Annotated in this window: 118 protein-coding genes and 1 pseudogene (2 of these 119 cut by a window edge); 72 read left to right on the top strand and 47 right to left on the bottom strand. The window is 41.5% G+C overall.

Going from position 1 to position 115343, the window contains the following annotated elements:
* The 4 genes from C7391_RS01130 to C7391_RS01115 form a co-directional block, all read right to left on the bottom strand.
* On the bottom strand, positions 1 to 565 hold the start of the coding sequence (locus tag C7391_RS01130; protein ID WP_133516703.1) for a BatA domain-containing protein. 1346 nt of this gene lie to the left of the window's left edge; the window shows 565 of its 1911 coding nt (coding positions 1-565); the start codon lies at positions 563 to 565; its stop codon lies off the left edge, out of view.
* 2 nt (positions 566 to 567) lie between these two features.
* Positions 568 to 1446, bottom strand: a complete 879-nt coding sequence (locus C7391_RS01125) for a DUF58 domain-containing protein (protein ID WP_133516702.1) — start codon at positions 1444 to 1446, stop codon at positions 568 to 570.
* A gap of 51 nt (positions 1447 to 1497) precedes the next feature.
* Positions 1498 to 2718 carry an AAA family ATPase gene (locus C7391_RS01120; RefSeq protein ID WP_133516701.1) on the bottom strand — a complete coding sequence of 407 codons (1221 nt, stop codon included), beginning with the start codon at positions 2716 to 2718 and terminating at the stop codon, positions 1498 to 1500.
* Between the two features lie 171 nt (positions 2719 to 2889).
* Positions 2890 to 3792, bottom strand: a complete 903-nt coding sequence (locus C7391_RS01115) for a DUF7502 family protein (RefSeq protein ID WP_133516700.1) — start codon at positions 3790 to 3792, stop codon at positions 2890 to 2892.
* A 305-nt stretch (positions 3793 to 4097) separates the two neighbouring features.
* On the opposite strand from C7391_RS01115, the gene C7391_RS01110 reads away from it, so the two are divergent.
* The gene (locus tag C7391_RS01110) at positions 4098 to 4658 is read left to right on the top strand and encodes a tRNA (cytidine(56)-2'-O)-methyltransferase (protein WP_133516699.1); all 561 of its coding nucleotides are present in this window, start codon (positions 4098 to 4100) and stop codon (positions 4656 to 4658) included.
* Between the two features lie 45 nt (positions 4659 to 4703).
* Here C7391_RS01110 and C7391_RS01105 read toward each other — a convergent pair whose 3' ends face one another.
* From C7391_RS01105 to C7391_RS08615, 3 genes are all read right to left on the bottom strand, one after another.
* On the bottom strand, positions 4704 to 4916 hold the full coding sequence (locus C7391_RS01105; protein WP_133516698.1) for a hypothetical protein: 213 nt from the start codon (positions 4914 to 4916) through the stop codon (positions 4704 to 4706).
* 241 nt (positions 4917 to 5157) lie between these two features.
* Entirely contained in the window at positions 5158 to 6813 is a 1656-nt protein-coding gene (locus C7391_RS01100) for a sodium:solute symporter family protein (RefSeq protein ID WP_223610937.1), read from the bottom strand.
* Positions 6814 to 6923: 110 nt separating this feature from the next.
* Entirely contained in the window at positions 6924 to 7034 is a 111-nt protein-coding gene (locus tag C7391_RS08615) for a symporter small accessory protein (protein WP_324254604.1), read from the bottom strand.
* 387 nt (positions 7035 to 7421) lie between these two features.
* Here C7391_RS08615 and C7391_RS01095 point away from each other — a divergent pair, with 387 nt between their 5' ends.
* From C7391_RS01095 to C7391_RS01075, 5 genes are all read left to right on the top strand, one after another.
* Positions 7422 to 8141 (top strand): CbiM family transporter, encoded by a 720-nt coding sequence (locus C7391_RS01095; RefSeq protein WP_133516697.1) that lies wholly within the window; start codon positions 7422 to 7424, stop codon positions 8139 to 8141.
* A 278-nt stretch (positions 8142 to 8419) separates the two neighbouring features.
* Positions 8420 to 9136: a CbiM family transporter gene (locus C7391_RS01090; protein ID WP_133516696.1), complete on the top strand. Its 717-nt coding sequence runs from the start codon at positions 8420 to 8422 to the stop codon at positions 9134 to 9136.
* Between the two features lie 29 nt (positions 9137 to 9165).
* Positions 9166 to 9657: a hypothetical protein gene (locus tag C7391_RS01085; protein ID WP_133516695.1), complete on the top strand. Its 492-nt coding sequence runs from the start codon at positions 9166 to 9168 to the stop codon at positions 9655 to 9657.
* A gap of 55 nt (positions 9658 to 9712) precedes the next feature.
* Complete coding sequence (gene cbiQ, locus C7391_RS01080) at positions 9713 to 10504, top strand: cobalt ECF transporter T component CbiQ (RefSeq protein ID WP_133516694.1); 792 nt, start codon at positions 9713 to 9715, stop codon at positions 10502 to 10504.
* On the top strand, positions 10495 to 11487 hold the full coding sequence (locus C7391_RS01075) for an energy-coupling factor ABC transporter ATP-binding protein (protein ID WP_223610936.1): 993 nt from the start codon (positions 10495 to 10497) through the stop codon (positions 11485 to 11487). The genes cbiQ (C7391_RS01080) and C7391_RS01075 overlap by 10 nt, the downstream gene beginning before the upstream one ends.
* 20 nt (positions 11488 to 11507) lie before the next feature.
* Here the strand turns inward: C7391_RS01075 and C7391_RS01070 are convergent, their stop codons facing one another.
* The 3 genes from C7391_RS01070 to argH all read right to left on the bottom strand — a co-directional run bounded on the left by C7391_RS01070 (position 11508) and on the right by argH (position 15938).
* Positions 11508 to 12683 carry a Fic family protein gene (locus C7391_RS01070; protein WP_133516693.1) on the bottom strand — a complete coding sequence of 392 codons (1176 nt, stop codon included), beginning with the start codon at positions 12681 to 12683 and terminating at the stop codon, positions 11508 to 11510.
* 257 nt (positions 12684 to 12940) lie between these two features.
* Complete coding sequence (gene gatD / locus C7391_RS01065) at positions 12941 to 14221, bottom strand: Glu-tRNA(Gln) amidotransferase subunit GatD (RefSeq protein WP_133516692.1); 1281 nt, start codon at positions 14219 to 14221, stop codon at positions 12941 to 12943.
* Positions 14222 to 14468: 247 nt separating this feature from the next.
* Positions 14469 to 15938 carry an argininosuccinate lyase gene (argH, locus tag C7391_RS01060; protein WP_133516691.1) on the bottom strand — a complete coding sequence of 490 codons (1470 nt, stop codon included), beginning with the start codon at positions 15936 to 15938 and terminating at the stop codon, positions 14469 to 14471.
* Between the two features lie 395 nt (positions 15939 to 16333).
* On the opposite strand from argH, the gene C7391_RS01055 reads away from it, so the two are divergent.
* Positions 16334 to 16738, top strand: a complete 405-nt coding sequence (locus C7391_RS01055; RefSeq protein WP_133516690.1) for a hypothetical protein — start codon at positions 16334 to 16336, stop codon at positions 16736 to 16738.
* 433 nt (positions 16739 to 17171) lie between these two features.
* Here C7391_RS01055 and C7391_RS01050 read toward each other — a convergent pair whose 3' ends face one another.
* Positions 17172 to 17384 (bottom strand): hypothetical protein, encoded by a 213-nt coding sequence (locus C7391_RS01050; protein ID WP_133516689.1) that lies wholly within the window; start codon positions 17382 to 17384, stop codon positions 17172 to 17174.
* Positions 17385 to 17830: 446 nt separating this feature from the next.
* Here C7391_RS01050 and C7391_RS01045 point away from each other — a divergent pair, with 446 nt between their 5' ends.
* The gene (locus C7391_RS01045) at positions 17831 to 23503 is read left to right on the top strand and encodes a cobaltochelatase subunit CobN (protein WP_166627345.1); all 5673 of its coding nucleotides are present in this window, start codon (positions 17831 to 17833) and stop codon (positions 23501 to 23503) included.
* A gap of 88 nt (positions 23504 to 23591) precedes the next feature.
* On the opposite strand, the gene afpA is transcribed toward C7391_RS01045, so the two are convergent.
* Entirely contained in the window at positions 23592 to 24149 is a 558-nt protein-coding gene (gene afpA, locus C7391_RS01040; RefSeq protein WP_208107033.1) for an archaeoflavoprotein AfpA, read from the bottom strand.
* Positions 24150 to 24289: 140 nt separating this feature from the next.
* A complete protein-coding gene (gene larA, locus C7391_RS01035; protein WP_133516687.1) occupies positions 24290 to 25549 on the bottom strand; it encodes a nickel-dependent lactate racemase in 1260 nt (419 codons plus the stop codon).
* 260 nt (positions 25550 to 25809) lie between these two features.
* Here larA and C7391_RS01030 point away from each other — a divergent pair, with 260 nt between their 5' ends.
* From C7391_RS01030 to C7391_RS00985, 10 genes are all read left to right on the top strand, one after another.
* Positions 25810 to 26295 (top strand): YqaA family protein, encoded by a 486-nt coding sequence (locus C7391_RS01030; protein WP_133516686.1) that lies wholly within the window; start codon positions 25810 to 25812, stop codon positions 26293 to 26295.
* 174 nt (positions 26296 to 26469) lie between these two features.
* Positions 26470 to 27483, top strand: a complete 1014-nt coding sequence (locus C7391_RS01025; RefSeq protein ID WP_133516685.1) for a hypothetical protein — start codon at positions 26470 to 26472, stop codon at positions 27481 to 27483.
* Positions 27484 to 27534: 51 nt separating this feature from the next.
* A complete protein-coding gene (gene smc, locus C7391_RS01020) occupies positions 27535 to 31068 on the top strand; it encodes a chromosome segregation protein SMC (protein ID WP_133516684.1) in 3534 nt (1177 codons plus the stop codon).
* Positions 31065 to 31967 (top strand): segregation/condensation protein A, encoded by a 903-nt coding sequence (locus C7391_RS01015; protein ID WP_133516683.1) that lies wholly within the window; start codon positions 31065 to 31067, stop codon positions 31965 to 31967. Before smc ends, C7391_RS01015 begins: the two co-directional genes overlap by 4 nt.
* A 29-nt stretch (positions 31968 to 31996) precedes the next feature.
* On the top strand, positions 31997 to 33199 hold the full coding sequence (gene scpB, locus C7391_RS01010; protein ID WP_166627344.1) for an SMC-Scp complex subunit ScpB: 1203 nt from the start codon (positions 31997 to 31999) through the stop codon (positions 33197 to 33199).
* A 592-nt stretch (positions 33200 to 33791) separates the two neighbouring features.
* Entirely contained in the window at positions 33792 to 34130 is a 339-nt protein-coding gene (locus C7391_RS01005) for a hypothetical protein (RefSeq protein WP_133516681.1), read from the top strand.
* Between the two features lie 48 nt (positions 34131 to 34178).
* The gene (locus tag C7391_RS01000; protein ID WP_133516680.1) at positions 34179 to 34433 is read left to right on the top strand and encodes a hypothetical protein; all 255 of its coding nucleotides are present in this window, start codon (positions 34179 to 34181) and stop codon (positions 34431 to 34433) included.
* A gap of 223 nt (positions 34434 to 34656) precedes the next feature.
* A complete protein-coding gene (gene cyaB, locus C7391_RS00995; RefSeq protein ID WP_133516679.1) occupies positions 34657 to 35202 on the top strand; it encodes a class IV adenylate cyclase in 546 nt (181 codons plus the stop codon).
* Positions 35203 to 35245: 43 nt separating this feature from the next.
* The gene (locus C7391_RS00990; RefSeq protein WP_133516678.1) at positions 35246 to 35665 is read left to right on the top strand and encodes a hypothetical protein; all 420 of its coding nucleotides are present in this window, start codon (positions 35246 to 35248) and stop codon (positions 35663 to 35665) included.
* Between the two features lie 275 nt (positions 35666 to 35940).
* Entirely contained in the window at positions 35941 to 36318 is a 378-nt protein-coding gene (locus C7391_RS00985) for a hypothetical protein (protein ID WP_166627343.1), read from the top strand.
* Positions 36319 to 36337: 19 nt separating this feature from the next.
* On the opposite strand, the gene C7391_RS00980 is transcribed toward C7391_RS00985, so the two are convergent.
* Positions 36338 to 36664 carry a hypothetical protein gene (locus C7391_RS00980; RefSeq protein WP_133516676.1) on the bottom strand — a complete coding sequence of 109 codons (327 nt, stop codon included), beginning with the start codon at positions 36662 to 36664 and terminating at the stop codon, positions 36338 to 36340.
* Between the two features lie 402 nt (positions 36665 to 37066).
* Here C7391_RS00980 and C7391_RS00975 point away from each other — a divergent pair, with 402 nt between their 5' ends.
* Together C7391_RS00975 and C7391_RS00970 are read left to right on the top strand one after the other, a co-directional pair.
* The gene (locus C7391_RS00975; RefSeq protein ID WP_133516675.1) at positions 37067 to 37930 is read left to right on the top strand and encodes a CBS domain-containing protein; all 864 of its coding nucleotides are present in this window, start codon (positions 37067 to 37069) and stop codon (positions 37928 to 37930) included.
* Between the two features lie 123 nt (positions 37931 to 38053).
* Entirely contained in the window at positions 38054 to 38752 is a 699-nt protein-coding gene (locus C7391_RS00970; RefSeq protein WP_133516674.1) for a 2,5-diamino-6-(ribosylamino)-4(3H)-pyrimidinone 5'-phosphate reductase, read from the top strand.
* Positions 38753 to 39333: 581 nt separating this feature from the next.
* Here C7391_RS00970 and C7391_RS00965 read toward each other — a convergent pair.
* Positions 39334 to 40764, bottom strand: coding sequence for an AIR synthase-related protein (locus C7391_RS00965; protein ID WP_317852536.1), 1431 nt, complete (start codon positions 40762 to 40764; stop codon positions 39334 to 39336).
* A 713-nt stretch (positions 40765 to 41477) separates the two neighbouring features.
* Between C7391_RS00965 and C7391_RS00960 the strand changes: the two genes are divergently transcribed.
* The 4 genes from C7391_RS00960 (at position 41478) to C7391_RS00950 (ending at position 44258) form a co-directional block, all read left to right on the top strand.
* Positions 41478 to 41744 (top strand): FeoA family protein, encoded by a 267-nt coding sequence (locus C7391_RS00960; RefSeq protein ID WP_133516673.1) that lies wholly within the window; start codon positions 41478 to 41480, stop codon positions 41742 to 41744.
* A 2-nt stretch (positions 41745 to 41746) separates the two neighbouring features.
* Complete coding sequence (feoB, locus tag C7391_RS00955) at positions 41747 to 43738, top strand: ferrous iron transport protein B (RefSeq protein ID WP_133516672.1); 1992 nt, start codon at positions 41747 to 41749, stop codon at positions 43736 to 43738.
* 170 nt (positions 43739 to 43908) lie between these two features.
* Positions 43909 to 44043: a hypothetical protein gene (locus tag C7391_RS08545; RefSeq protein ID WP_263295290.1), complete on the top strand. Its 135-nt coding sequence runs from the start codon at positions 43909 to 43911 to the stop codon at positions 44041 to 44043.
* A gap of 2 nt (positions 44044 to 44045) precedes the next feature.
* The gene (locus tag C7391_RS00950) at positions 44046 to 44258 is read left to right on the top strand and encodes a FeoB-associated Cys-rich membrane protein (protein WP_133516671.1); all 213 of its coding nucleotides are present in this window, start codon (positions 44046 to 44048) and stop codon (positions 44256 to 44258) included.
* Positions 44259 to 44645: 387 nt separating this feature from the next.
* Here C7391_RS00950 and C7391_RS00945 read toward each other — a convergent pair whose 3' ends face one another.
* Positions 44646 to 44948 carry a hypothetical protein gene (locus tag C7391_RS00945; RefSeq protein WP_133516670.1) on the bottom strand — a complete coding sequence of 101 codons (303 nt, stop codon included), beginning with the start codon at positions 44946 to 44948 and terminating at the stop codon, positions 44646 to 44648.
* Between the two features lie 368 nt (positions 44949 to 45316).
* A complete protein-coding gene (locus tag C7391_RS00940; protein ID WP_133516669.1) occupies positions 45317 to 45673 on the bottom strand; it encodes a winged helix-turn-helix transcriptional regulator in 357 nt (118 codons plus the stop codon).
* A 173-nt stretch (positions 45674 to 45846) separates the two neighbouring features.
* Here C7391_RS00940 and hcp point away from each other — a divergent pair, with 173 nt between their 5' ends.
* Both hcp and C7391_RS00930 read left to right on the top strand, forming a co-directional pair.
* Complete coding sequence (hcp, locus tag C7391_RS00935; protein WP_133516668.1) at positions 45847 to 47502, top strand: hydroxylamine reductase; 1656 nt, start codon at positions 45847 to 45849, stop codon at positions 47500 to 47502.
* 416 nt (positions 47503 to 47918) lie between these two features.
* Entirely contained in the window at positions 47919 to 48254 is a 336-nt protein-coding gene (locus C7391_RS00930) for a CGGC domain-containing protein (RefSeq protein ID WP_133516667.1), read from the top strand.
* Between the two features lie 45 nt (positions 48255 to 48299).
* On the opposite strand, the gene C7391_RS00925 is transcribed toward C7391_RS00930, so the two are convergent.
* From C7391_RS00925 to C7391_RS00910, 4 genes are all read right to left on the bottom strand, one after another.
* Positions 48300 to 49052, bottom strand: a complete 753-nt coding sequence (locus tag C7391_RS00925; protein WP_133516666.1) for an epoxyqueuosine reductase — start codon at positions 49050 to 49052, stop codon at positions 48300 to 48302.
* The gene (locus C7391_RS00920; protein ID WP_133516665.1) at positions 49049 to 49624 is read right to left on the bottom strand and encodes a DNA-3-methyladenine glycosylase; all 576 of its coding nucleotides are present in this window, start codon (positions 49622 to 49624) and stop codon (positions 49049 to 49051) included. The genes C7391_RS00925 and C7391_RS00920 overlap by 4 nt, the downstream gene beginning before the upstream one ends.
* Before the next feature lie 110 nt (positions 49625 to 49734).
* Positions 49735 to 50322 carry a hypothetical protein gene (locus tag C7391_RS00915; RefSeq protein ID WP_133516664.1) on the bottom strand — a complete coding sequence of 196 codons (588 nt, stop codon included), beginning with the start codon at positions 50320 to 50322 and terminating at the stop codon, positions 49735 to 49737.
* Positions 50323 to 50421: 99 nt separating this feature from the next.
* Positions 50422 to 50652 carry a hypothetical protein gene (locus tag C7391_RS00910; protein WP_133516663.1) on the bottom strand — a complete coding sequence of 77 codons (231 nt, stop codon included), beginning with the start codon at positions 50650 to 50652 and terminating at the stop codon, positions 50422 to 50424.
* A 207-nt stretch (positions 50653 to 50859) separates the two neighbouring features.
* On the opposite strand from C7391_RS00910, the gene C7391_RS00905 reads away from it, so the two are divergent.
* Entirely contained in the window at positions 50860 to 51423 is a 564-nt protein-coding gene (locus C7391_RS00905; RefSeq protein WP_133516662.1) for a hypothetical protein, read from the top strand.
* A 267-nt stretch (positions 51424 to 51690) separates the two neighbouring features.
* On the opposite strand, the gene C7391_RS00900 is transcribed toward C7391_RS00905, so the two are convergent.
* Positions 51691 to 52107: a hypothetical protein gene (locus tag C7391_RS00900; RefSeq protein WP_166627342.1), complete on the bottom strand. Its 417-nt coding sequence runs from the start codon at positions 52105 to 52107 to the stop codon at positions 51691 to 51693.
* Between the two features lie 405 nt (positions 52108 to 52512).
* Between C7391_RS00900 and C7391_RS00895 the strand changes: the two genes are divergently transcribed.
* The 15 genes from C7391_RS00895 to C7391_RS00825 all read left to right on the top strand — a co-directional run bounded on the left by C7391_RS00895 (position 52513) and on the right by C7391_RS00825 (position 63130).
* Positions 52513 to 53103, top strand: coding sequence for a 50S ribosomal protein L15e (locus C7391_RS00895; RefSeq protein WP_133516660.1), 591 nt, complete (start codon positions 52513 to 52515; stop codon positions 53101 to 53103).
* Positions 53104 to 53559: an RNA-binding domain-containing protein gene (locus C7391_RS00890; RefSeq protein WP_133516659.1), complete on the top strand. Its 456-nt coding sequence runs from the start codon at positions 53104 to 53106 to the stop codon at positions 53557 to 53559.
* Entirely contained in the window at positions 53546 to 54490 is a 945-nt protein-coding gene (locus C7391_RS00885) for an RNase P subunit p30 family protein (protein WP_166627341.1), read from the top strand. The genes C7391_RS00890 and C7391_RS00885 overlap by 14 nt, the downstream gene beginning before the upstream one ends.
* A gap of 322 nt (positions 54491 to 54812) precedes the next feature.
* Complete coding sequence (locus C7391_RS00880) at positions 54813 to 55151, top strand: Rpp14/Pop5 family protein (protein WP_166627340.1); 339 nt, start codon at positions 54813 to 54815, stop codon at positions 55149 to 55151.
* Between the two features lie 204 nt (positions 55152 to 55355).
* A complete protein-coding gene (gene psmA / locus C7391_RS00875) occupies positions 55356 to 56144 on the top strand; it encodes an archaeal proteasome endopeptidase complex subunit alpha (RefSeq protein WP_394343198.1) in 789 nt (262 codons plus the stop codon).
* Between the two features lie 125 nt (positions 56145 to 56269).
* On the top strand, positions 56270 to 56983 hold the full coding sequence (locus tag C7391_RS00870) for a ribosome assembly factor SBDS (RefSeq protein ID WP_133516656.1): 714 nt from the start codon (positions 56270 to 56272) through the stop codon (positions 56981 to 56983).
* 212 nt (positions 56984 to 57195) lie between these two features.
* A complete protein-coding gene (locus C7391_RS00865; RefSeq protein ID WP_133516655.1) occupies positions 57196 to 57606 on the top strand; it encodes a hypothetical protein in 411 nt (136 codons plus the stop codon).
* A gap of 96 nt (positions 57607 to 57702) precedes the next feature.
* A complete protein-coding gene (gene rrp4 / locus C7391_RS00860; RefSeq protein WP_133516654.1) occupies positions 57703 to 58824 on the top strand; it encodes an exosome complex RNA-binding protein Rrp4 in 1122 nt (373 codons plus the stop codon).
* 55 nt (positions 58825 to 58879) lie between these two features.
* Positions 58880 to 60067: an exosome complex exonuclease Rrp41 gene (gene rrp41, locus C7391_RS00855; protein WP_133516653.1), complete on the top strand. Its 1188-nt coding sequence runs from the start codon at positions 58880 to 58882 to the stop codon at positions 60065 to 60067.
* Positions 60068 to 60069: 2 nt separating this feature from the next.
* Complete coding sequence (gene rrp42 / locus C7391_RS00850; RefSeq protein ID WP_133516652.1) at positions 60070 to 60864, top strand: exosome complex protein Rrp42; 795 nt, start codon at positions 60070 to 60072, stop codon at positions 60862 to 60864.
* Positions 60865 to 60984: 120 nt separating this feature from the next.
* Positions 60985 to 61320 (top strand): 50S ribosomal protein L37ae, encoded by a 336-nt coding sequence (locus C7391_RS00845; RefSeq protein WP_133516651.1) that lies wholly within the window; start codon positions 60985 to 60987, stop codon positions 61318 to 61320.
* A 140-nt stretch (positions 61321 to 61460) separates the two neighbouring features.
* Positions 61461 to 61598: a DNA-directed RNA polymerase subunit P gene (locus C7391_RS00840; protein WP_133516650.1), complete on the top strand. Its 138-nt coding sequence runs from the start codon at positions 61461 to 61463 to the stop codon at positions 61596 to 61598.
* 5 nt (positions 61599 to 61603) lie between these two features.
* Positions 61604 to 62194 (top strand): hypothetical protein, encoded by a 591-nt coding sequence (locus C7391_RS00835; RefSeq protein ID WP_133516649.1) that lies wholly within the window; start codon positions 61604 to 61606, stop codon positions 62192 to 62194.
* 9 nt (positions 62195 to 62203) lie between these two features.
* Complete coding sequence (locus C7391_RS00830) at positions 62204 to 62449, top strand: KEOPS complex subunit Pcc1 (RefSeq protein WP_133516648.1); 246 nt, start codon at positions 62204 to 62206, stop codon at positions 62447 to 62449.
* A 468-nt stretch (positions 62450 to 62917) separates the two neighbouring features.
* On the top strand, positions 62918 to 63130 hold the full coding sequence (locus C7391_RS00825) for a hypothetical protein (RefSeq protein ID WP_133516647.1): 213 nt from the start codon (positions 62918 to 62920) through the stop codon (positions 63128 to 63130).
* Between the two features lie 162 nt (positions 63131 to 63292).
* Here the strand turns inward: C7391_RS00825 and C7391_RS00820 are convergent, their stop codons facing one another.
* The gene (locus tag C7391_RS00820) at positions 63293 to 63727 is read right to left on the bottom strand and encodes an adenylyltransferase/cytidyltransferase family protein (RefSeq protein ID WP_133516646.1); all 435 of its coding nucleotides are present in this window, start codon (positions 63725 to 63727) and stop codon (positions 63293 to 63295) included.
* A 54-nt stretch (positions 63728 to 63781) separates the two neighbouring features.
* Entirely contained in the window at positions 63782 to 64549 is a 768-nt protein-coding gene (locus tag C7391_RS00815) for a hypothetical protein (protein WP_133516645.1), read from the bottom strand.
* A 575-nt stretch (positions 64550 to 65124) separates the two neighbouring features.
* Here C7391_RS00815 and C7391_RS00810 point away from each other — a divergent pair.
* The gene (locus C7391_RS00810) at positions 65125 to 66627 is read left to right on the top strand and encodes a homocysteine biosynthesis protein (protein WP_133516644.1); all 1503 of its coding nucleotides are present in this window, start codon (positions 65125 to 65127) and stop codon (positions 66625 to 66627) included.
* On the top strand, positions 66624 to 67022 hold the full coding sequence (locus tag C7391_RS00805) for a 4Fe-4S dicluster domain-containing protein (RefSeq protein ID WP_133516643.1): 399 nt from the start codon (positions 66624 to 66626) through the stop codon (positions 67020 to 67022). The genes C7391_RS00810 and C7391_RS00805 overlap by 4 nt, the downstream gene beginning before the upstream one ends.
* A gap of 367 nt (positions 67023 to 67389) precedes the next feature.
* Here the strand turns inward: C7391_RS00805 and C7391_RS00795 are convergent, their stop codons facing one another.
* Together C7391_RS00795 and C7391_RS00790 are read right to left on the bottom strand one after the other, a co-directional pair.
* Positions 67390 to 67719 (bottom strand): P-II family nitrogen regulator, encoded by a 330-nt coding sequence (locus C7391_RS00795; protein WP_133516642.1) that lies wholly within the window; start codon positions 67717 to 67719, stop codon positions 67390 to 67392.
* Between the two features lie 22 nt (positions 67720 to 67741).
* Positions 67742 to 68947 carry an ammonium transporter gene (locus C7391_RS00790; protein ID WP_133516641.1) on the bottom strand — a complete coding sequence of 402 codons (1206 nt, stop codon included), beginning with the start codon at positions 68945 to 68947 and terminating at the stop codon, positions 67742 to 67744.
* A gap of 682 nt (positions 68948 to 69629) precedes the next feature.
* On the opposite strand from C7391_RS00790, the gene C7391_RS00785 reads away from it, so the two are divergent.
* From C7391_RS00785 to C7391_RS00775, 3 genes are all read left to right on the top strand, one after another.
* Positions 69630 to 70028, top strand: a complete 399-nt coding sequence (locus C7391_RS00785) for a hypothetical protein (RefSeq protein ID WP_133516640.1) — start codon at positions 69630 to 69632, stop codon at positions 70026 to 70028.
* Positions 70029 to 70238: 210 nt separating this feature from the next.
* The gene (locus tag C7391_RS00780; protein ID WP_133516639.1) at positions 70239 to 70427 is read left to right on the top strand and encodes a hypothetical protein; all 189 of its coding nucleotides are present in this window, start codon (positions 70239 to 70241) and stop codon (positions 70425 to 70427) included.
* A 545-nt stretch (positions 70428 to 70972) separates the two neighbouring features.
* Positions 70973 to 72583 (top strand): CTP synthase, encoded by a 1611-nt coding sequence (locus tag C7391_RS00775; RefSeq protein WP_133516638.1) that lies wholly within the window; start codon positions 70973 to 70975, stop codon positions 72581 to 72583.
* 39 nt (positions 72584 to 72622) lie between these two features.
* Here C7391_RS00775 and C7391_RS00770 read toward each other — a convergent pair whose 3' ends face one another.
* Together C7391_RS00770 and nth are read right to left on the bottom strand one after the other, a co-directional pair.
* On the bottom strand, positions 72623 to 73291 hold the full coding sequence (locus C7391_RS00770; protein ID WP_133516637.1) for a hypothetical protein: 669 nt from the start codon (positions 73289 to 73291) through the stop codon (positions 72623 to 72625).
* 11 nt (positions 73292 to 73302) lie between these two features.
* Positions 73303 to 74211 (bottom strand): endonuclease III, encoded by a 909-nt coding sequence (gene nth / locus C7391_RS00765; protein ID WP_317852533.1) that lies wholly within the window; start codon positions 74209 to 74211, stop codon positions 73303 to 73305.
* Between the two features lie 102 nt (positions 74212 to 74313).
* On the opposite strand from nth, the gene rnz reads away from it, so the two are divergent.
* The 3 genes from rnz (at position 74314) to C7391_RS00750 (ending at position 77944) form a co-directional block, all read left to right on the top strand.
* Complete coding sequence (gene rnz, locus C7391_RS00760) at positions 74314 to 75234, top strand: ribonuclease Z (RefSeq protein WP_133516636.1); 921 nt, start codon at positions 74314 to 74316, stop codon at positions 75232 to 75234.
* Between the two features lie 204 nt (positions 75235 to 75438).
* Entirely contained in the window at positions 75439 to 76365 is a 927-nt protein-coding gene (locus C7391_RS00755) for a mechanosensitive ion channel family protein (RefSeq protein WP_133516635.1), read from the top strand.
* Between the two features lie 277 nt (positions 76366 to 76642).
* Positions 76643 to 77944, top strand: coding sequence for a phenylacetate--CoA ligase family protein (locus C7391_RS00750; protein WP_133516634.1), 1302 nt, complete (start codon positions 76643 to 76645; stop codon positions 77942 to 77944).
* A 193-nt stretch (positions 77945 to 78137) separates the two neighbouring features.
* Here C7391_RS00750 and C7391_RS00745 read toward each other — a convergent pair whose 3' ends face one another.
* The 4 genes from C7391_RS00745 to C7391_RS00730 all read right to left on the bottom strand — a co-directional run bounded on the left by C7391_RS00745 (position 78138) and on the right by C7391_RS00730 (position 81835).
* Entirely contained in the window at positions 78138 to 79847 is a 1710-nt protein-coding gene (locus C7391_RS00745) for a carbon starvation CstA family protein (RefSeq protein WP_133516633.1), read from the bottom strand.
* Positions 79844 to 80458: a hypothetical protein gene (locus C7391_RS00740; RefSeq protein WP_133516632.1), complete on the bottom strand. Its 615-nt coding sequence runs from the start codon at positions 80456 to 80458 to the stop codon at positions 79844 to 79846. Before C7391_RS00740 ends, C7391_RS00745 begins: the two co-directional genes overlap by 4 nt.
* A gap of 266 nt (positions 80459 to 80724) precedes the next feature.
* Complete coding sequence (rbr, locus tag C7391_RS00735) at positions 80725 to 81243, bottom strand: rubrerythrin (protein WP_133516631.1); 519 nt, start codon at positions 81241 to 81243, stop codon at positions 80725 to 80727.
* Positions 81244 to 81397: 154 nt separating this feature from the next.
* Positions 81398 to 81835 (bottom strand): Fur family transcriptional regulator, encoded by a 438-nt coding sequence (locus tag C7391_RS00730; RefSeq protein ID WP_166627339.1) that lies wholly within the window; start codon positions 81833 to 81835, stop codon positions 81398 to 81400.
* A 310-nt stretch (positions 81836 to 82145) separates the two neighbouring features.
* On the opposite strand from C7391_RS00730, the gene dph5 reads away from it, so the two are divergent.
* The 10 genes from dph5 (at position 82146) to C7391_RS00680 (ending at position 91892) form a co-directional block, all read left to right on the top strand.
* Entirely contained in the window at positions 82146 to 82955 is an 810-nt protein-coding gene (gene dph5 / locus C7391_RS00725; RefSeq protein WP_133516882.1) for a diphthine synthase, read from the top strand.
* Between the two features lie 16 nt (positions 82956 to 82971).
* Positions 82972 to 83253, top strand: a complete 282-nt coding sequence (locus C7391_RS00720; RefSeq protein ID WP_133516629.1) for a DUF357 domain-containing protein — start codon at positions 82972 to 82974, stop codon at positions 83251 to 83253.
* 134 nt (positions 83254 to 83387) lie between these two features.
* Positions 83388 to 83903, top strand: coding sequence for a DUF555 domain-containing protein (locus C7391_RS00715; RefSeq protein ID WP_133516628.1), 516 nt, complete (start codon positions 83388 to 83390; stop codon positions 83901 to 83903).
* Between the two features lie 65 nt (positions 83904 to 83968).
* Positions 83969 to 84901: a carbohydrate kinase family protein gene (locus C7391_RS00710; RefSeq protein ID WP_133516627.1), complete on the top strand. Its 933-nt coding sequence runs from the start codon at positions 83969 to 83971 to the stop codon at positions 84899 to 84901.
* A 30-nt stretch (positions 84902 to 84931) separates the two neighbouring features.
* Positions 84932 to 85648, top strand: coding sequence for a diphthine--ammonia ligase (locus C7391_RS00705; RefSeq protein ID WP_133516626.1), 717 nt, complete (start codon positions 84932 to 84934; stop codon positions 85646 to 85648).
* Positions 85649 to 85696: 48 nt separating this feature from the next.
* Positions 85697 to 86776, top strand: a complete 1080-nt coding sequence (gene amrS, locus C7391_RS00700; RefSeq protein ID WP_208107032.1) for an AmmeMemoRadiSam system radical SAM enzyme — start codon at positions 85697 to 85699, stop codon at positions 86774 to 86776.
* A gap of 68 nt (positions 86777 to 86844) precedes the next feature.
* Positions 86845 to 88125: a phosphopyruvate hydratase gene (gene eno / locus C7391_RS00695; RefSeq protein WP_133516625.1), complete on the top strand. Its 1281-nt coding sequence runs from the start codon at positions 86845 to 86847 to the stop codon at positions 88123 to 88125.
* Positions 88126 to 88363: 238 nt separating this feature from the next.
* Positions 88364 to 88651 carry a DUF1294 domain-containing protein gene (locus C7391_RS08540; RefSeq protein ID WP_133516624.1) on the top strand — a complete coding sequence of 96 codons (288 nt, stop codon included), beginning with the start codon at positions 88364 to 88366 and terminating at the stop codon, positions 88649 to 88651.
* A 322-nt stretch (positions 88652 to 88973) separates the two neighbouring features.
* A complete protein-coding gene (locus C7391_RS00685; protein WP_133516623.1) occupies positions 88974 to 90779 on the top strand; it encodes a hypothetical protein in 1806 nt (601 codons plus the stop codon).
* 246 nt (positions 90780 to 91025) lie between these two features.
* Positions 91026 to 91892 carry an MTAP family purine nucleoside phosphorylase gene (locus C7391_RS00680; protein WP_133516622.1) on the top strand — a complete coding sequence of 289 codons (867 nt, stop codon included), beginning with the start codon at positions 91026 to 91028 and terminating at the stop codon, positions 91890 to 91892.
* Positions 91893 to 91928: 36 nt separating this feature from the next.
* Here the strand turns inward: C7391_RS00680 and mmp11 are convergent, their stop codons facing one another.
* The 3 genes from mmp11 to C7391_RS00665 all read right to left on the bottom strand — a co-directional run bounded on the left by mmp11 (position 91929) and on the right by C7391_RS00665 (position 94336).
* On the bottom strand, positions 91929 to 92840 hold the full coding sequence (gene mmp11 / locus C7391_RS00675; RefSeq protein ID WP_133516621.1) for a methanogenesis marker protein 11: 912 nt from the start codon (positions 92838 to 92840) through the stop codon (positions 91929 to 91931).
* Positions 92841 to 93079: 239 nt separating this feature from the next.
* Positions 93080 to 93766 carry a RadC family protein gene (gene radC, locus C7391_RS00670; RefSeq protein ID WP_133516620.1) on the bottom strand — a complete coding sequence of 229 codons (687 nt, stop codon included), beginning with the start codon at positions 93764 to 93766 and terminating at the stop codon, positions 93080 to 93082.
* Between the two features lie 108 nt (positions 93767 to 93874).
* Positions 93875 to 94336: a hypothetical protein gene (locus C7391_RS00665; protein ID WP_133516619.1), complete on the bottom strand. Its 462-nt coding sequence runs from the start codon at positions 94334 to 94336 to the stop codon at positions 93875 to 93877.
* A gap of 136 nt (positions 94337 to 94472) precedes the next feature.
* Between C7391_RS00665 and C7391_RS00660 the strand changes: the two genes are divergently transcribed.
* The 4 genes from C7391_RS00660 (at position 94473) to C7391_RS00645 (ending at position 98101) form a co-directional block, all read left to right on the top strand.
* Complete coding sequence (locus C7391_RS00660) at positions 94473 to 95474, top strand: DUF7847 domain-containing protein (protein ID WP_133516618.1); 1002 nt, start codon at positions 94473 to 94475, stop codon at positions 95472 to 95474.
* A 58-nt stretch (positions 95475 to 95532) separates the two neighbouring features.
* The gene (locus C7391_RS00655) at positions 95533 to 96393 is read left to right on the top strand and encodes a DUF7847 domain-containing protein (RefSeq protein WP_133516617.1); all 861 of its coding nucleotides are present in this window, start codon (positions 95533 to 95535) and stop codon (positions 96391 to 96393) included.
* Positions 96394 to 96510: 117 nt separating this feature from the next.
* The gene (locus C7391_RS00650; RefSeq protein WP_133516616.1) at positions 96511 to 97014 is read left to right on the top strand and encodes a 3-isopropylmalate dehydratase small subunit; all 504 of its coding nucleotides are present in this window, start codon (positions 96511 to 96513) and stop codon (positions 97012 to 97014) included.
* 22 nt (positions 97015 to 97036) lie between these two features.
* Positions 97037 to 98101 (top strand): isocitrate/isopropylmalate dehydrogenase family protein, encoded by a 1065-nt coding sequence (locus tag C7391_RS00645; protein ID WP_133516615.1) that lies wholly within the window; start codon positions 97037 to 97039, stop codon positions 98099 to 98101.
* 83 nt (positions 98102 to 98184) lie between these two features.
* On the opposite strand, the gene C7391_RS00640 is transcribed toward C7391_RS00645, so the two are convergent.
* The 3 genes from C7391_RS00640 to C7391_RS00630 all read right to left on the bottom strand — a co-directional run bounded on the left by C7391_RS00640 (position 98185) and on the right by C7391_RS00630 (position 99448).
* Positions 98185 to 98643, bottom strand: coding sequence for a hypothetical protein (locus C7391_RS00640; RefSeq protein WP_133516614.1), 459 nt, complete (start codon positions 98641 to 98643; stop codon positions 98185 to 98187).
* Positions 98636 to 98842 carry a helix-turn-helix transcriptional regulator gene (locus tag C7391_RS00635; protein WP_133516613.1) on the bottom strand — a complete coding sequence of 69 codons (207 nt, stop codon included), beginning with the start codon at positions 98840 to 98842 and terminating at the stop codon, positions 98636 to 98638. Before C7391_RS00635 ends, C7391_RS00640 begins: the two co-directional genes overlap by 8 nt.
* A 258-nt stretch (positions 98843 to 99100) precedes the next feature.
* A complete protein-coding gene (locus C7391_RS00630) occupies positions 99101 to 99448 on the bottom strand; it encodes an SdpI family protein (RefSeq protein ID WP_166627338.1) in 348 nt (115 codons plus the stop codon).
* 308 nt (positions 99449 to 99756) lie between these two features.
* Between C7391_RS00630 and C7391_RS00620 the strand changes: the two genes are divergently transcribed.
* Positions 99757 to 101001 carry a 3-isopropylmalate dehydratase large subunit gene (locus tag C7391_RS00620; RefSeq protein ID WP_133516611.1) on the top strand — a complete coding sequence of 415 codons (1245 nt, stop codon included), beginning with the start codon at positions 99757 to 99759 and terminating at the stop codon, positions 100999 to 101001.
* A gap of 194 nt (positions 101002 to 101195) precedes the next feature.
* A complete protein-coding gene (locus C7391_RS00615; RefSeq protein WP_133516610.1) occupies positions 101196 to 101534 on the top strand; it encodes a hypothetical protein in 339 nt (112 codons plus the stop codon).
* Between the two features lie 80 nt (positions 101535 to 101614).
* Here C7391_RS00615 and C7391_RS00610 read toward each other — a convergent pair whose 3' ends face one another.
* The 3 genes from C7391_RS00610 to C7391_RS00600 all read right to left on the bottom strand — a co-directional run bounded on the left by C7391_RS00610 (position 101615) and on the right by C7391_RS00600 (position 103560).
* Positions 101615 to 101890 (bottom strand): hypothetical protein, encoded by a 276-nt coding sequence (locus C7391_RS00610; RefSeq protein ID WP_133516609.1) that lies wholly within the window; start codon positions 101888 to 101890, stop codon positions 101615 to 101617.
* Positions 101891 to 102042: 152 nt separating this feature from the next.
* Positions 102043 to 103173: an AAA family ATPase gene (locus C7391_RS00605; RefSeq protein ID WP_133516608.1), complete on the bottom strand. Its 1131-nt coding sequence runs from the start codon at positions 103171 to 103173 to the stop codon at positions 102043 to 102045.
* A gap of 207 nt (positions 103174 to 103380) precedes the next feature.
* Entirely contained in the window at positions 103381 to 103560 is a 180-nt protein-coding gene (locus tag C7391_RS00600; protein WP_133516607.1) for a hypothetical protein, read from the bottom strand.
* 94 nt (positions 103561 to 103654) lie between these two features.
* Between C7391_RS00600 and C7391_RS00595 the strand changes: the two genes are divergently transcribed.
* Entirely contained in the window at positions 103655 to 105358 is a 1704-nt protein-coding gene (locus tag C7391_RS00595; RefSeq protein ID WP_133516606.1) for a CvpA family protein, read from the top strand.
* Between the two features lie 692 nt (positions 105359 to 106050).
* On the opposite strand, the pseudogene C7391_RS00590 reads toward C7391_RS00595, so the two are convergent.
* The 6 genes and pseudogenes from C7391_RS00590 to C7391_RS00565 form a co-directional block, all read right to left on the bottom strand.
* Positions 106051 to 106878: pseudogene (locus C7391_RS00590) on the bottom strand (cobalamin-dependent protein).
* Complete coding sequence (locus C7391_RS00585; RefSeq protein WP_133516605.1) at positions 106878 to 107996, bottom strand: MtaA/CmuA family methyltransferase; 1119 nt, start codon at positions 107994 to 107996, stop codon at positions 106878 to 106880. The pseudogene C7391_RS00590 and the gene C7391_RS00585 overlap by 1 nt, the downstream one beginning before the upstream one ends.
* Positions 107997 to 108368: 372 nt before the next feature.
* The gene (locus tag C7391_RS00580; RefSeq protein WP_133516604.1) at positions 108369 to 109733 is read right to left on the bottom strand and encodes an energy-coupling factor ABC transporter ATP-binding protein; all 1365 of its coding nucleotides are present in this window, start codon (positions 109731 to 109733) and stop codon (positions 108369 to 108371) included.
* Between the two features lie 76 nt (positions 109734 to 109809).
* Positions 109810 to 110595, bottom strand: a complete 786-nt coding sequence (gene cbiQ / locus C7391_RS00575) for a cobalt ECF transporter T component CbiQ (protein ID WP_133516603.1) — start codon at positions 110593 to 110595, stop codon at positions 109810 to 109812.
* Positions 110596 to 110995: 400 nt separating this feature from the next.
* Positions 110996 to 111301: an energy-coupling factor ABC transporter substrate-binding protein gene (locus C7391_RS00570; RefSeq protein WP_133516602.1), complete on the bottom strand. Its 306-nt coding sequence runs from the start codon at positions 111299 to 111301 to the stop codon at positions 110996 to 110998.
* Between the two features lie 9 nt (positions 111302 to 111310).
* The gene (locus tag C7391_RS00565; RefSeq protein ID WP_133516601.1) at positions 111311 to 112030 is read right to left on the bottom strand and encodes an energy-coupling factor ABC transporter permease; all 720 of its coding nucleotides are present in this window, start codon (positions 112028 to 112030) and stop codon (positions 111311 to 111313) included.
* Positions 112031 to 112450: 420 nt separating this feature from the next.
* Between C7391_RS00565 and cbiT the strand changes: the two genes are divergently transcribed.
* The 5 genes from cbiT to C7391_RS00540 form a co-directional block, all read left to right on the top strand.
* Positions 112451 to 113029 carry a precorrin-6Y C5,15-methyltransferase (decarboxylating) subunit CbiT gene (gene cbiT / locus C7391_RS00560; protein ID WP_223610976.1) on the top strand — a complete coding sequence of 193 codons (579 nt, stop codon included), beginning with the start codon at positions 112451 to 112453 and terminating at the stop codon, positions 113027 to 113029.
* Positions 113030 to 113136: 107 nt separating this feature from the next.
* Entirely contained in the window at positions 113137 to 113754 is a 618-nt protein-coding gene (locus tag C7391_RS00555) for a cobalt-factor II C(20)-methyltransferase (RefSeq protein ID WP_133516599.1), read from the top strand.
* Between the two features lie 10 nt (positions 113755 to 113764).
* A complete protein-coding gene (locus C7391_RS00550; RefSeq protein WP_133516598.1) occupies positions 113765 to 114499 on the top strand; it encodes a cobalt-precorrin-4/precorrin-4 C(11)-methyltransferase in 735 nt (244 codons plus the stop codon).
* Positions 114500 to 114525: 26 nt separating this feature from the next.
* Positions 114526 to 115095 carry a cobalamin biosynthesis protein CbiG gene (locus tag C7391_RS00545; protein WP_133516597.1) on the top strand — a complete coding sequence of 190 codons (570 nt, stop codon included), beginning with the start codon at positions 114526 to 114528 and terminating at the stop codon, positions 115093 to 115095.
* Positions 115096 to 115123: 28 nt separating this feature from the next.
* Positions 115124 to 115343, top strand: the 5' portion of a protein-coding gene (locus tag C7391_RS00540) for a cobalamin biosynthesis protein (protein ID WP_243726293.1). 146 nt of this gene lie beyond the right edge of the window; the window shows 220 of its 366 coding nt (coding positions 1-220); its start codon is at positions 115124 to 115126; its stop codon lies off the right edge, out of view.

The following is a 115343-nucleotide window of genomic DNA, read 5'->3' as shown; positions in this document are numbered from 1 at the left end:
CGTAAACTGAGCCGCCTTTCGCGGAAAGGATGCTGGATGCTGTGGCCATGGAAGATCCGATATCTGCCGTCACGGCTTTTGAAGACAGCCCTTTGATTGCCCGCTCGGCATCCGCCGCGCTGACATTTTCGGCAATAATCACCGGCGTGGACTCGGCCAAAATAACCGTATTGACTTGGCTGAGGTAACGCGGCGCGTCACGCTGCGCTTCAGCGAAACGGTCGCCGATTTGCATACTGGCCGACCCGTCAATAATAATGACTGTGTTTTTGTCGCTCAGCGTGTCGTAAGATAAAATGTACGGACCGGCTGCGGCCACCGCCAGCATGATGAGAACAAACAGCTGCACGATGAAAAGCGGATCGCGGACGATTTTTGTAATTGAAGAATAAATTTTTTCGCGTGATTCTTCCACTCTCATTAAAAACATGACCGAAGGCATGCTTACTTTAAACGGTTTGGGAAGAAGCATATACAGAATAATCAGCGGAATAATCGACAGAAGACCGAGTAATGCCAGCGGAAAAATAAAAGGAAGAGAGGACAATGAGTCTGCAATTGCCATATTTATGCACCTCTGTCAATAATCTGTAAAAAGGAATCAAACACAGGCACGTCTGTTGTAAATGAATAAAACTTGGCGCCGGTTTTTTTGCAAATGCCGTCAATTGCCGCGTTGTGATTTTCTAATTCTTTCAAATAATTGTTTCTGAAAGAATCACTCAAATAAGTTTTCATTTCGTCACCGGTTTCCATATCAAAGAATCTGGAATCGCCTTTAATCGGCAAATTCTTTTCAAACGGATCCAACACTTGAATCAAAATCAAATCGTTTCCGGAAAGACGGTGAATGGAAGATTCGATGTGTTTGATATCTTCCATAAAATCAGAAATAATAACGACAAGAGATCTGGATTTGATGAGTTTTTCATATTTGTGCGTACAGACGTCTAAATCGGTTGTTCCTTCCAATTCGTAGGAAGCCAATCTGTCCGTCAGTTCAAGCAAATATCTCATGCCGCGTTTTGGGGCGTTGATTTCAATATTTTCATTGAATGTTGAAATCGCAAATTTGTCGTTTTTGCGCGAAACGGTATAAGCGACGCCCAAAGCCATCATCGCGGCGTATTCGTATTTTTTGACGTTGCCGTCGGGGAAATCCATACTTTTGCTGGCGTCCAATAAGATGTGCGCCGTTAATGTTTTCTCTTCTTCGAATTGGCGGACGTAAAGTTTTTCGGTTCTGGAATAAGCCTTCCAGTCAATGTCTTTCATTTCGTCGCCTTGATAGTATTCTCGATAGCCGACCGTGTCAATGCCTTTTCCGATACGCGTTGACGGGCGGTTTCCGGCATAAACAGTGGACACGCGTTTTCGAATCGCCATGTTATAGCGGTCCAGCTGCCTGAGAAACTCAATGTCGAAATTATGTTTTGTTTCAGCCATGATTTTTCAGCATAATTGGTGTTTACAAATCGATACTTGATTCGGCTGAAATTATTTTTTGGCACCGAACGGCAATTTGGCGCGAAGACCTGAAGATTCATTCTCCTGCGGCTTGGGTTTTAAGAAGCCTGCGTCAATGAGAAGGTCTTCAATCGCGTCGTCGGGTGTGACACCGGAGCGTTCCGCTTCGAAGCTGAGAATAATTCTGTGTCTCAAAACCGGGTAAGATATGGCGATAACGTCTTCTTCGGCGACATAATTGCGGCCGTGAATCAAAGCGCGGGCTTTGGCGGCCAAGATAATGGCAATGGATGCACGCGGGGATGCGCCGTATTCAATTGCGCCACCGTCACGTGTTTTAATAACCAACTGAATTGTTCTGGTTTTCAAATCTTCCGCAATCGGAACGTCTTTTGTTAATTTCTGAAGGCTGACCAAAGTGTCTTTGGAGATACCGCGTGACGTTGCAGGTGAAGATTGAGCAGTGTAGCGGTTAACGATTTCAAGCTCTTCTTTATAATCGGGATACGGAACAAGAATTTTTAAGAGGAAACGGTCGAGTTGTGCTTCCGGAAGCGGGTAGGTTCCTTCCTGTTCAATCGGGTTCTGTGTTGCCAAAACGAAGAACGGTTTGTCCAACGGATAGGTGTGACCGGCAACAGTAACCTGTTTTTCCTGCATGGCTTCCAAAAGCGCGGATTGCGTCTTCGGGGAAGCACGGTTAATTTCATCAGCCAAAACGATGTTGGCGAAAACCGGGCCGTGTTCAAAACGGAATTTTTTGTCGCCGCCGTGTTCTTCCACGATTGTGGTACCGGTAATGTCGGCCGGCATCAAGTCAGGCGTACACTGGATACGATTAAAGGAAAGGTCGACCACTTTTGAAATGGTTGAAATTGTCAATGTTTTACCGAGACCGGGGTTACTTTCTAAAAGAGCGTGACCGTTACAGAGAAGCGCGATCATGACTTGTTCAACGACTTCTTGCTGTCCGACAATGACTTTTCCGATTTCATCAAACAAAGTCGTGAAAATTTTGTGAGCGTTTTCATATGTCTTTAAAAGTGCGGGGTCTGCGACAGACTCGGGCGCGCTGTAGACAGCAGGCTCTGCGGCAGGCGAGTCAGAAACATTCGCATCAGGCGCATATGATTCTGAGTCGGCTGCTGTTTCTGCTGTTTCTGCCGATTCTGCAAATTCTTTTTTTGAGTCGGTGTCGTTTAAATTGTTTTTTGAGTAGCGGTAAGATGTTTCATTTGTTTCCGGTTCCATTTTATTTTCCTCTTTGTATTGAATGTGCTTTGTATTGAATGTGTTTAAGTGAATGTGTTTAAGTTGAAGTATTAAAAGTGAATTAATGATTGAAATGAATGGTGTTTCAGTGAATGTTTTTTGAAATGAATATTATGAAATTATTTTGAATTGATGAGAATTAAAATGAAATCAGCTGTTTTCAGCCAATTTCTTGAAATAATCTTTTATGATATCTTCGTAGCCGGCCGGCAGCGTATCATAAAAGTGATGGGAGCTTAAGCTTTCGGGCGGGTAGGGCGTTGACGGGGTGAAATTGTTTTCTGCGCCTTCAAGCATATCCCCGGGACCTGTTCCCGCGCCGGGCGGTAGTGTGACGTCTATATCAACACCGGGTTCCGCCGCAATCGGCGGGGCTTCCGTCGGGATGCTGGAAGAGTTGTTAGACGATGTGTTTTCATCCAACGGCGGTTGTGTGATTGTGCCGTTTGGGAATCGGTCATAAATGTCGCCCGGTGAAAAGGGTCCCGTGAATCCTGTAAAGAAGATAAAGCCCAAGAAAAGACCGGCAACAACAATTGCCGCCAGGCTGTAACCGACGCGTTTTCTGTCAATCAGGTCTGAAGTTGAAACACCTTCCACGTCACTCGAAACGGATGTTTTGAGTTCGGTGATGATGAAATTGTTCGGATCAGCGTTTCTGTGGTCGTACGCGGTTTTCAAACGGTCTTTCAACTCAGGATAGGTGTCTTCGACGATGTCCTGAGATTTTTTGCGCTGGGGCGGTGCTTTCTTGAAAAGCTTGTAGATTCTTTTGACATTCTTTTCTGTCAGCTCCAAGATTAAAAGCGAGAACAGACAAACGATGAAGAACATGAAAATTGTTTCATAAGTGATTGAAAAGAACGGAATGTCAGGAGATAAACCGACGTACGGTTCCGTTAACGGGATGAGTTTGAAAATATCGTCTAAATTGAAAAAAACGGCAATCAAAAGAGTAATTAAAGCGATTGCCAAGAATTCCAACAGGTCATAAATCGTACGATAGCGACGTATAACCGAATCCATTTTGCGTGTAAATATTTCAAGATCCAAGATGATCCCTCTGTTTTGTTCGTTTTTCATTAAATTTTAATTCGTTATTTATAAGAGATATATTGATCAAATAATACTTTAGAGATTGTCAACAATATCTGTTACATTATTTAAAATTTTATATGAAATGCAAACGATTTTGAAATTTCAATTTTAATATATAATGTAAAATGAAGCAATAATCATTTAAATGTTATGTGGTGTTTGTGGTGATATCTGTTGATTTCAACATAAAAAAGATATAAATTTTAATAAAGGTTATAAAATTTATCAGAGAGTTGAAAAGCAAATCGGTGAAGTTAAAAATGAAAAAAGAAATTGTTGTTTTAAGACTCGGTCATCGCCCCGAAAGAGACAAGCGCATCACAACGCATGTCGGCCTCACTGCTCGCGCGCTCGGCGCAAGCGGTATGTTTTTGGCGTCTGACGATCAAAAAATAACGGACAACATTGAAGAGATGACAGGCCGCTGGGGCGGCGACTTTTTTGTCAGAAACAATGTCAGTATGACAAAGGAAATTAAAGATTGGCAGGCGCAAGGCGGAAAAGTGTGCCACTTGTCCATGTACGGCATCAACCTCCCCGACGCGGTTCCCGAATTAAAAAAACAGAATAAATTAATGATTATTGTCGGTGCCGAAAAGGTTCCCGGTGAAATTTACGAATTGGCGGACTGGAACGTCGCCGTCGGCAACCAGCCGCACTCGGAAGTGGCCGCGCTTGCGATCACAATGGACAGAATCGCAGAGACAGACCCGCTGACCGTTCCCTTTGAAAACGCGGAATTGACGGTGGTTCCGATGGCGAAAGGAAAAAAAGTCATTCATGATGATGAATTAAAAGAGAAAAACAGACAAGAGCATTAAATTTTGTTTCATTTATTATAACTTTCAACTCTCTTTTTATTATTTTTAAAAAACATTTCTCGGATTTGCGATATATAAAAACGGTGCACTCGCGCGCGGCGTTGCCGACAGTAGACAGCGGCAGGAACTCAAATGGCAGGCAGCGGAGGCAATGCAGACGGCAGGCAGCAGTGGCCACGTTCGCGCAAGCGAACGGATGTGATAAGAAAGAGCAGATGAGCGCAGCAGCACAAACAGATCAGACCGGTGCAACAGCACAGACAGACGCAGTAGAACTAACAGGCACAGCAAAGCAGAAGAGCATTACAAAGCAGATACAAATTATATAATTAATTCGAGATTCTCTCTTCACTTCGCTCCATTCAAAATCGGAAATTAGCAGGCGGTTGCTTTTGGTTTTTACTTATATTAAAAAAGAAATTGAAAAAAATAAAAACAAATCTTAAATCATTTAAATTGAGAAAATTAAATGAAAAAAGCAAAAATTGGAAATAAAAAATTAAGCTGCATTTGCAGCTTCACTTTCTTCATTTTCCGAAAATATTTCTTCTATGAATTTTTCTTCCGGCGGTTGTGTTTTTAAACTGACGACGATTGCCGCGATAATCGCAAGCGGTGTTGCAATCAGAATCGGGTCGATAAATGTCCACATGCCGGTCAAAAGGGTTGGCTGGCCGAACAAAATCTGACAGATACGGAACGGAACGGCTTCTGATGCGTGAACAAAGACGTACCAGAAAATCGAAACGACGAGTCCCGTGAAGAAACTGGCGTAAGCACCTTTTTTTGTCATCTTTTTCCAGAAAAGGCCGCCGGCGTACATCGGCAGAAGCGCGGATGTACAAATGCCCATGAAGACAGCGGTCGCTCTTGCGATGATGCTTCCCGGGAGCTGGAATGCCAAAATAACGGCAACAATAATTGTGATGACCATACCGATTCTTGAAAAGAGAATCGTGTTGGTTGAGCGTCCTTTTAAGATTCCGTTTTTAATCACATCGTATCCGACGGCGGTTCCCATGGTGTGGAACTGAGATCCGGCGGTTGACATGGCTGCGGACAGTAAACTGAGCGTGAAAATCATGATGAAGATCTCGGGCATGATGCCGTTAATGAACGCAGGGATGATTGAGTCAACGTTGCCGCCGACGGCTTCAAGCGCAATCATTCCGGTTTCATTGAAGAACCAAACATTTGACAATGAACCGACAATGTAAGCAACGCCGGCCATCATAAAGATGAACGGGCCGCCTGCGAAAACGGCTCTCTTGAGCGTCTTGTTGTCTTTGACGGTCATGAAACGAACGGCAAGTTGCGGCTGCGCGATGATACCGATACCGACACCTAAGACCAGCGAAGAGATAATTGTCCACCAGAGCTGTGACCCGAATTCAGGCATCATTGTCCATCCGCGATGGCCGATTGCGGTCAGAGATTCAGGAACAAGGTAAGACATATTCGTCAGTGCCGTATGCGCTTCAACAACACCGCCGAGTTTGATGTAAGTGAAAATCAACAGGAAGGCCATGCCGATAAACATAATGCCGCCTTGGAAGGCATCGGTGTAAACGATTGACATTAAACCGCCGACGATGACGTAAATTGCGACAATAATTGTGAAAATCAGCAAAGCGGTTGTGTAATCAATGCCGAGTGTTGTTTCAATGAAACGGGCCGCGCCGATGAGAACGCTGGCAGCGTAAAGCGGCATTAAAACGGCAATGAATAAGCCGACCCATGACTGAATGCCACGGGATTTGAATCGTTTGCCCAAAAACTCCGGGAAAGTAGATGCATGAAGCTGTTTTCCCATTTTGCGCATTCTCGGGCCGAAAACCAGAAAAGCAATGATAATACCGACAAGGATATTTAAAAAAGCCAGCCAAAGCAAGCTCATGCCGTGAGACGCGGCGACACCGCCGAATCCGATAATGGCGGATGTACTGATGAACGTTGCGCCGTAGGAAATGTCCATAATCAGTGGGTGCGTTTTGCGGCCGGCAACCATATAGTCCGCCGCATCCTTCGTCTTCCTATAACCGTACCAGGCAAGACCGAAAGTGATTCCGAGATAAAGAATCACCAATACAACGAATATCGGCATATTCAAGCCCGAAGACGATTCAAATAATGAAGAGAGGGAAAATCCTGTCATAAGTTAACCTGTAAACCTTTTCTGTAATTTCAATTCGTTCTGTATCGGCCATTCAGCCGATTGTTCTGTTCTTTGATTGTTCTGTCTAATTATTGACAAATTATTGATAATTAATCTGTGTCATTCCAGTGACGAATGCCGTAAAACATGCACCAGATCGCTGATATGAAACACAGAAGGTAAGCCGCCAAAATCAGCGGGTCGGGGATTCCGAGAATCATTTTACCAGTCCTGTTTAATTTTATCCGGCAAAGCCGAATTTAAATTTCAGTATAAATGAAGTCATGATATAAAAGCAGAAAGTCTCATTCGAAAGCGACTGCATTGACAAAATGTATGTCAATTACTACCATGTCATTTGATAGCATGATACATATTCACAATATATAAAGATTATGTCAAAATGATGTTTTCAGAACCGAAGCACCAATTCAAAAAATTAAATCAAAATTTTGTCCAATCATAATTTTGTCATCCAATCAAAATCTTGTTAATTGAAAGAAAGTCAAATGCGGCGTTTGAGTATTACAAACGACCGAATTTGTAGCAAAAGATAAATAAACATATCAATTATTTATGAATTATATTTTCACGGGAGATTATATATTATGCATATTTCAGAAGGCGTTTTACCGGCAGGCGTCTTAGCGGCCGGCTGGGTTATACTCATTATTCTTCTCATTATTACGATTGGATGGAGCCGGAAAAAATTCGGAAATATTTCCGAAAAAATTCCGCTCATCGCGGTTGTAACGGCGGCATTTTTCGTTGCCTGTTTATTCAGGGTGCCGGTGCCGCCAACGTCGCTTCACTTGGTTCTCAGTGGATTGGTCGGCATTTTGCTCGGCCCGCTTGCATTGATCTGTATTTTCATCGGCCTGCTTCTTCAGGCACTGTTGTTCCAAAACGGCGGCATTACGGTTCTCGGCGTCAACAGCGTTGTTATGGGATTGCCTGCAATCATCGCCTGGTTTGTTTACAAAGCACTTTTAAAGAAAAAAAATACGGCTGTTTCCGCCGGACTTGCAAGTGCTTTTTCAATCTTCTTGTCAACGCTTTTGCTGGCCGTTGTCTTTTTAGCGGCCGGCATTGATTTCGGCAGCTTGAATGCATTAGCGGATTACGCGTCAGGCATTCCTGTTTTGTCGTCAATTGTTTCCGCTTTGGCAGGGTCATCTTTCGGTCTGACCGTTTTCCTGTTGTTCTTAATGAATTTACCGCTGATGATTATTGAGGGAATTATTTGTGCATTTATTGTACCGTTTATCGAAAAAGTAAAACCGGAGATGTTAGAAGAAAAAATTGACGGGAAAAACAGGACAGATTGAAATCGAAACATTCTTAGCAGATTGAATTCGGAATCCGAAAATTCGGTTTAAAATGAACTCGGTAAACTGAATGCCTTTGACAACTCTCAAAACATATTATCTTTAAAGATTAGAACTGTTATCGAATTAGAAATCCTTATAACTAAAAATCAGCATTAATTGAAGAAACTCAAATGAAAATGTTTTTTAAAAATTTTTGGGTGTCTTCTTCATTATACCTGATTAAAAATAAAGGTAAATTAAATTTAAATTTGTGATAATCTTAAGGAATCAGAAATATGCATATTTCAGACGGCATTCTTCCGACATGGGTTCTTGCGGCCGGTTGGATCTTAACAATTATTTTGCTGGTTGTCAGCATCGCGTGGAGTAAAAAACAAGTCGGCAACTTGACCGAGAAAGTGCCTCAGGCGGCGGTAATGACTGCCGCGCTGTTCGTTGCCTGTATGTTCAGAATTCCTGTGCCGCCGACATCTTTGCATTTAATGCTGGCAGGCTTGGCAGGAATTATGCTCGGTCCGCTCGCCTTTGTTTGCATTTTCATCAGCCTGCTTCTTCAGGCCATTTTGCTTCAATTCGGCGGCATTACCGTTCTCGGCGTCAACAGTCTTTTGATGGGCGTTCCCGCGCTTTGCGGATATTTAGTTTTCATGGCCTTGTCCAAAACAAAATCCCCGTCCTGGCTTTCAGGCGCTGTCACCAGTTTCATTGCCGTGACAATTACGACAATCCTTCTCGGAATTATCTTTTACGTCTCGGGCGTTGACTTCGGCAGTTTAGGCGCAATGCTTGACAGAGTCTCAGGCATTCCGATTCTTTCAAATATCGCCGACGTCTTACAAAATACACCGGGACTCTTAACATTCTTTATGATATTCCTGATGAATATCCCGCTGATGCTTGCAGAAGCCGTCATCAGTGCTTTCATCCTGCCGTTTATCGAAAAAGTCAAGCCGGAGATGCTTGAACAATATCATCTCAAACAAAAAAATTAAAAATGATTGAATAAAAAAGGAGAAAATAAATGATTCAAAATAAACTGAAATATTTGGCAGCCGCGCTTTTAATTTTAACTTTGCTGGTTGCGCCTGCCGCTGCCCACGGCGTTTACATGAGTTGGGAGGCAAACGGCAACAACATCTCAACCCATTCTTATTACCAAGGCGGCGACCCGATGGCAAATTGCGACGTCACTGTTGAAACGCTTGATGCCTCCGGAAAAGCAACAGAATATTTAAAAGATAAAACAGATGCAAACGGCAATTACACATTTGAACTCAAATCCGGCGTTTCCTCCTACCGCGTCAAAGTGGTTGAAGGCGAACACGCAGTTTCAAAGAAAATTGATGTTGACGCGCCCTCAGGCAGCGGATCCGGAAGCTCGGGCAGCGGCAGTCTGATCTTTGGAACAGAAGGTCCGTCCCTCTTTACAATCGGCGCAGGCCTCGGCTGGATCGTCGGTATTGCCGGCATTATCATGTATTTGCAGGCCCGCAAGATGAATAAATCCAAATAAACAAAAGAAATACAGTCAGCAAAAGATTAATGTAATCAAAAAGGACAGTGGAAGAATGGCCCAATTCGGAATCGATTCATACTTGTATGCCAAGAATTCACCGGTTCACCGTATGAACCCGACGACGAAAGTGGTTGCTGTTTTGGCAATGGTTATTTCCGTTGCGATTGTCAAAGATATTTATATGGCAACGTTTGCCCTTCTTCTTTCCTTTTTAATGATTTTGATTGCGAAACTGCCGATCAAATTCGTTGCTCGAAGAATTTGGTCTCCTTTTTTATTTATTTTGATTTTTGCCGCGGCACTGCTTCTCAGCGGCGGTGAGGGTGAAATCCTTTGGTCGATCGGATTTTTAGATATTACAAAAGAAAGCGCGATGGATGCCGCGCTGATTTTAATTCGCGCAACGTCTGCCATTATTATGCTAACCGTTCTTTTGGCGACAACGCGTTTTGACATGATTGTCAAAGTTTTATATGATTTGAAAATGCCGGTTTTCTTGCTTCAGATTTTGATGTTTTCCTATCGTTATATTTTCGTTTTCTCAGATGAGTTGGAAAACATGAAAAATTCCATGACGTCGAAAGGATTTCGGCCGACTCTTTCGATGCGTATGTTTTCATCCATTGCCAATATGCTCGGCATGCTGCTGATCAAAAGTTTCGAGCGCGGTGACGATGTTTACCGCTCTATGGTTGCGAAAGGATACACCGGAAAGCCGACGATTATCACGAAAAACAAAATGCATGCCAAAGATTACGCGTTCGTTTCGGTTGCAATCGTCGTTGCGCTTGCCATTCACATTCCCGCACTTGTTCAAAGCGGAATATTAAATTCATGGATTTAACGGAAGAGAAAAAGATGAACACTGACACATTAAATGATAAACCTGAAAATGTTGATGAAAAAAGCATGCCTGTTCTTTCCGTCAAGAATTTAACATACCACTATCCAAAAAACAAGCTCGCGCTGGATGATGTTTCTTTTGACATTTATTCCGGGGAAAAAGTCGCGGTTGTCGGCCCGAACGGCGCCGGAAAAACGACCCTTTTCCTTCATATGAATTCAACAATTAAAAGCAAGGGTCATATTTTCATCAACGGCAAAGATGTCGCCGACATGAACCCGACAGAGCGTGTTAAAGAAGTCGGCATTATGTTTGCCGACCCTGACAATCAGCTTTTCATGCCGACCGTTTTTGATGATGTCGCCTTCGGCCCGCTCAACCTCGGCCTTTCCAAAGAAGAAGTCGAACAGCGCGTGGAAGAAGCAATCGAAATGACCGGCATCGCTGATTTAAAAACCCGCGTTCCGCATCACCTCAGTTTGGGACAAAAGAAAAAAGTCGTTTTGGCATCCATTATTTCCATGAAGCCGAAAGTGCTTATTTTAGATGAACCGACCGCGAACCTGGACCCGAAAAGTAAGCGCGACGTTTTGGAAATCGTAAACAAACTGAATGCTGACGGCATGACAATCATCATTTCAACCCACGACGTGAATCTCCTGTCTGAATTGGCCGACAAGGTTTTCGTCCTCAACAAAAGAATCATTGAAACAGGAACCCCCAGAGATATTTTCTCAAACCCCGGCCTTCTTGAAGAAAACAATTTAGAAGCCTCAGACATTTTCAAATTCTTCCAACTCCTCTCTTCCATCGGATTTGATTGCGAAGAACTGCCGCTCAGTTTTGACGAAGCGGTTGAAGAAATTCTGACACAAATGGAAGAAAGCGGCGGTCATATTCATTTGCACACGCACGATCATTCTCATGAAGAAATGATTAAATTGCGAACGGCATTCCAACAACGGATTGAGAGAATTGATTAAAAAATCAATCCTGATCCGATTTATTCCTTAATCGAATATTTCACTCGCGCCCCGTATTTATGTGATTTCAGCAATCCCATTTCTTCAAATTTCAAAACAAATGTTCGAACCGTTGCGTAAGCGACGTTCCGGTAATCTTTTTCTAAATCTTTTGTTGAGAATTCATTGGTTCCGTAATGTGACAAAACGAATTGGAAAAGTTCTTGTTCTTTTTTTGTCATTTGACCGGCTTCTAAAACCGTTTTGAACCGCATCAGCAAATCTTCGTTGACGTTGTAATTCTCAAATTGGGAAAATACGTTTTGCGTGAAAAAATGCAGAAACGGTGTCATATCCGGAATTCCGGTTTCAGTTTGATTTTCGGAAATCAATTTGAAAGATTTGTAATAACCGGTTTTATTCTGATTGATGAAAAGCGAAAACGGAATGAATAACGCGGAAGTGTATCCTTTTTGAACCAAATACCAAAGCTGTAAAAGTCGAGCCATTCGGCCGTTGCCATCAAAATAAGGATGTATGTAAGCGAAGTCATAATGAATCATCGCGGATTTTAAGACCTGGTCAATTTCATCATGATCATCATCAATAAACCGAATGAGTTGATTGATGTAAGCCGGAAGTTTTTCAACTGCCAATCCCGAATGAACAGAGTGTCCGGAAGAGCCGACGACGTAAACGGCATCATTGCGATATAATAAGTCGGGCGGCAGTTTCACATCCGGTTCCAGAAAATCATTGATTGTGATTTGGTAGAGTTTGCGCAGATTCTCAACCGTAATTTGATTGGCCGGATCTGAAATAAAATCCAGCCCCCGTTTGATTCCATAAGCCTTTTCTTCATTTTGGGATTGCGGGGCTTTCCCGTTTAATATTTCCCGAACGCTTTCTCGTTTCGTATCAATTTTTTCAATTGAAAGCGTTGAAATAATTTCATCTTCCATTGCTTTCATGCCGTATTTTTCACCGGAATAATTTCGCATCAGCTGTTTCAAACTTTGGGAAACAATTTGAACTTGGGCGGGCGAATAAACAAATTTCTGTCCCGAGAAATTTTCAAGCGGAACTTTCCGATAAAAAAAATCAGAGAGAATCGTTAAATATTCGCTGAAATTTTCCTCCCCGTATTTGTATTTCAATTTGGAAAAACTGAACGTATTTTTGTCCGTCAGCATTTGAGTTAAATTTTTAGGTTCCATAACAAAAAGAAAGAATAACTGATATAAATAAGTATCAAAAAGTATCAGTTTAGTAACCATTCATAATTCATTAAAACAAAAACAAACAAAAAACAAGTATGTGAGATTCACTTCGCTTCTCAAAAAAAAGATGAAAAATACAATTCGTTTTTAAAAAATATGTTGAAAGTGTTTTAAAAAATGTTTTAAAAAATGTTGAAAATGTTGTAAAAAACTGTTGAAAAAGTTTTAAAAGAATGTTGAAAAAAATTATGAAATTAATCAATAATCATCGACGACATATCGCCTTTCATTTCGGTTGAAATCAATTCTTTGACTTTTTCATAATCTAAGCCCTGGCCGAGCAGCCACATCAATTTAACGAAAACAGATTCCGTCAACTGATCAACCGCTTCAACGACGCCTGCTTTTCTCATCGCGAGACCTGTTTCGTATGTGCCGAGCGCGGTTGAACCGTTAATGCACTGAGAGGTGACGACGACAGGAATTTTTTTGTCGGCGGCTTTTTGAAGCGCCGGCACCCAGTCATCGGAAACGTGGCCGAGACCGACACCTTCGAGAACAATTCCTTTGTATCCGCTGTCAATGTAATAATTCAAAATTGAAGGATCGGCACCGGGGACGAATTTAACGATTGCGCATTTTTCTTCAAGGGCCGGCGTGATTTTAAGAATATTTTCGCCGCGTTTTGAATAATCAACAAACTCGGAAAGGAAAGTCAGCTCGCCCGTGAAATAATCCATGTTCGCAATCGGAAACATATTAACCGATTTGAATGTGTCGCGGCGGGATGTGTGCATTTTTCGGGCTTTAACGGCGCGGTGAAGGGAACAGAAGTCATCAGACGTGGAGCCGTGCATAACAATCAGAACTTCTGCGATGTCACCGGCAGCGGCACGGGCGGCGCACATTAAATTCATGTGATTGTCGCTGCTCGGACGGTCGGGACTGCGCTGTGAACCGGTAAAGATGATCGGAACGGGTGTTTCAATCATATAAGCGGCGGCAGCGGCCGAATATGTCATCGTGTCGGTGCCGTGCGTGACAATAATTCCGTCGGCACCGGCTTTGATTTCATCATGAATGACCTGCGCCAGTTCTTTCCAGTTTTCGGGTTTCATGTTTTCGGAAAGGAGGCTGAAAACATCGCGGATTTTGAAATCCGCAAAACCCTCAAGCTCGGGCACTTCAAGAAGCAAATCTTCGCCTGTAAAGGTCGGCTGAACCGTTCCGGTTTCGGTGTTAACGTAAGATGCAATTGTTCCGCCGGTTGTGATGATTGTGATTTTTTTGCCTGACGGCGTGATTTTAATGCCTGCGCCTTTGGCGGTGTTTCTGACGACCTGTTTCGGCACTTCGGGCGGCGCGGCAACAGGAGGCAAAAGCGTCACTTGGACTTCGCTTTCCAAAAATCCGGCAACATATCCGCCGCCGACCATTTTGAGCGTGATGTAGCCGGCTTCGCCCGGAATCACGTGACCTTCAAAAAACGCGCCGTCCTTTTCGACTTTGACAAAATCTCCTGTTTTAAATGCCATGAAGTTACCTCATATCGATTTTAAAAATTGGTTGAAATTCAAAAAATGAAATAAATTTAATTTAAAATTATTACTGTAATACATAAATGCTTTTGATGAAACGTGTTATTAAATCTTTTCGATAATCATTTTTTATGATAATTCAAAGACCGATCACAATTGTAGTAACACTTGTAATAAAACAATTGTAGTAAAAACAATTGTAGTAAAAACGGATGTAATAAAAATGAAAAAAGAAACAGAAGAATCAAATTTTTGTTTTAACTTCTTCCGTTAGGTTTTCAAGTGCTCTTTCAACGGCTAAATCCATTGCCCAGATTTCTTTTTGAAGCGCCGCCAATCTTCTTTTTTTGTCTGTCAAATCGTCGCGCATTTGAATCGGTGCCGGGCCGCCGACAACTAATCTGCGTTCGACATTGCCCAGCGGATCAAGCGCACCGGCAACCGCTTCTTTTGTCAATCCTTTCTCGGATAATTTGTAACCGAGGACATCGGATGAAACTTGATCGATTTCTTTTAAAGACGGGGTTGTTGTCATTCGGCTGAGCGTTCCGACAATTTGATGTGCCGTCCTGAACGGAATTCCGGCATCCCGGACCATTGTGTCGGCAAGTTCCGTCGCGGTTGTAAATCCTGCAACGGATTGTGTTTTCATGACCTCTTCGTGAATTGTTAATGTTTCCATAATGCCTGTCATCATGCGAACGGATGCATCTGTCACATTGACACTCTTAATGATATGCGGCGTTGCTTCCTGCAAGTCACGGTTGTAACTGAGCGGAAGGCCTTTGCAGATTGTCATCAGTGCCGCAAGCGATCCGACGACGGTGCCGGATTTGCCGCGCATTAATTCAGCAGTGTCCGGATTCTTTTTCTGCGGCATGATGGATGAAGTCGATGCATATGTGTCATCAAGTTCTACAAAATTAAATTCTTGGCTTGACCAAAGAATCAATTCCTCTGCCATGCGGCTGAGATTAATCATAATATTAGAAAAGGCGGCCGCGCATTCAATTAAAAAATCGCGGCTGCTGACCGCATCCATTGAATTTGTCATCGGATTTGAAAAGCCGAGGCGTTCGGCGGTGACATAGCGGTTAATCGGAAATCCGGTAGATGCGAATGCTGCCGATCCGAGCGGGCAGATGTTGACGCGCTCGTACGCGGAAATAATGCGGGCAATATCGCGCTCAAAGGCGTCTGCGTGTGCTGCCAGGTGATGCGCGAACGTCGTCGGCTGTGCATGTTGGAGGTGCGTAAATCCGGGCATCAGCGTGTTGATGTGGTCAGACGCAAGCGTTGTGAGCGTTGTTTCCAATTTCATTAAATCTTCGAGCAAAGAAAGAAGCTCACCGCGAAGCGCAAAGCGGATGCATGTCGCGACTTCATCATTGCGTGAGCGACCGGAATGCATTCTGCCGCCGGCTTCTTCGCCGATTAAATCAATCAAACGGGATTCAAGCGAGATGTGAATATCTTCATAACTGAAATCCAAGGTGTCCATGCCTTCTTCTTTTATTTGAAGCAAGCCGGAAAGGATTTTGGAACAATCCTCTTCTGAGATTATTTCTTGTTCCTGAAGCATTAACGTATGCGCCATATCGACAAAAACATCGGCTTCAAAAATCCATTTGTCCGCTTCCATTGAAGATGTATAAGCCCGCATTTCTTCGCCGGGGCTTTTACTTAATCTTCCGCGTCTTAAAATATCACTCATGTCAGTCTCATCCTGTTCGTTTGTGCATAAATGTGTATAAAATATGATAAAATGTGTGTAAAATGTAGTTAGTGTTAGGTGTTCAAATATTAAAATAATCCCCGAGTTCCTTACGTATTAGGAATAAGTTCTAATTATATCTTTAATAATATTTATATATCTTAATAAAAATAAGATTTATTGCAACTTGTAAAATACAAACTATACAAAAATATCGTTATATTATCAAACTCCGAGTTGTTTGAAAAAATACAAGTCTGTTTTCAAACAAAATTTTGCAAAAATATATATAATATGAAATTGTTGTAAAATATACAGGGTGGTCAAACAATAAAACAAAAAGCCACCTTTTAAAAAAAACGGTCAAAAAAGCCGACAGAAATGTAGGTTATTATATGACACAAAAAACATTAAAAACATTCTTTGAGGATGCAGCCGAGGAAATTGAAGGAATAATCGATTGCACCAAAAAAGAAATGAACCGGTTAACAGAAGATGCAAAAACAGACATGGACAAGATAAAAAAGGACATGTCGAAAGACGAAGTTAAAAAGCATTATGATGACTGGAACAAAAAAGCTGAAGCGAGATACACGCAAACAAAAGATGACATCGCGAAATCCCATACCGATGCTAAAAAACGAACGGATGAATTTGTTAAAGAAAACAAAATCACCAAAGAAGAAGCAAAAAAATATCTCGATGACTTCGATAAGAAAGTCAAAAATCAGTATGATAAAGCTGACAAAGAATTTGATAAAGTCAAAACTGATGTTAAAAAATTCTTTGACGGCCGGTAACCCAATCCCTTGTAAAACACACAAAAACTCCCTAAAAACGTAAAAACGATTCTAAAACGTTTGCCTCACGGTGAAACGTTCCTCATAGACACATGTAAACCCGAGTCTGCAAGTCTTAGCACGCCCACAACCGTGCTAAAACTTGCGGATTCAACCTCCGTCTTTTGACATTTTTGACATATCAATTTTTGACATTTTAAGCTCTCTTTTAATTTTTTTCTCTTTTTAAATAATTTTATTTCTTTTATAATTTCAAGGCGTGGACGCTTTTAAGAAAAAAATCGGATCTCATGTTTTATTTCCCGGCGGATTAATCCGCCGATTGAAAATGAAAAAAACAAATAAAATAGAAAAAGTGCAAATGAATTAAACCGTTTTTATTAAAAATTAATATTTTTATTAAAAATTAATCGGAGTAATATAAAAATCAAATTCAGGCTGTAAAAGCACCGATATCTGTTTGAACAACGGAATATGTAATTTTGATTTTTCGATCTTCGAATTGTTCGTAAAAGCGAGCGCGCTGAACCAATCCTTTGAAGAATTCATCTTCGCCGGAAGCGGATACGGTCAAATTTTCGGATTTGTGTGTTTTGTTTAAAGCGATACATTCATTGAAATCGGTTGAGTCGATTGTGGCGTTCATGATTTTATCCTCCGTCTTTTTTGGTAAGACAGTAAATCGTAGAAGTCTTTTGAGGGTATTAAAGGAAAAGGAAGCGGGGTGAAAGTATTGAATCAAAGGGCGAAATTATTGGATTAAACAGTAAATTCCTTTACAGAAGCCCACTCGATATTTGTGTTGATTTCATTTTTTTAAAAACAACATTCAAATTATCGGGAAATATATTTTAAAACATTATCTTTAAAGATAATATCTATTATCTAAAAAATCATGTATTTATTAATTCCCCGCTGTATACAACAAATAATCTGAGTTATTTGTTGAAGATCTTCGATAAATTCATCGAAAAATAACAAGCAGATTTGCTTTAGTTTAAAATCAAAATTAATAAAGAAGGGGATGGAATTATTTCGTTTAAGAGACTGAATACATTATTTGTATTGTTAATTTTACTTTTATCATCAGTTGTGCCGATTGCGGCAGCTGATGTTGTCGGCACAGATACAGATAAAATAAAAGTCATTGCAACAGCAGTCAGCAATGAAAGTAGCAATGGCAACAATAATCTCAAATTTGAAAATGTTCCCGACGGCAAATATACAATTTTAGCGACTTGGCTGATGGGAAGCACTCCGGGAACACCTTATGCGGGCCTGTCCGAAATTACAGTTAATGACGGAAACATCGAAAATGTTGACTTAACCATCGGAAAATGCGCAGGTAATGAAATATCCGAAAAAATATACGAAACGGCAACTTCCTTAAATTCGGCAGAGCCCGAAGGTGGTGGCATATATACCGTTGAAGGAACCGTCAGACTTGAATCAAACGGAAACAACCGAAAAGAGGCAAAACTGATTTTATTGGACGGTTCATTTTTTACAGATATTGATGTGGAAGAAACTAAAACGGATTACATTTTGGATGTTGCTGTATACGGCGCAGAATCTGTGAATATTGAATACACGAATGTCAGCGGCATAAAAAAATTGACAAATAATACACCGGTCGGCGTATCTTACAAATTTACAATTGATAAAGCCGAATTGAATGCCGGCGCAAACAAAATAGAAATAACAGCTGTATCAAACAGTAAAGAGTTTACACGCGAAATAATACTTATAAAAGCAGACGGCAGTAAACTTGTAACTTCGGCGGCAACAAGCATTGAAATTGCAAACGGTAATAATAATTTTAAATTTGAGAATGTTCCCGAAGGGGAATATATTATTTTAGCAACCTGGCTGATGGGAAACACTCCGGGAACGCCTTATGCCGGAATAACAAAGATCACTGTCGTTGATTCTGATGTAACAGATGCAGATTTAACCGTCAACAAATGCGCAGACAATGGAACATTGGCAGATATTTATGAAATTTCTTCAAAAATGGCAGAGCAAATACCTGCCGGAGACGGAATGTATTCGATCGAAGGAACTGTCAGACTTGCTTCAAACGGAAACAACCGAAAAGATGCGAAATTGTACCTGATCGAAGCTCCATTGATTACAAATACTTCATATAATGAAGAAGAAACGAATTATATTGTAGAAATTACCGCATTTGGTGCCGATAATGTCAAAGCGGAATACAAAGACGCATCTGAAAATCAAAAAACAAAAACAAATGCATCTCCGAATGGTAATGTTTTCCAAATCTCAATTCCAAAAAATGATCTGACGAAAGGATATAACACAATTTCCATAACAGCTTTGTCAGATTCAGGAAACCATTATCAAGAAATTACGATTATTAAAGCGGATCCTGCCGATTTAGGCGTTCCGAGAAAAGTCGTTATCATCAGCGGTTATGAAACACATAATAAAATCATTTCAAATCTTTCCGAAGTATATGCTGCAAACGGAAGTAATGTTGAATTACTCTCTCTTGAAACAAAAACCCTTGTCAACAAACCCAAAGAAGAAATTAAAGAAATTATCAGCGGGGCCGATGTTATCACCATTCACATGGTTTCAACGACACCGACTTGGGAATACCTTAAAGAAATTTTGATGGATGAAATCAAAGACGGAAAAGTTGTTCTTTTGGATGACAACGCAACAAGAGCCGCAACCTCTTACAACGGACGAACTATTGTCCCCTCAATTCCGGGAATTTCAGATTCAGATGATAATTTAACAAAATACAAAGCAAAAATTTCCAATTATTGGTCAAACACGCCGTACGAACACAAAAATCTCGAATACATGATCAACATGATCTTGATTGATTTCTATGGCCGTTATGATTTAGACAGGCCGGAAAATGCTGTTGAACTTCCGATTAAAGGAATTTATCATCCGCATTTAGAAAATGTTTTCGAAACGGAATATAATGATTACATTGAGTGGTATTCCAATAATGATCAAATTTGGGAGGGGGAGGAATCGCCGTACCAATATGACCCCCAAAACCCGACTGTCGGAATTACATTTTACAAATCATATTATCCTGATAAAATGGAACCGACTGCGAAAATGATTGAAGAGCTGGAGAAAAAAGGCGTCAATGTCATTGCAACTTATTGTGAAGCGCCGTCTTATTTTGATACAGAAGAATACGGCGGCAAATATTTCGTCGCCGGCGAAATTGATGCCATCTTAAATTATCGCTACATCGGCGAACATCGGTTTAACCAAACCGAATTGGATATTCCCGTTTTCAACGTTTTGATTGTAGAAACGGCAGCAGAATGGGAAGAAGCCTCTAATCCGTTTGGCAACAGTTCCATGAAGTTGGTAAATCAGGAATTAATCGGCGCAATTGATCCGATTGCTGTCGTGTCCACCGAAGAATATGACGGCGTTGTTCAAACCAAGCCGATGAATGATCAGATGGACTGGCTTGTCGGCAGGGTCGTCGGGCAGCTGAATCTTCAAATCAAAGATGATGCCGACAAAAACGTGGCTGTCGTTTATTATAATCACGGCGGCGGCAAAGGAAATATCGGCGCATCTTACCTGGATGTTCCCACCAGTACAATTACTCTTTTAGAAGCCATGAAGAACGGCGGATATAATGTCAACACATCCTTAATTCCGGACGCGGAAACAATGGTTGATGCTATGACAACGCAGGGCATTAATGTCGGCGGCTGGGCACCCGGTGAACTCAAAAAATTAATCGGAGAGGTAGATGTTTCGGATGAAAAAGAAATTTACGATACAGGCAAATCAATCTTAATTTCAGCCGATCTTTATGAAGAATGGTTTAAAGACATTTATCTGGGCGATTGGTTTGAAGAATCTTTGAAAACATTAAGTGATGAAGAAAAGGAAGAACGAATCGCCGAGCAAACCGAATTATATGAAGAGAAAAAAGCAGAAGTTGCGGAAATGTGGGGCAAAGTGCCGGGAAATATCATGGTGTATCAAAATGAATACATCATTATCCCGTATATCGACGTCAGCAGTGATAATGGGGACGGACGCGTCATTTTAACGCCGCAGCCGTCCCGCGGCCACGCCGAAAGCATTGAAACGCTTTACCATGATACCAACATGCCGCCGACTCATCAGTACATTGCTTTCTACCTTTGGCTCCAAAACGGCGGTGAAACCGAAGTTGTTAAAACAACATCGGAAGAAGATTACGAATCTTTCCCTGCTGAAGATGAAACAACCGGATTTGCAGCAGATGCAATTATTCATCTGGGACGTCACGGCACACAAGAGTGGCTTCCCGGAAAAGAAAGCGCACTTTCCAGATATGACTGGCCGGCTATTATGACAGGCTATGTTCCTGTTATTTATCCGTATATTGTTGACGGTGTCGGTGAGGGTATTATTGCTAAACGCCGCGGGAATGCAGTTCTTGTAGATCACATGACACCCGCAATTATTTACGCCGGACTCTACGGAGATTACGCAACACTCGGCAATTCTATTCAGAGTTATGAAACTGTCGAAAATGAAGAAGTTAAAGCGGGTCACGTCGAAACAATTATTCAGAATATCCTTTCAACCGGCTTGAATTCAAGATTGGGCGTAACGGAAGAAGATCTTCAAAACATGAATGAAGCTGAATTCGATGACATGCTTCACGAATTGGAAGACATATTGGAGGACTTAAAAACAAGCTATATGCCTTACGGCCTTCATATATTGGGCAGATCTTTGGAAGGGGAATCATTGACAGAAATGGTTTTTTCAATGCTCAGCGTTGAGTATACGCAAAATGTAACTGCTATAAAAGGCGCAACCACCGAAGATGCTTATGCAATATTGGAACTTGTTTTAGAAGAAGGCAAGGGTTCGGAAGCAGCGGTAAATACAGTCTTTGAATCAAAATCAAATAAACCGACAGAAAGTCAAAAAGCAAATATTATTGCCCAAATTGAAATTGGAAAAGGATACGCTTCAGATTTAAGAGCCTCTTCCGGAGAAATGGACAGTATTTTAAAAGCTTTGAGCGGCGGTTTTATTGAACCAAAGGCAGGCGGCGACCCGGTCACCAGACCTCAAGTTCTTCCAACAGGCGGCAATTTCTACACCGTTGATCAGCGCAGAATCCCGACTCAAGAGGCTTGGGATGTCGGGGTTGTTTTAGTCGATCAGCTTTTAGCGGATTATTATGAAGAACATGGAACTTTCCCGAACAGCGTCGGTTATGTATTGTGGGCCGGTGAAACAACCCGAACAGAAGGCGTTTTGGAAGCGCAGATTATGTATCTGATTGGTATTAAACCAACATGGGTTTCCGGCGGAAATGTGAATGCGGCTCAGTTTGACGTGATAAAAGCAGACGATTTAACGGTGACTTTAAACAACGGACAAACTGTAAAAAGACCGCGTATTGATGTTATTGTTGAAATATCGGGTGCTTACCGCGATCAATTCCCTGAAAAGGTTTTAATGCTTGACCGTGCGATTCGGCTGGCTTACGAACAGGAAGACGGGGTCAACAACATCCGGACAAATACGAACAAAATCATAGAAAGCGGCTATTCCAAAGATGATGCTTTATCTCGAATTTTCGGACCTGCTGCCGATTCTTACGGTGCGGGAATGGATAATTTGGTCGGTGCAACGGATTCGTGGGAAAACAGAGATCAGCTTGCCGAGCATTTCATTAACAGAATGGGATATGTGTATAGCAGTTTGGGCGAGTGGGGAACCACAAACGACAAAGAGCTTTACAAGTCGCAGTTGGCGAATGTTGACGCAACCGTTCACAGCAGATCTTCAACGCTTTACGGTGCCATCGACATTGATGACTTCTATCAATATCTGGGCGGATTGAATCTGGCGGTCAGTTATTCCCGTGAAGATGGGGAATATCCCGACTCATATGTGATGAATTTGCAAAAAGCAGGAGATCCGCGTGTTGATTCACTGAATACGTTCCTCGAAAATGAAATGTATTCCCGTTACTTAAATCAAAAATGGGTTGATGGGATGAAAGAGCACGGTTATGCAGGTGCTCGTGAAATGGCAAAAGCTTTCGAACATGTTTGGGGCTGGCAGGCACTTCAACCGGATTTGATTTCGGCGGACAAAATTAATGAAATGTATGAATTCCTCATGACCGGAGAAAATGGAGAATGGTTGAAATCTGATCCGCAGTTCGCATATAGTGTTCAGTCTATAACGGCAACTTATATCCAGTCGATTATGATGGACGGAAATCCGACAGACAAAGAAAAGGAATTGCTGGATCAATTTATTAAAGACTATGTTGAATCAATAAACCAAAACAGTGTTGCCTGTTGCCATCATTCCTGCGGTAATCCTACATTTAACAGCTTTGTTGCAGGACAAATGTCTGTATTAGGAATTACGCCTGAAGAGCAGGAGAAATTCCTGGATACGATGGAAGAAGCAACAGGAATCCGACCTGAAATTACGCAGATTTCCAAAAATTTGAATTCGGGAAGCTCAAATAACAAAGGCGGTGCACAGATTGTTGAAGCAACAACGGTTAAAGAAACCGACGAGGGCAGCGGTTACGGGACAGATGTGACACGTGCGCCCGGCGAAGTTTCGGGCTTTGAAATGACCCCGTCATTTATTGACAACTCCATTTCAAGCGTCCGCGATTTCTTAAACAATCCGACTTTCTCCGCATCCAGCATGATTGCCATTGCGATGGTTGTTCTTGTTGTCGGTGCTGTTTTCTACGGATTCAGAAGAAAAGGCTGATGCATTAAAAACAAAATTTAAAAATAAGTCAAAAACAAAGGAATTTATTTTTCCTTTGTTTTGATTATCTTTTTTTAATAAATTCTGATTATTTGAAATATTTTTTCAATTTTTCAGGCGATGCAATCACTTTAATATTTTCCATTTTCTTCAGTTTTTTAGAATTTTCAATATCAATGTCGCGCATTTTTAAAGTAAACTTACGGCCGTTTGGGGCTTGTGTTTTGATTTTCCCTTTCTTTTGATCAACCGGATAAATGTAGATCGGAGTTTCTGTTTTTGCGGTTTGTGCGACGGCGTTTGTCAAAAGCGTATCGGCAATGCCGTAAACGATTTTCGCAACCGTATTTGCGGTTGCGGGAGAAATGATTAAAGCGTCATATTTGCCGGTTTGAAGGTCGCCGAGAATAAACGGCGCGTTCGGGCCGGACTCAACCGTACAGGAATCAAAAACGTTATTGACTTCTTCAAATTGCTTGTACCATTTTAAGACGGTTTCTCCTTCTTCGGAGACAAAAACGTCAATATGATAGTCTTTTTCTTTGATCTGACGCATCACTTCAACGGTTTCCGTGAGTTTATCGCCGGCGCCGGTGATGCCCCAAGCAATCATTCTTGTTTTTTGACGAGTTTCTTTTTTTGACATAGAAATCACGATTTATTTTATAAAAAACGAAAGATAGAATAAAGACACATTTCTTTTATTTAAATGGATATGGAGCGGTAAAATAAAAAAAGAGTCCGGAAAACCGGAACACCTTAAAAGGAATACATTAAAATTAACACTTATGATTTGATGACGGGAAGCGTTTGTCCGCCGTACGGAATAATGTGGAACTTCGCATCCGGATTTACCAAAAGTACTTTTGAAATCGCTTCTTCAACCGTTTTGCAGGGTGTGAAGAACGCTTCTTCTGCCGCGCTGTCGGAAAGCGAAGACACGAGATAAAGTGTGAAACGCTGTGATGCAGCAGCCGTTGTTGCTGCTTTATGTCCGCCGAATTCAAATTCCTCATTGAAACGGGCAATCGCTTCAGCGGCTGTTTTACATTCTTTGTTCCATTTGTCGTAAACAGCGTTTCCGATACTGTCGCGACACTCAGAGACTAAAATGATAGAACCGCCTTCTTTGACGGACTGCGTTGCGTTATCAAGTGCTTTGTTGGCCTGATAAAGATTAATGTCTTTGGGATAACCGCCGCAGGAAACGATGACTGCGTCAGCGGGTTCAACTTCTATTTTATAAAGCGCGTCAACAACTTTCACGCCTTCGCGGTGCGCGTCAATAAAATCGCCGGCAAACGCCGCGACAACTTTTTTGTGACTGTCCAAAACAACATTCAAAATGAAATCCAAACCGACAATTTTGGCTGCCTCTTCCAAATCTTGGCGAACCGGACTGTCAACGCGTCCGGAAACGGCATTTTTCTCAATCATCATTTTATGGTTTGTGATGACCGATTCTTTGGAGCTGACGCCCGGAAGAAGCGATTTGGCACCGCCGCTGTAACCGGCATAATAATGGAAACCGACTTCGCCAATGCCGATAATCAAATCATTTTCAGGAATGTCGCTGTAGATTTCAATCGGCGTTCCGCGGGATGTTTTGCCGAAAGACGTTGTCGGGAACGTGCCGACTTCATGCTGAACAAATTTAAAACGTTTGTAAATGTCATCGCCGAGGAGTTTTTGAATTTCTTCTTCTGTGTGCGCGCGATGAAGTCCGAGCGCGAAATAAAATGTAATGTTCTCATCGGGAACGCCGGCCTTTGCAAGCTCTTCCAAAAGGAACGGAATCAGGTAAGCGGATGGTGTCGGGCGGGTGACATCGTTGACAATGACTGCGATTTTTTGGGTCGGCGCGGCAAGCTCGGAGAGGCGGGGAGAATTGACCGGATGCTGCAGCGCGTTTCTGACCAGCGCATCAGAGTCGGCGGTTGATTCGCCTTCATCGGTCGGAAGAATCATGCCTAAAAAAGCAGATTCGGAAAGTTCAAAAGAAAGAGAACCGCTGCCATACGGAACAGAGAATATGTTATTTGTCATTGAAAAACCACTTTAATTTTTAGATTCAAAAAGTTGAGTCTACGTTTAAATAAGTTATGACAAGTGACCAACAATTGAAACAAACGGTGATAAACGATTGAATAAACAGTTGAAACAAACGATTGAAACATGAAACAAACGGTTGAAACAAAGGGATTTATACTTAAAGAAACGCATTTAAATACGTTTGAGATTTTATAGAATCGGTTGATTGCGGTTATCCGAACGTTTTTGAAGTTGTTCTCGTCAAAGGAGAAAATATGTTTGAAACCATTATGCTGGTAATTAACGATTTTTTGTTCAATTACGGCTATCTCAGTTTATTTATCAGCGCGCTTTTAGCGGCTTCTTTGATTCCGCTCAGTCCCGAAGTCCTGATTGTCTTTATGTGTCAAACGCACAGTTTCTGGGGCATCGTTCTTGTCGCGACCGCCGGCAGTTTTTTCGGTTCGCTGACAACTTATGCGCTCGGATATTGGGGCGTTCATAAAATATCAAACCGTTTCGAAGTCATCAGTCCCGAAAAATATGAAAAAGGATTGAAACTTTTTGAAAAATACGGGGCGTGGCTGCTGCTGTTTACGTCAATTCCTGTCATCGGGGACGTATTTCCGTTTGTTGCGGGCGCTGTCAGATACGACTTTAAAAAATTTTCAATACTGATTGTTATCGGCAAACTTGTGCGCTTTGCGCTGGTTGTCACGCTCTGTGACTTGGGTTACGACATCACAACAAGTTTGATTTAAAAACAAACACGGTCAACTTCATGAAATAACAACCGACGGAGAAAAAAAGAAAATACGGGATACGGAATCGTATGTAAGCTATATATATAATATAAACATAACAGTTTACATACAAACACCTTTTTTACCACACATTTACGCCACATTAAAACAATTCAAAGAGCTCGAGGAACAATGTTGAACGGAAAGATCAAATACAGCGGAACGGAAAAGATCGAGAAGAAAGTCTACGACGAACTTGAAGAAAAATTTGAAGCGCGTTTAAACGCGATGGCCGACGAAATTCGCCGGTCAGTTCTCGCGGAAATCCGCGATGAGCTTCAGCCTGAAACTGTTCCTTATGACCGTTTACGCTTAATCGAACAGCGTATCCATGAAATGTCAATCACGCAGGACGGAATCGTTCGTGAAATCGTGGACATTAAAACAACATCCAATTCGCTGTCCGCGGCTGATAAAAAACCGACTTACGAGACCGCCGCTTTAACAAACCAAAGCGCTCAAATCATTTACGATATTTTAGCTTCCGAGCAGCCTGTTCCGGCAGAACGCTCCCGCCAAATGCAGGCTGAGCCGGATTATTCTGATTATATGCAATCGACACAATCAATGCCGCAAGAACCGCGCCGTGTCGTGCCGCCGCCGGGATTTAATCAACCGCCCGGACCGGCAACGCCGATTACACCCGTTTCATTTAATTCAAGAAGAGCCGACGGCTGGGAATATCAGGAATTTGTTCCGGTTAAAAAGAACAACGCGGAACCCGAAAAATTCGTTCCCGCCAAAACAATTCCGGCAAGAGACGATCCGTTTTACTTCGCAGATTCACAGGAAGAAGTTTTAGATGTTTCTTCCTTAAGAGAACCGGAGCCGCCGAGACAATCTTCGTTTGAACAGTCTTCATTCAAACAATCCGCGTTTGAAGATATTCCGTTAACGATTCAGAAAATTAAAACGGAAGAGCCGGAAGTTCCGGACAGAGCCGAATACATTATCGGTAACAACAGTAAACAGGTGCGTTCCGAAAGAGAAGAAGACACCAACGCCAATTGCGAATACATTATCGCTGAAAAAGATGTCGGCAGCCGAAAGTTCGGCGGACGCCGCGGCAGCAAACCGGCATCGGAACTCAAAGAAAAAGTCATTTCAAGCGACGAAGATGACACAGAAATCATTACATACGAATAATCAAAATTAAGGATGAGCGCGTTTGAAAAATCACCTGCGGGAGATAAATAAGTGTTTATAAAAGAAATTGAATTTGTCAACTTTAAATCCTTCGGGAAACGGGTAAAGATACCGTTTTATGAGGGATTTACGGCAATCTCGGGACCCAACGGCAGCGGAAAATCCAATATTATTGACGGGATCCTTTTCGCGCTCGGCTTGTCCGGTTCCAAAACCATGCGCGCCGAAAAATTGACGGATTTAATTTTCAACGATGCAAAATCCAAACAGCCCGAATTCGCTCAAGTCACGATTACTTTTGACAATTCCGACAGAAAAGCGCCCGTTGAAGCGGATGAGTTCGAAATTTCCCGAAAAATTAAACAAACCAAATCCGGTTATTACAGCTATTTTTATTTCAACGGCAAGGCCGTGAGTTTGACGGAAGTTCATGAATTGCTCGGCAAAGCCGGCGTGACGCCTGAAGGGTATAACGTGGTTATGCAGGGCGACATTTCTCAAATTACCGCGAAGATGAGCCCGACCGAACGCCGCAAAATCATTGATGAAATCGCCGGCGTTTCAGAGTTTGATGAAAAGAAACAAAAATCGTTGGCTGAACTTGATATTGTCAAAGAGCAAATCGAAAAAATTGATATTATCGTTGAAGAAGTTAAAGCCCAATTGGAACGCTTGTCATCGGAAAGAGAACACGCGATGAAATACAGAACGCTTCGCGAACAGAAGCAGAAGTATGAAGGGTATTTGATTTTATCCAAATTAAAAGACGCCAAAACAGAATTGGTCAATGTCGAAAATGAAATCTTAAAATACGAAACGCTCGCCGCGGAAACGGAAGAGAAGATTAAAGAGCGCGAAGCCGAGCAGGCAGAAGCGGAAACCGAATTAAACGCGCTGAATGTGGAAATCCGCCAAAAAGGCGAAGATGAGCAAATCCGCATCAAGACGGAAATCGAAGAAATCAAAGGTCAGATCTCACGCGCCAGGGAAAGCATCGGCGTGTTAGAGCGTGAAGAAAATAGTTTTGAATCCAAACGCCGCGACCTTTTTATTAAAATCGACGGGCGCAAGAAGGAAATCGAAGAACATGACAGCGCGCTTGCCGAAGAAAAAAGAAAAGAAGACGTCGTTTTAAAAGAACAGTCCGACAGAAATACGGAAAAAGTCGTTTTGGCATCCAAAATCGCGGCCATTGATAAAAAATTCGCGGAACAGACATCGGTCTCCAACAAAAAGAGAGAAGAATTGGAAGAGCTCAAAAATGAGAAAAACCAGCTCATTCGCGATGAAGACCGCTTAACAGACGGATTGCGCCGCAAAGCCTCGGAAATCAAAGACATTGAAGATGAAATTACCGAAGCCAAGGACAATGCGAAAAACGCGGAAAGCGATACGAAAGTCGCGGAATATGAAATTTCAAAATTACAGGATGAAGCCGATAAACTCAAAAAAGACATTGACGACTTGGAATCCGCTCATAAACGCATGTCAGATGAGAAGAAACAATTAGAAACAGGCGTTTCCGATAAAGAGCGGGAATTCGGCGTTATTGAAGCGCGTGTCCGTGCAACCGAAGTGGGCAGCACTTATTCTCACGCGGTTGAAGAAATTCTCAAAGCCTCCAAACGCGAAGAATTATACGGCATTATCGGCGCGGTCGCCAATTTGGGACGCGCGGATCAGGAATACGCAAAAGCGCTTGAGATTGCGGCCGGCGGCAAAATGCAGGCCATTCTTGTTGAAACGGATGCTGACGCGGAACACGCAATCAATTATCTGAAGCGCAAGAATCTCGGGCGCGCAACGTTTTTGCCGCTGAATAAAATGGAGCAGCGCAGACATTTGCAGGACTTGAGCCATATTCCCGGTTTTGTCGGTTACGCGGTCGATTTGATTGATTATGAACCGGAATACGAACCGGCTTTCTGGTATGTTTTCAGAGATACCGTTATTATTGATACGCTTGAAAACGCGCGCCGTTCTCTTGGAAGACACAGAATGGTGACGCTTGACGGCGATACGCTTGAAAAGAGCGGCGCGATGATTGGCGGATCAACCGCGCAGAAATCACGCATTTCATTTGCAGCGTCTGAGCGTGATCGGTTGGATACGCTCGGCAATGAAATCCGTGCCGTTTACGTGAAGCGCGGTGAATTGATTAACAAATTGGATGATTTGGATACCAAAATCAGCACCGCAACCAAAAGAATTACCGCGATTACGAATGAAATTTCAAAAATGGAAATGCGCATTGAAGAAATTAAAGACCGTGAAAGCCGCCTTTCTGAAATTCTGGATGCCAAACAGAGCAGTTTGGACGCGCTCGGCGTTGAACGCGAGCAGCTGAAAAAGGAAATGAATGAAGTTATTGAAAAGCGCCTTGCCAAAGAAGAGATTCAAAAGGAGCTTGAAGCGGAAATTCAAAAGATTGAAGCTGAACTCAACAATCCCGAATTGGAAGAATTCCGCAGAAAAGCGCAGCGCATTGACGATGAAATCCAGCGTTTGAAAGAGCGTCTCGGCGACATCAAATCCGATATGAACGCGATTGAGCTTGCCAAGCAGCACGCTGAAGAAGTGATTAACGAAACAAAAGCGGAAATCGAAGAGCTGGAAGAAAAGAAACGCACCGGTAAAGATAACATCGCCGCGCTTCAAACCGAAATTGACGGGTTTGAAGAACAGAAAAAAGCGAATGAAGCGCGCGAACTTGAGATTACAAACGAATTAAAAGAACTTCGTGAGAGAAGAGAAGCTTTGGAACAAAAAGCGGACGACGCGCGCAAGAAATCCGAAAAGATCCGCTTCTCTTATGAAGAAGTCAAACGCCACAAAGACGCTTGTTTCCTCACGAAACAAACGCTTGAAAAGCAATACATTGATTTGTCCGCTGAAGTCAGAGACCGCGGTTTGGATGAAGCCGGCGCTGACGAAGATATTCCCTCTTATCAAACCGTTTACATTACAATTGAATCCTTGGAAAAGGAAATGCAGGCCTTAGAGCCGGTCAACATGCGCGCCATTGAAGAATATGACGCGGTAAATGAGCGGCAGGAAGAATTGGTCGGCCGCCGCGATACGCTGTTTAATGAGCGTGAAGAATTGCTGACGCGTATCGACCAATACGAAAAATTAAAGCGTGACACGTTTATGGAAGCGTACAACGGTATTAATGAAAATTTCACGCAGGTGTTCTTCGAATTGGCCGACGGTCACGGTGAGTTGATTTTAGAAAATCCGAATGATCCGTTTGCCGGCGGCATGACGCTTCACGCGCAGCCCAAGGGCAAAAATATTTTGCGTTTGGAAGCCATGTCAGGCGGCGAAAAAAGTTTAACCGCCCTTGCGTTTATCATCGCAATTCAGGGATACAGGCCGGCGCCGTTCTATGTTTTCGATGAAGTCGATCAGAACCTGGACGGCTGGAATGTGGAAAGAGTCGCCGAGCGTGTTGAAAAGTCGGCGAAAGTCGCGCAGTTTATTGTGATTTCTCTTCGTAAACCGATGCTGGAACAGTCTGACAGAATCATCGGTGTCACGCAGCTTGAAGGAAATACCAGCATCACAGGAGTTAAATCCCCATGAGCTCTGAAATCGACTCAATTATAAATGATGACGGATTAGATGCATCCGACAGTAAATCCGGCGATTTTATGAAAAACGAAAATGCAAAATCTTATTTTATTGATTCCCTCGGTGACAGCTTAACCGAAAGCGGTATTGACGTGGAGGCACTGGACTTTGCCTCTTTCATCGGCAACGAACCGATTGAAATTCTTGTCGAGCTTGCCAAAAACGGCAAAATCGATCCGTGGAACATTGATATTGTTCATGTCACAGATACATTCCTCAACAAAATTGAAGAACTTCAGCAAATGGATCTTCGAATTTCGGGCCGCACGCTTCTTTATTCTTGTGTTTTGCTCCGTATGAAATCCACCGGTTTGTTTGTGGAAGAAGAAGAAATTTTAGAAGACCTTTATGAGGAAGAAGAGAATTATGAAGAAGAGTTCGATATCAACGAATTCAATATGCCGCTTCTCCCGGTCAGAAGATCTGCGCGCCGTCCCGTGACGCTTAAAGAATTGATTGACGAGCTGAAAAAGGCGGAAAAAGATGTTGTCAAAAGAAGAGAACATATGCGGGCAGAAAGTTCCCGCCGCTACATTGACGTTGAATTGACAACGGAAGATGTGATGAACATCGCGCACGATGAAGCGATTTTGAAAAGAACGGGAACGCTGGCAGATTTATTAAGGGAATTCTTCAAGAAACAAGAATATGTCACGCTGGAAGATATTTTCAAACTCGACGGCGCGGACAGAATTATGGATTATATTACGCTTTTGTTCCTGGCGGCAATGAAGGAAATCATGCTTTATCAGGAAAAAATTTACGAAACGCTTTACATTTATCCGTTTGACGCTGCCTTTTTAGACAAAGTATCAGACATGCCTGAAACACCGGAGAAATACGGTGAATAAAAACATTTGATTTGAATCTGATGAGTATTATGACAGAGGAAAACACTGCAAAACAAATTATTGAAGCCGCCTTATTTGCTGCCGGCAGCACGGTGACGGCAGAAACTCTGATGAAAATTTCAGGTCTTTCCAAGAAGGAAATTACGCGTCTTGTCGCTGAATTAAAGGATGATTATGCGGCGCGCGGATCGGGCATTGAAATCGCTGATTTGGCCGGTCGTTTTGTGATGCAGATTAAACCGGAATTTGCGGAAAAAGTCAAAGATGTCGCCCCGAAAGAACTGACATCACCGCAGTTGAAAACACTTTCAATTATTGCTTATCATCAACCGATTACAAAAGCGGAAGTCGTTGAAATGCGCGGCGGAAACGCGTATGATCATATCAACGAACTTTATGAGCGCGGCTTAATCGATCTTAAACCGCACGGCCGTACGAAGATGATGACAACCACTAAATTATTTGCCGAATATTTCGGAATCGCGTCGAATGATTCAGCGGATGTCAGAAATAAAATGGTTGAAATTTACCGCGCGCAAGGCGGACAAAGCGACATTTCAAGCTTCGCGTCCCGAAAAAGATTGGCGGTTACTGAAATGTATGAATCGCTGATGCGTATGTGCGGCATTACGAATTATAAAGTTGTGAATCCTTATCAGCCGTCTGAAAATGACTTGCAGATCTTGGAAGAAACCGATGTTTTGGTGATGGCAAAAGGCTACGCAGATAAACTCAGGGAAAACAATCCGCCATACGGCGGCACCGTTTTAGAAATGTCGTCAACCACGTTCAGTGATTTGATTGAAGATATTCATCTGATTGAAAAAGAACTCGGCGAAGACTTTACGCGCTTCGGAAAATTATCCAAAAAAGAAGAAAATCTCAACGATTTAAAAGAGCTTCAGGAAATTTACCGCAACAAAGCGTTAATGGTGAAATCCAAAGCCAGTCCCGCAACCGAAATGTCGGCCAAAATTCTCGGTGAACTCGGGATCGGACTTTCTGTTGACGGTGTTGTCGTCTCTCCGGATTACGGCACATCCGGCAGCGGCAAAAAGGTCAAGAAAGGCGAGGTGTCTTTCCCGACGCATAAAAGCCAGTCCGGTAATTTGATTAAACGCGTTTGTGAAAAATATGATGCCGTGATTGGCGGGCTTCGTGAAATCGATAAATCCGAAAAAGCCGACGGTAAAAAAGAACAAAAAAAGGATGATGAAATTCAATCAGAATAAGGCGTTAAAGCCTTATTTTGATTCTTTTTACTTATTTTACTTTAATTTCATTTTAGTTTCTTTTTTTCTTTTAATTTCTTTTTTAGTTTTCTTTTTTCTCTTTTCATTTTTTATTTTTAATATCTTTTAATTTTGATTTCAGTTTTTAATTTTATTTAATTTTTATTTTTTTTAATTTTTATTTTTTAATTTCAATTTTTATTTTTTAAATTAAACTGTTTTTTAAATTATAGCTGGTATTTAAAAAATTGATTCTGAAATCAAATATTTTCATGGAAAATATTTTCGAATGTGGGACGAAGCGTGCACTTTTTATGTGAGTTCTCTTGAAAAACAGCAACTATGTCATTTATATCATTAATAATAAAGTAGAATCTCTTTCAATTCTGTTTTTGAAATGATATACGACTATTGAATTGTAATTATTTTTATAATAACAAATATAACCAAATAGAAGAAGTTGTATATTTAGATTCATTAGCTATCTATAGACATACTGAAAATTTTAACAAACTATAGCTTTGAGCGATTAATCTATATAGATGAACGAACGAGATTTAATTGATGGGACTAAATTACAGGGAGTTACATCATGACATTCGTTGGTAAAAACAGCAAATCAATTATTCGCGTGGTTGTTGTATTGATGTTGGCAACAGGTTTGTGTTTTTCAAGCACTGCTACTGCCAGAGAAATAAACGACGGAACAAATGAATCAGAATATGAATCAGAATATATTCAAACAAACAGGGAGAACGAAGAAAATCAAGACGATGAATATGAAATAACAAATTATTATACACAAAATGTTTACTTCACGGAAGACGAGCAGCGGTATGTTGTCGTTTATCCGGATAACTCATATGTTTCCTTAACACGGAATGAAAACGCAGAAAATAAATCAAAAAAAGAAGTTTGTCAATTTTTGTAGGATGATTTAACAGATCAAAACATTTACATTCCAAATGAATACGTCTGTGTGAATTATGCGTCAGATTTGACAGCCGCTGCCGAACAAAAAGGCATTAAATGCGGTTTCCTGCTGCTGACTTTTGGTGAGAATACAACAAGTCACACCTTGAATGTTTTCGCGTTGGAAGACGGGCAAACCATGTACGTTGACATGACAGGGTCGACGAACAAATCCGGGGTTGACCGTTATTTCTTTGAGTTGAATCTCGGGGAAGACTATGAAAAAATGGGAATGATATACAATATGTATGAATTCTGGTAATATCGAACAATTAAAGTGAGGGAAATTCATTTCGACGACAAACCCGACGAAATGAATTTCAGCACTATGCTTCGATTCTCCTCTTTGACTTTTCTCTTTTTACTTCTCTCTTTGATTTTCTCTTTGATTTTCTCTTTGATTTTCTCTTTGATTTTCTCTTTGCTCCTTTTCCTCGATTCTTTTTCAATAATTTATTTAATCTGTGAATACCTTTTTTGGATATATGTACGAAGTTGAAGTCAAAATTAAAGTCCCGCATGCTGAAATTAAGAAAGATTTGATTGAATGCGGCGCGGTTTTTTCAGGAACAGAAGAACAGAAAGATACTTATTTCAATTCACATGAACGCGATTTTTCAAAAACGGATGAAGCTCTTCGAATACGGTCTGTCAACGGCGAAGGGGAAATCACATACAAAGGAAAGAAAATTGATACGATTTCAAAAACACGTCCGGAATATAACAGCCCGGTTGATGCCGGCGAAATGAAGGAAATCCTTCTCGCGCTCGGTTATTTTGTGTCGGGCGCGGTGAACAAACGCCGCGAGATTTACACATGGAATGATTTTATTATCGGTTTTGACAGCGTCGAAGGGCTCGGAGAATTTGTTGAAGTTGAAAGTAATTTAAGAGACGCTGCCGATAAAACGGAAATCAAAAATGAAATTGACCGCATTTTTGAATTTTTAGGAAAATACGGTTTATCTGAAAAGGATTCCATCACAGATTCCTATTTGGAAATGGTTCTAAAAGCAGAAGGATTAATTTGAATAAAAGATATTTTAGGATTGAATGAATCGGAGAACGTTTTAAATGAAAGGGAAAAGAAAACTTTTGTTCGGCATTTTTTTATGTTTGGTTTTGACTGCGACCGCGTTTGGTTGTTTGGGCGCGAAAGAATATATTATCGAAGGAAAGATTATGGCGGAAGACGGATCTCAGCCTTTTGATAATTCTAAAATTTATATTGAATTGGTTGACATGACTGATTCTGAAAATCGTGTCACTATGGAACAAATGATACTCGAAAACGGTTCCAAAGCGAATTACACATACAAGATGACTCATACTCACACGCTGAACCCGAAAGGAATCTACACAATTACCGCACTGGTCGACATGGACGGAGACGGAAATGCCACCGAAGGCGATTATGTTTCCAAAACAATATTCCGTCTGGAGCCGAATATGATCGAACAGCCGTTTGATATTTACGTTTACCCGTATGAGTAAACTCTTCGAAAAACGAAAACGAACAGCAAATTAAAATAAAAAACGACTCACTTTTCTTTTTTCATTTTTTCAAAAACAAATAGCAGCAGAACTGATAACTAAATCCGAATCAACCGACCGCTAATTTTCGTTTTCGAATGAAATGAGAAAACGGAAATTTGCGGATTCGTACCCGGCCGATACAGCAAAAAACGAAAACAGTTTCTCAACTTAACTCCATCTATTTACATCTGTTTTGTATTAATGCCTCCACTCTGCTGCGCCTGCCTATATTGTTGCTCCTGTCTGCTCTGCTGCGTCTGTTTTTGCTGCTGCGCCGGTTTGCTTTGCTGTGTCTGTTTTTGCTGCTGCGCCGGTTTGCTTTGCTGTGTCTGTTTTTGCTGCTGCGTGCATCCGCTCTTTCTTATCACATCCGTTCGCTTCGCGAACGTGGGTACTGTTACCTTGCCGGTTTGCTTGCCGCCGCTACCTTGCTGTTTCTGTTTGCCGCCGCTACCTTACCGTTTCTGTTCGCTGTTATCTTGCCGACACCGCTGCCACTCACAACATCACGCCGCCGGCCGCAACAATCACCGGATTTTAGTAAATTCAAAAAAACGAATTTCTGCTTTATGTTTTTTAAAAAAGAATGTAAATTTTTGGAAATATGTTGAAAATGGAGTAATATTTGAATTACTCATCCTCTTCATTATTCTTTTCTTCTTTTACGCTGACGTCTGATCCTTCCGTCGTTTTTGCTCTTTCGTTTAAGATTGTGTTTTGAAGAATCTGAACGCTCGGGATGAGCGCGATGATGAAACCGACCATTGATGCGATTTTTGCAACGGCGTAGATGCGTTCCTGTTTTTGAAAGTCGTCTGCCGGGAGGTCTTTATCCTTTAAATTAGATTTTGCGGAATATGCAAAAACGGTGCCGGCAGCAAAGATAATCAAACCGATTGCAACCAGGACATAAAACTTTTTGTTTGAAAAAACTGAAACGGGGGAATTTTCTGACATTAATCTCTAATTATTTATGAATGATTATAAACATTTGCAAGACTTCAAGTGAATTCGTTTTTAATCTTTTTGATTTGTTAAGCGGTTAAATCAATCAAAACCAACAAAACCAATCAAAATCAATCTAAACCAACTAAAATCTATTTCAACCAACTAAAATCAATCTAAATCAGCCAAAACCAACTAAAATCAATTAACTTTAATTAAAATCAATCGAAGTCAATCAAACCAATCGGATTTATATTACAGGAACGCCTCTGTCAGAGACAACACTTATTTATCTCTGTATCCTATTCTAATGGTAAAATTGGATTTATATTCATTTTTTAATATTAAATTAGGATTACAATACGATTTTGGTAATATTCTACAAATAAAAACCCTTTACGGCGCGTGTAAAAAATGGCTTCAAATATTCCGAATGTTGAAGAGATCATGGTCAAAAATGTGGCCAGTGCAACGCTTCCCGGCTCAAGAGATGAAGTTTTGAGTATCCTCAAAGACAAAAAAGTCTCGGGTGTCCCGGTATTGAAAGATAACAAAGTTGTCGGTATCGTTTCAAGAACAAATATTCTCAAAAACCCGGAAGAAGAACAGCTGGCTTTATTGATGTCCAGAAATCCGATTACAATTCAGGTCGGCGCATCATTAAAAGAAGCGGCCCGCATTCTTTATGAAAAAAACATCCGCCGTTTGCCGGTTGTTGATGAAAATGGCCGCTTGGAAGGTTTAATCACAACGGCTGATGTTATCGGCGCAATTGCAGATTTCGATATTGAAACTCCGGTCGGGGACTTTTTGTCTCCCAACGTGTCTGTTCTTTGGAGTGAAACACCGCTTCCGGTCGTCTCTATTTTAATGGATTTGGCCGATGTGAAAGCGTGCCCGGTCATTGACTCGTCATTGAATTTGGTCGGCATCATTTCCGACAGGGACGTTGTCGGCTCAAGCATTATTGAAGACCGCGTTGAAAAATCAGACATGTCCGCCGGCGACGACGATGACAGCTGGACCTGGGAATCTATGCGCGACACGATGAGCATTTATTACAGCGTTTCCAGCGTGAAACTTCCAAATGATAAATTCGCGAAGGACATCATGGTCTCAGACTTGATTACCGCGACCAAAATTTCAAGCGTCAGCTCCTGCGCCCGCAAGATGAAACGCGCCAGAATCGATCAGATTCCGGTTGTCGGCTCTGACGGAAAGCTGGAAGGCATGTTGCTTGACCGCGATCTTTTGCTTCCGCTCATTCGAATGGAATAAAATAAAAGCAAAAATAAATGAGGTCTCCCCTCATTTTTTTCTTAATTTTTTCATTATTTCTTGCAATTATTTCGGTTTATTCAATTGAATTTCAATATCCGTTTTACTTTTCAGGCGATTTTTATGATTCCTTTTTCTGAGCGTCCTTACATTTTTATCAATTCGGCGATGTCGGCTGACGGCAAATTATCGACTTTTGAACGCAAACAGGTTAAAATTTCAGGCAAGGCTGATTTTGACCGCGTGGATACGCTGCGCGCGGGAACGGATGCGATTATGGTCGGTATCGGAACGGTTTTAGCGGATAATCCGAGTTTGACCGTCAAATCGGAACAAAGACGATTGGAACGCACCGCTGCCGGAAAAGAAGAAAATCCGATTCGTGTTATCGTTGACAGCAACGCAAGAACGCCGATTGATGCTGACATTTTCAAGAAAGGAAAAGGCAGAAAAATTATTGTCGTTTCTGAGTCGGCGCAAAAAGAGAAAACGGCTGCTCTTTCAAAAATGCCCGATACCAAAATTATTGTTGCAGGGTCTGATCGCGTCAATCTTGAAGAAATGGCTGTCTTGCTCAAAAAAGAAGGAATTAACCGATTGATGGTCGAAGGCGGCGCAACGCTCAATTACGGCTTGATTTCCGTCGGTTTAGTTGATGAATTAATGATTTTTGTCGGCAACCTGATTATCGGCGGCAAAACCGCGCCGACATTCGCAGACGGCGACGGCTTTTCCGAAGGTCAAATCCGGCGGTTGACACTGGAATCGGCAGAAAAAATCGAAGACGGAATTTTGTTGACTTGGAAAATGAAGAGCGAATAAAAACCGAATGACAAAAAATGTCAAACAAATGAAAATACAAAGCTACCGCCTCCAACGACGCGTTTCCGAGCAAAGCGAGGAAAGAAGGCGTTGGAGATTCGGACTCATTCGTTGAATAAACAACATAAACAGACTATCGCGAGTTAAAGTCAACAGTACCTATTTTTTAAAAATGCAGTGGAATAAGCCGCATTTTTCAATTTTTGCTCGCGTCGCTCACAAAAACCGAAAATTGCGGTCGTACTTGAACTTTTCTTTAATTATAACAAAAACAAACATCGTTTTTCATATTTTCAATAACTCGAACGCTCTTTAAAACTCAAATTAAAACAACCCAATTTTTATTTGGGTTTTAGACAGCGTTCGTTTTTCATTTTTGAGAAAAACGATGTTTGGATTTCAAACCTAAATTATTGAAAACCCAAAGTAACCGCCTCCAACGACGCGTTTCACGAGCAAAGCGAGTGAAAGAAGGCGTTGGAGATTCTTCCCTTTCGTTTATATTAACCAACAAAATCTGCTATTTTATGTAATTTTACCGGCTGGATTGGTTATTGAAAACAGCGAAAAAAATTCGTATTTTATCCTTTTCTGTTTCGAATTCTCTTCACAATTCTTTCTTTCTTTTCAATCGCCGCATCCGCTGCCGCATCAATTCCTTTTTTCATTCCATCAAAATCCGGCGGTGTTTTTTCGCCGATTGCTTTTTTCAGCGGCGTGTAAGCGGCTTCTCTAAACATCGGTTTGAATTCTTTTTCAACGCCGCCGACAATCAGCGCCGTATCAAATTTGCCGGCTTGTTTTTCTTCAACACGCCCGACGACATACATTTTAACGCCGGCGGTTTTTATTGTTTGGATAACCGGATCGGCAATTTCGGGCGGACAAATGACAAGAAGCGAATCAATCGAAACGCCTCTGAAATCAATTTCCAGCGTTTGAAACATTTCTAAAACGGTCGGCTCAACGCATTGGAGCAATGCGTCGTCATCAAAAACAAGGCGGACATCAGCTTCTTTTGATATTTCATAAGCGTCGCCGCGAACGCCGCCGTTTGTTACATCCGTCATTACATGAATTTGTGTCTGCCATTTCTCTTCAGAATCCAAAAGGGCCTGCACGGCAATCAAAAAATCAATGTTTAATGTTTTGTCAACAACTGCCGCCGCTTTTTCATATCCCGAATAAATGGCGGCTGTTGTCACCGTTCCGCCGCCGGTTCCTTCAGTCATTAGGATTAAATCTCCGGGCGCGGCTTTGTTTCGCGCCGTCAAACTGTTTTGATTGACAGCACCGACTGCGCCGACACACCCTGTCATCCGCTCGCCGATGACCATGTCGCCGCCGATTCGAAGTGTGCTTCCGGTGACAAGCGGAATTCCGGACAACTCTGAAACCGCGGCAATGCCTGCCAAATGGTCAAAAATCATGGCGGTATCCCCGTCGTCAGCGACATGAATGTCTGAAAGCATCGCCGACGGTTTTGCGCCCATCACGTAAATGTCGCGAAGCGCCGCTTTTGCAACGTGAAATCCGGCAAGAAACGGAAACGCGCTGAGTCGGGAGTGCATCCCATCAACGGTGACGACCAAATAGTCCTGATCCTTTTCAAGAGTGACAACGCCCGAATCATCCAAATTGGATGAATCCAAAACGGCCGTCGTTTTTCCGATGACATGGCCGATTTTTTCATGAACATAAAAATCGCCGGCGCCGCGGGAACCGACTCCGAATTCTCCCATGGATGCGCCGCTTTTTTGATATTCAAAAACGTCGCCTTTAACAGCAAGCGCCGCTTCCGCTTCTTTAAGAACGGCGGCGGCAAAAATCTCCGCTTCCTCGTCTCCGATCTTTTTATTTTTAAATTCAATAATCTTTTCTTTCAATTTTGCCTGCGCATCCTTTTCATTATTTATAATCAAATGCGCGGCGTATCCTTCTAAATCCATTTTAAACCTGCTGACGTTGAATGAATTGATATTGATGTCTTTTTCATTTATTAATTGACTCATTCATCAACTCATTCGTCAACTCATTCATCAACTCATTCATCAACTCATTCGTCAATTCATTCGTCAATTCCATTCATTAACTCACTCATTAATTCATCCTTTAATGCCGCGCCTTTGAAATGATTCGGAATTTTTCAAAAAATGACTTCTTTTTTATTGACAATTTTGATTGTTTTCGAATACATTTTTGTTTGGCGAATTATTCCAAAAACGGTGTCAATTTGCTTCGTTTAGGATGTCTAATCTCTTTCAACTGTCCGAAAACTATTCGTTTTTTCATTCAACAGATTTATATACTTTTATGTTTGATTAAGGATTGTTTTCGTCTAAACGAAATAATTTGAATGAATGAAAAATGATATGTTCAAATCAAAAATTATTGCCTCTCAGAAAACCCTCTCTTCATGACATTAATTTTTGTTCAGTTTTCATTTTTTGTTTGTTCGACTTATTTCAAACCGGTTAAAATCTCTGATTTTTTCCGACCTAAAATATGTGAGAAAACGAATGACACAATCATTTGTGTCTCATTCAATCATTTCAAAAACAAAAACGTATAATCCACCCAAAAAACTTGAAAGCAGATAACTCCGAAAAAAAGTAAACCGGTTTGTTCACAAGCCGGTTTCTTTTCTTCAACAATTCTAAATATAAGTCTGGTTTCGTTGTAATTATTATTCTTATAAATTCTTATCAAAAATAAGTGATTGGCAATGGCAAGTACATTAAATCAAATCAAGCCGGGATGTTCCTGTAAAGTCGTGAACATCGGCGGCAATAATATTTTGAAAAATCGCCTGCTTTGTATGGGCGTCACCCCCGGTACCGTGGTTGAAGTTGTAAAAGTGGCTCCGCTCGGAGATCCGATGGAACTTAAAATCCGCAACTATAATCTGTCCATTCGCAAGAAAGAAGCATCAAGCATCTTTGTTGAAGACAACGCGGCAAACACAAAAAATTCCGGCTCGGAGGTCATTTAAACATGGCAGATCTCGCGAAATACACAATTGCGCTTGCAGGCAACCCGAACAGCGGTAAAACAACTCTTTTTAACCGATTAACCAAATCCAACCAAAAAGTCGGAAATTGGCCTGGTGTGACCATCGAAAAGAAAGTCGGTAATTATACCAAAACAAAACCCGGCACCGAAGACAAAGAAATCGTCAACGTTGTCGATCTTCCCGGTATCTATTCTTTAACACCCTATTCCGAAGAAGAAATCATCGCCCGCAATTATATTGTGGACGAAAATCCCGACTTGGTTATCAACATTATTGATGCTTCAAACCTGGAGCGCAATCTCTATTTAACTTTCCAGCTCAAAAAATTGGGCTGCCCGATGATAATCGCGCTCAACATGATGGACGAAGTGGAGCAAAACGGCACAAAAATCGATTTCGACAAAATGTCTGAAATGCTCGGTGTTCCCATCATTCCGATTTCTGCCATTGAAGGCAAAAGTTTCTCGGCAAAAGTGGCTAAACTGATGGGTTACAAATCCTCAAAAATCGCTGAAGGCGGCATTGAGCGTTTGATTGGAAAAGCCAATGATATTTTAGATCACAGTTTCAAATATTTCGGGGACAATCCTGAAGCTATTCCCGCTTCCGGTCAGAAAGAACCGATTTCATCCGAGTCTTTTGAAAAGAAAAAATTTGATCCGTCACTTTTGAAACACGCTGACAATATTGATTATGATGAACACTCCGCCGAAATTTACTCTGAAATCGAAAAAATCGTTTCAGCAACCGTTCGCGAAGGGGAAAAACAAGTTCAGCACGACCGTACTAAAAAAATCGACGGCATTTTAACAAACAAATGGCTCGGCATTCCGATTTTCTTAGTTGTCATGTTTGTCGTTTTCCAACTTTCATTTACAGTCGGCGGTATTTTTACTGATCTCATTGATGTTTTCTTCAATGAAACACTGGCCGGATTTGTTGAAGAATGGTTTACCGCTGCCGGAACTTCCGATTGGATGACCGATCTTGTCATTAACGGTATTATTGCCGGTGTCGGCGGTGTTTTGACATTCGTTCCTCAGATTTTCATTCTTTTCGTGTTCCTCACGCTCATGGAAGATACAGGCTACATGTCCCGTGTCGCTTTCTTGCTTGACCGCATTTTTACAAAAATCGGACTTTCCGGCAAGAGTTTCATTCCGTTGATTCTCGGTTTCGGCTGTTCCGTTCCCGCCGTCATGGCCGCAAGAACACTTGACAATGAAATGGACCGCAAAACTACCATTTTCATTACACCGTTCATGTCATGCGGTGCACGTCTTCCGATTTACGCAATGTTCGTCGGCGTGTTCTTCTCCGCATACTACGGTTTGACCATGTTGTTCCTTTACGTGCTCGGTATTCTCGTTGCCATCGGCTCCGCCTGGCTCTTAAAGAAAACAATCTTTAAAGGTCCGTCTTCCCCGTTCATTATGGAACTCCCGCCATACCGTTTCCCTGACTTGTATACTTATGCAAAACACATCTGGGAAAAGACACGCGGATTCGTTATCCGGGCCGGTACAATCATCTTCTTGGCATCCGTTCTGATTTGGTTCTTGCAGGGCTATGATTTCTCATTCAGCGCTGTTGAAGACTCGGCTGAAAGTATTTTGGGAATTGTCGGAACGGCGATTGCGCCGATCTTTGAGCCGCTCGGATTCGGTGACTGGCGCGCAGCAATGTCGCTCTTTACAGGTTTCATCGCCAAAGAAGCAGTCGTTTCAACGATTGAAATCTTATACACGCCCGAAGACTTTGAAATGCTCTTCACACCGGTTGTTGCTCTCGCCTTCATGGTGTTCACATTGCTTTACCTGCCTTGTTTGGCAGCATTTGCAACAATTAAGCGTGAACTCAACAGCTGGAAATTGTCAATTCTCGCAGCAGCCTATCAAACGGCAATCGCTTACATTGCAGCATTTATTGTCTACCGTATCGGACTTCTTGTCGTTGAATCCGGTATTCTTTGAATGCTTTTGAATCTTTAAAATAAATGTTCGCTTCCCGATTCAATTCGGGAAGTTCTCATTTATCCGGTTATGGTCAAAGAACTCAAAAATAAAAAACAAAAAACAAACTCACAAACAAACTTAAAAACAACTCATAAATAACTCAAAAACAAAAATTCAGGAGATTTTAAATGACAGGAATTCATGTCAATCAGGCCGGTTTTTCCGGTATTCATCTCAGTGATATCCGTTTTGAAGGCATTCACCTCGGCGGCATTCATCTCAATGAAATCATTTCTCTCGTCGCGTTCAACCCGGAGGTCTGAAGATGGTCGACATTGTTTCTCTTCTTCCGCAGCTTTTGGTTTACGCGCTTCTCATATTCGCGGCGTTCATTCTTTTCCGCCAGATTCGCAAGTTCATGAAAGGCGAGACCGGATGCGCAGGCTGCTCCACAGGCGGCTGTTCAAAGTCAACCGGCGGCAGTTGCTGCGGCGGCTCATCACATAAAAAAGATGAATTGAAAACCATCAAACGATAATTAAATGATAGTCGAACGATAATCAAAATATAATCGATTGGCCTTTTGATTATTTTTCAATATTTCATATTTCAATTTATTTTTATTCACTTTATTCCAAATCTGATTGTTTCAAAAATCAAATCTCAAGATGATCTAAACGATTGTTTTATTCGGCTGCCGCCGTTTAAAGCAACACGATTGCCGGTTTTTGCAGTTTTATCACGTCGCCAATCCGGAACTGCGATTTCCGAGCAACATCAACTCGGAAGGAAACAAAAATCTTTACAGCCACCTCTCAAAAGTGTTTTTGTTTTCTTCCGATTTCTTTTTTGTTTTAATCTCTTTTCAAAACAAAATGTTCTGTCTCCTCTAATCAAAACAGGGCTGCGTTTATTTCAAATTACATTAAAGTCGGGGTTTTGCGGGCGGCGGCGCGGCAGCAAAGCGGAAACGGCAAGGTGGCGGCAGCAAAGCAGAAACAGCGAGGTAGCAACGGCAAGCAGAAACGGTAAGGTAGCAACGGCAAGCAGAAACGGTAAGGTAGCAGCGGCAAGCAGAAACGGTAAGGTAGCAGCGGCAAGCAGAATCGTAAGGTAGCAGCGGCAAGCAGAAACGGTAAGGTAGCAGCGGCAAGCAGAACCGTAAGGTAGCAGCGGCAAGCAGAACCGTAAGGTAACAGCGGCAAGCAGAACCGAAAGGTAGCAGCATCACGTTCGCGAAGCGAACGGCTGTGATAAAATAGGGCAGATGAACGCAACAGCGCCGACACACGCAATAAATTAAATGTACGTAGCAAAACAAAAGCAAATCAATCAAATTGAAAGCAGTTTTTCATCTTTGCTGTATCGGCTGGGTACGAATCCGCAAATTTCCGATTCCTCACTCCGCTTCGCTCCGTTCAGAATCGAAAATTAGCGGGTGGTTGATTCGGGTTTCATTTGCGTTCTGCCGTGATTCGTTTTTGAAAAAATAAAAATTAATTCGTTTTTTGTTTGTCGAGTTAATCGGCTTATTATGGTTTTATGATTTGTGATTTATGATTTTGTGATTTATGATTTTGTGATATGGTTTTGTGGTTATGCTTTACATTCGATGCAAAGCGTTCTGCGGCAGGCTTCATTGTTGACAATCCATTTGTGTCCCCACTCTTTTAATGATTGGACAATTTCTACCAATTCTTTTCCGCTGTCTGTCAGCGCGTATTCGCATTTGACGGGGAATGATGTGGAATCAACGGTTTTTGTGATTAATCCTTCTTGTTCCATTTCTTTGAGGCGGGCAGATAATGTTTTGGGCGTGATGTCGTTTAATTGGCTTTTCAGTTCGTTAAAGCGTTTGTCGCACATGTTTCCTTTGTACAGTTCATGGAGAATGCAAAGCGTCCATTTCTTGCCGACCAAGTCCATTATTTTGTAAATTGTACAATCTTTCATAGTATCCGATATGAAACTTTCTACTATTTAAATGAATATCATCTTTGTATTTAGTATCTCAAAGATATTGTTCATCTTCGATTGTTTTTGAATCGTTTTGAGCATAATAACTGAGAGCAATACGGAAAACGTATGAAAGCTAATAAAAAAAGTGAAAAATGAGAGGGAAAAAAATGTTTTGTTATCAATGTGAAGAAACGATGAACGGCACAGGTTGTACGATGAACGGCATGTGCGGAAAAAAAGGCGACGTCGCCGTTCTTCAAGACCGTTTGATTTACGCGCTGAAGGGCTATGCTTTCTGCAACAGTCGCGGCCGCACAAAAGACTGCAACGACTCCGACTTCGGACCGTTTGTCATGGAAGCTTTGTTTTCAACACTGACAAATGTCAATTTCGACGCTGCGTATTTTGAACAAATGATTCAAGAAACAATCAAGAGACGAGATGTTGTTCGAAATGCCGTTCACAACGGCGCGCCGCCCGGCCCCCATGCGCCCAATGCCGCTGTCATTACTTATGAAGAGTTAATGACAAAAACAGCGGAAGAAATCGGTATCCTGTCTATCGAAAATGTCGATGTCCGTTCTCTTCGGGAAACACTCATCTATGGGTTGAAGGGGATTTCTGCTTACGGAATTCACGCTTTAATTTTAAATTCTGAAAGCGATGAAATTTATCAATTTATTGAAAAGGCACTTGTGTCAACAATCGAAGATTCACCGCTTGAAAAGCCAAATGTGGATCAAATGGTTGCGCTTTTGATGGAATGCGGCAGCATCGGCGTCAAAATCATGTCCATGCTGGACACAGCCAACACAGGCACTTACGGCAGTCCCGTCCCGACTGCGGTCTCAACAGGCGTCGGTCAAAAGCCCGGAATCTTAATCAGCGGTCACGATTTGAAAGATTTGGAAATGCTTTTGGAACAAACCAAAGGAACGGGCGTCGACATTTACACGCACGGCGAAATGCTTCCGGCAAACGCTTATCCGTTCTTCCAAAAATACGATCATCTGGTCGGCAATTACGGCAATGCTTGGTGGCAGCAGAAATCGGAATTCGAAAGTTTCAACGGTCCGATTTTAATGACAACAAACTGTCTCGTTCCCCCCAAAGACACTTACATCGACCGTTTGTTTACAACAAACATGGTCGGCTGGTCTGACGGAACTGTTTCAGCCAAACACATTCCGGCAAATTCAGACGGCAGCAAGGATTTCTCAGAAATCATCGCGCTTGCAAAGACATGCGCTGCGCCGAAAGAAATTGAAAACGGAACAGTCATGACCGGATTTGCGCATGACGCGGTTTTATCGGTTGCCGATAAAGTTGTCAGCGCTGTTCAGTCCGGCGACATTCAAAAATTTGTCGTGATGGCCGGCTGTGACGGACGCCGCAAAGAACGCGAATATTATTCTGATTTCGCGGAGGCACTTCCTGATAACACAATCATTTTAACGGCAGGCTGCGCCAAATACCGTTATAACAAACTGGATCTTGGCGACATCGGCGGCATTCCGCGTGTTTTGGATGCGGGGCAGTGCAACGATTGTTATTCGCTTGTCGTGATTGCGTTAAAACTTGCTGAAGTTTTCGGAGCGGAATCTGTCAACGATTTGCCGCTTGTCTTCAACATCGCATGGTACGAGCAAAAAGCAACGCTTGTCTTTTTGGCGCTTCTCTCTCTGGGCGTTAAAAACATCGTTATCGGCCCCACCCTTCCGGCCTGCTTGTCCCCGACTGTTTTGGACGTGTTGGTTCAAACATTCAACGTCAGCAAGAACACTGATGTCGAATCTGATATGAAGAGATTGATTACGCTCTGAATTTCCGGTTCGATTCATCACAAAACAAACTAAAAACAAAAATAAATCATGCCTAAGAAAAACTGTATCAAAAACGGATAAAACGATCCAACCTTATGTGTAAAACGGACAGTTACACAACAGTACAAACAATACAACAGTACAACACAACAGTACAACAAAACACAACAACCAAAAACAACAACCATCGATCAAAAAACAACAACCAACGATCAAAAACAAATAAGGCGGATGCTTTTAAAGCATCCGTTTTTTATTTCAAAAATTCGATTTGTTTTATTTCAAAGATTCGATTTGTTTTATTTCGAAATTCGATTTGCTTTATTTCAAATTTAATCTGAAACTTTAATCTGCTTTAGCTTTATTATCTATTCATTATTTATTCACATTATTTGTTTTCTTTAACGGGTGACCTTATGCCTCAACAAAAAATCGCAATTATCCGATGCAATATTGTTTCAGAAACGTGTCCCGGTTTTGCTTGCGTTAATTCCTTCTACAACAAAACCGCTTTTTTTCAGGAATATGATGAAACCGACAGTTTAATCGCGGTTTTTACTTGCGGCGGCTGCAGCGGAAGGCGCGTTTCCCGTTTATGTGAATCCATTAAAAAACACGGCGCGACAACCGTTCATTTATCTTCCTGCATGTGTAAGGGAAAAGACGGCGAATATTTATGCCCGCATATTGATTCAATTAAAAAAAGAATTTCAGCCACGGGACTTGAAGTGGTCGAGCGGACGCATCATTGAATATTATTAATCGAGATCGATCTACAGTCTTTAGTTTTTATTATGTTATGGTTTTTTAAAAGAGCATGGCAGGCCGACAACACATTTGCCGCAAATTTCTGATCCGTCATAAATCGCAGCGTTTCGAAGTGTTGTTTCGTAGCATTTATGCCGGTCAAATCTTTCGGTCGTGAGCGCGCCTGAAAAACAGTGTTTGACGCAGACACCGCATTTTTCCTTGCTTTTGTACAAACAATTTTCTTCTTGCAGCGGCGCATTCGCTTCAAATGGGAGGTCCGTTACAATCGTATAATATCTGCCGCAGCAACCGTTTTCTGTTATCAGCATTTGATTGATCCCGAATGTTCCAAGACCGGCGACTTTGGCAATATGACGGTGCGACCATCTGCTTTTTAATACATTTTCATCAAATGAACTCGCATCAGCCGGAAACGCTGCTCTGTGACCTGCGTCTGTTATCAATTGAATCAGCCGATTATTCAATTCCTTTGACAATTTGTAAGTTTCCTGATAAGCTTTTGCCCAACATTCTGAAGCAAGTCCGCCTCCAATGTTGCTTTTTGCAACGCCGGGAATAAACGGCAAGTAGTAAGCGAGAATCACGGTCGGGTCGCTTAAAATTTCTTCAGGCATTCGATGATTTTCGATGACGATTGTTTGAAGAGCGCGGATTTCTGGGTGAAACGCGTCGGCATATCGAATCAACGGCGTTTGCCAAATTCTTGAAATATTATTTCGGCGGCAGTAGTCTTCAATAAATTCTTCTGTTTCCGATTGAATGATTTCTTTGGTAATCATGGCGTCACTTCTTTATTTCTTTTTACACGAACCGTTTTCTTCTGTTTGGCGGCGCTCGGGGCTGTAAATCGCCATTCGATATTTCTGTAATATTCATCGGCATAATCTATTCCGATTCTTTTTCCGGTCACGTAATCGGGAAGCGTTCCGTCATCTTCAATCCAAATTTCATCCGATGCCGTCAAATCAATCGCATTCAATTCTTTTGTAATTTGCATAGCTTTTGTCAGCCGCCCTGGACCGTAATACTCTTCCACGCCGCGAATCAGCGCGGCTTGCGGCTGCTCTTCTTGTCCTGTGACAGCGTTAATGAGGTGGTGAACGCCGTAGCAGAGATAAATGTAAGCGTGACCGCCTTTCATGTACAGCGTTTCCGTTCGTTTGGTTTTACCGGCTTTGGCGTGACAGCCCGTGTCTTCAACGCCGCGGTAGGCCTCTGTTTCGGTGATTCTGTAACGCAGCTCTTCTCCGGTCGGCAGGCGGCGGACAAGAATCTTGCCGATTAAGTCGGGCGCGACATCCAAAACATCGCGGGTGTAAAAATCAGAATCTAATCTTTTCGGGGCGGTCATAAAAATCAAAAGAATAAAAATAAAAAGTAAAACAGAAGCATTTCTTTTTTGCATGTTTATTTTGCATGTTTATGTTGCATATTTATGTTGCATTTTTCTGTTTTGTTTCGTCATTCGGCTTGTTTCTTTTTCATTTCGTTTTCCATGTCAACGATTTTCTGATGCGCGGTTTCGATTTTCTGCTTTTTCTCTTCCTTTTCGTCGAGTTCGTCAGAATCATTTTCGGGTTTGTAGCCCGGGCTGTTTATTTTTTTAAATTCCGCGGGACCGAGTTCTTTGAACTGAGAATATTTGCGTTTTAAGACGCGACTGAAACAAGAAAGGGATTCGCATTTGCTGAAATAGCGCGCGGCAATCAATTCGTAAACCTGCCGCTCTTCTCTTTCGCTGCCAATCACAATGTAAACGGACGGGTAAGTGGCATCAGCAATCTTAAATGTGCCGAAAATTTCAAACCCCTCGTATTTTTTAATAAATTCATCACGATAGAGTGTTTCGTATTCAAGACCGAAATTTGTCATATATTCGGCAACTTCCGGCTTTAACCCTTTCGCGCTGTGCGTCAAGCGGTAAAGCGGGCATTCGATTTTCGAAGGCGTTATACTTCTTTTAAAAAACAGGGAAATTTTACTTTCGAGTTGGCTTTCCACATCAAATATGAAAACCAGCTTCTCATTTTTTTCCGGAGATTCCGTCATTTCTTGATCAAACCTTGTAATAACTGTATAATGATTATCCCTGTAATAAAACTCAACTCTCTTAAAGCTTTTTTCGATACAAAATAAGCAAATAATCCATTATTCGTCAAATATTACTTTTAAAATACGAAAATCGTTATCTTGAATATTTTCAATTCCGATTCCCTCAATTTTTTCGTCAAACGGAATCGGATTTCCTTTGAAAAATAAAAGTGCCGTCTCTTCATTGATTTTCAATTCTTTAAGAATGTCGGCGGCGGTTTTCAAAGTTGCAAAGTCAATTTCTTTGTTTGTTTTGATGCCGTTTTGGTCGAGTTCAATTCTTATCATTGCTGTTTCATTTTTAGGTTCTGATATTTAAACAATTGTTTTTTGATTTTTCATTTTTTCTTTTTGATACTCTCCGTACTTTCTTATTATGTTTTCATCTTTAGATTGCTTCAGCATCTGTTATTTTCTCTAGTCGGTAAATTATTGAGGATTTATTTAACTGGAGTCTAAATAAGTATTTTATAAATTGAGACATAGTTTAAACTGATGGAAGCATATGATAATAAAATAAATAATATAAAAAAAGACATTGAATCTATTAGATCCGAATTAGATAGTGATACGTCTTATAAAACACATCAAATAGGTCTTGCATACAGGACAGAATGCCCTTCTATTGGCTCAAAATACGGTGTTACTGGAGTTGTCATCAAAGCTCTTGAAATTCGTATTGATGATCTCCTTCTTGAAAAAGAAAAAGAAGCCCAAGATAAAAAATTAAGAGAAATGGAATTAGAAAAGGCAAGAATTGACTTGCAAATTACTATGTATGCTAATTTATCATCTAAATCTGAAGCTAATATTTTTGATATGTCTAGTGTTACATTGGAAAATGCAGTTGAAACAATAAATAATCTTTCTGATGCCGAATTGAATTCTGTTGATAAAACTGAACTTTTAAAAATACTTGAAGAAATGAAAGTTTCAAATGAAATAGATCGGGAATTAACAACTATAAAAGCATTGAAATTCTTGGGTGGGAAATCAAAAAATGTCATAAAGGCCTCTATTCCATATATTTTGAAAATCCTTTATCCTACTATTTTTTGAATTGATTTAAGATGCTGGCTTTGTTTTTTGGATGGAATATAATAACTTCATCATGAATACAGATACGTATATAATGACAAGTAACTTACATCAATGAAAAATTGTTAAATTCTTTCTTCAAAGCTGTTTATTTATTATCGTTTTGTTGTATGCTGTTGAAATCTATTATTTAATTTTATTATAAATTCAATTTGATTTTAATCGTCTCTAATTAATGGAATAATGAAAAGGATTTTCAAAAATTGAGTATGTATTCCTCATTTTTTGTCATTTTAATTTTTCTTTTTGTTTTAAAAGGTTAGTAAGTCTTGTATAATTTTCATCTCTTTTCTTATCATCCTGCTTTTTTTCATCGGAAAGGGTTAATAACACATCATTAATCAATTTTGATAAATCTTCAAGGATGTATGGTGTTTTATTTTCCATAGAACTATAAAGATAAACCGATAAATCTAACACTTTTTCATTTAGTTTGACACTAACGAAATAATTGTTTTTTTCATCTTGGGTCATGTTAAATATCATAATGATGGTTTCCCCAATAGTTGGTTCATCTATTGCTTTTATTTCGATAGATGGGCTTAAATCTGCAATTCTATTATTCAGATTTATCAGGTGTCTATTTAATGGATCAGTAAACTTTTTAGTTTTTAAATCACTTTCATTTATTTTATCTTCCAACAACACAATTTCTCTATTGATCTGATCTATTTTGTTTACTTTAAGTGCTGTATTTGAAGTCTATGCCATTTTTAAAGAAATTATTATGGTTATTAATGTTGCAAAAAAGAATAGAAATGTTGCAACAGCTAATAAAAAATTGTAATATGAAGGTGCTGATGGATCGTCAAAAGGCATCAAGTTGAAGTAGCTAATAAGATTTTCTAAAGTCATAACTATTTAATGTAGAAATAAGTTTTTGAAGGTTATGCTGGTGTATTGCAAATGGGGGTGATTTCTCTCTTTAAAAACCTTTAAATGCAATGAACGGATATGGCACATGTTTCATTTCGGGATCCGTCCCGTTGGAATGTGGCCGGCAAAAGATGACGGCTGAACCGTGAAACTACAAAAAATTGGTGAAACAAAATGGTAAAATCTTACTATGGATACGTTAGGGACGCCTGGAAAAAACCGGAAGAAACCTACGTGGATGAACTCAGATGGGAACGCCTCCAGACCTGGAGAAAAGAAGGTTCCGTTACAAGAATTGAACGCCCGACAAGAATTGACCGTGCCAGATCTCTCGGCTACAAAGCCAAGCAGGGCATCATTGTCACACGTGTCAAAGTCAGACGCGGCGGTCTCAGAAAGTCCAGATACATCCGCGGAAGACGTACACACAACATGGGTATGAACAAAATTACCGCCGGCAAAAGCATCCAGAGAATCTGTGAAGAACGTGCCGGACGTAAATATCCGAACATGGAAGTCCTCAACTCCTACTGGGTTGCTCAGGACGGTAAATTCAAGTGGTACGAAGTTATTCTCGTCGACCCGAACCACCCTGTGATTCAGAGCGACAAACGCCTGAACTGGCTTTGCAACCCCGCAAACCGCGGCAGAGCACAGCGCGGCCTCACCAGCGCCGGCAAAAAGGGCAGAGGTTTAATGGTCCGCGGAACCGGTTCTGAAAAGAACAGACCGAGCCTTCGCGCACACATGAACAGAGGAAAGTGATTGATTCATCATATCAATTTTCGCGTCATTGCGCACGCGACAGAAGATTTGTCCGGAGTCGACTCGGCTCTGGACTTTTTTTTGGCACCTTGCCTGTCTCCGAAAGATAATCTCACAGATTTGAAAGAGACAATCGAAACCGAAGGGCACTTCAACAACCCGATTCACATTCAAACCGCCGTTTTAAAGAAAAAAGGCGCCTGTTCTAAATTTGTTCAATTCTTCAAAGAAAACATCAGCGAAGACGATTTGGAAATCCTTCGCGAACAAATGCCCGAACGTTTGGATGATGATTTAAATTTCTACATGCGTTTTTCAAAGCAAGCCGCAGCCGCCGGCAAGCTCAAATTCACCGAATCTTCTGACGCGATTTTTGTTCGCGTCAAAATTGAAACCTATCCGAAATCATGGGAAAAAGCTGGTCCCATCGTGGAGGAATTGTTTGGCTGCAAATAATCCGAATTCGATTGAAACCGGTCAATCCAATCAATTTGATTGTTCCGTCCAATCCAATCAACCCGTTCAATCCAAACGGTATTTTGATTACGTTTCCGTTAATCTGATTGAAGATCTTTGTTCCAAAGCGGCGGAAAATCTTAATTCTGATAATTTAGATTCTGATGATTTAGATTCTGATGATTTAGATTCTGATGATTTATTTTCATTTACGGAACACGTTGATTCATTTTTCAAAAAATTCGGATTCACGGATGTCATTCTTTTCAAAAAACCCGGCAAATTCGATTCCGATTTCAGCGGTGTTTATCACTCTTTATTAAACGGCGACGGTGCTGTTCGCTATTATAACGGCATTGAAATTGAAGCCGAAAACGAAAACGCGCTTCATTCTCTGATTCGAAAAGAAAGACCGAACGCCGATTTCATTGCTGTCCGCTCATCCGATGAAAAAGTCATCCGCGCGGCAGCCGAGTCGCCGGAAGCAGACCTTGTCATTCCCGTCACTTATGCAGCAGGTCGGGCGCAGAACGGCAGCAGCAATCTTCATGTCAGTGCAGGTCAGATCAATCACATTGTTGCAAAAATCGCGCGGGATCGGAAAACCGCTTTCGGATTTGATTTGTATCCGTTTTTGCAAACCAAAGGATACCGCCGAAGCAAACTGTTTTCGGACTGTATGGAAATGATTCCGGTTCTGAATAAATACAATGTTCCTGTTTTGACAATCAGCGGCGCAATTTCATTTTATGATGCGCGCGGACCTTATGAATGTGAAGCTTTCGGCACGCTTCTCGGATTGTCGCGGGAAGAATCAGCCAAAGGCGTTTCTCAATTTCCTGCAGAAATTATTGAACGCCGGAAAAAGCAGCGGTCCGGTCAAATCATCGCTTCGGGCGTTGAAATCTTGACAGAAGATCTTCAGGATTAATTTGTCGGGTTGTGTTGTTTATTTGTATTGTTGATTTACGTTATTGATTTGCATTATTGATTTACGTTATTGATTTGCATTATTGATTTACGTTATTGATTTACGTTATTGATTTGCATTATTGATTTGCATTATTGACTGTGCTGTTTGTATATTTTTTATATGTCGGTAATATTTATAAACAACAAAAGCCATTTCTCGGGTGTAATGACATCACATTTATTGTGAAAAACGAAGTTCGGCTGATTTTTCAGTTTTGAACAAAATGATTAAATCTACTTATGTTCCTTTTATCTGTATTTCTCAAAACAGGTGTATTCATTTGGAACCGCTCTTACCGTCACTTCGAAAACGAAAAAGATACATTGCCGTTGAAGTCATCAGCGATGCTCCCGTTCAAAGAAACGCTTTTATCGCGGCTGTTTCTCAAGCGGGGTGCGCTGTTTTAGGCGATGTCGGGTTTGCCGTTTGCGGCATTTCTGTTCTCGGGTTCGAAGATAATGTCGGCATCGTTAAGTGTTGGCACACTTCTGTTTCACAAACAATCGGCGTTTTGACGTTTATGACATGGATTGACGGACAAAAGGTGATTGTGCGGGCTGCGGGTGTTTCAGGAACCGTCAAAGGCGCGCAGATCAAATTTCTTCAAAAAGGAAACTGATAACCGTTTGATTTTCGGTTGATTTATCTGACCGGGCTGACCGTTTGATTTGACAAACGGTTGACTTTCCGAATCTTTATATTGTTTGATTCGTATAAAACAAAAATTCATATTTATTTTTAATACAATTTCTTAAAAATAAAAATTAAATTTAATAAAAACAAAATAATCTAATAAAAACAAAAATAACAGGAGACTTAAATCATGAAAGATATGGCCCCCCAAATGTACGACCGCGCAAGCACAGTCTTTTCTCCGGACGGCCGCCTTTATCAGGTGGAATACGCCCGAGAAGCTGTTAAGAGAGGAACAACCGCTGTCGGTATTAAGGTGCAGGAAGGTGTCGTTTTATTGGTTGACAAACGCGTCTCAAGCCGTTTGATCGAATCCAATTCCATCGAAAAGATTTTTCAGGTCGATGACCACATCGGTGCCGCGACATCCGGTCTCGTTGCCGACGCTCGCGCATTGATTGACCGTGCCCGCGTTGAAGCGCAGGTCAACCGCGTTTCTTACGACGAACCGATCGGTGTTGAAGTCATTTCCAAGAAAATCTGCGACCACAAACAGACTTTTACGCAATACGGCGGCACACGCCCGTACGGCACTTCTCTTTTGATTGCAGGCGTTGAAGACAGTACGCCCCGCCTGTTCGAAACAGATCCGAGCGGTGCGCTTTTGGAATACAAAGCAACGGCCATCGGCGCCGGACGCGCTCCTGTCATTGAAGTCTTTGAAGCGGATTATAACGAAGAAATGTCGTTGGAAGACGCCATTCTTCTCGGCGTTGAAGCACTTTACAAAGCGGCTGACGGTAAATTCAAGCCCGAGACGCTCGAAGTCGGCATTATTCCGGTTTCAACCAAAGATTTCCGTAAACTGACAACCGAAGAAGTCAAAGTTTACGCTGACAAAATCTATGAGAAATATCCGAGAACTGAAGGCGAATCGGCTGCTTCAGGCGCCGCTTCTGACGAAGATCTCGACATCTGATTTCTTTAATTCAAAAATCCGCTCCGGCGGATTCTTTCTTTTTCTTTTTGTTTTTTACCAAAACGCTTTAAATGAAATTAAACATAAAAACAGTAATCTCTTAAAATATATCAGGATTTGATTTTATGGTCTCACTTGACGATGCCGTGACGGCTCACATTAAAAAAGGAAGCAAAGAGTTTGAAATTCTTGTCGATCCTGAGCTTGCGCTCGCTTACAAGCGCGGCGAAGAAATTAATATCGCCGATATTTTGGCGGTTGAAACTGTTTTTGAAAACGCGAGCCGCGGTGATAAAATTGCCGACTCCGATTTGGTTTCAACTTTCCAAACAGATGACGTGCTTCAAATCGCTTCCATTATTTTGAAAGACGGTGAAATTCAGCTGACAAAAGAACAGCGCAAACGTTTTTTGGAAGAAAAAAGAAGATTGGTTGTGACGTTCATCGCTCAAAACGCCGTCAATCCGCAGACAATGGCACCGCATCCGCCGCAGCGCATTGAAATTGCGATGGAGGAAGCCAAAGTCAACATTGACCCGATGAAAAGCGTTGACGACAACGTCCAAATCACAATGAAAGCGATTCGCCCGCTGATCCCGATCCGCTTTGAAGAAGTCAGCGTTGCCGTCAGAATCCCGCCGCTTTACGCACCGAAAGCGTACGGCGACATCTCCGGCTTCGGAAAAATGTTGAAAAACGAATGGCAAGGGGACGGTTCATGGATTGCCGTCGTCAGAATTCCCGCCGGCATGCAAACCGATTTTTACGCCTTGTTAAACCATTTAACAAAAGGAGAAGCAGAAACGAAATTGATTAAGGATGACGCGCCGAAAGAGTAATTTTCGGCGACTAAACATTTTAATTATTTCAAATTTAATTATTTCAAATCTTTTTAAAATCTTTTTATTATTTCTTTTTTTTAATTATTTCTTTTTTATTTCCTGACTTCATTTTTCTTTAATAATTAAAATCTCACATACGACCGCTAATTCCGAATTCTGACCTGAGCAAAGCGAAGGGCAGAATCGGAATTTGCGGCTGCTCAAAGAAGATGCAGAAGCGTATGGAGATTGCCGCTTTTTTCTTTTTGCTGTTTCTTTGCAGTGACTTCTCTTTGCTATTATTCTCATTGCTGCTGATTGTGTTTCCGTTGCTCGTGTTGCTGCTGCTCTTGTTGCTGCTACTCTTGTTGCTGCTGCTCTTGTTGCTGCTACTCGTGTTGCTGCTGCTCGTGTTGCTGCGTACATCTGCTTCTTTTTATCACATCCGTTCGCTTGCGCGAACGGGGGCACAGCTACCTTCCGTTCGCGCTTGTCGCCGCTCGGGTGCTGCTTTGCTGCCGCTCGGGTGCCGCTGTCCCGTTGCCGCTCTGTTGCTGCTTTCTCTGCTTGCTGTCGATAACCGCCGGTGCCGCGCGCGAGCCGCACCATTTTTAAAAAACATTCATCAAACGGGGTGGTGATTCCCGTTTGATTTAATTTTCGGGAATTTGATTTTCGTGAAAGACTATAAAAATGATTAAAGCGTACGGTATAAAACTTAATGAACAGAGGATAGAATGGATAAAAAAAGAATTGTTATACCCGGAGAATTGCTTTCCGATGACCCAGCAATGTCCGGCTCCGGAACATATATTTCCGGCGGAAAAGTCTACGCCTCGGTGTGCGGACTTTTGACCCAGAAAGGAAAACTTTCTGTCCATCCGCTGACAGGTCCCTATATGCCGAAGAGAAACGATCTTCTTATCGGCTATGTGACAGTTGTCACGTCATCGAATTGGATTTTTGACATTAATTGCCCGTATGAAGGGCTTTTGCATGTCACCGAATATCCGCTGCGTGTTCCTTCTGAAGAAATGACGCAGCATTTTGGAATCGGTGATACTGTTTTGCTGAAAGTGACCGATGTCAACGCGGAAATGAAAGTCGAATTGACTTACAAAGATCCCGTTTGTAAAAAACTGACAAGAGGGCGCCTTTTCGAAGTGCCGTTTTCAAAAGTTTCACGCATCATCGGCCGCTCAGGCGCCATGATTTCAATGCTCAAAGCCAAAACCGGCTGCGATATTTTCGTCGGCGGCAACGGGCGTATTTGGATGAACGGCGACTCAACCGATATGGACATTTTAATGAGCGCGTTGAAGAAAATCGAATCCGACGCCCGTCTTCCGGGACTCACAGATTTGACCGCTGCATTTATTGATGAACAATATGAAGCTGCCGGCCGCAAAGCACATGACGTCGTCCAACCGAAAAAGAGCAAGAGCGTTTCAGAATCCGTTGACTCTGTTCCTGAAAAGAAAGCAAAGACGGTTACCCGCAAAAAGAAAAGCGATGCTGTTGAAGATTCAAAACAAGTCATTGAATCGGCTGAAGCAGCCTTGGAAGAATTGCCGAAGAAAGAGCGAAAATCTAAAAAAGCGGCGGAAAAGGATTCAAAATTAATTCCGGCGGTCGGCAAATCTGTTGCTGTCGGCGATTCTGTTGAAGATGCCGCGGTCGAGTTTGATTTTGTTCAAAACGAAACCGTTGCGCCGGCAGGATCCGACGTTAAAAAATCAACCGCGAAAAGACCGCGTTTAACGCAGCCCGAGGCTTTCAAGCAAGAAAATTGTTCCTGTTTTAAGAGCGTCTTCTTTACACACCCGCCCGTTCACCAAGGCAATAAGTCTGACAGGTAAGTCAAAATCGTGAACGGAAACTTTAATCATTATATTTATTCTTGGAGAAATTGAAATGAGTTCAAACCAAACCGATGTGGTTTTTTTTGATGAAAATGGTCTTCGAACAGACCAGAGAAAACCCGACGAAATCCGCCCAATGAAAATTAAAATCGGCGTTTTGTCACGCGCAAACGGCTCCTGCTATTTAGAATGGGGCGCAAACAAAGTGATTGCCGCAGTTTACGGCCCCCGCGAAGCGCACCCGCGCCGCATGCAATTGGCCAACAAAGCAGTCATCCGCTACAGATACAATATGCAGTCTTTCTCCGTGGAAGACCGCGCCCGTCCCGGGCCGAGCCGCCGCAGCAGTGAAATTTCAAAAGTCAGCCGCGAAGCGTTCGAGCCTGTTCTTTTCGCTGAAGATTATCCGAAAGCGGCCATTGACATTTTCGTTGAAGTGCTTCAGGCCGATGCCGGCACAAGAACCGCTGCAATCAACGCTGCGTCATTGGCGCTCGTTGACGCAGGCATTCCCATGCGCGGGCTTGTTTCCGCTTGCGCTGCCGGTAAAGTCGGCGGCAAAATCGTTTTGGACTTGAACAAGCCTGAAGACAATTACGGTGAAGCCGATTTGCCGATTGCCATGACCGAAGACGGCAAAATCACATTGATTCAAATGGACGGTCACTTAACGCCGTCCGAATTCGAAGAAGCCATGGAGCTTGTTCAAAAAGGCTGCCGCCAGGTTCTTGAAATTCAGAAGGCGGCGCTTTTGGAAAAGTTCGCGTCCGTTATGGATGACGATGAAGAAGAAATTATCGTTGAAGAAGAAATCGAAGACGATGCCGAAGCTGATGTGGAAATTTCAGTTGAATCCGAAGATGCTGACGAAGCTGATTTTGACGAAGATGACATTGACGCTTTCGTTGCCGAAGTTTCCGAACGCCTCGCAAAAGACGTTTCTGCAATCATTCGCAACTATGAAGCTGAAAAATGTGAAACCGACATTGATTTGGCAGACGGTCTCTTTGAAGACGAAGATTTAGACATTGTCATTATAGAAGACGATGAAATGGATGCGGATGATTTGAAAGAAATCGAAGCCTTCGTTTCCGATATGGCTGACGATGACGAAGAGTCAGATGACGATGATGATGATTCTGACGATGACGAAGAAACCGATATTTTTGTCATTGACGCGGAAGATTCTGATGAAGAAGAATCCGACGAAGAGTTTGATGATGACGAGGAGGAGGAATAATTATGGCACACGAAGTACTTTCCGCTTTAAAGAGAGATTTTATTCACAATTTAATCGTTGAAGGCAAGCGTGCCGACGGCCGCGATTTCAGAGAAATGCGCGACATCTCCGTTAAAACAAATGTCATTGCCAAAGCCGAAGGATCCGCTTATGTCAAATACGGCGAAACCAAGATTTTGGTCGGCATTAAACTTCAGAAGGGAACGCCTTTTCCGGATTCTCCGGGCGAAGGCATTATTATGACCGGCATGGAACTCAATCCGTTGGCATCACCCGACTTTGAAGCCGGCCCGCCCCGCGAAGAAGCCATTGAAATGTCAAGAATCGTTGACCGCGGTATTCGCGAATCTCATTCTATTGATTTGAAAAAGCTTTGTATCAGAGAAGGCGAGCTCGTCTGGATGGTTTTTGTTGACATCAGCGTGATTAACGATGCCGGAAACATTGTTGATGCTTCCTGTTTGGCATCTATTGCCGCTTTATTGACAACCACCGTTCCGGCAGACGAAGCAAACGGCTTTGATTCCATTCCGCTGCCGATGCAGAACATTCCGGTTGGCGTGACAGTCGTCAGCATTGACAACACGCTCATTTTGGACCCCATTTCCGATGAAGAAAATGTCTGCGGCACAAAGCTGACAATCATTACGGAAAATGACGGCGCGATTTCCGGTATGCAGAAAAGCGGTGCAGAACCTTTACTTCCCGAGACTGTTTTGGAAATGGTCAAACTTGCGGGGGAGAAGGGAGCCGAATTAAGGGAAAGATATTTATCTAATCTTTCTATAAGAGGTTGAATCTTGTTTTAATACATTCAACCTTTTTGATTCAAACAGCGCGATACAATCGTTTTTTGAGTCATTCAAGTTAAATTTTCAAAATGATATGCGCTTGGCGCTTTATTCAGGTGAAACATTATGGTTAGAAAAAACAACTCACGCAAAGGTAAAGTTTCCAGATCTGCCGGCAGATTTGGTGTCAGATACGGCAGAAAGGACAGAAAGCTCGTCGCCGACCTTGAAGGACGCACAAGAGGTCCGCACACCTGTGCAAAATGTGACCTCCCGACCGTCAGAAGAATCGGTACAGGCATCTGGGAATGCAAGAAATGCGGCTTCAAATTCGCAGGCGGCACATACATTCCGCAGACCGCTGTCGGCAAGACATTCCAGAACACAATGAAGAACGCTCTTCAAGACAGCTCCATGAAATACCACTATGATTTCTTGGACGAAGAAGAAGACGAAGAGTAAGGAAACAGAGGCTGTGAGGGCCATTTCTGTTTCTTCTTTCTTTTTATTTTTTGGTATTGATTGTATCTACATTAATTTTATATGTTGAATTATCTAAATTGTAATTCGACTTTTCAGAATGAATTAAAAAGGTGACTTATTTGTCTTATTACTGTTCCCATTGCAAAAGAGAAATTGACATCGACTATGAAAACGCAGGTGTCCGCTGTCTCTATTGCGGCCACAGAATTCTCGTTAAAAAACGCCCGGCAACCATTAAAAGAATTAAGGCCGAGTAACAATGATGCTTCTGACGTCTTCCCGAAAACCTTCTTTCAAAACTAAAATTTTATGCAAAAAGCTGGCACTTTTTTGTGACGCAGCTTACATGACGCGCGGTAAAATGCCGTTGTCTGAAGTTTTGGAAAGGGGAAGCGGAGCCGTCTTGTGTATCGTCGGGGAATTTCATGGAAATCCCGGCAGCCTTTCTTTTTACGATCCTTCCGGACGCTTATTTTTATCACTCCGTTTTTCGGAAACTTCTTTTGATCCTGTGCCGCAGGCTGAGCTTCGTTACGGCGAACGCCTTTTTTACGGCTCCGACTCTTCTCCGCTTTTTGCTTTTTTGAATATGTTTGTGATTGAAGACAAGGGTTTGGTTATGCCGCCCGAGTCTTTAAACGATTTGTTTAAGCACAATAAAAAAGATCCGCCCAAAGAGCTTGGTGAAGTTCGCGCTGTTCCGTGGGTTTTCAAAGGCGAATCCAAACCGAAATCCAACGGGGCTTATGTTCGCCGTTTGTATATTCAGGATGACCGTTTGGATTTTTATTCCAACGACCGCTTATTCTTGAGATTGTATATCAAAGGAATAAAATCCGATATCACTCACTGAGGCGATTTTTTGAAAGCTCAAGCCCGTTTTTCAATCACAACGAAAACCCCGGAGTTGCTTTCCGATATTTATCAAAGCCTCCTCCCCGAAACGAATGAATCCATTTCAGACCGCTCCGTGATTTCGCTTTCTTTAGAAAAAGAGGGGCTTGTCTTGGAAATCCAAAGCAGTGACATCATTTCACTCCGCTCCGCGCTGAACACATGGCTTCGGTTAATTCAAACAGCATACGATGTCGCTTCCGCTTCTTATTAAGTCCCGCCGATTCCCGCCGATTTTTTATTAATGCCGCTGAATAGTTTTAATTTTCAATTATAATCTCAAACCTTTTTATAATACAATACAACCCGATTCAACCGCCCGCTAATTTTCGATTCTGAACGAAGCGAAGCTGAGCGAGGAATCGGAAGTTTGCAAAAATTGTTCGCTTCGCTCACAATTTTTCATGAGCAGTGGGGGGCGGTGTTTATAGAAAATCGCTTCGCGATTTTTATCCGTTTCGCTGAAACCCGAAACAACTGCCCGCTAATTTTCGATTCTGAACGAAGCGAAGCTGAGTGAGGAATCGGAAATTTGCGGATTCGTACTCAGCCGATACAGCAAAAACGAAACATGGATTTTCGATCAGATTGATTTTCTTTTTTGCTTAGTTTCGTTTAATTTGCTGCGTTTATCGATTGTTGCTGTGTTTATTGGCGTTGTTGCGTTTACCAGCGTTGCTACATGTACCTGCTTCTTTTTGTCACAGCCGTTCGCTTCGCGAACGTGATGCTGCTACCTTACCGTTTCTGTTTTGCTGCTGCTACCTTACTGTTTCTGTTTTGCTGCCGCTACCTTATCGTTTCTGTTTTGCTGCTTCTATCTTGCCGTTTCCGTTCTGTCAGTCGCTGCCTTGCCGGCACAAGCTGCTGCCGGCAACAGCCGCACTGCGAATAAGACGCATCGTATTTATCATGTCTGCAAAAAACGGGGTGTGTTCTTTAGATGAAATGCAAAGAGCATGGTTTTCTTTGATTAAAATGTAAAAAAAGGGGTGGCATATTTTCTTATGATAAACTGCAAAAAAGATAATTTAAAATTTGTTTGAATCGAATTTTATTATTCAATCGGCCGGTGTTTCTTTTTCCGCTCAATGATTTCTGCGGCAATTGCCCGGCTGCTGTAAAAATCGCCGCCGATTTGCGGCAGACGCATCACTTTCGGGAAAAATCCGCGCTTGTTTAAGGCTTCTTCCAATTCTTTTTCTTGGAATTTTTGGTCAAAGCCGAGAACAATGATGTCGGGTTGAATTTCTGCAATCGGCTCAAAATAATCCGTTAAGCTGCCGAGAAGCGCGAAATCGACCGGCTTCAATGCAGAAACCATTTCCAAACGCTGTTTTTCGGGAATAATCGGCGTCGGTTTGTGATTGACATTGACATCGCGGCTGATGATGACATAAAGTTCATCGCCGAGCATTTTTGCCTGCTCCAAAAAATAAAGATGTCCCGGATGTAAAATGTCAAAAGTTCCTGTTGCCAAAACGCGCGTCAAAGGTGTCACCTTGAAAAGCAATGTTCGGCATGAAATAAAAGATTATCCGAGCGTTTACCGGTTTGAATTGAAGACGGGATTGTCGGCACTCAAAAATGTGACCGACAAAACAGTTTTATCTTTTGTTGATTCCGTCAGTTTCAAATTGCCGGAGTAACGGTAAAGAATCATTTTCGCAACATAAAAAGACAGACTCATCCTATCGCCGGTCACGCTGTTCGTATCTTCATTTAAAATAGTTTCAAGCGCATTTCCGGGAATTGAGAAGTTGTGAATTTCTACTTTAACGTTGCATTTTTTCAATCCGTCTTCTTGAAATTCGGAAGTTGTAAATGATATCTTGTGTTTGGTTTCATTATCCAATGTAATTTGAAACATCAAATCAAATAATTTCGGAAAAGCGGAATCTGCAAAAACACAGATATCATTGCCGTTTATTTCAATTTCTCTGTCCGGGTATTTTGAAATAATTCGGTTCATACAAGCGTAAAAGGAATAAAAGCCGAGATTTCCGCCGCTGTAAACAAAAGGCTCAATCTCTTTAATGGCTTCAATATGCTCTAAACTCTTTTGAGAGGCTTCTTCAACCATTGAAAGATATTTGTCTTCCTTCTTTAATTGGTAAAGATCAAGCGCCATAAAAATAGCATTTTGATAGTTCTTCAAATCATGTTTGAATAAATCATAGAAGCGGTGACCGAGTTCAAGATATCGTTTGGTATATGTATCAATAACCGCTCCTTCCGGGTTCAGCAATGTTACATCGGGATATTTTTGACTCTTTTCCATCATAATCGCCTGTTTTAATGATATAATTCCCATTTCTTTGAATTCTAAAAAAGTATAACTGCAACATTTTATTTAATATGAGTGGTCTATTCGATATTATTTTTAAAAGATTTTTATATTTCCGAGCTACCTGTATATTGCATTGTTTTATTCGAAAATATTACTGTCAGTTATATTTCAGTGAAAAATTTATATACTTTTGTATGTTCTAATTGTTACTGCACAAATCATTCAAATTTATGAACATTTGTAAAATATTTGCATTTGTCAATATTTCAATAAGAGTCTCTTAAAAAAACTTATGAGATTCTTAAAATCTTTGAATGTGGCAGTTTCGGTAGCAGAATTTATAATCAAAAGCGTAATAAATGAATAGCTTTTACATTCTGATTCCGTCTTGTATGAATCATCTTTCATGGAATCATTTTCATGGAATTATTTTCATAGAATCATTTTCATGAAATCATTATCATGAAATCATTTTCATGGAATTATTTTCATAAAAGGTCGGGCGAATCAGGTTTTAATACTAAATAAAAATCAAATCAAACATACATATCTTATAACGGAAATCGCTGATGCGGTTTTCTTGAAAAGGAGACGAATAAATGGCGAAAACGATTGCTGAAATCAATGAAAAAATCGCATCCGGTAATGTCTGTGTCGTGACAGCTGAAGAAATGTCTGACATTGTAGATAATATCGGTGCCGAAAAGGCGGCTAAAGAAGTTGACGTGGTGACCACGGGGACTTTCGGCGCTATGTGTTCTTCAGGCGTTTTCCTCAACTTCGGTCACTCCGAAATCCCGATTAAAATTACGAAAATGTTCATGAATGACGTTGAAGCGTACAGCGGCATCGCTGCCGTTGATTCCTACTTGGGCGCAACGCAAGTGTCTGAAAAGCTCGGCATTAAATATGGCGGCGCACACGTCATTGAAGATTTGATCTGCGGCAAAGAAGTTGAAGTCGTTGCCCAGTCCTACGGAACGGACTGTTATCCGAGAAAGGAGTTAACGACGACGATTACGCTGGATGATTTGAATCAGGCAATCATGGTGAATCCGAGAAATGTTTACCAGAGATACGATGCCGCAACGAACGGATCGAAGAAAATTATTCATACTTACATGGGCGAACTGCTCCCGGATTTCAAAAATGTGACGTATTCCGGTGCCGGCATTTTGTCGCCGCTTTCCAATGATCCGACTTACAGAACCATCGGCGCGGGCACCAAAATTTTTATGGGCGGTGCCGAGGGTACGGTTGTCGGCGAAGGAACGCAATGTTCAACAGCGTCCGGCTACGGAACTCTCATGACAACGGCAAATCTCAAAGAAATGACAAAAGAATATGTCAATGCCGCCAGTTTCGAAGGTTACGGAACCTCTCTGTTCCTGGGCATCGGTATTCCGATTCCGATCTTGGATGCCGAAATGGCACAGGCAACAGCTGTCCGCGATAAAGATATTGAAGTCAGTATTAAAGATTACAGTATCGGCAAGCGTGATCGTCCGGTTGTCAGAAATGCCAACTATGAAGAACTTCGCTCGGGCAGCATTTCGCTCAACGGAAAAGATGTTACGACATCCTGTATGTCCAGCTTCAAGAAATCCCGTGACGTGGCAGAAGAGTTAAAGCGCCGCATTGTTGCGGGCACTTTCCTGCTCGGCGCAAATACGACAACGCTGCCGCCGAAACAATCGACCAAACCCATGAAAGAAACGAACAAGACACCTGTCGTTCGCGATGTCATGGGCGAAAAAGTCATTACGGTGGATGAGTCTGCCGGCATCATTGAAGCGGCCGGACTCATGAAACAGAATGAGCGCAATCATGTTTCCGTTCTTTCAAACGGTAAACTTGTCGGCATCATTACATCGTGGGACATCTCAAAGGCGGTCGCGGACGGGAACACCGATACGGTCAACGCTTGTATGACAAAAAACGTGATTACCTGTTCACCTGATGAAACCATTGATGTGGTTGCCAAAAGACTGACGGAATTCAAGATTTCCGCAATTCCTGTCATTGACAGCAATCAAAATGTAATCGGCATGTTAACAAGCGAGCACATCAGCAAACTTTTCACAAGGGGGAAGCATGAATGAAACTTAAAATCAGTTTTCCAGAAGAGCGTGTAAAATCACCGATTTTATCCGAAGTGATTATCAAAACAGGCATTCTTGTCAGTATTGTTTCCTCTCACGTGGATTCAAAAGGCGGCGAAATCATTATTGAAGTCATTGACAAAAGTTATGAAGCCATCAAAGATGAATTTGAATCCCGCGGGGTCGCGGTTCAGCTGTTGGATACGCTGATCTGCCGGGATGAAAAAGAATGCGTTGATTGCGGCGCCTGCATTTCCGTTTGTCCGTCTAAAGTTTTCGGATACGCCGAAGACTGGAGCTTGACGATGGATACTCAAAAATGCATTCGGTGCGGTCTTTGTGTCGGCATGTGCCCGCATCAGGCTTTATCGATTGACGGAACGGATTGTGAATAATTCCGTTCTCTTTTTTATTTTTTAAAAAACATGGTCTGTTTTGTTGATTCTGATTCTAAAAGACCGTTTTCATTTTTATTGATTTTAAAAAACAGTGTTCATTTTATTGATTTTAAAAAACAGTGTTCATTTTATTGATTTTTAAAAAAAGTGTTCATTTTATTGATTTCTTGAAAAGCGGAGCGGCTCGCGCGCGGCGGCAGCACCATAAAAATATGAAGTAAGAATCGAGTAAAAAATGAAAGAAAAATGAAAAAAATGAAAGAAAAATGAAAAAATGAAAAAATGAAAGAAAAATGAAAAGAAAAATGGAGGAAAAATGAAAGAAATATGTTTTTCTTTCATTTTAATCATATTCAGTCGGGGTTCAGTAAAATACTTCACCGGTTCTGATGGTGATTGCTTTTTCAACGGGGACGACAAAAATGCGGCCGTCTCCGATTCTTCCGGAGCAGGCGGTTGTTCGAATAATGTCAATTACTTCATCCGCTTTTTCATCGCATGTCGTGAGTTGAATTTCCGTTTTTTGAATCACATCAACATGAATCGGTTTTCCTCTGTATTGCAGGCAAACGCCTCTTTGTTCACCGCGCCCGGAAACTTCCGTGACGGTCATGCCGAAATAGCCTTTGTCAGCCAGTGCCTGTTTGACCGCGTCGAATTTTTCGGGGCGGATTACTGCCATAATCATTTTCATATTTTTCACCGTTTAAATTTTATTAAGCGCGTTCTCCGTGGTTGGAAATGTCCAGTCCGAGATCTTCTTCGATTTCAGAGACGCGAAGTCCCATTACTTTTTTGACGGCAAGCGCGATGATGTATGTCATGATGAATGAGAAAACAACAGCGATAATCGCATCTCCCGCATTGACGGCAAACTGCATAAAGTTGCCTTCAATCAGACCGCCGACACCGGCCAGCGCGGAAGAGGCGAAAATGCCGGTTGCAATCGCGCCCCAAAGACCGCCGACACCGTGAATGGCCCAGGCATCCAAACTTTCATCCCATCCTTTTTTGACGCGGAATATTAAAGCGTAATAACAAACGAGGGAGGCAATGCCGCCGATGATGATTGCCGGAAATATTTCGACATATCCGGCAGCGGGTGTGATGCCGACAAGACCTGCCAACGCTCCTGAAACCAGACCGACGGCACTGGGTTTACTTTTGATGGAACTGACAATCATCCAGATCAGTGCGCCCGAAGCGGCGGCAAGTGCCGTGTTCATGACGGCAAGTGCTGCAATTCCGTCCGCGGCAAGTGCTGATCCGCCGTTAAAGCCGAACCAGCCGACCCACAGAAGACCTGCTCCGAGAAGGGTCAGTGGAATATTTTGGGGTGCAGAAACCATTTTTGTTTCGCCGAAGCCGGAACGTTTGCCGATGACAAAGGCTGCTGCAAGCGCGCCGAAACCGGCGCTGATGTGAACTACCGTTCCGCCGGCAAAGTCCAATGCACCAAGCGCGTGTGCCCAGCCGCCGCCCCACGCCCAGTGCGCCAGCGGGTCATAAACGAGTGTGGTCCAAAGAAGACCGAAAACAATGAATGACGCCAGTTTCACGCGTTCGGCGAAACCGGATGTGATAATTGCAAGGGAAAGGCCTGCAAAAATCATTTGAAAAGCAATGAAAAGAATGTCGGGAATGCCTTCAACGATTGTATCTTCCATGCCGATTCCGATTAGTCCGGCATAATCCAAGCCGCCGATGAGGCCGCCGATGTCCGGTCCGAATGAGAGGGAATATCCGAAGAGAACCCACTGAATGCTGACAATCGAAAGCGCCAGAAAGCTGAGGAAGACCATTGAAATGATATTTTTTTTACGAACCAATCCGCCGTAAAAAAGACCTAAAGCAGGTACCATAAGTGTTACAAGAGCTGTACAAATAAGCAGAAAAGCTGTTGAACCGCTGTCTATTGCCAAAAGTTTTCACCTTTTATTTTTTGAAATAATTTGAATTTTGGTTTTGGTGTTTGATCGGCGATGCACAATCGGATTGCTGCCGCATTCCGAATTGTAATGCGACAATCAATCAGATTTTTTGGGGATTTTGGGGATTTGCTAAATTTTGTCTAAAGGTTTTGTTTCAATTTTTTCTATACTCAGTTTTAATTTAGGTTTAATTTAGGCTTAATTTAGGTTTACAATCAAATTCTATATTCTATAATTTGGTTACTGAATTTGATTTTTGACAATTTTCCAAAGAACTTCATCTTTTTATTTTTGTCAACAATAAATTGAAAAATTCAGTGATATATAATATTTTTGTATCGATTTTATGCCGAATAAGTTATATTTATAAAAATACGAATATGTATTATCTGGTAAAACAATCTCTTTTGATATTGAAAATGTTTGTAACTATAATGATTAAAAATAGAGTTTTTACTAATAATCATTATAATATTTTTCAATTTATTTTCCGTTTTTTTCAATTTATTTTCCGTTTTTTCAATTTATTTTCCATTTTTTCCATATTCTCATTCATTTTCAATTTGTTTTGAGAAAGCGGCGTTGCTTTTAATCCGGTCATTTAATCTTTTCGTTTTTGAAAATTTCATAAATTATATCCGCTCGGTGTTTATTTTGATGCTGAGGAATTATAATGAAAACTGAAAACAAAATTGTGATTATTTTATTTTTAATGGCTTTTTCAACCGTTTTTCTACTGTATGCCGTCATTTCGGCTGACCATGCGTCTTGGACATCTGCCGGCGAAAACGCTGTTATTCCGACGGTGGCGGATGTCGGAAAAACGGTTTATGCGGAAGGGTTGGTAATGAGTAAAAAAATGACTTTTAAGGGCGAGCATTTGATTGTTCAAATGGAATGTGATGATCATACCGTTCTGCCTGTTTTTATTCCGAAATCATCCGGCGCGTCTGCCATTTATTCAAAAGTCGATGTTGACCGCCGAATCGGTGTCAAAGGGTCGGTTGAGGAGTACAACGGTTCACTTGAAATTGTTTTGAAAAATGAAAACGATTTTCATATTTTGAATTGATCGGGGTTATCATCAAATATATATCGTATTAAAGAAAATAACTATTCAGGTGAACGAAAGCGTTGACCGGAGATTTATTTTCATTTTATTATGAATTGAATCTGATATTCACATTGCCGTTTGCGGCGTACGTCGCCGGCTTCAGCGGTTTTCAATGTACGGGGAAATTACATCGAAAATCGAATTAATTTAATCTATAGATGATGAACCATGTTCACGGCAGAAAATACGGAAGGGTTCAGTCAAAAAATTCTTGACCAAATGAACGCTGAAGTTAAGGAAAAAATGAAAAAATACGACCCGAAATCAAAAGATTATAAGAAAAAATTGGCGGAAGTGGAAGATGAAGTCTTTGATGACTATTGTTGTAATTCCTTTTCCCCGTCTATGAAATTCTGATTTCTGTTTCTAAAAGTCAATCGGCAAAGGAGAAATCCTTTGCTTTTTATTTTGTTTTATTCTTTTAATTTTCTTTTTCATTTTTGTTTTCTTTTCGCTTTTCTTTTTCATTTTTGATTTTTCTTTTCCTTTTCGCTTTTTATTTTTCATTTTTGATTTTTCTTTTCCTTTTCGATTTTTCTTTTTCATTTTTGATTTATCTTTTTATCGAAATATTCAGATTTTATTTCAATTCCTGATTATAAATTCGAAAACGGATTAAGGATACTTATTTTATTTTTTTGTTAAACATTAATTATTTATACGACCACCCTACTATCTTTAAATTTAAGTTAATCGCGATGATTTTCGATTGGAATTGACATTTTGACAGATTCCGTTTAATCGAAAACAATCACAAGCGCACTCAAAAAAATATCGGCTCGGGTTGTAATCAATTTCTTGATTATTCAATCATTGATTACTCAATTGTTGATTTTCAATCCTTGATTTCAATTCATTCGGGCTGAAAAATTCAGGATCAAACTAAAGCAGGAATTCAAAATATGAAATACATTGTTGTTACGGGCGGAGTAATTAGCGGTCTCGGTAAAGGGATTACCACAGCATCAATCGGAAGAAACCTGAAAAACAGAGGTTACAAAGTGACGGCTGTCAAAATTGATCCTTATTTGAATGTCAACGCAGGAATCATGACGCCGCTTCAGCACGGTGAAATTTGTGTTTTGAATGACGGCGGCGAAGTTGATTTGGACCTCGGCAACTATGAACGTTTCTTGGACATTGATTTAACGGCCGACCACGACATCACGACCGGCAATGTTTATTCCACTGTTCTTGACCGTGAGCGCCGCGGTGAATTCCTCGGAAAAACCGTTCAGATTATTCCGCATATCACGAATGAAATTAAAAACAAACTCAGAACCGCAGCGAAAAGAAGCGGCGCAGATGTTTGTATCATTGAAATCGGCGGCACTGTCGGTGACTATGAAAGTATGTTTTACATGGAAGCCATCCGCCAGATGAAAAATGAAGAGCCTGCCGGAAATATGAAATTCGTTCACGTCACGCTTTTCTTTGATGACACGCAGGGCGAGCAGAAAACAAAACCGACACAGCACTCTGTTAAAGAAATGAGAACGCTGGGTCTTTCTCCTGATTATATTGTCGGCCGTTCCACGCTTCCGCTGAAAAAGGAAACGAAAGAGAAAACGGCTCTTTTCTGCGACGTTCCTGAAGAATGTGTTATCAGTGCTTACAATGTGAGAAATTTGTATGAACTTCCGAGAATTCTCGATAAAGACGGGTTGACCGACCATTTAATCAAAGCGCTTAATTTACAGCCGCCCGAAAATCCGCCGGCAACCGACTGGGATGAAATGGTTGATCAAATGGCGAAGGTCGCCGATTTGCCGGATTCTGAAGCCGTCAAATTAGCCATCGTCGGAAAATACACAGATTTGCCGGACTCTTACATCAGTGTTTTTGAAGCGGTCAAACACGGATCAACCGCCGCAGGAATTAAAGCGTCTGTTGAACTCGTCAGTTCGGAAAAAGTCGAATCTGACCCGTCCGTTCTTAAAAGTTTGAAAAATTATGACGGTCTCATCGTTCCCGGGGCTTTTGGTGAACGCGGTTCCGACGGCATTGTTAAAACCGTGAAATTCGCGCGTGAAAACGACATCCCGTTCCTCGGAATCGGATTCGGCATGCAGGCCGCAGTCATTGATTTCGCTGAAAACGTTGCTGGTCTGAAAGGTGCCAACACAACGGAATTGGATATCGGAACAGAATACCCTGTCATTGACGTGACGACCAAGGAATGCGATATATCCGGTTTCCGCGGCATTATGAAAGTCGGCGAATACGAAGTTGCCGTCAAAGAAGGAACCCTCGCCCGTAAAATTTACGGCAAAGACGCGATTTCCGAAAGATTCAGAAACAGATACGAAGTCAATAACGAATTCGTTAAAGTTCTCGAAGAAAAAGGTCTCGTCTTCTCCGGCGAAATCAACGGCATGAAACAAATCATCGAATTGCCGGATAAAAAATTCTTCATCGGCACGCTTTATCACCCGCAGTTTAAATCCAGACCCCAAAGAGCGGAACCGGTTTTTACTGAGTTGGTGAAAGCGGCGAAAGAGAATAAGAAATAATTTGAGATTAATGCAACTTCTATGAAAATTAGAAGTTTTTTATATTTCATCATGCTCCACATTCTCAATTATTTTTGGGATTTGTAAATATTTTTCGGCAAGGTCTTCTAATTTACATAATATTATTTCAAGGTCTTCTGTTCCATCTTCATAAAAGGATCTCATTTCATTTATATATTCATCGGAAAGGGTGGGGTATGTTACATGACAGAGTTTAATATATTCATCTTTTTCATCTAATTTCTTTTGGAAGATACTTAATAAATCTTCAATTTCTTTAAGGATTTTATTTATTTTTTCAAATTTGAATGATTCAATATTTTTAAATAATTCATTTAACTCATACCCCATTTTTTTTAATTCATATATATTATTTCTAACATTATTCGGTTCAAAAATTTTTGGATTTATTTTCAAAATTTTTACAGGTTTTAATTTTCCACCACCAGCTGTTGACGAATAAATTAAAAAATCTCGTTGTATCCAATAAAATTCATTGAATTTTATATAAATCTGAGATAGCGTTTTACGTCTTATTACTAAAAAGTTAATTATTCCATCAATTAATAGAACAAATCCACTAGCAAATATTCCTAACAGAACTGTTAACCAGAATGAATTCTGTTGTTTATACAAACAATATGAAATAAAAAAAGAAGATAAACAAACAAAAAACATTATCTCAATCAATAATCTATATGCTTTCATAATCTTTCTCCTCAAACAAAAGCCGACGGACACATATCCTGAATCGCACAAACATCACATCTCGGTTTTTTTGCGTCGCAAACGCGCCGTCCGTGGAAAATCAATGTCAGCGACAAGTCGTCATACTCTTCCCTTTTTGCCAATTTCATTAAATCTTGTTCAATTTTTTCAGGATCTTCATGTTCGGTGAATCCGATTTTATTGGTCAGTCTTTTGACATGCGTGTCAACGGCGATTCCGTCATTGATACCGAAACCGCGGGAGAGGACGATGTTTGCTGTCTTTCGGCCGACGCCGGGCAGTTTGGTCAGTTCTTCCATCGTTTCAGGAACAATGCCGCCGAAATCTTTTAAAATCATATTGGCGCTGCCGATGACGTGTTTTGTTTTTGAATTGAAAAAGCCGGTTGAATAAATGAGTTTTCCGAATTCGTCGGGGTCGGCGGTGGCGTAGTCTTCAATCGTTTTGTATTTTTTAAACAGCACTTTCGTGACCGTATTGACTTGACGGTCGGTGCATTGGGCTGACAGAATTGTTGCGGCCAAGACTTCAAACGGCGTTTCAAAGTCCAGCTCAACATCCGGTTTCGGGTAGAGCTGCTGCAAAATTTCCCAAATCGCGTTAAAATTCGGACGGTTGTCCGGCTTTTTTGAAATCGGAAACTTCGGAAGCTCGAAAAGCGGGATTGGTTGAATTGTGCGTTTCACGACAGGCATTTCCGTGACTGTTTGACGCGGCGTCTTTGTGTCGGGCTTTCCCGCTGATTTTTTGAAAGCGGCGGGTCTCGGTGTTTCTTCTATTTTCTTTTTTGCCGACTTCGACTGTGTCGCCGGCGTTTTTGAGACTGTTTTTGTTTTCGTCTCCACTTTTGTTTTCATTTTCGATTCAGCTTCTGTTTTTGTTTCTTTCTTTGTTGCCATCATAATCCCCGTTGAAAATCCTGATATTAAATTTGATTTTGAGTATTTGAATTTTTAAATTGAAACTCATATTTTAAATAATTAAAGACCTTTTGATTTTCCATGCTTAAAATTACGTTTCTCGGAACGGGCGGCGCGCTGCCTTCCAAAGAGAGAAATCCGGCCGGCATCATGGTCAACAGAGAAGGTGAGCTTTTGCTTTTTGACTGCGGCGAAGGCTCTCAGCGGCAGATGATGACAGCAAAAACAGGCCTCGTCAAAATCAGCGCGATTTTTTTGTCTCATTATCATGGCGATCACATTTTGGGACTTCCCGGTCTTCTTCAGACGATGGGATTTTTTGACCGCGAAGAGAAACTTGAAATCTACGGACCCGACGGGCTTTTTGAAGTCATGGAAGCCTTTGAAAAACTCGGCACCCACAAACTTCAATATCAAATTATTTTAAAAACACTCGCACCGGGAGATATTGTTCAGCGCAACGGTTACATCATTAAAGCCGTTCGCGCCGACCACGATCGACCTGCGCTCGGTTTTATTCTTGAAGAAGAAATGAGGCCGGGTCGGTTCAACCGTGAAAAAGCAATCGAACTCGGCGTTGAGCCCGGCCCGAATTTTGCCAAACTCCATCGCGGCGAAAATGTCACGCTCAAAAACGGCACCGTCGTTTATTCAAAAGATGTTGTCGGTCCGATGCGTCCCGGCCGAAAGATTGCTTACAGCGGCGACACCCGTGAAACCGATGTTTTCTTCTACGAATCTGAAGGTGCCGATCTTGTCATCCATGAAGCGACATTCACATCGGAAATGGAACAACAAGCCTACGAATACGGTCACTCAACCGCCAAAGGTGCCGCCAAAATGGCCAAAAAATACAACATCCGAAAACTGATTCTCACGCATCTCAGCCCGCGCCTGACCGATGAAGAAGAAAGCGTTTTGGCCGATGCAAAAAGCGAATTCGAAAACGTGAGCGTGGCAGAAGATCTGATGGAAATCGATGTTGAACTCAGAGACGAATAAAATCTCTTTTTTAATTTTTTATTTTTTTTCTTTTATTTCATTTTTTACTATTCGGAGACGACTCAACCTTAATTTGGTTGTCTAACTCTTTTGCCAAACGTTAATTCTTTTGTTAAACGTCCTATTAAATATTTATAAAAATAACTTAATACTGGATTATCCTATAACAGGTTTACATTCAAATATATTTTAAAGGTGGAAAATATGGCATTACTTGTTGATATTAATTTATTGGAGCGTTTTGAACAGACAGTCGATAATATGGTTGCATATTTTGTTGACAATCTGCCCGAACTTATTTTTTCATTAATCATTCTGATGGTGACCATTTTTGTCGCAAAAATCGTTGACAACCGCATTACCAAATATTCCGGCAAATTCCAAAAAGGAATGCGAATGGACCCGACAAAATTCACGATGTTGAAGCATATCTCTGTCGGATTTGTATACATCATCGGTTTTATCCTTATTTTTTACACGATTCCGGGGCTCCATGCCTTGTCTTCAACTCTTTTGGCCAGTGTCGGCATTCTCGGTTTAGTCCTCGGTATTGCCGCTCAGGATACATTCGGCAACATCATTTCCGGAATCGCGCTTGTCTTTTTCCAACCATTCCGTGTCGGTGACCTAATTACGGTCGGCACAAATTACGGGCGCGTCACGGATGTCAATTTAAGACAGACAACAATCTTGACCGCCGACAACCGTTATATTTTAATTCCGAACAGTTCGCTGAACAAAGAAACCGTTATCAACTGGACATATGATGATACACTTGTCCGCTGGTCTTGCACCATCCCGATTTCTCACAACTCAAACATTGACCGCGCCCGTGAAATTATGTTAGAAGAAGCCCGCAAAAACCAATATGTTTTATCCCGCGAAATTTTAGAGCGCAAACACGTGAATTTCTCAGCTGACGTTCGCGCCCGCGTCTCCGATGTCACGCCGCTTGGCGTCATTATGCTGCTTGACTTTTGGGTCGATGACAGAGACAACGCCGTTCCGGCAGAATATGCGATTCGCGAAGCCATTCAAAAAAGATTCTATGATGACCCCGACGTTTCAACGCCGCTTCCGCATTACGTCTTTTCAAGAGATGATAAAACAGATATTTCTTCCCATCTTTAAATGAGATTTTAATGAAATCGGTTATTCCGATCTCATTTTATTTTTATTTTCCATTTTCTTTTTTATTTCCCTATATTTCCATCTTTCTTTTTTCCCTTTTTTCTTTTCTTCTTTTCCCTTTTTTCCTTTCCTTCTTTTTCCTTTATTCTATTTTGTTTATGAATCTTGAAACGGTTTTACCCTTTGTTTTATATACCATGACAGTTCTTATCATGCTTTACATTAACACATTCAATCTGAATTTATAATTTTAATAAAAACAAAAGCAAGTGTCATTATGAAATACTGGGATCCGAAAATTGAAACCATGAATCGAAAGGAGATGGATGCTCTCCAATTCAAGCGCCTTAAAAAATCCGTGAAAACGGTCTATCAGAATGTTCCGTTTTACAGACGCAAATTCGATGAGCTTGGCGTTAAACCGGACGATATTCGGTCCCTTGCGGATGTTCCGAAATTGCCGCACACGCTTCGAACCGATTTTACCGACAACTATCCGTTCGGCATGTTCGCGGTGCCGATGGACGATATTATTCGCATTCACTCCTCCTCCGGAACAACCGGAAAACCCAAAGTTGTCGGCTACACAAGAGGCGATATCGAAAATTGGGGAAATCTTTTGGCCCGCAATTTTACAATGGTCGGCCTGTCTCACAAAGATATTTTCCAAAATTCAGTTAACTACGGCTTATTTACCGGCGGCCTTGGCATTCACAACGGCATTGAAACGCTCGGCGCAACCGCCATCCCGGCCGGCACAGGCAACACGCTTCGCCAGCTTGAAATGATGGTTGACTTCGGTGTCACCGCGCTTCACTGCACACCGTCTTACGCTCTCTATTTGGCGGAAACGGCAGTGGACAACAATCTTGTTGACAAACTGAAACTGAAAACAGGCTGTCTCGGCGCCGAACCGTGGTCTGAAAATATGAGAAAAACGATTGAAGACATGCTTGAAATCAAAGCGTATGACTCATACGGTCTTTCTGAAATGTTTGGTCCCGGCATTGCTTTTGAATGTCCCTGCCAGGACGGCATGCATATTTGGGATGATCACTTTTTGGTCGAAGTTTTGGATGAAAACGGCGAACAGGTTTCCGAGGGCGAAAAAGGAGAACTTGTTTTGACATCGCTGACCAAAGAAGGTTTAATCAATATTCGCTACCGCACCGGCGATATTACAAAATTGCTTGAACCCGAATGTGAATGTGGCCGCTGCTCCACGCGTGTATCACGCATGATCGGACGCGCCGATGACATGATTATCGTTCGCGGCATCAACGTTTTCCCGACACAGGTTCAGGATGTTATTTCCAAGATTCCGGAAGTAACGAATCAATTCCAAATCGTCCTCACCCGGAATTCCAAGAATTTGGATGAAATGACGGTTCAGGTTGAACTCGAAAAAGATGCGTTCACAGATGATATCATCAAACTCGAACGCATTCAGCAGCGCGTTGTCAGCGATTTGATGAATGTTCTTTCCATACGCACCGGTGTCGATTTGCTGGAATTCGGAAGCATTGAAAGAACCGGCGGCAAAGCCAAACGCGTGATCGATAACAGAGCGCCGCTTTAATACGGCGTTTCTTTTCTTTTTCTCTTTTCTTTCATTGCCCGTTTTTTCTTTCATCTTTGTTTAAAATAGATTAATGGGTTAAACTTATCAATTTCTTAAAACCGTTCCTCGTTTTATCCTAATTTTGAAAAATCGGAACGGCTCAAACGCGCGCACGAGCACACCAAACGAAAACACACCCCAAATTCAAAAATCAAACAACTGCATTTTTCCGCTGCCGCCATATCTTTTGAATTCCCTGAACCGCTAAAATAACGGCCAGAATGAAAAGGAAAACAGCGACAACCAACTGCAAACCGTTTACCTGCAATTGCCCGTTCCCTGCGTACAATATAATGAAATTCTGATACATGGAAATCGCAAGTGCTGTCAGTGTCGCTGCAAACATAAACAGCATCGGGATGTAAAACATCTTGTTATTTTTGCCGATATTGCCGAGCCAAATGGCAACCGCCATTAAAGCAAGTGCTGCCAAAAGCTGATTGGCAGAGCCGAAAAGCGGCCAAATATTTTGATAACCGCTGATTGCAAGCAAACCGCCGGCGATAATCGTTACGGCGGTTGCGACATATTTGTCAGATAAAAAAGCGTATATCGTTTTCTTTTTTGACACGCGCTCGGAAACACAATCGCTTCTGATTTCGCCTTCCACTTCAATATCTGAGAAAAACTCCTGGAACATATACCGGCCGAGACGCGTTGCCGTATCCAGTGATGTCAGTGAAAAAGAAGCGATCGCCAGTGTAATTAACACATAAGCAATATCTGTCGGGATTCCGATGTTGCCGACAAAAGACGCGATCGCGTTTGCAAAAACAACAGGCGGTGTTCCTGCCGGCATTTCACCGTTGACATAAAGCGCGCCGACCGCAATCAGCGCGATAATCGCCAGACCGCATTCAATCAGCATGCCGCCGTAGCCGATCAGTTTCGCGTCTTTTTCATTGTTCAGCTGCTTAGATGTCGTTCCCGAACCGACCAAACTATGAAAACCCGAAATCGCGCCGCAGGCAATCGTAATGAAAAGGGCCGGAAACAACCATTGACCATTCACATTCCATCCTGTAAAAACCGGAAGACCAATTACAGGATTCGTTACCAAAATGCCGATAAAAGCGGCAATAATCATTGCGTAAAGCAAAAACGAATTCAAATAATCACGTGGCTGAAGCAAAATCCAAACCGGTGTAATTGCCGCAATAAAAATGTAAATAATAATCACAATCATCCAAGTCGTTTTAGACAAATAAACCGGCAGGAAAAATCCGAGAGCAATGCTGAAAATAATAAAAAGAATCGCAACAGCAATTGAAATAAAAGGACTCGGATTCCGTCTGTGAATTAAAAAACCGTAAAGAATTGCGAAAAACACGAAATAAACAGAAGTTGCCGCAGCAGTTGCGTTTGATGCAATTTGAGTCCCGTCCGCCGCGAAGCCGACAAATGTACTGCCGACAATATCGGCAAATGCCGCCACCACCAAAACAAGCGTCAGCCAGGCAAAAGCCAAAAACATCTTTTTACCGGTTTTGCCCAAATAAAGTTCGATAATATGACCGATTGATTTCCCGTCATGCCGAATCGAAGCGAAAATAGATGAAAAATCCTGAACCGCGCCGATAAAAATGCCGCCGATTAAAACCCAAAGCGCAACCGGGAGCCAGCCGAAAATCGCCGCCTGAATCGGACCGTTAATCGGACCGGCGCCTGCAATCGAAGCAAAATGATGTCCCAAAAGAACGGACGGTTTGGTCGGAATGTAATCCACGCCGTCCGTCATTGTATGTGCCGGTGTCGGACGTGTCGGATCAACGCCCCATTTCTTCGCAAGCCAAGAACCGTAAAAAACGTAGGCGGCCAGTAATATTAAAAAAGACCCGATCATCAGGAGTATCGAATTCATTTTTTCTGCTCCGTTAATTCGCTCATAAGCAGTTTTGCTGTTTCTCTGCCATTTTTATTTGATGCAATGTGAAATGATTCAGTGTCTTCTGAGTCTTTTTTCGTTTCAGCGGTTTCAATCAAAACCATTCGAATATCTGACCAACCGTGTAGTGAAAATAGATAATTTTTCCTCGATTTGAATGCGCACAGCATCTTTTCAGCTTCAGAATCCGTTTTTTCTGCTGAAATAATTGCTGTCAAATGCGTATACATATGCTCATCATGCGGTTTTACAAATTCGGTTTCCGCCTTTTTAAGCAATTCCGCCATTTCATCAAAAGCATCCGCTGTCAGTTTTTCGGTTTGAAAAAAGAAAACATATTCATGACATTCAACGCCCCACAATTTCGCTTTTTTTGTCAGAACATATTTTTCGCCGCGAGAATGAAAAGCAGCCATCGCCGGAATTTTTGTTCCAAATAAATCATAATTTTCAAAAATATCAAAATAACGGCGGTATGGCTTTAAAAGGCGTTTCAATAACGGGTTTGTTTCCTTGGTGTCCAAACTTGCCGTATGCCGGTATTGCAGCGGATTTAATGGGAGCTCCGTTCCATCCGTTTTTATCAAACTTTCAGATATTCAAACCACCCTCTTTTCAAAAATCAATCGTTTTTCTTTTTTATTTCATCTTTTTGTTTTTATTTATTTTTTCCGTCATTAATTATTGTATTTATTTTTTGAACGAGCCGCTCCGCTTTTCAAAAAAATGCTATAAAATAAAGTGTCAGTTTTTAAAAAATAAAAAATACGAAACGAAATGTAATAAATTAAAAAAGTAAAAAAAGTCAGAATTTTATTCTGACATTATTTTTATTTCAAATCGGTTAGAACGGTTAGAAAATGTCTTCCGGTTCAAAGTATTCTGTCGGGTGCTGGCAGGACGGACATTTTGCCGGCGGTTCTTTGCCGTAGTGGACGTAGCCGCATTTCATGCATTTCCAGTGAATCGGTTCATCTCTTTTGTAAAGCGTGCCGTTTTGGAGCTGTTCTAAGAGTTTTTCATATCTTTGTCTGTGATGTTCTTCGACTTTTGCAATCTGGCGGAACATTCTGGCAATTTCGGGGAAACCTTCTTCATCTGCGACATCCGCAAATTCGGGATACATGGTGGTGGTTTCGTATTCTTCGCCGTCCATGGCTGCTTTTAAGTTTGCCGCAGTGTCGCCGATGCCGTTAAGTTTTTTGAATTCATCTTTTGCGTGCTGCATTTCGTTGAGCGCTGTTTCTTCAAAGACTTTTGCAATAAAAGGATATCCTTCTTCTTTGGCAGCTTTTGCAAAATAATCATATTTATTTCTGGCCTGGCTTTCACCGATAAAGGCCGCTTTTAAATTTTCTTCTGTTTTCGTCATTGTAATCCACTTCTCTGTATTGTTTTATTCGTTTTTGTTTTATAACTTGTTTTTTATGTTTTTTAATTTGTTTTTATTGATTTAATGAAAATGACAGCATCTACGATATTCGGGGAAACTGCCAATTAAAAAATAAAAAATAAGCGGAATGAATTTAATAATTCAATCCGCCGTACATTTCTGCCGGAGACTGTACGCTTTGTACGGTTTCTTCCGGCGCAACGCAGTCGCAACATCTGCCGACGAAAATTAAGTTTGTGCTTTCCACCTTAAAGTTCGGAATATTTGCATTTTCTGCAATATAGTTTGCAATTTCTCTGTCATGCAGATCAAAAACGTTTTTGCAGACCTTACAATATACGTGGTGGTGGAAGCTGATATCCGCATCAAAATGGGCTTCATTGCCGACTTCAAATTTTAAAATTTCGCCGTCTTCAGCCATTGTGTTTAAGTTGCGGTAAACTGTTGACAAACTGATTGTTGGAATCTCTTTTGAGACCTCCGCATAAACGGCTTCCGCCGTCGGGTGCGACTTTGTACTCATCAGATATTCCATAATCTTCATCTTTTGGACAGTATTTCTTTTTATCATGCTTTTACCCTGTAATTTATAAAAAATGTTTTTCGTTTTTGTTTTTATTTGAACTGTTTTTTTAATATACATTGATTTTTTTATAAGGTCAAAAATCAATTATATTAAAAAAACAATAATAGAATGTTAACTACCTAATATATATACTTTTTTTTACAACATTTCTTATTAGTAATTTCTTTTTGAATTTTTTTTAGATAAAATTATGCTAATAGTAGTAAATTCTAATAAGTTGTATTTAAATCTATTTCATAGCCTGTTCAAGTTCTTTCTCCAAATGGTTAAATATCATCCGTTCAATGAAGCAGATATGCTTACTTTCATCGGGTTGGGCCTTTTTGATGAACAAGATATTTCATTAAAGGGTCTTGAGGCCGTTCAATCGGCGGATTTGGTTTATTTGGAATTTTATACCTCTTATTTAATGGGGACGACGATTGAAAAGATGGAAGAGCTTTACGGGAAACCGATTATCCGCTTAATGCGCGAAGATGTCGAGCAGAATCCTGATTGGCTTGAAAATGCCAAAACCCAAAACATCGTTTTTTTGACCGGCGGCGATACAATGGCATCAACCACGCACGTTGATCTTCGAATCCGCGCCAAAGATATGGGCATTGACACCCGCATGATTCACGGTGCTTCAATCACATCCGCCGTTTTCGGTTTATCCGGGCTTCAAAATTATCGCTTCGGAAAATCCGTCAGCATTCCTTTTCCTTATGTCAGCAGCCGCGGAAATCGTGTTGTGACGGAAACGCCGTATGATACAATTAAATTTAATCAGGAAAACGGATTGCATACGCTTGTTTTTTTAGACATTAACAGTGAACACGGATACATGACCGTTCAGCAAGGGCTCGCGCTGCTTTTGGAAGTCGAAGAAAAAAGGCAGGAAGGCGTGATGAAAAACAGGATTGCGGTCGGTATTGCGCGCGCCGGCTCAGCCGATGTCTGCGTCAAAGCGAATTATGCAAACAATGCGGACGCTTTTGAATTGGGCGGCCCGCTTCAAATTTTAATTATTCCGGGCAACCTTCATTTTATTGAAGCGGAAGCGCTTGTTAAATTGGCAGGCGCGCCGGCTCGTTTGCTTCAGGAATTTTCAAATGAATCATAATATCGGAGAACAGAAAATGCCGGCAGATCTTTATGAAAAAACATTGCGTTACGAAAAACTTTTAGCCGCCGCGCTTGAAAAAGCCATTCCTTCTTCAATTGAAGCATCGCATATGAGGGCGGTTGCCCAAGATTATAAAACGATGGCGGATTCTTACCACAAAGACGGTCTTCACTTTTTGCAGCAGGAAGATTATGTCAACGCATTGGCGTCTTTCAGTTACGGTCACGCTTGGCTGGATGCCGGCGCGAAGCTCGGTGTTTTTGATGTTGACGATGATATCTTGTTTACAATCTGACGAACACGCGAAAAATTTTCAGACAATTCAACTTTAATACTTATCATTCATTTAATGGATTCAAATTAATTTATTAATTTATTCAGCTGATTGCTGATCAACATGAAGATTAAAATCAATGGGAGACGATGAAGATGCCGAATTATAATGTATTTTTAGAAGGGGCCTGGCTTGTGAAAGATGTTGCAACCGGTGAAGACGCAATCGGGATTGCAATTTCCGAAGCAGGAAAACGCTTAAATCCGAAATTGGAGTTTGTCGGCGTCGATGTCGGGACCATGGGCTGTGCGGCCTGTGATGAAGAATTTATGAGCGTTTACGTTGTCGCTGATACGGCTTTGGTCGGCTTGCTTTTCCAAATGAAAGTTTATGAAGCTGAAACTGAAGAACACGCCTCCCGCATTGCGACATCCGTCATCGGAAAAGCACTTCGCGACGTTCCGCTGAAAGTTGTTGAAGTCGATGAATTTGTCTCCGACAGTGCCCGCCCGCCGAGCCCGAAGAGAAGCACTGACGGTGAACGCCGTGACAGGGGCGAGCGTCGTGACCGCAATGAACGCCGCGACCGCAGCGAACACCGCAGCAGCGGCGACCGCAACGGGCGTTTTGAAAAGCGCGCCGAATATGAATCTGACAACGACGATGAATAATTTTTATTTTTTATTTTTCATTTCTTTTTTATATTCTATTTTTATTTTTTAAATCAGGTGAATGAATGAGTCAAAGAATTTCAGTTACCGGTCATACTTCTGTTGATTATCTGCTGGCTGTTGAAAAAATGGCGGGCCCGAACGCTTCTTCTCCTGTCGCGGATTGCCGGGAATATTTCGGCGGCGGCGCAGCAAATGTGGCAGCGGCGATTGCCTGCCTTGGCGGTGATGTCGAGCTGATCTCTCCCGTCGGCAATGATTTTTCTCAAATCGGATATGACAAGGAGTTAACGAAATTCGGTGTTGATCTCTCTAAACTCTATCATATTCCGGATCGTTCGCTTTCAAAAGCGTTTGTCATTACAGACAGCTGCTCCAACCAAACCACTTATTTTTACTGGGGCGCTGCGGCAAAACTTTGCGAAATGAAGCCGCCGCATGTTTCGTTTGTTCATATGGTGACCGCGGATTGTTTCTTCAACGCGGAAATGGCTCAAGCCGCTGATTTTGTTTCTTTTGACCCCGGTCAGGATTTGGTCACGTATCAAAAAGATCCGCTGAACACGATTCTGAAAAACACCGACATTTTATTTGTCAATCGCCATGAAATTCGCCTCGTCATGGAAATTTCCGGCAAATCATTCGACGAACTCAAAAACATGATCGGTATGATTGTTGTTACTTATGACAAAGAAGGCAGCATACTCTATGAAAATGAAATCGCCAATGGAAAATGCATCCAATCCAAAGAAACGAAAATAAAGGCCGTTTTGGCTGAATCTGTCGACCCGACCGGTGCCGGGGACGCTTACAAGGCCGGTTTTTTAACGGCGTTTGTTAAAGGATATCCGCCGGAAATTTGTTGCCAAATCGGCAGCGTTGTCGCATCTTTTGTTGTTGAAAAAGTCGGCTGCCAAACCAATCTGCCCGACTGGGGCAAAATGAAAGAACGCTACTCTGCTCATTTTCCGATATCTGATTTAGAATTGAAAAAATAAATGGTCAATTAATACATTACAGGCGTTTTTATGAAAATTGCGGCATTGGTTTCCGGCGGTAAAGATTCCGTTTTCGCGGTTCAAAAAATGATTGAAGACGGTCATGAAATTGTTTGTTTTGTCTGTCTCGTTCCCGAAAATAAAGAATCTTATATGTTTCATTCCGTCAACACGGATTTGGTTCAATTAATGGCTGATGCCGCCGATATCCCTTTGATTTCCCAATCCACATCAGGCATCAAAGAAGAAGAACTGAATGAAATGAAAGCCGCGCTTTCTGATGCGGTTTCAATTTACGGCGCAAAAGGCGTTTGTTCCGGCGCAATCGAATCGGAATATCAGCGCAGCCGCGTTCAAAATATTTGTGATTCTCTCAATATCGCTTCCTTCTCACCGCTTTGGAAAGCCGATCCGATTTCTCTTTTGACAGAAATGATTGATTCGGGAATGGAAATCCGATTTGCGGCTGTTGCGGCGGACGGCTTGGGTGAGGCGTGGCTCGGGCGGCCGCTGAACCGTCAGGCGCTTGCCGACCTGATAAAACTGCATCAAACAAAATATCTTCATATCGCAGGTGAAGGCGGGGAATATGAAACAGCCGTTTTAGACGCTTCATTTTTCAAGAAAAAAATAAATCCGGTTAAAACAAACAGCCGCTGGTACGGCAATCGCGGTTTTTATGATATTTTAGAAGCCGAACTTATTCCGAAAAACGAAATGAAAGAAATGAATAAAATAAATGAATGAAATAAATGAATAAAATAAATGAATAAAATAAATAATGGGGTTTGAAAAATGGTTTCCGGATTGAAAGAAGCGATGCTTTTTGAAACGCTGCTGTCGGGTGATGTCCGCTGCGGCGTTTGTGCCAGACGCTGCACAATCGCTCCCGATAAAACCGGATTTTGCCGCGTTCGAAAAAATGTCGGCGGAACGCTTTATGCGTTAAATTACGGTTATATTTCATCGGAGGCTATTGATCCCATTGAAAAAAAGCCGTTGTATCATTTTTTGCCGGGAACAACGACCTATTCGCTCGGCACATTCGGTTGCAATTTCCATTGCCGGCACTGTCAGAATCATGCGATTTCAATGCCCGATGAATCTGTTTACAAAGCGATGTTTTCAGACCTCGGCCTCAGCCGCTTCGGTGAAGTCGTCACGCCGGATGAAGTGATTCAACGTGCGCTGCTTTTGGATACAAAATCAATTTCATTCACTTATAATGAACCGGCAGTTTGGTTTGAATTCGTTTACGATACCGCGGTTTTGGCAAAAGAAAACGGCCTTTCTGTCATTTTGGTGACAAACGGATACATGACGCCTGAAGCACTTGAAAAACTGGCACCGTATGTAGATGCTTATCGCGTTGATTTGAAAAGTTTCACCGAAAACTTTTATTCCGAAATCTGCTCGGCGCATTTGAATCCTGTTCTTGAATCAATTTTGAAAGCCAAAGAACTCGGGTTGTATATTGAAATTGTTACTTTGATTATTCCCGGACAAAATGACGGAATCGAAGAAGCGGAATCGGCGGCTTCATGGATTATTCAAAATCTCGGGGCCGAAACACCTGTTCATCTCAATGCTTTTTTGCCGCATCATCAAATGGAAGATATCAAGTCGACATCAAGCGCAATACTTGAGCGGCTGCGGTCAATTTATATGAATGTCGGGCTGAATTACGTTTATATCGGGAATACGATTTCTGATTTCCAAAATACATACTGTCCGGAATGCCGATCTCTTTTGATTAATCGAATTTATTCATTCGGCGAATCAACAGCTGATCTTGACCGGATCGGGGATGAGTTCAGATGCGGTCGCTGCGGTCGGATTATCTCTCTTATTTGCCCGAATGATATTGATTTTTAAAATCAGACAACATATTTATTAGTAAAATGCTCTTTCTAAAGACAAAATCATTTTTTGTGTGATCTCTTATGAAAATTTTAGGATACAACGACGCGGATCGCTTTTTAATCCGCAATATCAAAGCGCGTGAAATTTTAGATTCCCGCGGCAACCCGACTGTTGAAGTTGATGTTATTACTGCAAATGGTTTCGGCCGCGCAAGTGTTCCGTCAGGCGCATCCACCGGAACGCATGAAGCGTTGGAGCTTCGTGACGGCAATTCAGAACGCTACAACGGCAAAGGCGTTTTAAAAGCTGTTGAAAATGTTTCCCGCATTTCTGAAATTCTGGTCGGATACGATTGCAGAATGCAGCGTGAAATTGATATGACGATGATTGAAATGGACGGCACTGATAACAAAGCTGTTCTCGGCGCAAATGCCGTTTTAGGCGTTTCAATGGCGGTTGCCAAAGCGGCCGCAAACGAGTCCAAATTGCCGCTTTACAGATATCTCGGCGGCGCAAACACGTTTACACTTCCCGTTCCGACATTAAATGTTCTCAACGGCGGCAAGCATGCCGGCAATGATTTAGCGATTCAGGAATTTATGATTCAGCCCGTCGGCGCTGAAACTTTTGCCGAAGCAATGCAAATGGGCGCGGAAACGTATCACGCGCTCGGTAAATATTTGAATGAATCTTACGGCGCGTCTTCAACCAATGTCGGGTATGAAGGCGGTTACGCTCCGAAAATGGAAAAAACAACCGAAGCATTGGACGCATTAATGATTGCGATTGACCGCGCCGGTTATTCTGATGAAGAAATTAAAATCGGTTTGGATGCAGCCGCTTCCGAATTCTTTGACGGGGAAAATTACAAAGTTGACGGCGAAGCAATGTCTTCTGAAGAATTAACGGCTTATTATATTGATTTGGTCAACAGTTACCCGATTTTATCCATTGAAGATCCGTTCTATGAAGATTCTTTCGATGATTTCGAAAACTTAACAAGCGAACTTTGGGAAACAATCATCGTCGGTGATGATTTGTTTGTGACAAATCCTGAAAGAATCGCAAAAGGCATCTCAACAAATGCGGCAAGCGGTCTTCTTTTGAAAGTGAATCAAATCGGATCACTTTCCGAAGCCATCGACGCGGCGACATTGGCCACCCGAAACGGCCTGTCATTATTCGTCAGTCACAGATCTGCAGAAACGGAAGACACAACCATTTCCGATTTGGCTGTCGCCCTCGGCGCGGACATGATTAAAACAGGAGCACCTGCACGCGGCGAAAGAACCGCAAAATACAATCAGTTGCTCAGAATTGAAGAAGAACTCGGCGATGCCGGTGAATACATCCGCTTATAAGCGGATTTTCTTTTTTTATTTTTAAAATCGATTTCATATTCCTCTTTTTTACTTCTAAAAGGAATTTAAAATTTATTTTTTTGTTTTGTTTATATTTTTATTTTATATTTTTAAATTAGATATTTATAATTTAAATTATGACGACTTATTCTTTATATGAGTTTAAATTTCTTATTGCAAAATCTTCTTTATAGAAGTCAGGCATCAATTATATATATGAGCTGCTTGTCTATTATTCATGGTGGAAATCCTCTCGAACATAACGATTTTAGCAGCAATATATTTGGTTTTAAATATTGTTGCCTTTGGTGCATATGGTTTTGATAAAGCGAAAGCTTCTATGGATAAATGGCGCACACCTGAGAAAACGCTTCTTATCTTGGCGTTTTTCGGTCCGTTCGGTGCTTATGCCGGAATGTTGGTTTTCAGACATAAAACACAGAAGAAACCCTTTACATGGGCGGTTCCGTTATTCATATTAATTCATATCATTGCATTTATCGGAATTATTTTCATCTTGAATTAATTCCTTTTAATTATATAATATTACAATAAGTAGTTCTTTCTACTACAGGGATATTATCCGTATGAAACACCCCGTTTGATATATTTTCAACAAACTTTATATACATTTGAATATTATGTTTGAACTATATTAACAACAAAATGTATCTCGTACGACTACAATTACAATTATTTCTAAAATTAACTGGCCGGTAAGTAAAATGAAATTAAGGGTACCAATATTAGTTTTTACACTTCTTTTACTCCTGATGTCTTTCTGCGCAGGATCGTCCTCAGTTAGTCCGGTATTTGAAAATTTTTTTGACGAAAATAATGCACAAATATTGGATTACAACGAAACAATTTACATTAACGGTGACACGGTCACAATTGTCAATAATTTTGATACTACCAGCTATCCTGTTCGTGAATTTAATGGTAAGGGCAAAGAAAAAGAAGCTTTGAATCTTTCTAAATTCAATTCTTCTGTAGATGAAAAGAATCAAACGACATATATCCAATTTAATGTCTCAGACTTCAATTTGGGTTTGATGACAAGTCCGGGCAAACCCTCTGAAGACTTTACGATTTACTTATGCGGATATTTGGATGGTTCAAAAAATCACGTTGATACTGAAATCACATTCAGAGTTGAAAAAATATTCAAGTCGGATAAAACAGGTTACGATATCATTGTCTATCCGATTAAAAGCAGTTATTCACATGATTACACTATAAAGCTTTATTATTTTGTCGAATACGATTCCGTTTTCTCGGATAAAGCCGTTTATCCTGATTTAAAACAGGAACTTCTCAATAATACTGTCATTTACTCTTATGATCAGGGACGTCTTCGTTCTATCTATTGGTATGATGCCGATGCAGAAGAACTCGAGTTTTTGAAATCTCCCGTTTCTCTGAATGATTATGAATCAGAATTCATTTTGAATTTATCTGATTTGCAGGAGTTTGATTTGAATAGCATTTTCATTTGTTCTGAACACGACAAATTTAAAATTTCAACTTATACAGGTAAAAAAATCAAAAGTAATGATTTAATAGCCACGGGAACTTCTTATTCCGCATGCAAGACTGACTTTGATTGGGCTGTTTCAATCGGCGATTCTGAAAAGAAAGCCTCGAATTATTTGCAGACTTATAATGACCTCTATCCGGCTGCAAATCCTGAAGACATTATGGAATATTCCCACTTCATTTCGTTTAACTCATCTGCTTTAAACAACGATTTATTAAATGAACGAAATCTGTCTGTACAATTTTATCCCGTTGTCACTTTGAAAGATGAAGTTGATACAGAGGCTGTGAGTGAGGTTGTGAGTGAAGATGATACGGAAATCAGTTTCAAGGACAAAGCATACGCTTTTACATTCAAACGCTTATCTCAATCCGTATCAACAGAAATTGATGATGATGGGGTACTTGACCTTGTCGACGAAGAAACAGAAATTAAGAAACCTCTGCTGTCGGCAATGATTTTCCCGACCATTCTTCAGGAAAAATTAGAAGATAATTCATTGGTTCTTGCAACTTTGAATACGGATGTATTTGATGGTATTGAAGATTCTTCCGACCTCCTTACACCGGAAACAAATATTTTATCGGTGATGGATATCGGCTTTGAAAGCAACAGTGCTGAAATCAATGATCTCTTAAAAGAAAATAATCAAATGGTTACTTTGACATTTTCCATTCCGACCGTAATCGACGGATCAAATATTGATTTAAACAGATTGGAAGTATTGCACGTTATTGAGGTCGACGGAGAAAAAACAGTTGAGCAATTAACAATTGACCTCGTTGAAGACGGTAAAATCAATGGTGTCAACTGTTATAACATCACGACAAGCACATCCGGTTTTTCACCGTTTGCCGTTGTTTTGTCCAAGCCTGTCAAACCGCCGGAAACCACTCAAAATTCAGGCGGCCAATCTTTCGGCGAAGCAGTTGTTGTTCCTCCGAAAGAATCCGTAAAAGATGAAAAGAACGGATTCGGCAATACAATTACGACTCCGGTTACTGTTATCGAAGATATAATCACAACAGTTCAGGGACATTTGTCAGTCTTCTCTATCTTGGTTGTTCTGACATCCGGTCTGTTTATGTGGACTTATATCCGCAGAAGAATTTGATTTATTCATTTTCTTCTCCCTTCATTTTTCTTTTTGTTTATTTTTTTGTTTGTCTTTCATTGTTTTTCGTTTTTTTGTTTGTCTTCATTGATCTTCGTTATTTTTGTTTGTTTTCATTGGTCTTCGTTTGTCTTTTGTTTACTTTTTCATCATTTTCTTTTTTTCTTTTTTTCGAATCAGTATCTTTAAAATAGAAAGCCGTTTATTTTATATCATAATTAAAATTAAATTAAACGGGATGATATTTTGAAATTATTCAAAAATGTTGTTTTAACCATTATTGCCGGTGTCGGTTATGGTGTTTTATCTGAAGAAGGCGCAAAACTTTGTGAGATAAATACGCCTTACGGCCCGGTTTCTGTTTCAGTTCTTCAGGCCGGTGACAATTTCGATATCGCATTCATTTCACGGCATCAAGGAAAAAGGCATGTTCCGCCGCATCAAATCAATTTCCGGGCACTGGTTGATGCTGCGCGTCAAATCGGTGTTCCGGTGTTGTCCGTTAATTCTGTCGGGTTGATGCGGGAGGTGCCGCTTGCCGGAAATTTTGAAACCGATAGCGTATTGAAGAATAAAACACATGCTGCGCCGAATTCCTTTTTGGATTTTCCGTTTTTCATTCCAAACGATTTCATTGATATGACTCAAAATCGGGTCGGCACTTTTCATAATGATGAAACGGTTCATGTTGATATGACAGATCCGTATTGCGCCGATCTTCGAAATAAACTGTATCAAATTTTAGAATCTCAATCCATTTCTTATTCCGAAGGCATCTATTTGTGTACGGAAGGCCCTCGTTTTGAGACAAAAGCAGAGATTCAAATGTTTGCGCATTTTGCGGATGTTGTTGGCATGACGGGCGTTCCTGAGGTAATCTTGGCAAAAGAGGCGGGACTTTGTTACGCTTCACTTTGCGTCATCACAAATCCGGCGGCCGGGCTCAGCCAAAATATGGTCACGGCTGATGAAGTAAAAGTCGGCGTTGAAAAGAATCAGAAAACGGTTATTGAAATTATAGCGGCTTTGTCTTCTGTTCTTTCAAATCAGAAGGAAGATGATTGTAAAAAGAGTTGCCGTTGCCAAAGCGCAACAGTCAGCGCCAAACTTTAATTTTGGAAGTTTGCCGCTGTTTTTTTATTTCTTATTTTAAATTGAATTTATGTCAAATTCAGGTTTAACAGAATCAATCGGTTTTGCAAACCAGGCAAAAGCGGCCATTGCGCCGATAATACCGTTGCCGTCTAAAATGATTTCAACATTGTTTTTTTCGGCAACATCCAACATTTTTTCGCGGGAAACACGCATGGTTCGTCCCCAATGACTGTATTCTTTCAATTCATCGGTGACCTCAAAACCTGTGTATACAAGCATTCCCGTATTTTCGCTGACACTGTATTTTAAAAGAAGTTCTTTCACATCGGCAATGAGTTTTTCTTTTGCGGCTTCCGTTGTGCAGCCGAATTCCAAAACCGCCGACATGCAATTTTGTGTTTTTTCAGGCACCGGATAAAGCTGAACCAATGCTTGGGACAGATAAATCGCGTCATTGCAGCTGACCGCTTTGGCAATGTTGTGCGTTAATGTCCAAGTCGCGCCTTCATCGCACGAATCCGTGTCATCAATCGCAATTAAAACACGCGTTCGTTTCGGCACAAATATTTTACCGGTCGCGGTTTTTCCGCCGCCCGATTCAGAAATCTCAAATCTTAAAACACCGTCGGCATAAGCGCGGCATTTGGTTGCGCCAACTCCGCCGCCGCCGATTCCCATGTATGTGATTTGAACTTCATTTTTTGATTCGTCACAAATGACCGATTCAATTCCGGCCGCCGCAACGGATGATTTAAGTTCAAGCGTCGACGGACCTGTTTTTACAGAATATCGAATATATTCGCCGACCGATTCGGCATTTGTTACGGCGGGCGATTTTGCATAATGATGCAAAGACCAAGCGGCGCCGCCGTGGCAATCGGGACGTTCGATGATCTCAGCTTTTTGTCCGTTTTCATCGCATATTGCATATATGCCCTTATAAGGGACTGTATACGGGTCTTTCATCAAAATATACCTCTGCCGAATGTTTCTTTTTGTAAAAGAATCGGTCTGTTATAAATGATGCGGTGACAAGAGTCTTTTTTTATTTTCAGATTGTACTTTAAGGCAATTTTATTGTTTTTCCAAGTCTCTTTGGTGTGATTTTATCCTTTTTGGGACGATTTTATACCGTGATATTTCGTTCAATCCTGTGTAATCCGATGCATTGTCTTCACCGAATTCGGATTTAATGGATAATAGAATCAAATGTATTCCTTTTCTTTTAAACTAATGTAACAGCCGTCTCCGATTATCAAATGATCCCAGACATGAACGCCGAGAAGTTTGCCGCTTTCAATGACCCTGTTTGTAATAATGATGTCTTCACGACTCGGCGTTGGGTCGCCTGACGGGTGATTATGAATTAATATAATAGAGGCGGCAGATTCCAGCAGTGCTGATTTAAATATCTCGCGCGGCTGAACAATGCTGAAATCGAGTCCGCCGACAAAAATCGTCACATCAGAAATGATTTGATTTTTTGTATCCAAACAGAGAATCATGAATTTTTCCTGTTTCTCCTCCCGAATTTTCGGATAAATATATTTGTAAATGTCTTCCGGCTCTTTTATTTTTCTTTTCGGCTCTTCCGTGTATGTTTCGAGTCTCCGTGACAGTTCAAAAACAGAAATAATCTGACACGCTTTGGATTGTCCGATTCCGGGAATTTTCATCAGTTCCGCAGCCGGGCTTCTGCTTAATTTTTTAAGCGACATATTTTGAAATACATGTTGACAAATCGTGACGATGTTCATTCCTTTCGTCCCCGTTCCGAGGATGATTGCAAGCAATTCCGCGTCAGACAACGCATCTGCGCCGCATTTTAACAATCGTTCTCTCGGGCGTTCCATGGACGGCAGATCTTTCATTCGAATTTCAGTTTTCATCATACTGCCAAAGTATTCTGCCTGAAAATATAACCGCTTTCAAAAAACAAAAAACAATAAAATTATATACCGTTTCGAAATATCGCTTTAAAAATACCGTTTCGAAAAAAATCATTCGCTCATTTCAAAAGAAACATGCCGGCGAATGAGTTCTTTTTCGATTTCTTCAATTAAAATGCCTTTTGATTCAACAATTCCGTTCTCGGATGAACTCTCCGATTCTGCCGAAGTTTGAACGGTTGTTGTTAAAACACCGCAAGACGGACTTTTCGGTACACCCGTTATTTTTATTTCATGCCCGTCTTTTGAAAGTTTTTCAATCATATCGGCATACGGAAGAAACAATTCCAAACAAAGGGCGCGGTAATCCGGCGTATCATAATCTTCTTTCGTTTTTCTGCCGCGTTCAGGTCCGGCATAAATCAATTCCGGGCAGGGTAATTGAATCACTTTTTTATTTGTTGTGTCAAACGGCTCAGGGCGGCGTATTCCTTTGACACGCGTCAGGGAATTTAAGAGGCAATGTGCAATGACATATACAGATTCCTTTTCTTGATTTTTTCCTTCCGGCATTGTTTACCCTCATTATTTTTCTTTATTTTTCATCAGTTTATTATTTATATTAACAAATGTTAAATTCCATACCGAAATTGTATTTTTTCAATAACGGCTATTATTATTTTTATTAAAACAATATGGAGTTACATTTATGGCTGATTCAATAGGCACAGTTATTTCCAAAGGCTGGGAAGATTTTAAAGCAAATCCCATTTTGCTTGCGCCCGGCATTTTGCTGAATATTTTAGTTTACATCTATCTTATTGCTGTCTTTTTCTCGCTTTTCCCCGATATGTCAACCGTTTTTTCATTAATGGGCTCTGCCGGCTATGTTGACCCGAGCATTTACGACACAATGTTTGACGAATCTTTTAATTTCGCGCGCTTTTTAGCGATTACTTATATCGGTTTATTCATCTTTGTCATTTTTGCCGTTTTTATTGAGGCCGGTTTAACAGGAATGAGTAAAGAAGCCACTCTTACAGGAGAAACTTCTCTCAGAGACTTTTTCTCATATGGTGCTAAATATTTCTTAAAGCTTCTTTTGCTTACAATAGTCATTGGTATTATTGTCGGTGTTCCGCTTGGAATTGTATTCGGCTTTCTCATCATTTTAATCATAGCATTAATCGCGGCAGGATCTATTGCGCTTGCGATCTTAATCGGTTTCATTTCTGTGCTTGCCGTTATCGTTATTGTCTTCGCTTTGTCATTAATTCTTTATTTCACAACATACGCGCTGATTCTCGAGAATTGTGGTGTCATCGGCAGTATCAAAAAATCTTATAACCTCTTTATGGAAAATAAAGGTGAAGTTTTCCTTTTCGCTTTGGTTTTATTTGCCATTTCATTCGGTGTTTCGTTTGTCATGAATATCGTCGTCACCATTTTAGGATTCATTCCGCTTGTCGGCTTTATAGTCGGGACATTAATCAACGTTATTGTTGTTTCGGTATTAACCGGTCTTCAGACTGTCTGGTGTGTCAGAATGTATTACAGCTTGGTTGAAGAAAAAACAGATGAAGAACCGGCTGAAGAATACAGCGAATATTCCAGAATCGAACAAGGTATTTTGGATGCGGACGGAAATGTTGTTTCAGAAGAAGTTTATGAAGAAACAACAACTTCTTGGGAAGATGAGAAAAGAGACTAATTTTTCTCATATTCTTTTTTTATTTTTATATTTTTGAATTCATTTCATGGGAAAAGATATGTCTGAAAATGCTTTTATCACAATTGTCAACGGCTTGAAATTATTGAAAAAGCATCCTGTCTTATTTGTTCCGGGAATCGCGTATTATACAATCGCGATTTTTTTGGCCTTTCTTTTCGGATTTTTTATTATTGCGGATTTAAAAATGAATCTCGGAATCAGCACGTTTTCCTTGCTTTCCATTCTCTTTTTCCTTTTAATGATTCTTCTGTCCTCGTTTACAACGGCAGGCTCAATCGGCATGGCCAAAGAAGTTCTTGAAACCGGTTACACGGATTCCAGACATCTTTTTTCCTACGGGAAAAAATTTACGCTGAGATTGATTTGGGCATCTTTTTTCATTATGATGCTTCGTATGGTTTCGGCGTTTTTTTGGACGCCTGTTTTGAATATTATCGGAAGCTCGGAATACGGAACGGAATATGTTATAAACGCTTTGAAAACGGATCCGACTTTGCTTCTGCCGATGGTTGATGCACTGGCTGCACCCGTATTTATTGCTATTTTAGCCTCTTCCCTTTACTTGCTGCTTGTTTCTTTTATGTTTTATTTTGTTTCTTACATTATTGTAATTGATAACATGAAAGTCTTCAAAAGCTACCGCACTTCATTTAAATTATTGAGAAAAAGACCGATTCGCGTTTCATCATTCGTTTTTTTAATCACAATCATTGAGATGCTGATTACTTTTATCAGCGTTCTTGTGATGGCCGCGCTGAATTATCTCGGGATTTCCTTTTATTCCAATTTTTTCATTCATTTGATTATTTCGCTCTTTTTGACAGCGGCAATGAACATTTGGGTGACGCGTTTTTACATGATATTAACGGAAAAAAGCTGTGCGCCGATGAACGGCTGATTTTTCTTTTTAGGAAATATTTTTGGGAAATATTTTTATGATTCAAAAGAATTGAAAATATTCTGAATATTTGATTATTGATTAATTTGAAATTTTTTAAAAATGAATTGTGATTGTATGGAAAAATCATTCAAAGGAAAAGCTTGGAAATTCGGCAACGATATTGATACGGACGCAATTATTCCCGGCAAATATCTCCGAACGACAGACATGCAGGTCTTTGCCGATCACGCAATGGAAGGCATTGCCCCCGACTTCGCGAAAAATGTTCAAAAAGGTGATGTGATTGTTGCCGGTGACAATTTCGGTTGCGGCTCTTCTCGTGAGCAAGCCCCGCTCGCGCTCAAATATGCCGGTGTTTCATGCATTATCGCAAAATACTTCGCCCGCATCTTTTTCAGAAACGCGATAAACATCGGACTTTTGATTATTGAAGCCGATGTTGAGGCTGAAGACGGCGATTTGATTGAAGTTGATTTGGACTGCGGCATTGTTCGCGTCAATCCTAAAGACGGTTCGGCCGTTCGTGAATATCCTACCGGAAAACTGCCCGACTTTTTATTGGATATTTTGAATGACGGCGGGCTTGTTGAACACCGCAAAAAACAAAATGCAAACTGATTCGTGATAATTTGGTGATGGTATGAGAACGGCAATCATTGAGGGCGACGGTATCGGAAAAGAAGTCATTCCCGAAGCGGTTGCGATTTTGGATTATTTCAACGAAACTTATGATTGGGGGATTGAAAAAGTTCCCGTTGAAGTCGGTTTCGGAAAATGGGAACGAACAGGTTCCGCCATCACTGACGATGATATTTCTCTTTTAAAATCGTGCGATACCATCCTGTTCGGCGCGATTACAACCGTCAACGACCCGTCTTACAAAAGCGTTCTTTTGAGAATTCGAAAAGAATTGAACCTTTACGCCAATATCCGCCCGATTCTTCCGATTCCGGGAATTTACGAGCTTTTAAAAATTAAAGATCGAAATGAAGCGGATGTCAACATTATTATTGTCCGCGAAAATACCGAGGGCCTTTATTCCGGAATTGAAGAGATTGGTGCCGATAAATCGACAACGACGCGCGTCATCACTCAAAAAGCGTCTGAAAGAATTGCTTCATTTGCCTGCGGTTTGGCGGCGGAGCGCGAAAACCGGTTGACTGTTGTTCATAAATCCAATGTTTTAAAATCCGATAAACTCTTTTTAGATACCTGTCGGCAAACGGCAGAGTCAAAAGGCATTGCCGTTTCGGATAAATTGGTGGATATTTTTGCTTATGATTTGATTATGTCTCCCGAAAAATACGATGTTGTTGTGACGACAAATCTTTTCGGCGACATTTTGAGCGACCTCGGTGCTGTTCTTCTCGGAAGCATCGGATTGGCGCCGAGCGCGAACATCGGTGACAATCAAGCCTTTTTTGAGCCTGTTCACGGCAGCGCGCCTGATATCGCGGGAAAAGGGGTTGCCAATCCGATCGCTGCGATTCTCAGTTTGAAAATGATGTTTGATTGGATGGGAAAAAAGAGGGAGGCATGTTTGGTCAACCGCGCCGTTGCCGCTGCGATTCATGATAAAATCGTGACGCCTGATCTCGGCGGTAAATATTCAACGAAAGAAGTCGGTGATTTCATTTTAAGTAAAGTCCGCCAGTATGATGCGGCATCTTTTTGTTTGGAAGATCCGAACGAGGTTTTGAAATAAAATCCTTAATTCGGTTTAAAAATTCAATCTGAAAAGACATGATTTCGGAAATTCAAAAAGAAAAGACATGAATGTCTTTTCCGTTACATTTTTTTGGAATAATATTGGAATAAAACGATTCCGAATACAAAATCGGCGGCAATAAAAATCCAAAGTGCGAGAATGATTGCCATATCAATGCCGGCAAAGGTAAAAATCATATTCAGGATAAACAAACCGACCAGTGTCCATTGGTAAGCGACCTGACCTGATTTTTGGCGGAGCATTATCTTTCTTTCATCTGAAAATTTTATTTTTTCATCCTGAAGCAATTTTTCATGCGCTTCTCTGTTCTTTTTCCAATACAAATATTTTACAAACACAACAATATCCGCAAAAATTAATCCGATTCCGATTGAAAAAATCATATCGGAATGGACAAATTTATCCGGAAAAGTTATTCCGGTAAAAATGAAGGCAATGCCAATGATTAATAAAAGCGGAATGCTGATGATGTATGATCTTAAAGCGTTTTTTCTTTTTTGTTCAATATATTCAGTCATTTTTTTCCTCCTCATAAATGAAGACGCTTTCAATATCCGTTTCAAAATACTGCGCAATTTTAAACGCGAGGATAATGGACGGATTATAGCGTCCGTTTTCAAGGGAGCCGATGGTCTGCCTGGAAACTTCCAAAGCGGCCGCGAGTTCTTCTTGATTAATTCCTTTTTGTTTTCGAAGCTCTTCTAATCTGTTTTTCATTTTCTTTCTCCCGGTTTTGATTCAGGAAATTGTTTTGAAATATATGGAAAGTATACTTTACAAAAGGAAAGTTAGCTTTCCAAATATATATACTTTTTTAATTTGTTTTCGAAATCAACTTTGTTTTAAAAGTCTTGAGAATCAATTAAGAAGTAAACATCGGTTTAATGAAAATTTAAAAGCCTGAACGCCGGTTTTATTGAAAAAAGAAGAGAAAAGGGGCGTTCGTTTTTCATTCTATTGAAAAAAATGGATGTTTCATTTTGAATTATTTTTCAAATGATTTTCCGGGTTTCTTTTGCCGTTTTTATCAAAATTCTTCTTCAACGCGGATTCCGTTATCGGAATAGTTAAAATAAAAATGATCAGCTGAATCGTCATGACAATAACGCTGACAATTCCTGCGGTATCATCATCGGCTGACCAAAAGTAAATGCATATTAACAGCGTTAAAATGAAGAAGACGATTCCCGTCCGAAGATAAATTTTCCCGGCGTAAATGTGCGCGAAATCCCAGGTTTCGCGGCTTGTCATTGATTGCGTTGTCCGATATCCGTAAAGGCTGTTTATTTGCTTCGGGCCGTTTTTGCGCCATAAAAATCCCATCCCGATCATCATTACGGGGAGGAGAAAGATCGTTATAATATAAAGAAAGTTCATACGCGGTCTCAATGCGCTTTTTCTATAAATTCCTTCTTTTATCTCTTTTTATCTTTCTTTTTATCTTTCTTTTTATCTTTCTTTTTATCTTTCTTTTTATCTTTCTTTTTCATATCTATTTTATATATCTAATTTTGAAGCCGAATCAACAATACTTTTTTATTGATTTGATGACGAAAGCATAGAAATTAAACGAAATAAACGAAAAATAAATTTTAACCGTCAATTTGAATTCAAAAACAAAAGGCATTTTTATGGGAACAATCAGTGAAAATATTTTCAGCCGCGCGGCCGGAATCGACGTGAAAGCGAATGATTTTGTTTCGGCAAATGTGGATTATGCAATGGCGCATGACGGAACGAGCATTTTAGCCGTCAAATCTTTCAGGGAAATGGGCGCACAAAAAGTTTGGGACGCTAATCGAATTGTGATTCCGTTTGACCATCTCATTCCGGCAAGCACAGATGTCGCCGCCGGTTTGCAAAAGGATATCCGAGAATGGGTGAAAGAGCAGAACATTTCTCATTTTTATGAAGGCGGCGAGGGAATCTGTCATCAGGTTCTGCCTGAGCAGGGATTTGCAATGCCCGGCAAATTAATTGTCGGCGCCGACTCTCATTCTTGTACTTACGGTGCGTTCGGCGCATTCGGAACAGGCGTCGGTGCAACCGATATGTCTGAAATTTTCGCAACCGGGAAGCTTTGGTTCAAAGTGCCTGAAACCATCAAAATGACCGTGGACGGTAAATTGGGTAAAGGCGTTTATGCCAAAGACCTGACGCTTTACCTGATCGGCAAAACCGGAATTGCCGGTGCCACCTATAAAGCCGTTGAATTTTACGGCGACGCGATTACGGATCTCTCGATTTCCGGCCGAATGACGCTTTGTAATATGGCAATTGAGATGGGCGCAAAAGCCGGCATTGTCCCGCCGGATAAGAAAACATTTGAATATTTGGAAAACCGCTCACAAGCCGATTTTGAACCGATTTATGCGGATGCTGACGCAACTTATTGCAAGGAAGTCAATTATCACGCCGACGACATCGAACCCCAGATTGCCTGCCCGCATGAAGTGGACAACGTCGTTCCCGTCGGCAAAGTTGCCGGAACGCACATTGATCAGGCATTTCTCGGAACTTGCACCAACGGCCGTTTAGAAGACTTGGCAATTGCCGCCGACATCTTAAAAGGCAAAAAGGTCACCGTCCGAACAATCGCCGCGCCCGCGTCAAGAACAATTCTCTTAGAAGCCGTTCAAACCGGCATTTATGAAACCCTCCTCAAAGCAGGCGTCAGTTTCATCACCCCCGGCTGCGGTCCGTGTCTCGGCGCGCATCAGGGAATTATTGCCGAAGGCGAAAATTGCATCTCAACCGCCAACCGCAACTTCAAAGGCAGAATGGGCAAAGGCGGATTCATTTATCTGGCATCGCCCGCAAGCGTCGCGGCAGCAGCAATCAAAGGAGAAATTGTTGATCCGAGAGAATATCTCTGATTCAATCAATTTCTTTTCGTTTTTTTCAATTTCTTTTCTTTCTTATCTTCTTTTGATTTCGGATTCAGGTTTTCAAAATCTCAACGAAAATCCAAAACAACCGCCCGCTAATTTTCGATTCCGAGCGAAGCGAAGCTGAGTGAGGAATCGGAAATTTGCGGATTCGTACCCGGCCGATACAGCAAAAATAAAACATGGTTTTTCAGGAAAATCATTTTGTCAGCATTTGTTCGGCTGCTTGGGTCTGCGTTGCTGCTTGGGTCTGCGTTGTTGTTTGGGTCTGCGTTGTTGCTTGGGTCTGTGTTGTTGTTTGGGTCTGCGTTGTTGCTTGGGTCTGCGTTGCTGCTTGCATCTGCTCTCTTTTATCACATCCGTTCGCTTGCGCGAACGTGGCACTGTTACCTTACTGTTTGCATTGTTGCTGCTACCTTACTGTTTGCATCCTGCCGCCGCCCAGCCGCTGTGCTCGCCGCCGCGCGAGCCGCACCGGTTTTCAAAAATATAAATTCACCTATCGGGTTTTAAAAATTTAAAAAGAAAGTCTTCAATGAAGAATGAAAATAAAAAACGAAAAAATAAAAGTGAAAAAGAATGAAGAAAGAAAAATAAAAAATCAGTAAATCAAAGTCCAGTCCAATCGGTTGTCTTCTTCGTCATAAAGATAGACTTCCATGCTGCCCTGATTCTTTTCTTCGCCGAGCGGTTTTGCGCCGATGAACAGCACGTCGCCGACTTCAATGTCAATGTCCGCCGGAACTTTGCCGAAGTAAACGCGGCCTTTGGAGAGCGGTTCTTCGATTGTTATGCCTTGGTACGTCATGGTTTTAATCACGTTGACGACTTGGCAGTCAAAGCGGTCCGTTTCTAATATTTCAACATCAGCTTCCATAATAATTCCTTTTTGTTTTTTGATAATTCATTATCTGATAAATCTTATATGACAATTTTCATAAATATGGCAATTTTCATAAATATGACAAATTTTCATAATATAACAAATTCCGAAATAAAAAGAATGACGGTCAGATTTATCTGCGCCCCTCAGGCGTAGAATTGCTGGCAGTCGTCACCGGATCCGTTCTTTTTCAATTCGCCAAGCGCGTTTGTGAAATATTCCGTTTTCACGTATTTTTCATCTTCAATAATTGCGCGGTGAAGGGCGGTTTTGAGAACTTTGTGAACCAAATCTCTGCCGGAAAATCCGGTCGCTTCTTTGGCAAAACGCTTCACGCTGAACGTCGGGTCGACAGGCAGCGGGAATGTTTCCAAATTGGTTTGAAGAATCTGCTCGACTTCATCCGCGTTGGGCAGAATGAATCCGATTTCTTCTTCAAAGCGACTTCTGACAGCAGAGTCCAGCGATTGGATTCTGTTGGTGGATCCGATTGTACACACGCCGGTGCGTTCCGACAATCCGTCCATTTCGGTGATGAGCGCGTTAACGATTTCAACAACGTCGCCGCGCAGTTCCTGGAATTTGCGGTCAAGCGCAATCGCGTCAATTTCATCAATGAAAATGATACACGGCGCCATTTCTTCAGCACGCTCGTATAAATCATGAATCTGGCGCGCGCCTTCGCCGACAAATTCGCCGATCAGCTGCGTCGCTTTCACGGGAATCAGCGGAACATCCGCCTTGCAGGCGAGTGCTTTGGCAAGCATCGTTTTGCCGGTTCCGGACGGGCCGTGGAACAAAACATTTCGCGGTGCCCATTTGCCGAATGTTTCCGGTTCTGCCAGATATTTTTCAATCAAACGGCATTTCTTTTTTGCCGCATTTTGCCCGATGATTTCATCAAACGAAATGCATGTCTTCGGGGCGTTTTCAACAAATTCGGGCTTTGCGGTCGAGGGCGCAATCAGCACTTTCGTTTCGGGGCCGATTGCAAATCCTTCAGGTTCGACCGAGACGACACGGTAAGCGAATCCTTTGAACAATTCGCGGTCGAAAAGATACATACCGGTCTCGACTTCCCATCCTTCCCACTGATCGCGGATGTAGGCCTCAAACAAATCCGTGTCATCAATGAACGGATCATCATCTATGAGGCCGATGAGAGGATACCCTGCCGGTTTTAAAACAACCTCGCGGGCGAATTCGGTGCCCGAACCTTCAAAATAAGGATTATCATCAAAATTCTTTTTGGAATTTGATCGTTGAGAGGCGCGCATCTTGTATCAGCTCAATTCGTTTTCATTAATAATAGTATAACAGTAGTCGGATTTCTATGGAAATCCAAATCGGGACAACATTTCCAATTCCACGGAAAACCGCAAATTAAAGACATTCGTCCTCACGAAAATATTACTTCATTTTCGTATTAAAACTCAATGCAATACGGTTATATATCTAAATAATACGCTTGAAATCTCCAAATTCTAATGACAATGATGACAATGTAATGACAAATCAGCTAATGACAAATCAGCTAATGACAAATCAACTAATGGCAAATCAACTAATGGCAAATCAACTAATGGCAAATCAACTAATGGAAAATCCGCTAATGGTAAATTAACTAACGGCAAATCAGCATTCACGTATTCCAAAGCATTCATTTTTATTATATCCGAAGTATAACAGCGTATATCTGTAACTAACTTCCTTTATTCATTCGATTTCCATATCGATTACAGAATCGGAGTACAAATTATGAAAAAGATGAATCAGCAGACACGAATTCTTGTCAGCTTGATCTTGACGGTAATTGTTGCGGCGTTTTCTTTTTATTTCACTCTGCCCGCGCTGAACCTTCGTTCAACTGACTTTTATTTCTTTTTAATTACGATCGTCATTGCTTACTTCGCAATTTACACGCTTCTCGGCATGCCGAATATGAATGTCAAGCGCACCGTTGATGAAAACGGCCGCGTGATTTTCACGACCGAGTCAGACAATGATTATTCAAATGTTGAAAATGATCCTTATCTTGCCAAAAGAACACAATCCCGTCAAAAAACACCGCTTTACATCGCGGGTCTTCTCTTCGCGATTGTGATTGTCGGAACGGTCATTTCAAGTCCGATTTTTTACGCGGATTCTTATACCAAGCTTATTGATATTGAAACCGGAAATTTCGAAGAAGACATCGATGAACTTTCTTTTGACCAAATTCCGTGGCTTGACCGCGCTTCCGCTCAGCGTCTCGGCGATAGGAAAATGGGTGATCTGGCGGACATGGTATCGCAGTTCGAGGTGGCGACGGATTACACGCAAATCAATTACCAAGGACGCCCTGTCCGAATTACGCCGCTTTTGTACGGCGACTTCTTCAAATGGTTTAACAATGTCGGCGAGGGCATTCCGGCTTACATTACCGTTGACATGGTCACGCAGGAAGCGCAGGTTGTCCGCATGGGCGAAGGCAACGGCATCAAATATTCCCAATCCGAATTGTTCTTCAGAAATATTGACCGTTACATCCGCGTTAATTATCCGACATACATGTTTGAAAGACCGGTGATGGAGATTGATGAAGGCGGTCACCCGTATTGGATCTGCCCAAAAGTCGTTAAAAGAATCGGATTGTTCGGTGGCGCTGATATTGAAGGCATTGTGATGGTGGACGCCGTGACCGGTGAGCACGCATATTACGCGCCTGAAGATATTCCGGGATGGGTGGACAATGTTTACCGCGCGGAACTTTTGATTCAGCAATATGATTATTACGGTGCCTACGGCGGCGGGTTCTTAAATTCAATTTTCGGCCAGCGCAGCGTTACCATGACAACGGACGGCTACAATTATCTCGCGATGAATGATGACGTTTACATGTATACCGGTATCACTTCTGTCGGCGGCGATGAATCCAATGTCGGTTTCGTTTGGATCAATCAGCGTACCAAGGAATCCAAGTATTACCAGATTGCCGGCGCTCATGAATATTCGGCTATGAATTCGGCAGAAGGCGCGCTTCAGCATTTGAGATACGTCTCCACCTTCCCGCTGCTCTTAAACGTTCACGGTCAGCCGACATATTTCATGGCGATGAAAGACAATTCCAATCTTGTCAAGCAATACGCGATGGTCAACGTGGAACAGTATCAGATTGTCGGAACGGGCGAAACGCTCAAACAAACCGAAGAAGATTATGTCAGAAAACTCGGTTCAACCGGTATTGAAATTCCGTCTGATGAAACAAAGGTCAATGGAACCGTTGAAGATATCCGCATCGCGGTAATTGACGGCAATTCCAACTATTACATCAAGATCAGCGGCGACCAAACATATTATTCGATGTCCGCAAACCTTGATCCGCGCATTGTTTTACTCAACGTCGGAGATCGCGTAGAATTGTCCTACTTGGACACGGAAACGCAAATCAAAATCGTCCAATCATTTGTATGGGTGACGTAAAGCAATTCAAAAATTCAACGAAGAAATAACTCTTCGTTGATCTTTTTGTTTTTTCTTTTCTATTTTTTTATTTTTGTTTTTTGATTGTTCATTTTAGTTTTTTAAATTTCAATAACCAAACATCGTTTTTCAATAATTTTCGATAAACCCGAATGCCGGTTAAAACCAAAACAAAAAAGTGAAGGAAATTTTCATGATTTAACCGGCATTCGTTTTTCATTTCATTTTGAAAAAAGAGATGTTTTGAGTTGATAAATAATCGAAAAATCAAAGCAACCGCCTCCAACGACGCGTTTCACGAGCGTAGCGAGTGAAAGAAGGAGTTGGAGATTCGTACCTCTCCGTTCAAATAAACTCCAACAGCTGAGATATTTTACTCCAATTAAGATTCGGCTAAAACTGAGTTGGCAACGGCGTGGTAATAATCCGCATTTTTCAATTTCATTCGCTTCGCTCATGAAATCGAAAATTGCGGTCGTATTCGAAGTTTCTTTTATTTTTAAAAAGAATTTCTTCATTTTAAATAAGATAAAAAAGAGTAAACATCCGTTTTATTTTCAGAAAAACGGATGTTTCGTTTTTTTTGGATTGAAAATGTTGTTTTTTATTTATAGTCCTGAATCTTTTAGAATTCTTTATTTCTTCCGGCTCCTGTCTGCCGATTTTCATTCTATCTTATTTTTGTTTCACTTTTATTTCACTTCCTTTCTCACTTCTTCCCAATTCTTGCCGGAAACAACTGCCTGAGCAATTTTCACGGCGTCAAGCGGGCTTTTGCCGTAAATTGAGTTGTCGAATGATTCTGTAAAGTGAGTGTCAACGGCAGCACCGCCGCAGGCAACCGGAACGCCTGAAAATGCAATTTCTTTTGCCAGCGTTCTGAGTCCTTCTTTGGTCGTGCTCATCAGGGATGTGCCTGTGACCAAGTCGATTTTTTCATTCTTGACAAGGTTGACAACGTCTTCTACTAAAACGTCGCGCCCCATGTCAATGACTTCAAAACCGTTGGCGCGAAGAATGGCTGCGACAATGTTTTTGCCGATGTCGTGAACATCACCTTCAATCACAAGAGAAGCCACGCGGCCGGCAGACGGGATGTCACCGAGCCGGTCCTGGCAGAGTGCAACGCCTGCGACAAGCGCGTCGTTTGCCAATAGAACTTCCGGAACAAATGCGTCACCGTTGTCATAAATTTCACAAACGGTTTGAATGCCCGGCATCAGCGCGTCTACGACAATTCCGGTCGGATCAGTTCCTTTTTCCAAAAGCGCGGCCGTTAATTTCTGTGCTTCCTTGACTTCGCCTTCAATCACGGCATCCGTCAAAGCGGCGTAATCAGCATTTTTGGGAAGATATTTTTCACGAACCTGCTCCGGTTTCAAAGCCGTTTTCTTTTCCGCGTCAGGATATTCGCCGAAACCGATTCGAATGCCGACTTCAAGCAATTCCTTGTAACGCTACGGATTTTTTTCTTTAAATTCAAAAATCTCGGCGGCGGCCGTATCAATGTGCCGAATCATCAGAAAAACCTCCCGTTGACTTCATCAATTGTTTTCCCTTTGCTCTTTTCAAGTTTTCCGATACCGACGCCCATCTCACGAATAATTGCTTCCACGTCATCCGATTGCGGGACCGGCGTTTCGCGGCAAGCCTGAACATAGGCTTTCAAATTCTCAATGGACGTGCCGAAAGAAACATCACAAGCCGTTCCGACAACATCAGTTCCCTGGAAAATACATTCTTTCGTTCTGTTGTAAACATCTTCCGGCGTTCCGTTGGGCATCAAATCAATGACATCCAAACTGCCGAGAATCGATATGCTGTTGCCGAGAATCTGACGACAGTACCAAACAGGAACATTGTCAAACGAAAAACAATCCATGCCGCTCTTTTTCACATACGGCAAAAGCTTGCTCGTATTACCGCACATGTGAAGAATCTTCGGCGCGCTGATTTCGCGAGCCATTCTCTGATGGGCGGGAAGCACGAATTCTTCGTACGTTTCTCCGGAAATCAAATCACCCGACGCCGACGGGTCGGCCGGGAATAAAATATGCGCGCCGGCAGCCACTTGAAGTTTGCCGTATTCAATCACAAAATCCGTTGCCGCTTCAATGAAAGCGTGCGCCTTTTCCGGGTCCGTTCGTGTCCATCGAACAAGATTTTCAACGCCCGCAATGTGTCCCGCAACCGTAAACGGCGCGGTAATCACCGGAATAATCGGGAGCATTCCCGCATATCTTTCACGCAGAATGGAAATTGCTTCAAGCACAACCGCAGCACGGCTGTTCTTTGCAAAATTCGGATCCCATGTCACATCTTTCGGGTCTGTATAGGCATGCGCGGCAACCGGCGGGCGGTCCGGCTTGTTCCAATCAAGCGGACATCCCAAGACTTCCGCTTCTAATGAAATATCAAATTGCGGCCTGGCCGCTTCAATGCCGCAAATCTCGTAAGGCGCGGCCGCTAAATCAGCCATCATTTTCGGGTCGCGGTGCGCTTTAGGCCAACTTGCGCCGACAGCGTCCATGAGTTCGGCAGTTGTCTGAGCAAGCGGATTTGCAGGCGGCACGTAATCAACACGACCGCCGAGAACGGCAGCAAGAACGCGCCGCGTCGGAGTCATTTCTGAAACCATTATTCTATCCTCCATAATCATATTTAATGTATCTAATGTCGTCTACTCGTAGTTACATTGGAATTAAACACACACAATCGGCAGATAAACTGCCAAAAACATTTTTGCAGGCACACTTTCCTGCAATAAAATATATGCCGCTGATTACTATATATAATGAACCTGTTGTAATTTAAAAGAATTCACGGTGGGCAGTTATAAAAATGAAATTTTATATATAGTCTCAAAAAAAGTGAATCGGGAAATATTCAAAATCATTGAAGAATATGTTTCATATGTTTCAGTCATTTATCTGAAACAATCCAATCAAACCTGAGTGTTCGGCCTCGATTCTTCAATCCCGATTCTTCAGCCTCTGTTCTTTAACCTTGATTATTCAACTTCGATTAATCCATCCGTTTGATCTTGTGTGTTTTCTTCATTAATATCAAGTGCGCCTTTTCCGACGGGACTGAAAATCAAACGAATACCGCTGTTTTGAATATATTCGCGAATGCGTTTTGCCGTATGGGAAACCATTCCCGAGCTTGTCAATATCAGGCATCGGCTTCCGGTAATCGCATTCAATATGGATTTGTCAATGACACCTGAATTACAAACAACGTCAATGCCGTTGTTTTCGGCAATGTCTTTGCTTTTTTTACCCATTGCGCCGATGAAATTGATATCATATTCATCAACAATCTTATCGAATTCGGCTTTGTCAAATTCGTCCATGTTGTAAACGTGAATCGCGCCCGGCTTGAGAACGCGGCGCTTGAGCTCGACAACGGCGGTTCCGTCATCGCTCTTGAACAAAACGCGGGAATTGACGGCTTCATACAATCCTTCTTTTGTGTAATCGCCGAAAAGAACGCCCAAATTCACGCATTCGCCGACAGCAACTTCCGGGCTGATGTCAACGCGCATCAAATCAACGGAATGCAAAAGCTGAACCAGTTCGGGGATGTCTTTGGGCTGTGCATTTCCGGTCGCAAGCCACCGCTTTTCCAATTCGCGGTAAACGTCTAAAATAAACGGGCTCTTCAAGGCGGAATTACGGACCTCTTCATCGTTTGAAAAGACGTATCCCGATGTTCCTTCATTCACTAATTTTCCGGAAGAAAGCAGTAAAACATAATCCGACCATTTGTAAGCCAAATCAACATCGTGGGTTGAAATAATGATTGTTTTGCCGAGGTCGTTTAATTCATTGAGAATATCTAAAATCTCATCGGCACCGACCGGATCTAAATTGGAAAGCGGCTCATCCAATATAATGATGTCCGGGTCCATTGCAAGAACGCCGGCAATCGCGACGCGCTTCTTCTGCCCGCCGCTGAGATGATGTGGTGGCTTGTCTTTGAGCGCCTGAAGTCCGAAATGGTCCAGCATTTGATTGACGACGCGGTCAATTTCTTCTTTGGAATAGCCGAGATTCAGCGGACCGAACGCGATATCCTGATAAACCGTGGGCGCAAAAAGTTGGTCATCTGAATTTTGAAACACGATCCCTACTTTTTTTCGGAGTTCGCGAAGCCCGGATGATGAATAATCGACTTCTTTGCCGCCGAAAAGAACTTTGCCTTTTTTGGGTTTGAGCGTGCCGTTGAGCAATAAAAATAAAGTGGATTTCCCGGAGCCGTTCTTGCCGACGAAAGAAACTTTCTTTCCTTGGGGAATTGTAATCGAAATGTCATCGACTGCTTTTGTTCCGTCGGGATAACTGAATTCTAAGTTTTTTGTTTCTAAAATCATAGTGAAGCTCCGAAGATCAATCAAATTAAATCAAAATAATCAACACACTCAATAAACATCAATAAATTAATCATTATCAAAAGAATTGGATTCCTCGCGTGTAAATATAAACAGTTGCAACAGCCGCAACGAAAATCATTGATACCAGCGCGTCTGAATACAGAATTTTGTATTTGGCATCGTAATAAGGCAGTTTGCCGTCATAGCATCTGGAATTCATAGACAGGTAAAGGCGGTCGCCTTGTTCCAATGTTTGAATGAAAAGACTGCCGACTAACATTCCCGCAGACCGAAGGCTTGTTTTAAAGTTGCGATAGCCGAAACGCATGGATTGCGCGGATTGAATGCTTAAAAGCAATTCCAAGAAGACAAAGATGTAGCGGTAAATCAGCATGACAAGTTCCATAAAAACATCAAGGAATGAAAACCGCTTGAAATAAGAGAATAATTCAAGCATCGGGGTTGTCATGGATAAGAAAAACAAGCTGGCAATGCCGCTCAATGAACGTGTAAAAATCAAAACGGCATAATTGGCACTCTCTTGAGTGATTGTCAGCGTCCATCTGAAAATCGGAATCGCTAACAGAATTTCATCTCCTTTCCCGGTTGAAACAAACGCAAAAAGAACGCAACTGACGGCAACAAAGCCGAGCACCGAGAGAAATAATTTGAAGTAAAGCGCCGGCGGGATTTTGCCGAAAACAAGCGTTGCAAAAATCATGCAAACCATGATGAATATCGGAAGTATCGGGGACGATGAAAACAGGCCGGCAAGGAGAGCAAAAATAACCAACAGCACTTTCAATGTTGTATTTTTGCGTCTCAGCGGACTGAGAAGTGCAATATCATCCAGATTTCTCATAGATCTTTCATTCCGTTAATAATCCGTTCCGATAAAATCCGTTTTTAAACAATTTAAGACAATAATAGTTTACATGAATATGAGAAACGACAGTATTAAAATTTGTGCATGATTCCGGATTAAATCAAGTGAACTGTACCAAAATTAAAAACAAATGAAATAAAATTAAAAACAAATGAAATAAAATTAAAAACAAATGAAATCATATATCAGAATCCAAACTCGTGTAAATACAAATTCATGTAAAAATCAATTCATGTAAAAACCAATTCATGTAATCGCAAATTCATGTAAAAACATAATGCATGTTAAAAACCAATTCATTAAAAGAAACGAATGGTAAAAATGTGCCAATAAATGTTGCTAACGCAAATAAATAAAAATGGAAGCTTAATTTGAATTAAGCTTTCGCATTTTGCTTTTTAAATTTGTTCATTGCGTAATAATATCCGAAGAATATACCGATGATTAAAGCACCGATTGCGCCTTGCAGACAGAAGAGCAAGCTTTCAGTCTCTCCTCCCGGCGGTTCCCAGAACGGTTCCCACCAGGGTTCATAATCCGGATTTAATTCATAAATCAATTCTTCTGCTTCTCCGTCAGCGCCGCCGAATTCGGAGTCAGACCAAGTGGTTTGCCAAACGAAAAACACAGCGAAAATAACGAGTGCTGCAATTAAAATGTATTCAACTTTTATAGATGACATGTCGGTACCTCAGGAATTGATTTTTGTGAGCTGTTCCTCAGAAATTGCATCGGTTTTGAGGAGGAAGTCACCTTTGAGTTTTGCAATGTACTTGAATGCGACAACAATGATCAAACCTTCAAGAATGGCAAGCGGAACCTGCGTCACGGCAAAAACTCCTAAGAATCCGGCAGAAGCCGAAAGGAATCCGGAGAAGTTTTCAATCAGCGCAGAGATTGCAAGCGGGCTGTTCATGACACTGGCAAGCGCAAGCTGTAAAGCGGTCACAACATATGTTCCCAAATCGGCAACAAAAGCGGCTAAGAAAACCGTGTAATAAATGTTTAATTTGGTTTTCTGTAAAGCTTTATAGAGCGCATATGCCAAAAGCGGACCGAAGAAACCCATTGAGAAACAGTTTGCACCGAGCGTTGTAATGCCGCCGTGGGCCAGCAAAAGTGCTTGGAAAAGCAAAACGATTGCGGATAAAACGGCTGTAATGAGCGGACCGAATGTAAAGGATGACAAACCCGTGCCGGTCGGGTGGGAGGATGATCCTGTTACAGAGGGAAGTTTCAAACTGGACAATACAAAGATAAAGGCGCCTGATACGGCTAAAAGCGGCAAAACTTCACGGTTTTTACGAACGACTTTGTTCAGTTGAATGATGCCGGCAACCAATATGATTGCGGTTAATCCCCACCAAAAAGCAGCCCATCCGACCGGAAGCATACCTTCCATAATGTGCATAGTGATTATAACTCCTTTACTTGAAATAAAAATTACATGCAGTTCAAACTGCTAACCCAAACAAATGCCGAAAACAATTTTATTTAATAACGCGGGCGCAAAGTCCCGATAATAATATGACAAAATTATAAATCGGCTTGAAATACAGAGCATAATATGCGACTGATTGGATATAAACCGCTCAGATTCGGATTTAATATGGAATCTACAAAGATAACATACATCTGTTTTGAAATCACGAATCTGCTGTCTCTTGGTGATGATTTGAGAAAACTTTCAAAATTTTGTATTTTGATTTCCGATTTTCTGTCTCAAAAGTAAACCGCACAATTTTACTTGACAAAATCTTAAAATTAGACATGGCTTCCAAAAATTAAGGAAAAGCTATAAAACAAATTAAAAGGATTATAGGTTTCAAAAATAGATTTCAAAAAGAACGGAGTTTATGAAAATATGCCTGAATTGATCGGTGTTTCGGGGGGACCGACGAAACCGGAAATTATTGCAGTTTCTCTTTTTAAATTGGATATCAAAGACGGAGACGTTTTTGCCGATGTCGGCTGCGGTACCGGTTTGATTTCCATTGAAGCCACGCGCCTTGCGAAAAATCTTAAAATTTATGCGATGGATGCGCGCGATGTCGCTGTTGACGCGGCGACGCAGAATTTTAAAAATTTCGGAATCGAGAACGCGGAAGTTATTTCCGGCGAATCTTCCGAAGTCATTTCAAACTTAGAAAAGGTTGACTGCGCTTTTGTCGGCGGCACCAAAAATATTACCGCCGTTTTGGACGCTTTGATTGAAAAGGGCGCGCGCTCTATTATTGTCAACGCCGTTCGCATTGAAACGGTTGTCCGGGTCATTGAACATATGAAAAAGCGCGGCATTTATGACGAGACGGTTCACATTATTGCTTCCCGAAGCGAAGAGCTGACGGGCGAGACGTATTTTAAACCTGAAAATCCGGTTTATATCATGTCGGGAAAGCAAAAGCAATGAATAAACAATGAAACATATAAAATAAAATGTGAAAAAAGGCACAAGATTTTATTACGATTTATTACATTTATACGAATTATATCAATTTTTGAAAAGGTGAAAACCAAATGTTATACGGTATCGGATTAGGTCCGGGGGATCCGGAATTGTTGACGCTGAAAGCGGTCAGAATTTTGAAAGAAAGTGTTAAAGTGTTTGTTCCGGGAGAAATGGCGGCTGAACTTGTTCGCCCGTATGTCACGGAAGAGCCTGAAATTTTGGATTTTCCCATGATTCATGATGAGCAAAAGCTCAAAGAAATCTGGACGGCAAACGCGGAAAACGTTGCCGAATACGCCCGAAAAGGCGATGTCGCTTTCTGTTTAATCGGTGATCCGAACTTTTTCTCAACATTCACGCACATGAAAAAAGTCATGGCTGATGTTGCGCCTGATGTTGAAGTGGAAACCGTTCCCGGCATCAGCTCAATTACATCCTGCGCGGCCAGAATGGGCACTGCTGTTGAAACCTCTTTTGAAGTGCATGACGGCGTTTCCGACATCAATTATTTGATTCACTTAAAAGCCCGCCACCCGCAGGAAATTATCAAACGCTTTGAAAAAGAAGGATATACGGAATTCATCTTCGCCGAGCGTTTGTTCTCCGATAAGGAAATCATTATCAAGGGCAAAGAAAACATTCCAGAAGAAGGAAACTATTTCAGCATCGTTTACGGAAAAAAATGAGGCGATGAAGATGAGCGAAAAGAAAATTTATATTGTCGGCGCCGGTCCGGGCGATGAAAAACTCATTACGGTCAAAGGAAAAGAACTCCTTGAGGCAGCCGATTTGGTCATTTATGCCGGTTCGTTGGTGAATCCGAAAGTTTTGGAATACACAAAAGGCGAATGTGTTGACAGTTACGGTTTAACGCTTGACGAAACAACGGAATTGACGGTGAACGCGGTGAATGCGGGCAAAACAGTTGTCCGGCTTCACAGCGGCGACCCTGCGCTTTACGGCTCCATTGTCGAGCAGACGGAAGAGCTGAAAAAGGTCGGCATCACCGCTGAGCGCGTACCGGGCGTATCTTCCGTGTTTGCGGTGGCAGCAGCGCTTGAGACACAGTTTACGCTGAACAATGTGTCTGATTCTTTAATTATTACAAGACCTGCCGGAACAACGCTTGAAAAAGACCAGATTCCGGAATTTTCGGAAATGGGCTGTACCATGGCTATTTTCTTGGGAACGCAAAAGATTGAAGAAATTATGGCAAAGGTCAGATGTCCGAGAGACACACCGGCTGCCGTTGTTTTCCACGCGTCCTGGGAAAATGAGGAAGTTATTCGCGGAACGGTTGACGATATCGCTCAAAAAGTGAAGGCTGCCGGCATTAAGAGGTCCGCGATGATTATTATCGGCGACGTTGTCGATCCGAAAAATTATGCCAAATCATATTTGTACGGCGTGAAACAGGGTCCTTTGGACTAATAGTATAGACTGATTTGTGATTGAATATGGATTTGAAAATTGCTGTTGTCACGTTTGAGCGGAACAAAGACGTTGCTCAAAAATTGGCCGATCATCTGAACGGGGAGGTCGTTTTGTATGAAAAAGCTATTTTCAAAGACATTTTTTCAGTTTATAACGCCGTTGTCGCGGTTTTTGCAAGCGGAATCGCCGTTCGCGAAATCGCGCCGTATCTCGGCAGCAAATGGGAAGATCCGGCTTTGATTGTCGTTGATTCCGGATTGAATTTCGCAATTCCCGTTCTCGGCGGCCATCACGGCGGCAACGAGATCGCGCGCAGAATCGCCGAACTCGGCGCGGTTCCCGTGATTACGACAGCAACGGAGGTCCATCAAAAACCGTCCGTTGAAGGAATTGCAGAAAAACTCGGGTGTGATGTTCGAAACCGCAAGTCTACGATTGAAGTGAATTGCGCGCTTTTGGACCAAGAAGTCGAGGTTTTGGAAGTGAAAGGCCCGAAAATCATTGTGGTCGATGAGAATGTTTCTGTTCTCGTAAAGAGAAAAGACGGGACAACAGCGACTTTGGATGAAATTGACGCGGTCAAAAAAGAATGAAAATTATAATACGAAATCAGTGAATATCGTGTGTGATGAAATGATTGTCGGAATCGGTGCCCGCCGCGGTGTAACAGCGCAGGAAGTTCTTGACGCTGTCAATTTGATGCTGTCCGATTTGAATTTGTCTTTGTCAGACATTGACCGGTTTGCTTCTTCGACGCTGAAAGCGGATGAGGAAGGATTGATTCAAGCGATTCAATCAATGGGAAAAGAAATCCGGTTTTTGCCGGATGATGTTTTGAATG

Source organism: Methanimicrococcus blatticola (genome assembly GCF_004363215.1).
Classification (GTDB): Archaea; Halobacteriota; Methanosarcinia; order Methanosarcinales; family Methanosarcinaceae; genus Methanimicrococcus; species Methanimicrococcus blatticola.
This window is presented reverse-complemented; position numbering and strand designations above follow the sequence as displayed.

Bases quoted from the DNA above. Each gene is read 5' to 3' on its own strand.
- C7391_RS00805 (WP_133516643.1), top strand. From the start codon at position 66,624: ATGAAACTTAAAATCAGTTTTCCAGAAGAGCGTGTAAAATCACCGATT.
- C7391_RS00795 (WP_133516642.1), bottom strand. From the start codon at position 67,719: ATGAAAATGATTATGGCAGTAATCCGCCCCGAAAAATTCGACGCGGTC.
- C7391_RS00645 (WP_133516615.1), top strand. From the start codon at position 97,037: ATGAGAACGGCAATCATTGAGGGCGACGGTATCGGAAAAGAAGTCATT.
- C7391_RS00565 (WP_133516601.1), bottom strand. From the start codon at position 112,030: ATGCACATTATGGAAGGTATGCTTCCGGTCGGATGGGCTGCTTTTTGG.
- C7391_RS00965 (WP_317852536.1), bottom strand. From the start codon at position 40,764: ATGAGTCAATTAATAAATGAAAAAGACATCAATATCAATTCATTCAAC.
- C7391_RS01110 (WP_133516699.1), top strand. From the start codon at position 4,098: ATGAAAAAAGAAATTGTTGTTTTAAGACTCGGTCATCGCCCCGAAAGA.
- C7391_RS00600 (WP_133516607.1), bottom strand. From the start codon at position 103,560: ATGAATGCTTTGGAATACGTGAATGCTGATTTGCCGTTAGTTAATTTA.
- C7391_RS00980 (WP_133516676.1), bottom strand. From the start codon at position 36,664: ATGTCAGAAAATTCCCCCGTTTCAGTTTTTTCAAACAAAAAGTTTTAT.
- C7391_RS08540 (WP_133516624.1), top strand. From the start codon at position 88,364: ATGGTGGAAATCCTCTCGAACATAACGATTTTAGCAGCAATATATTTG.
- C7391_RS01075 (WP_223610936.1), top strand. From the start codon at position 10,495: ATGGATTTAACGGAAGAGAAAAAGATGAACACTGACACATTAAATGAT.
- C7391_RS00945 (WP_133516670.1), bottom strand. From the start codon at position 44,948: ATGCTGCTACCTTTCGGTTCTGCTTGCCGCTGTTACCTTACGGTTCTG.
- C7391_RS00780 (WP_133516639.1), top strand. From the start codon at position 70,239: ATGTTCACGGCAGAAAATACGGAAGGGTTCAGTCAAAAAATTCTTGAC.
- radC (WP_133516620.1), bottom strand. From the start codon at position 93,766: ATGATGAAAACTGAAATTCGAATGAAAGATCTGCCGTCCATGGAACGC.
- rnz (WP_133516636.1), top strand. From the start codon at position 74,314: ATGCTTAAAATTACGTTTCTCGGAACGGGCGGCGCGCTGCCTTCCAAA.
- C7391_RS00775 (WP_133516638.1), top strand. From the start codon at position 70,973: ATGAAATACATTGTTGTTACGGGCGGAGTAATTAGCGGTCTCGGTAAA.
- C7391_RS01015 (WP_133516683.1), top strand. From the start codon at position 31,065: ATGAGCTCTGAAATCGACTCAATTATAAATGATGACGGATTAGATGCA.
- C7391_RS00745 (WP_133516633.1), bottom strand. From the start codon at position 79,847: ATGAATTCGATACTCCTGATGATCGGGTCTTTTTTAATATTACTGGCC.
- C7391_RS01005 (WP_133516681.1), top strand. From the start codon at position 33,792: ATGACATTCGTTGGTAAAAACAGCAAATCAATTATTCGCGTGGTTGTT.
- nth (WP_317852533.1), bottom strand. From the start codon at position 74,211: ATGGCAACAAAGAAAGAAACAAAAACAGAAGCTGAATCGAAAATGAAA.
- C7391_RS00845 (WP_133516651.1), top strand. From the start codon at position 60,985: ATGGTTAGAAAAAACAACTCACGCAAAGGTAAAGTTTCCAGATCTGCC.
- C7391_RS00665 (WP_133516619.1), bottom strand. From the start codon at position 94,336: ATGCCGGAAGGAAAAAATCAAGAAAAGGAATCTGTATATGTCATTGCA.
- C7391_RS00920 (WP_133516665.1), bottom strand. From the start codon at position 49,624: ATGACCGCCCCGAAAAGATTAGATTCTGATTTTTACACCCGCGATGTT.
- C7391_RS00910 (WP_133516663.1), bottom strand. From the start codon at position 50,652: ATGATAAGAATTGAACTCGACCAAAACGGCATCAAAACAAACAAAGAA.
- C7391_RS00975 (WP_133516675.1), top strand. From the start codon at position 37,067: ATGGCTTCAAATATTCCGAATGTTGAAGAGATCATGGTCAAAAATGTG.
- C7391_RS01120 (WP_133516701.1), bottom strand. From the start codon at position 2,718: ATGGAACCGGAAACAAATGAAACATCTTACCGCTACTCAAAAAACAAT.
- C7391_RS01030 (WP_133516686.1), top strand. From the start codon at position 25,810: ATGTTTGAAACCATTATGCTGGTAATTAACGATTTTTTGTTCAATTAC.
- C7391_RS00655 (WP_133516617.1), top strand. From the start codon at position 95,533: ATGTCTGAAAATGCTTTTATCACAATTGTCAACGGCTTGAAATTATTG.
- C7391_RS00950 (WP_133516671.1), top strand. From the start codon at position 44,046: ATGGTCGACATTGTTTCTCTTCTTCCGCAGCTTTTGGTTTACGCGCTT.
- rrp4 (WP_133516654.1), top strand. From the start codon at position 57,703: ATGGATAAAAAAAGAATTGTTATACCCGGAGAATTGCTTTCCGATGAC.
- C7391_RS00815 (WP_133516645.1), bottom strand. From the start codon at position 64,549: ATGGGAATTATATCATTAAAACAGGCGATTATGATGGAAAAGAGTCAA.
- C7391_RS01070 (WP_133516693.1), bottom strand. From the start codon at position 12,683: ATGGAACCTAAAAATTTAACTCAAATGCTGACGGACAAAAATACGTTC.
- scpB (WP_166627344.1), top strand. From the start codon at position 31,997: ATGACAGAGGAAAACACTGCAAAACAAATTATTGAAGCCGCCTTATTT.
- C7391_RS00785 (WP_133516640.1), top strand. From the start codon at position 69,630: ATGAAAACTGAAAACAAAATTGTGATTATTTTATTTTTAATGGCTTTT.
- C7391_RS01025 (WP_133516685.1), top strand. From the start codon at position 26,470: ATGTTGAACGGAAAGATCAAATACAGCGGAACGGAAAAGATCGAGAAG.
- dph5 (WP_133516882.1), top strand. From the start codon at position 82,146: ATGCTTACTTTCATCGGGTTGGGCCTTTTTGATGAACAAGATATTTCA.
- rrp42 (WP_133516652.1), top strand. From the start codon at position 60,070: ATGGCACACGAAGTACTTTCCGCTTTAAAGAGAGATTTTATTCACAAT.
- amrS (WP_208107032.1), top strand. From the start codon at position 85,697: ATGGTTTCCGGATTGAAAGAAGCGATGCTTTTTGAAACGCTGCTGTCG.
- C7391_RS00915 (WP_133516664.1), bottom strand. From the start codon at position 50,322: ATGACGGAATCTCCGGAAAAAAATGAGAAGCTGGTTTTCATATTTGAT.
- C7391_RS00580 (WP_133516604.1), bottom strand. From the start codon at position 109,733: ATGATTTTAGAAACAAAAAACTTAGAATTCAGTTATCCCGACGGAACA.
- C7391_RS00960 (WP_133516673.1), top strand. From the start codon at position 41,478: ATGGCAAGTACATTAAATCAAATCAAGCCGGGATGTTCCTGTAAAGTC.
- C7391_RS01100 (WP_223610937.1), bottom strand. From the start codon at position 6,813: ATGACAGGATTTTCCCTCTCTTCATTATTTGAATCGTCTTCGGGCTTG.
- C7391_RS00750 (WP_133516634.1), top strand. From the start codon at position 76,643: ATGAAATACTGGGATCCGAAAATTGAAACCATGAATCGAAAGGAGATG.
- C7391_RS00710 (WP_133516627.1), top strand. From the start codon at position 83,969: ATGAGTCAAAGAATTTCAGTTACCGGTCATACTTCTGTTGATTATCTG.
- C7391_RS00550 (WP_133516598.1), top strand. From the start codon at position 113,765: ATGAGCGAAAAGAAAATTTATATTGTCGGCGCCGGTCCGGGCGATGAA.
- C7391_RS00835 (WP_133516649.1), top strand. From the start codon at position 61,604: ATGCTTCTGACGTCTTCCCGAAAACCTTCTTTCAAAACTAAAATTTTA.
- C7391_RS00970 (WP_133516674.1), top strand. From the start codon at position 38,054: ATGATTCCTTTTTCTGAGCGTCCTTACATTTTTATCAATTCGGCGATG.
- C7391_RS00555 (WP_133516599.1), top strand. From the start codon at position 113,137: ATGTTATACGGTATCGGATTAGGTCCGGGGGATCCGGAATTGTTGACG.
- C7391_RS00770 (WP_133516637.1), bottom strand. From the start codon at position 73,291: ATGAAAGCATATAGATTATTGATTGAGATAATGTTTTTTGTTTGTTTA.
- C7391_RS00610 (WP_133516609.1), bottom strand. From the start codon at position 101,890: ATGGAAGCTGATGTTGAAATATTAGAAACGGACCGCTTTGACTGCCAA.
- C7391_RS00895 (WP_133516660.1), top strand. From the start codon at position 52,513: ATGGTAAAATCTTACTATGGATACGTTAGGGACGCCTGGAAAAAACCG.
- C7391_RS00715 (WP_133516628.1), top strand. From the start codon at position 83,388: ATGCCGAATTATAATGTATTTTTAGAAGGGGCCTGGCTTGTGAAAGAT.
- C7391_RS00630 (WP_166627338.1), bottom strand. From the start codon at position 99,448: ATGGGATTTTTATGGCGCAAAAACGGCCCGAAGCAAATAAACAGCCTT.
- C7391_RS00730 (WP_166627339.1), bottom strand. From the start codon at position 81,835: ATGATAAAAAGAAATACTGTCCAAAAGATGAAGATTATGGAATATCTG.
- cyaB (WP_133516679.1), top strand. From the start codon at position 34,657: ATGTACGAAGTTGAAGTCAAAATTAAAGTCCCGCATGCTGAAATTAAG.
- eno (WP_133516625.1), top strand. From the start codon at position 86,845: ATGAAAATTTTAGGATACAACGACGCGGATCGCTTTTTAATCCGCAAT.
- rbr (WP_133516631.1), bottom strand. From the start codon at position 81,243: ATGACGAAAACAGAAGAAAATTTAAAAGCGGCCTTTATCGGTGAAAGC.
- C7391_RS08545 (WP_263295290.1), top strand. From the start codon at position 43,909: ATGACAGGAATTCATGTCAATCAGGCCGGTTTTTCCGGTATTCATCTC.
- C7391_RS00660 (WP_133516618.1), top strand. From the start codon at position 94,473: ATGGCTGATTCAATAGGCACAGTTATTTCCAAAGGCTGGGAAGATTTT.
- afpA (WP_208107033.1), bottom strand. From the start codon at position 24,149: ATGTCAAAAAAAGAAACTCGTCAAAAAACAAGAATGATTGCTTGGGGC.
- C7391_RS00870 (WP_133516656.1), top strand. From the start codon at position 56,270: ATGGTCTCACTTGACGATGCCGTGACGGCTCACATTAAAAAAGGAAGC.
- C7391_RS00940 (WP_133516669.1), bottom strand. From the start codon at position 45,673: ATGAAAGATTGTACAATTTACAAAATAATGGACTTGGTCGGCAAGAAA.
- C7391_RS01125 (WP_133516702.1), bottom strand. From the start codon at position 1,446: ATGGCTGAAACAAAACATAATTTCGACATTGAGTTTCTCAGGCAGCTG.
- gatD (WP_133516692.1), bottom strand. From the start codon at position 14,221: ATGGCATTTAAAACAGGAGATTTTGTCAAAGTCGAAAAGGACGGCGCG.
- C7391_RS01095 (WP_133516697.1), top strand. From the start codon at position 7,422: ATGCATATTTCAGAAGGCGTTTTACCGGCAGGCGTCTTAGCGGCCGGC.
- C7391_RS00930 (WP_133516667.1), top strand. From the start codon at position 47,919: ATGCCTCAACAAAAAATCGCAATTATCCGATGCAATATTGTTTCAGAA.
- mmp11 (WP_133516621.1), bottom strand. From the start codon at position 92,840: ATGAAAGACCCGTATACAGTCCCTTATAAGGGCATATATGCAATATGC.
- C7391_RS00585 (WP_133516605.1), bottom strand. From the start codon at position 107,996: ATGGTTTCAGAAATGACTCCGACGCGGCGCGTTCTTGCTGCCGTTCTC.
- larA (WP_133516687.1), bottom strand. From the start codon at position 25,549: ATGACAAATAACATATTCTCTGTTCCGTATGGCAGCGGTTCTCTTTCT.
- C7391_RS00825 (WP_133516647.1), top strand. From the start codon at position 62,918: ATGTACCTGCTTCTTTTTGTCACAGCCGTTCGCTTCGCGAACGTGATG.
- rrp41 (WP_133516653.1), top strand. From the start codon at position 58,880: ATGAGTTCAAACCAAACCGATGTGGTTTTTTTTGATGAAAATGGTCTT.
- C7391_RS00650 (WP_133516616.1), top strand. From the start codon at position 96,511: ATGGAAAAATCATTCAAAGGAAAAGCTTGGAAATTCGGCAACGATATT.
- C7391_RS00615 (WP_133516610.1), top strand. From the start codon at position 101,196: ATGGTTTTTCAGGAAAATCATTTTGTCAGCATTTGTTCGGCTGCTTGG.
- argH (WP_133516691.1), bottom strand. From the start codon at position 15,938: ATGAGTGATATTTTAAGACGCGGAAGATTAAGTAAAAGCCCCGGCGAA.
- C7391_RS00720 (WP_133516629.1), top strand. From the start codon at position 82,972: ATGCCGGCAGATCTTTATGAAAAAACATTGCGTTACGAAAAACTTTTA.
- C7391_RS00620 (WP_133516611.1), top strand. From the start codon at position 99,757: ATGGGAACAATCAGTGAAAATATTTTCAGCCGCGCGGCCGGAATCGAC.
- C7391_RS01055 (WP_133516690.1), top strand. From the start codon at position 16,334: ATGACACAAAAAACATTAAAAACATTCTTTGAGGATGCAGCCGAGGAA.
- C7391_RS00640 (WP_133516614.1), bottom strand. From the start codon at position 98,643: ATGACTGAATATATTGAACAAAAAAGAAAAAACGCTTTAAGATCATAC.
- C7391_RS00595 (WP_133516606.1), top strand. From the start codon at position 103,655: ATGAAAAAGATGAATCAGCAGACACGAATTCTTGTCAGCTTGATCTTG.
- C7391_RS00755 (WP_133516635.1), top strand. From the start codon at position 75,439: ATGGCATTACTTGTTGATATTAATTTATTGGAGCGTTTTGAACAGACA.
- C7391_RS00905 (WP_133516662.1), top strand. From the start codon at position 50,860: ATGGAAGCATATGATAATAAAATAAATAATATAAAAAAAGACATTGAA.
- C7391_RS01085 (WP_133516695.1), top strand. From the start codon at position 9,166: ATGATTCAAAATAAACTGAAATATTTGGCAGCCGCGCTTTTAATTTTA.
- C7391_RS00635 (WP_133516613.1), bottom strand. From the start codon at position 98,842: ATGAAAAACAGATTAGAAGAGCTTCGAAAACAAAAAGGAATTAATCAA.
- C7391_RS00925 (WP_133516666.1), bottom strand. From the start codon at position 49,052: ATGATTACCAAAGAAATCATTCAATCGGAAACAGAAGAATTTATTGAA.
- C7391_RS01090 (WP_133516696.1), top strand. From the start codon at position 8,420: ATGCATATTTCAGACGGCATTCTTCCGACATGGGTTCTTGCGGCCGGT.
- C7391_RS00810 (WP_133516644.1), top strand. From the start codon at position 65,125: ATGGCGAAAACGATTGCTGAAATCAATGAAAAAATCGCATCCGGTAAT.
- cbiQ (WP_133516603.1), bottom strand. From the start codon at position 110,595: ATGAGAAATCTGGATGATATTGCACTTCTCAGTCCGCTGAGACGCAAA.
- C7391_RS00705 (WP_133516626.1), top strand. From the start codon at position 84,932: ATGAAAATTGCGGCATTGGTTTCCGGCGGTAAAGATTCCGTTTTCGCG.
- C7391_RS00570 (WP_133516602.1), bottom strand. From the start codon at position 111,301: ATGTCATCTATAAAAGTTGAATACATTTTAATTGCAGCACTCGTTATT.
- C7391_RS00545 (WP_133516597.1), top strand. From the start codon at position 114,526: ATGGATTTGAAAATTGCTGTTGTCACGTTTGAGCGGAACAAAGACGTT.
- cbiQ (WP_133516694.1), top strand. From the start codon at position 9,713: ATGGCCCAATTCGGAATCGATTCATACTTGTATGCCAAGAATTCACCG.
- C7391_RS01050 (WP_133516689.1), bottom strand. From the start codon at position 17,384: ATGAACGCCACAATCGACTCAACCGATTTCAATGAATGTATCGCTTTA.
- psmA (WP_394343198.1), top strand. From the start codon at position 55,356: ATGAAAGATATGGCCCCCCAAATGTACGACCGCGCAAGCACAGTCTTT.
- hcp (WP_133516668.1), top strand. From the start codon at position 45,847: ATGTTTTGTTATCAATGTGAAGAAACGATGAACGGCACAGGTTGTACG.
- C7391_RS00865 (WP_133516655.1), top strand. From the start codon at position 57,196: ATGCAGAAGCGTATGGAGATTGCCGCTTTTTTCTTTTTGCTGTTTCTT.
- C7391_RS00990 (WP_133516678.1), top strand. From the start codon at position 35,246: ATGAAAGGGAAAAGAAAACTTTTGTTCGGCATTTTTTTATGTTTGGTT.
- C7391_RS00605 (WP_133516608.1), bottom strand. From the start codon at position 103,173: ATGCGCGCCTCTCAACGATCAAATTCCAAAAAGAATTTTGATGATAAT.
- feoB (WP_133516672.1), top strand. From the start codon at position 41,747: ATGGCAGATCTCGCGAAATACACAATTGCGCTTGCAGGCAACCCGAAC.
- C7391_RS08615 (WP_324254604.1), bottom strand. From the start codon at position 7,034: ATGATTCTCGGAATCCCCGACCCGCTGATTTTGGCGGCTTACCTTCTG.